The following is a 115,343-nucleotide window of genomic DNA, read 5'->3' as shown; positions in this document are numbered from 1 at the left end:
ACGGGCGAGCAACTCCGGCTTGGAGAAGGGCTTGTTGAGGCTGTCGCAGCGCGCTTCGTGCAGGAACTGGCGGGCGATGGGCGACAGCGTGTCGCCGGTGACGAACAGCATGCGCCGCGCCAGCGACGGGTGCTGGGCCTTGACCTCGCGCCAGAGCTGGGCGCCGTCAATGTCGGGCATGTGCAGGTCGCTGACGATGGCGTCGAAGCGCGCCTCGGCGAGCATGGCCAGTGCCACCGCGCCGGACTCGGCCGTCATGACCTCATAACCCGCGCCCGACAGCATCTCGCCGATCAGCTCGGCAATCTCGGTCTCGTCATCGACGACGAGGACGCGGGCGCTGCATTCGTCGGTCGCCGGCAGCGGTACGGGTTCGGTCTCGCTGGCCTCGGGCTCGCCGCTGACGGGCATCTGCAGGCAGAAGCAGGCGCCGCTGCCATCGTCCTGCAGCGTCAGCTCGCCGCCGTGGTCGCGTGCGATGGAGCGCGACACGGCCAGGCCCAGGCCGGTGCCGACGCCCTCGCTCTTGGTCGTGAAGAAGGGCTCGAAGATGCGCTCGCGCAGCTCGGGGTCGATGCCGGGGCCGTTGTCGCGCACCCGCATCCAGACGCGCGGCGTGCGGCGGCGGTCGCCGTCGGTCATGGGCGCCACGCCGGTGGAGACGGTCAGACGGCGGCCGTTGTCGCGCGCGCCCAGGGCCTGCTGGGCGTTGACGATGAGGTTGAGCACGATCTGGCCGATCTGATCGGCATCGGCCTTGACGGGTGGCAGGCCCGGTAGCAGGTCCAGCGTGACGGCGATGCCGTGGCTGCGCAGCACATAACCCAGCATGTCGACGGCGGCGGTGGCGAGATCGTTCAGTGCCACCTCGCTGCGGTTGGCGGGCCGGCTGCGCGCCATGTTGAGGAAGGTTCGCACGATGCGGCCGCAGCGTTCGGCGGCCTCGTGGATGCGCTGGGCATCGGCGGCGCGCGGGTCGCCGCTCATCTTCTCGGCCAGCAAGGCTGCGCGGCCCATGACGATGGACAGCGGGTTGTTGAGCTCGTGGGCCACGCCGGCCAGCAGGCTGCCCATGGCCGTCAGCTTCTCGCTCTGGCGCAGCGCCTCGCGCTGGCGTTCGATCTCGCTCAGCGCCGTCTGGCGCTCGGACAGGTCGAACAGCGACGCCGTGTAGAAGGCCTGGCCCGCCACGTCGGTGCGCCACAGCACCATCTCGACGGGAAACTCGTTGCCGTCGGCGCGCTGGGCCTGCATCTCTATGCGCTTGCCGATGATGCGCTGTTCGCCGCCGGCCGAGACGCGCGCCATGCCAGCCTCGTGGGCCGCGCGCAGCCGGGCCGGAATCATCACGTCGGACACCGGGCGGCCGATAGCCTCGGCGCGCGCCAGCCCGAACATGGCCGCCGCGGCGGGGTTGAACTCGACGATGTGGCCGGTCCTGTCGGTGGAGACCAGGGCCGCCATCGCGTGGTCGAAGATGGAGGACTTCAGCGCCTCGCTGGCCTGCAGCTCGGTGACCTTGGCCGACAGCTCGGCGTCGCGCCGCTTCAGCTCGGTCAGGTCCAGGCTCATGACGACGGTGGCCTGCGGCACGCCGGCCTGCACGTCGACGGGAATGAGGTGCTCGCGCATATAGCGCCGACCGGCACCAGCCAGTTCGGTCCAACCCTCCCACGCGACGGTCTGGCCGCTGGCCAGGCGCGAGCGCACGGCGCCGTAGTCGGCATAGGCGGCGTCGCCAATGATGCGGCCGATGGGCTGGCCGAGCACCTGTTTGGGATGCAGGCCGGTGAACTTGAAGAATTCGTGGTTGGCCCAGACGAAGCGCTCGGCCACGTCGATGACGACGACGCGCGCCGGCACGGCTTCCAGCAGCTGCGACAGCAGCGGCAGCGTGGCCTTGAGCACGCTGCCGAGTTCGCCCACGCCGGCGTCGGGCGTGGGGTGGAAATGCAAGGTCTCTGTCATGCGGCGCGCTCTCCCTGGGCGCGCCGATGATAAGCAGGCTCAGGCGGCCAGCGCCTCGGTAGCGGCACCCTCTTGCATGGTCCGGGCGACATGGCCGTACATCACCGTCCAGGCTTCGCGCACCTCGGCCGTGAAGCCATCGCCAAGGCCGGCGGCCAGGGTGTCCAGCAGCGCGGCACCGACGCTGGCGTAGTGGGCCTCGACGACACCATAGCCGGCATGGCGCTGGCCGAGCTTGAGCAGCACGGGGTTCAGCGAGGCGGGGCGGTCAAGCAGGTCGATGGCGGCGCCGATCATCTGCATCAGCCGCGCCCCCTGCTCGACCATGGCGCTGCCGCGGAACAGCGCGCGCAGGGCGGGGTCACGGGCAAACAGCTGGGCGTAGAAGGCCTCGGCGACGGTGGGCGCCAGGGGCATGAGCGGCGCGAAGCTGCTGCGGATCAGGTGGATTTGGTGCGGGGTCATGGCAGCCTCGGTGTCAATGGATGAGGTAGGCGTCGGCGACGGGTGCGAACACGCACAGCAGTGGCAAGGCCATGATGAGGCGCTCGAGCAGGTTCCAGCGGGGCGAGGGCGCAGGGGCATGTTCGAGGTCCTCGGCGAAGGCTTCGCTGCGGCAGCCGACGAGCATCGTTTCGGGCCAGTCGGTGGAGGGGTTGTCGCTGCGGTAGTGCATGAGGGTCTTCCGGTTGGTGTGTCGCCACTGTCGGCCGCGCCGGTTTCAAGCGCGCTTCACGTCGGCTCGACTGTGTTGCGTTTGTTTCAACACCACGCTGCCTTGCCCCGAGCAAGGCCGGCCTGCCTATCATTCGCCGCCATGCCAGACACCACCCCCACCGTGTTGCTCGTCGACGACGAGCCCGAATTGCGTGCCCTGCTGGCCGAGTATTTCGGCCGCAACGGCTTCGAGGTCATGCAGGCCCAGGACGCCGCCGCGGCGCGCGCCAGGGTCGCCGAGCGCGTGCCCGACGTGGCCGTGCTCGACATCAACATGCCGGGCGAGAACGGTCTGTCGCTGGCCCGCGCGCTGCGCGAAGCTCACCCGCGCCTGGCTGTGCTGATGCTGACGACGGCCGGCGAGGCCATCGACCGCATCGTCGGCCTGGAGGTAGGGGCGGACGACTACATCGCCAAGCCCTTTGAGCTGCGCGAACTGCTGGCCCGCGTGCGCGCCGTGCTGCGCCGCCTGCAGGTCACGGCCGCGCCGGCACCTGTGCTCGCACCGAGCGATCCGGAGCGCGTCGCCTTTGGCCTGTGCGAGCTCGACATGGCCCAGCGCAAGCTCTTTGGCGCGGTGGGCGAGGAGATCGACATCACGGCCGCCGAGTTCGACCTGCTGGCCCTGTTCGCCCGCCACCCCAACCGCCCGCTGAACCGCGACCAGATCATGGAGCAGGCCCACAACCGCGGCTGGGACGTGTTCGACCGCAGCATCGACCTGCGCGTCATGCGCCTGCGCCGCAAGGTGGAGCGCAACCCCGACAAGCCGGAGGTCATCAAGACCGTGCGCAACGTCGGCTACGTCTACGTGCCGGTGGCGGGCTGAGCGGGCGATTTCCCGGCGCCAGCCGCAGTTGCAACAAGTCCGCGGCAGCTGGTGTCGCAGTGGTTTTGTACCGTATCCTGACCGTCAGAGGACGCGCGAAATGCGCCGCTGCGCGCAAGCTGCAGCCGTGCATGCGCCTTGCGACGGCATGGGTCACTTTTTCTCGCTGATCAACACAGGGCTGCGCTTCGCCGCCCTGCTTGGGCTTGCATTGGGCGGTGGCGCATGGGCGGCGAACGAGCCCGCCCCCACGCCCTGGGCCGCCCGTTCGGATGCGGTGTTCCACCAGGTGCTGGTCGCGCCGATGTCCTTCACCGCGCTGGCCCAGGACGGCGAAGGCTTCCTCTGGATCGCCACGCAATCCGGGCTGTCCCGTTGGGATGGTTATCAGCTTCGCAACTACGTCAGCGACATGGCTTCGTCCGGTGCCTTGCCCGACAGCTACGTGCAGGCGCTGCATGTCGATGACCAACGGCGTCTTTGGGTAGGCACCAGCGCCGGTGGCCTGGTGCGGTACGAGGCGCGCACCGACCGTTTCGTCGCCCCATTGGCTGCCGGCGCGGCGCTGAGCCGCAAGAGCGTGCACGCCATGCTCGACGAGGGCAACGGCCTGCTGTGGGTCGGCACCGGTGCCGGTCTGGACCTGCTGGATACCAGCCGCGGTACGGTCCAGCGCCACGCGGTACTGGCCGGGACCAAAGGCCTACCCGATGGCGCCGTGCTGGCGCTGCTGCGCGACTCGACGGGCGGCCTGTGGGTTGGCACCGACAAGGGCCTCTTCCGTCGCGGTGCCGGCAGCGATCGTTTCGTGCAGGTCGGGCTGCCGGCCGAAGAGCACGCGCCATTCGTCGCCAGGCTGCTGCTGGACAGCCAGCGGCGGGTCTGGGTCGGCACGCGCTCGTATGGCGTTTTCGTGATCGAGCCCGAGCCCGAGGCCGAGGCGGTGCCGTTGCATCGCTTGTTGCAGGCGGCTGGCGCCGACGTGACGGGGCTGGGCAACGCGCCGATCCGCGTGATGGCCGAGGCCGCGCCGGGTGACGTGTGGCTGGCCCCCGATGGGGGCGGCATCCTGCGCATCGACACCCGCCGCTGGGAGATGCGTCGCGTGCGGCACCGCTCGGACAGCGCGGCCAGCCTGCCCGACGACGACGTCGCCGCGATGTACCGCGATCGCAGCGGGCTGCTCTGGGTCGCCACCGACACGGGGCTCAGCCACCACGACGCGCGCCAGGTCACGGTCAGCACCTGGTTCGGCGGCCCCGGCGCAACGGCCGGCATCAGCCACCTCAACGTGCCTTGCGTGCTGCCCATGCCCGATGGCAGCGTCTGGCTCAGCACGGGCGACGGTGGCATCGACATCGTCAGGGCCGATCAGGGCCGCACAGCGGCATTGCGGCCCGACGCTGCCATACCGGCCACCGCGCTGCCGCCAGGCCGCGTGCTGAGCATGGTGCGCGCGCCCGACGGCGTGGTCTATCTCGGTACCCAGCGCGGGCTGTATCGCGCCACGGCCGATGGCCGAGCGGTGCAACGGCTGGCTATCCCCGGCCGCTCACCCACTGCCTCGGTGTGGGCCATGGCGATGCAGGACGGCCGGCTCTGGCTGGGCGGTCTCGACGGCCTGTGGGCGGTGGCTCCGGCCGATGGCCTGCAACTGAGCGTGCTGGCGCATGAGGACGGCAGCCGCCTGGACGAGCAGCGCGTCACCGCGCTGCTGGCGGGCCGGGACGGCGTGCTGTGGGTGGGCACGCGCACGGGCGTGTTGCGGCTGGACACGGCCACGATGGCGCTGAGCCGGCTGGCGCCCGACGCGCCCGGCCGGGTCGGCTTTCCCGTTGGCTATGTCTCCTCCATGCTGCTGGACCGCCTTGGCCGCCTGTGGGTGGCCAGCTTCGGCGCCGGCGTGCGCGTGATGGAGGCCGCGCAGGCGCCGCAAGCCCAACCGCAGGTCAGGCGCATCACCCTGGCCGAAGGACTGCCGCACAACGGCGTTGACGCGCTGGTGCTGGCACCGAACGGCGACGTCTGGGCCAGCACCGACGGCGGCATCGCCCACATCGCACAGGACAGCCTGCGCGTGCGCAGCCTGCGCGCGGCCGAGGGGGTGGGCATTCCCACCTACTGGACCAACGCGGGCGCGTCCAGTGCCGACGGCATGCTGCTGTTCGGCGGCATCGGCGGCTTGACCATCGTGGACCCGCGCCAGCCCGTGGCCCGCGCCGAACCGGCGCCGCTGGTGATCACTGAAGTGCGGCTGGGCGGTGTGCGGGCCGTGGTGCCACCGGCCTCGCCCGGCGACGAAGCCCTGACTCTCGAACCACAGCGACGCAGCCTGCTGGTCGAGTTCTCGGTGCTCGACTACGGCGCGCCTGAACGCAACCGCTACGAATACCGGTTGCCGGGTGTCGACGCCGATTGGGTCGCCACCGAGCCGAACCGGCGCATCGCCACCTACACCAATCTGCCGCCCGGCGACCATGTGCTGGAGCTGCGCGGCGCCGGCGCGCAGGGCGGGTGGTCCGAGGTGTTGCGGCTGCCGCTGCATGTGCGGCCGCGCTGGCACGAGATGCTGTGGTTTCGCGTCGGCCTGGGCGTGGCGGTGGCCGCGCTGCTCGTCGCGATGATGCAGGCGCGCACGCTGATCCTGCGGCGGCGCCAGCGCACGCTGGAGTTGCTGGTGGCCGAGCGCACGGTGGCGCTGGAGCAGCGCACGAGCGAGCTCCAGAGAAGCCAGCAGCAGCTGGAGCAACTCGCCTACTACGACGGCCTGACCGGGCTGGCCAACCGGCGCCTGTTCAACGACGACCTTCGCCACCTGATGGCCCAGGCGCAGCGCAACGGGCTGGGGCTGTACCTGCTGCTGATCGACCTTGACCATTTCAAGCAGATCAACGACACCCAGGGACACGACGCCGGCGACGCGGTGCTGAGGACGGTCAGCGCCTGCCTGGGGCTCGCCGTGCGGGAAGCGGATCGCACGGCCAGGCTGGGCGGCGACGAGTTCGCCGTGCTGCTGCCCGACACCATCGAGCCGGCTGCAGCGGAAGCGGTATGCCGCCGCATTGCCCAGGCGCTGGCCCAGGTGCTGCCTCAGGGGCAGTCATCGCTGACGCTGCCCAGCGCGAGCATCGGTGCCGCCTGCTATCCGCGCGACGCGCAGGATGTGGACGGGCTGTACAAGGCGGCCGACCTGGCGCTCTACGACGCCAAGCGTGCGGGGCGATCCCGCTGGCATTTGTATGCGGGGCCGCGGGTCTAGGCGCTGGGTCTGTCAGTTCGGCTCGGGCAACTGGAGCCAGCGCTGCAGCCGCGTGCGCAGTGCGACGAAGTCCAGCGGCTTGGTCAGGTGCTCGTCCATGCCGGCCTCGAGGCTGGCGGCCACGTCGGCGTCCAGCGCATGGGCCGTCAGTGCCAGGATGGGGAATGCGGGCAGCTTGCCTTCACGCTGCTGGGTGCGGATGCGGCGGGCGCATTCCAGGCCGTCCATGCCGGGCATCTGGATATCCATCAGCACGAGATCCGGGGCGGACTCGGCACAGGCCGACAGGGCTTCGAGGCCGTTCCTGGCCAGGCGGGCCTGAACGCCCATCAGCGCGAGGAATTCCAGCGCGACGACCTGGTTGATGTGGTTGTCCTCGACGAGCAGGACCTGGGCTTGTCGTTGGCTCGGGGCGGTACCGCCCTCGTCGGGCTCCGGCGCGTCAACACCCGCACCGTCGGTGGCGGCATTGAGCCAGAAGGGAACCAGCACCTGCGCCGGCTCGGGCAACCTCGACTTGTCCATCCCCATGTCCTTGTGTCAGCTTGTTCTTTTCTTATGCGGCCCTCGAGGAGCCGTGAGCCATTGTTGCCTCAGCTGGCGCCGCAGCGCAACCGGATGCCCCATGAATGCAGTGCGACTTGGGCCGCTCATGTCGCCTGAAACGACCGCTCGTCGGTCGCGGGTGCTGACAGTTTTCGTCCATGCGTCTCCCTACACTGCTCGCCTTTGTCGTTTTGGCCCCCATCAATGTCTGACGGTCTGATCCGCATCCGAGGCGCTCGGCAGCACAACCTCAAGAATCTTGACCTCGATCTGCGCACAGCGGAGCTGACCGTCGTCACCGGGCCCAGCGGCTCGGGCAAGTCCAGCCTGGTGTTCGACACCCTCTATGCCGAGGGCCAGCGTCGCTACGTGGAGACCTTTTCCGCTTACGCCCGTCAGTTCCTGGACCGCATGGACCGCCCGGCGGTGGACAAGGTGGATGGCGTGCCGCCCGCCATCGCCATCGACCAGACCAACCCGGTGCGCACCAGCCGCTCCACGGTGGGCACCATGACGGAGCTGAATGACCACCTGAAGCTGCTTTTTGCGCGCGCGGCGGAGCTGTTTGACCGCAAGACGGCGCTGCCGGTCAGGCATGACACGGCCCAGAGCATTTATGTGGAACTGCTGGCTCGTGGCGAAGCAGCCGGGGACCCCAGGATGGTGCTCAGTTTCCCGGTGGAACTGCCCGGCAACACGAGCGCGGAGCAGGTGCAGCAGTGGCTGTCCGCCAGCGGGTTCACGCGGGTGCAGGGCGAACGCGAGGTTGAGGGCAAGAAGGTGTTGGATGTGGTGGCCGATCGCTTCCGCATCCAGGGGGCCGACAAGCAGCGCGCGATGGAAGCCATCGAGCTGTGCTTGAAGCGCGGCGCGGGTCGGGTGAATGTTCACGTCGGTGACGACGGCGCCACACTCTGGCGGTTCTCGACCGGCCTTCACTGTCCCGAAAGCGACATCCGCTACGCCGACCCGCAGCCGGCGCTGTTCTCCTTCAACTCCGCTTTCGGCGCTTGCGACAGCTGCCGCGGCTTCGGCCGCGTCATCGGCGTCGATCTTGGCCTCGTCATTCCCGACGACCGCAAGACCCTGCGCAACGGCGCCATCAAGCCCATGCAGACGCCGGCGTGGAAGGACTGCCAGGAGGACCTGCTGAAATACGCCGGCGAAGCCGGCATCCCGCGCGACACGCCGTGGAAGGATCTTTCCGCCGCTCACCGCGAATGGGTCATCAACGGCACGCCGAACTGGAACGGCAACTGGAACAAGCAGTGGTACGGGGTCAAGCGCTTCTTCGAATACCTCGAAAGCAAGGCCTACAAGATGCACATCCGCGTGCTCTTGTCCAAGTACCGCAGCTATACCGAGTGCCCTTCCTGCCGCGGCGCGCGGCTGAAGACCGAGGCGCTGCTGTGGCGCGTCGGCGCCAAGGAACTGGCCGACGTGGCACTGCCCGCGGAGCAACGCTTCCTGCCGGTCGGCGTGGATTGGAGCCGCCAGCAACTGGAGACGCTGCCGGGCCTGTCCCTGCACGACCTGATGCAGTTGCCCATCCAGCGCCTGCGCAACTTTGTCGACGGTCTGCAGCTGCCCAGCACCATGCTGGACGAAGCGCTGAAGCTGCTGCTCGACGAGATCCGCCACCGCAGCCGCTACCTGTGCGACGTGGGCCTGGGCTATCTGACGCTGGACCGCCAGAGCCGCACCCTCTCCGGCGGCGAAGTGCAGCGCATCAACCTGACGACGGCGCTGGGCACCTCGCTGGTCAACACGCTGTTCGTGCTGGACGAGCCCAGCATCGGCCTGCACCCGCGCGACATGGGCCGCATCGTGCAGGCCATGCAGCGCCTGCGCGATGCGGGTAACACGCTGGTCGTCGTCGAGCATGATCCGGCGGTCATGCTGGCGGCGGACCGCTTGATCGACATGGGCCCCGGCCCCGGCGAGCGCGGCGGGCAGATCGTCTACGACGGCACGCCCGACGACATCCGCTCGGCCGACACGCTGACCGGCGCCTACCTCGGCGGGCGCAAGCACGTCGGCATGGGGCTCAAGCGGCTGGTGGACGAATCGACGCCCAAGCTCATCCTCGAAGGCGTGCGCGAGCACAACCTGCGCGACGTGACAGTCGAGTTCCCGCTGCAGCGCCTCGTCGTCGTGACCGGCGTGAGCGGTTCGGGCAAGAGCACGCTGATGCAGGACGTGCTGTATCCCGCGCTGGCCCGCCAGTTCGGCAAGGCGACCGAGACGCCCGGCGCGCACGAGCGGCTGCTGGGTGGCGACTTCCTCGCCGACGCCGTGTTCGTCGACCAGTCGCCCATCGGCAAGACGGCGCGTTCCAACCCGGCCAGCTATGTCGGCGCCTTCGACGAGATCCGCAAGCTGTTCGCTGTCGCGCCGCTGGCCATCGAGCGCAGCTACACGGCCGGCATGTTCAGCTTCAACGCCGGCGACGGCCGCTGCCCGACCTGTGGGGGCTCGGGCTTCGAGCATGTCGAAATGCAGTTCCTCAGCGACGTCTACCTGCGCTGCCCGGACTGCGACGGCAAGCGCTTCCGCGCCGAGATGCTGGACGTGAAGCTGGCGCTGAAGGATAGAGACCTGAGCGTGTCCGACGTGCTGGAGTTGACCGTCGCCGAGGCGGTGAACCTGTTCAGCGAGCACCGCGCCGTGCTGGCCAAGCTGCAGCCCATCGTCGACGTGGGCCTGGAGTACGTGCGTCTGGGCCAACCGGTGCCGACGTTGTCGGGCGGCGAGGCGCAGCGCCTCAAGCTTGCGGGTTTCCTGGCCGAGGCGGCGGCGTCACCGCGTTTCGGCGTCGCCAAGAAGGGCACGCTGTTCCTGTTCGACGAGCCGACGACGGGCCTGCATTTCGACGACATCGCCAAGCTCATGCGCGCATTGCGCAAGCTGCTCTCCGCCGGCCACTCGCTGATCGTCATCGAGCACAACCTCGACGTCATCCGTGCGGCCGACTGGCTCATCGACCTCGGCCCCGAAGGAGGCGAGACCGGCGGCGAGGTCGTCTGCGTCGGCACACCCGAGGAGATCACCAAGCATGCGAGCTCGCACACCGCCGCCGCGCTGCGCGACTACGCGCTGCACATGGACCGCCCGGCCATGGCCGTGGAAGAAGGCCGCGCGCTGCAGTCCATCATCCGCGGCCGCCGCCAGGCCGATGAGGCCATCAAGATCGTCAATGCCCGCGAGCACAACCTCAAGGGCCTGAGCGTCGACATCCCGCGCGGCAAGTTCAATGTCGTGACGGGTGTGTCCGGCTCCGGCAAGTCCACGCTGGCCTTCGACATCCTGTTCAACGAAGGCCAGCGCCGTTACCTCGAATCGCTGAACGCCTACGCCCGCAGCATCGTGCAGCCGGCCGGCCGGCCCGAGGTGGACGCGGTGTGGGGCATCCCGCCCACTGTCGCTATCGAACAGCGCCTGTCCCGCGGCGGCCGCAAGAGCACGGTGGCGACGACGACCGAGGTCTGGCACTTCCTGCGCCTGCTCTATGTGAAGCTGGGCGTGCAGCATTGCATCAACGACGGCGCGCCGGTGCGGCCGCAGAGCGTCGAGTCGATTGCTGCCCAGTTGATGCGTGACTACCGCGGCCAGCATGTGGGCTTGCTCGCACCGCTGGTGGTGAACCGCAAGGGCGTCTACACCGACCTCGCCAAATGGGCCAAGGGCCGCGGCCATACGCATCTGCGCGTTGACGGCGAGTTCCTGCCCACGTCGCCGTGGCCGCGCATTGACCGCTTCAAGGAGCACACGCTGGAACTGCCGGTCGGCGACCTCGTCATCGAGCCCGCACGCGAGGCCGAGCTGCGCGAGTTGCTGGCCAAGGCGCTGGACGTCGGCAAAGGCGTGCTGCACCTGCTGGCGCCGCTGGACGGCCTCAGCGTGGAAGAAGGCTCGACCGGCGCTGGCGTCGGCACGGTCAAGGTCTTCTCCACCAAGCGCGCCTGCCCGGTCTGCGGCACCAGCTATCCCGAGCTGGACCCGCGCCTGTTTTCGTACAACTCCAAGCACGGCTGGTGCAAGGGCTGCGTCGGCACGGGCCTGGCGCTGACGCGCGAGCAGCGCAAGGAGCTCGACGACAGCGTGCAGTCCGACGACAACCGCGGCCGCGAGCAGAGCTTCCCATCTGAAGAGGCCGAGGTCGAAGGTCTGACCGACGCGGTCTGCCCCGATTGCCACGGCACGCGCCTGAATCCGACCGCACGCTCGGTGGAGTTCGAGCACAAGGGCATCGGCGACGTCGCCGCCTGGAGCGTCGGCGAGGCGCACAGCTGGGTGAAGGGCCTGCACCTGCATGGCCGCGACGCCGACATCGCACGCGACGTGGTCAGCGAAATCCTCGGCCGGCTGGAGTTCCTGCAAGAGGTTGGCCTGGGCTATCTGACGCTCGACCGTGCGGCGCCCACATTGTCGGGCGGCGAGGCCCAGCGCATCCGTCTGGCCGCGCAGCTCGGCAGCAACCTGCAAGGCGTCTGCTACGTGCTGGACGAGCCCACCATCGGCCTGCACCCGCGCGACAACCAGATCCTGCTGAAGGCGTTGGCGACACTTGGCGACAAGGGCAACACGCTGGTCGTCGTCGAGCACGACGAGGACACCATCCGCCGCGCCGATCACATCATCGACATCGGCCCCGGCGCCGGCAAACGCGGTGGCCGCGTGGTGGCTCAGGGCACGGCGGCGCAGCTGGCATTGGAGCCTGAGTCGACCACGGGCCGCATGCTGGCCCACCCGCTGATCCACCCGCTGCAGGCGCGCCGACCCATCGAGGCCGATGCGCCCAAGCTGACCGTGCTGAACGCGGCCCTGCACAACCTCAAGGGCGTGACGGTGGACGTGCCGCTGCATCGGCTGGTGGCCGTGACGGGCGTGTCCGGTTCGGGCAAGTCGACACTCGCTCGCGACGTGCTGCTGGCAGGCATGGCCGTTGCGGTGCCGTTGAGAAAGGCCCCCGCCAAATGGACCGGCTGTGACGGCATCGAAGGCCACGCCCAGGTCGACCGCGTGCTGGAGGTCGACCAGACCCCCATCGGCAAGACGCCGCGCTCCTGCCCGGCCACCTACATCGGCTTCTGGGACGCGATCCGCAAGCTGTTCGCCGAGACGCTGGAGAGCAAGGCGCGCGGCTATGCGCCGGCGCGCTTTTCCTTCAACACCGGTGCAGGCCGCTGCCCGGGCTGCGAAGGGCAGGGCATGAAGACCATCGAGATGAGCTTCCTGCCCGACGTCAAGGTGCCTTGCGACCAATGCCATGGCCAGCGCTTCAACCCGGAGACGCTGGGCGTGTCCTGGCGCGGCAAGAGCATTGGCGACGTGCTGGCGATGGAGGTCGACGAGGCCGTCGAGTTCTTCGCAGCGATGCCGTCGATCGCGCACCCGCTGCAGTTGCTGAAGGACGTGGGGCTGGGCTATCTGACGCTGGGACAGCCTTCACCGACGCTGTCGGGCGGCGAGGCGCAGCGGATCAAGCTGGTGTCGGAGCTGGTCAAGGTGCGGGACGACGTGGCGCGGCGGGGGCAGAAGGCGCCGCACACGCTGTATGTGCTGGACGAGCCGACGGTGGGCCTGCACATGGCCGACGTGGAGAAGCTGATCCGCGTGCTGCATCGCCTGGTGGCAGGCGGGCATTCGGTCGTCGTCATCGAGCATGACCTGGATGTGATTGCGGAAGCCGACTGGGTGCTGGATCTCGGGCCGGAGGGCGGCGATGCGGGTGGGCGGGTCGTCATCGAAGGCACGCCGGAACAGGTGGTGGCGAGCGGCAGTCACACGGGCGTGGCCTTGAAGCCAGTGCTGGCACGGGTGGGCTGACTCGGCCGCGCTTCGGTTTTCCAGAAGTCCGGTTGCGGCTCCGCCTGCTTTGTCCGAGACATCGGACCGGACACACTGCACCGTTCAATTGACCGGAGAGGTTTGCGATGGCGTTCGTTGTGGGCTGGGTGCTGGTCTTGCTGCTGTTGGCCCTGTGGTCCAGCCTCGTGTGGGCGGTGCAGTCGTTTCTCACCGGCCTGCTGGCCCACGCCGGCAGCGTCGGCTCGGGTGGCTGGAGCTTGCCGGAGTCGCTGAGAGACTGGCTGCCCTCGGCAGTGGCGGATTGGTTGGTGTCGACGGTCGAGACGCTGTCGCCGCAGTTGCAATCCCTGGCCAGCGCGCTGCCGTCGCTGACGGGCGGCGTCACGGTGCTGGCCTGGGTGGTGTGGACGCTGGGCGCCGTGATGCTGTTCGTCTTCGGCCTGGCCATCCACGTCGGCGTAGCGCTGTGGCGCAAGTCCAAGGCTTCCACGTCGCCGCCTGCCACGACGATCCCGTGACGAATGGGGGTCGCCGCGCCTGCTTCTTAGAATTCGTTGCCCCTAACCTTAGGGAAGCACTGAGCAGGCCGCGCGCGCGGCGCATCCCTGCTTTGGGCGATCTGCTGCGTTGCAAATCCGCGCCATAGCCGGGCTATGGCTGTGGTTTGCGCCTTGCAGCTCATTCCAAACCAGGGCGCGCCGCATCGCGCGGCCTGCTCAGCGCTTCCCTGGGGCCAACTCAGGAGACCCCCTTGAAGCCCGTGACCTTCGCTGCCATCAGCAGCCTGGCCCTTGCCGTGGCCCTGTCGGCCGCCGCCCCCCTGCAGGCACAGACCGCGCCGCCCAAGCCCGTTCCCAGTCTCGAGCAGATCTTCCGTGCTGAGCCTTATCGCGGCGAGCCTGCCAAGGAGGCCGACTTCAGCCGCAGCGGCCGTTACCTGGCCTGGCTGTGGAGCCCGTTCGGCGAGCCCGGCACCGATCTCTGGGTGCACGACACCAAGACCGGCAAGACGCAGCGCATCACGTCGCCCCAGGTCATGGCGGCCTTCGAGGCGCCGGAGGACATGGAGCGCTTCGACAAGAAGCTCCGGCAGCGCAACACCGAATACGCCGAGCGCCAGGCCCGTGAGGTGGCGCAGCAGGCCTATCTGCGCGGCGAGAAGGTCAATCTGTCGCAGTGGGAAACCGCTGCCATCGAGACGCTGAAGAAGGAGCTTGCCGAGAAGAAAGCCAAGGACGACGCGCAAAAGGCCGCCGACAAGGCCGAGGCCGAGCTTGAGAAGCAGGCCATGGCCGCGCTGGCTGCCAGGCGCGCCGGCAAGCCGGTGCCTGCGGCAGCGCCGGCATCGGCCGCCTCGTCGCCCGACAAGGACAAGGAAAAAGAGCTTTGGGAGCTCCGCGATGAGCTGAAGAAGAAGCTGGCCCGCGACAAGCTCAAGCCCGCCGATCTCTACCCTGGCCCGAGCCAGTTCGCCTGGGCGCACAAGGCGGACGAACTGGTCTTCCAGTACCGTGGCGGCCTCTATCGCTGGAAGGCGGACGACAAGATCCCGGCCGTTCAGCCGCTGGTGGCCACGCAGCGCGACCTGAAGCTCGTCGCCTACACGGCCGACGACAGCGGCGTCATCTACACCGACGAGACCCGCGTGCTGCGCAGCGGCTTCAAGCAGGCCGGCGTGCAAGTCATCAACCGCGAGCTCATCCACCCGGACGACGAGCAGAAGAAATACAAGATCGACCAGACGGCCATCAGCGAGGACGGCCGCTGGATGTCGCTGCTGGCCAAGGCGCCGCTGAAGACGGCCGACGACAAGCCGGCGCCGCCGCCCAAGCAGGTCGAGATCATGAACTACAGCGAGCGCTGGGCCACGGCCAAGAAGGTCAACCGCGAGGTGTCTGACGACAAGCGCAACCAGCAGCCGCTGGCCCTCTATATCCGCCAGTTGCCCACCGGCAACGAGCCGCCGCGCAAGCAGCCGGCGCCGGTGTTCACGCAGAACGGCGGCGATGTCTGGTTCGAGATGAGCGACGTGGCCTGGGCGCGCGACGGCAGCCGCTATGCCTTCACGACCTGGGAGCGCGACAAGGAGCTGCTGCGCGTCTACATCGGTAAGACTTCTTGCCCCCAGCCGTCGGGTACGACGGCTGCCCCCCAAGGGGGCGCTGCAGGCCTTGGGAGCGGCCCGGCGGCCTGCGACGAATCCGCCAAGCCCGAGATGGTGCTGGAGCGCCGCGGCGAGGTCGGCCACGAGGTGGTCAACGTGCTCAAGCCCCGCTTCACACCCGACGGCAAGACGCTGGTGCTGGCCCTGGACGAAGCCGGCTGGCGCCAGCCCTATGCCATCGACGTGGCCACCAAGGCGCTGCGCCCCCTCGTCAAGGGCGAGTTCGAGGCCCATCAGGTGATCGGTTTCACGGCCGACAGCAAGGCCATGTTCGTGCTGGCCAACCAGGGCGACATGGCAGCCATGAATGTGCTGCGCGTCGACCTGGCCAGCGGCGCCACGCAGGCCCTGGGTGCGGCGGGCGAGTACCACCGTGCTGCGGCGGCCTCGGAGGACGGCCGATGGGTCGGCGCCGTGGCCGGCAACTGGGCCCAGCGCCCGGAGCTCAAGCTGCTGGCCACGGATGGCAAGACGCCGGCGCGCACGCTGACCGACAGCAATGACAAGGCCTGGGGCGAGTTGAAACTGTTGCGGCCCGAACGCTTCAACTTCACCAACCGCCATGGCGACCGCATCGAGGCCTATGCCTTCAAGCCCGCCAGTTGGACCGCGGCCGACAAGCGCCCGGCCATCGTCTACGTCTACGGCGGCCCGCTGAACGACCGCCACATCGTCGAGGTCGACAGCTTCCAGAACACCGCCTATCTGTTCGGCCAATACATGGCCGCCAGGCATGGCTATGTGACCATCGCCGTCGACCCGCGCGGCCACAGCAACTATGGCCGCAAGTTCTCCGACGCCAACTGGGAGCGCCCCGGCGAGCCCCAGGCCGAGGACCTGGAAGACCTCGTCAAGTTGCTGCCCGCGCAGTTCGGCGTGGACGCCCGGCGCATCGGCCTGAATGGCTGGAGCTTTGGCGGCTTCCAGACCCAGTACACGATGTACACCCGGCCCGATCTGTTCGCCGCCGGCATTGCCGGAGCCGGCCCGACCGAATGGGAGAACTACAACAGCTGGTACAGCGGCCGCACCATCGGCAAGGCCACGGACCGCACCAAGCCGGTGTTGCGCAAATACTCGCTGCTGCCGCTGGCCAAGGGCCTGAAGAAGCCGCTGATGCTGGTGCACGGCATGCAGGACCCGAACGTGCTGTACCAGGACACCGTCAACGTCTACCGCGAGCTGCTGGATTCGGGCAAGGAGTCGCTGGTCGAGCTCTTCCTCGACCCCGACGGCGTGCATGCCATGGGTGGCGTCGTCAAGCCCGCTGGCTGGCACCGCAAGTACGAGGCCTTCTGGCTGCGCAACCTGGGCCGCGCGACTCCCTGAGAAAAATCAGGGCAAGGGCCGCAGTTGCGTCGCCAGCACCGCCTCGGCCACCTTCTGGCCGAGGCGGTAGCCCACGTCCACCGAGTTGCGGAAATGCACGCCGCTCCAGACGCGTGAATTGGCCAGCTCCTGGCCCATGGCCTCGGGCGAGCTCCAGCTGCGCGTCATCGACAGCGCCGAGTTGACCCAGACCAGTGGCGCCTGGCTGTCGCCGCGGAAGTCCTTCAGCAGAACCTGCAGCGTGCCGCCGCCGACCGCGCCGCCCGAGGGGTAGTCACTGTTGGGCGGCGTGTGGATCAGCGGTTCCCAGCTCGCGTCGCGCAGCTTGGCATCGGCAAAGGCACCGCGCAGCGCGTTGTAGGGCCGCCAATGGCGGTACTTGGTCTTGATGCCGGTGTAGACGATGCGCGAGTCCAGGTCGGCCATGTCCATCAGGGCCAGCATGCGCGCGAACTCAAGCGGCGTGGCCTTGGTGCTCTCGGCCAGCTTCTTGAGCATCGCCACGGCGTCCTCCCCCTCGCCGGAGTTCCAGAACAGCGCGATGACCGACTGCTCGCCCGTGCGCTGCGTGCTGACACGCCCGCCGACGGCCTTGACCTCGGCCAGGTCGCGCAGCGCCACGGCGCTGCCCACGGCCGGCGGCGGGCCGGGGTCGTAGGCCGCCACGTCCTTGATCGCGAAGGGCTTCATGCGCGCCAGGCCGATGCCCGACTCCTGCTTGTACTCGGGCGTCAGCACATGGATGCCCGGCGCCGGCTCGACCTTGGGCGGCTCGACGCGCGCGAAGCTGTCATCCGCCCGCGCGGCCAGCAGCGCCAGCGCGACGCGCCGGCCCAGCGCCACGCCCTTGGCACGCGCGGCCGCGTCGGTCACGGCTTTCAGCGAGGCCTCGTAGGTCTTGTCGAGCAGGGCCTGGTCGGCGCCCGGCACGCTGCCGAGCACGACGCGGGCGGCGGAGGCGACGGCCGCCTCCGGCGAGGCATCCGGCACGGCCGCCGGCGCTGTGCCATAGGCCTGGTAGCGCGGCGTGATCGCGTTCAGCGCGTTGAACATCGCCAGGTCGGTCAGCAGCGTCGCGGGCAGGACCTGGCCGCGCGGCGACTTCTGCAGCACCTTGGGCGTGGCTTCGGCCCAGTCGCTGACGACATCGGCGCGCACCGGCGCGACCAGCAGCGCCAGCAGCACGGCGCAGAGCTTGAGCATGAGGTTCTCCCTGGAAGAAAGACGGCGACGCTACGCCGCGCGAACGGCCCGCGCAATGAGGGGCGACGCCCAGACCTGCCCTAAGCTGTCGGCCATGGTGACCCCGCCCCTGCCGCCCGACGAAGACCGCCGCCTCGCCCGCCTGGCGGCGCTGGCCGTCATGGACACCGAGCCCGAGCCGCTGTTCGATCACCTCACCGCCCTGGCGGCGCAGATCTGCGGCACGCCCGTCGCCCTGCTCGGCCTGTTGGACGAGCGCCGTCAGTGGTTCAAGGCCGCCGTCGGTTTTGGCCGCAGCGAGACGCCGCGGGCCCAGACCTTCTGTGCCCACACGCTGCTGGCCGATGGCCTCTTCGAAGTGCGCGATGCCCGGCTGGACGCCCGCTTCGTCGACCACCCCGATGTGCTGGCCCGCCCCGCGCTGCGCTTCTATGCCGGCGTGCCCATTCGCCTGGACGACGGCAGCCACCCCGGCACCCTGTGTGTCGTCGACTTCCAGCCGCGCGAGCTGACCGAGGCGCAGCGCGAGGCCCTGACCCGCCTGGCCGACGCCGCAGCCGAAGCGCTGATGATGCGCGAGCGCGCCTTGCGTGGCGCCGACCTCGAGGCGGCGGAACAGCCCTTCCAGGTGCTGGCCGAGACGGCACCGCTGGGCATCTTCCGTACCGACGCGGCAGGGGACTTCATCTTCACGAACGCAAACTGGCAGCGCATCTGCGGTCTGCCGGCGCGTGCTGCCCTGGGTGAGGGCTGGGCAGCCACGCTGACGACCGAGGACAGCACGTCGGTGCTGGCCCACTGGCGGCGCTGCGTTGCCCAGCGTCAGGCATTCGAGATGCGCTACCGGTTGCGCCGCGGCGGCAACGGCCACGGCGTGCGCCAGGTCTGGACCCGTGCCCGGCCGTTGCTGGCGCCCGATGGCGGGTTGCGCGGCTACGTCGGCATCACCGAGGACGTCACCGACCGCATCACCGCCGAACGCGAGCTGCGCGACAGCAAGGCCCTGCTGGACCGCACCGGCCGCGTCGCCGGCATTGGCGGCTGGAGCCTGGACCTGCAGACCGAGGAGCTCGTCTGGAGCGACCAGACCTGCCGCATCCACGACCTCGAGGCCGGCCACCGGCCAACGCTGCAGGAGGCCATTGGCTACTACAAGCCCGAGGCGCGCGCCGCCATCGAGGCGGCCGTGCTGCGCGGCATGCAGCACGGCGAACCCTGGAGCCTGGAGCTGCCGCTGGTGACGGCCAAGGGACGTGAGATCTGGGTGCTGTCCCAGGGGCAGGTCGACTGGCAGGACGGCGTGCCGGTGCGGCTCGTGGGCGCCTTCCAGGACGTCACCGAGCACCACCGCGCGGCTGTCGAGCTGGAGCACAACCGCCAGCGCCTGCGCGCGCTGTACGAGTCGACGCCGGCGCTGATGCATTCGGTGGATGCGGCCGGCCGGGTGCTCAGCGTGTCCGACCGCTGGCTCGAGCGCCTGGGCTACAAGCGCCAGCAGGTCATCGGTCGCGCCATGGACGACTTCATGACGCCGGAGTCGTCGCAGCAGGTGCGCGAGGTCTACCGCCCGGCGATGTGGCGCGACGGCCATGTCGGCGACTGCCCCGTGCAGCTGATCTGCGCCGACGGCCGGCTGCGCGACGTGCTGGTCTCGGCGGTCGCGGAATACACGGCCGACGGCCGGCCGCTGCGTGCCCTCGCCCTGGTGGATGACATCACCGAGGACCTGCAGCGCCGCGCCGAGCTGGCGCACGAGCAGCGCATGCGCCGCCAGACCGAGCGCCACGTGCAGGAGCTGGACCAGCTGCTGCATGAGCGTTCCGAGATGCTGGACGTGCTGGCCCACGAGGTGCGCCAGCCGCTGAACAACGCCAGCGCGGCCCTGCAGGGCGCGGCGGCCAGCCTGGCCGGCCGCGGTGAGCGCCAGGCCCAGGAGAGGCTGAACCGCGCCCAGGCCGTGCTCGGCCAGGTGCTGGCCGGCGTCGACAACACGCTGGCTGCGGCCAGCCTGCTGGCGGGTGGCGGACGCATCGCGCGCGAGGACACCGACATCGACACGCTGATCGCCGTCACCATTGCCGACCTGCCACGTGAACAGCGCGACCGCATCGTCGTGCATCGCCACACGGCCACCCGCACGGCGCTGATGGACATGAGCCTGCTGCGCCTGGCCTTGCGCAATCTGCTGTCCAACGCGCTGAAGTACGCGCGCGGCGTCAGCCCCGTGACCCTGCATGTCATCGATTTTGATGAACCCGCCGTGCTGCAGTTCGAGGTGGCGGACGCCGGCCCCGGCATTCCGCGCGAGCTGCTGCCCCGCCTCTTCACCCGCGGCGCGCGCGGCAGCGGCGGCACTGAGTCGGCCCACGGCCTGGGCCTGTACATCGTGCGCCGCGTCATGGACATGCATGGCGGCACGGCGGAACTGTTGCGCACCGGCCCATTGGGGACGGTCATGAGGCTGACGCTGCCCCAGGCCGACTAGAGCGGACTAGACTCGCGCGGCCCCAGCTTCAAAAGGGCCTGTTCGCACCACGGGAATCGGTGCGAGAGGGGCTGCGCGGGTGAAGGGCTAGGCGTGCGCTGAAGCCCGGGCTGGGTGCCCGGGCAAGGCGCGCAACGACGCCATGCGCCCGCGCAGCCCCTCTCCCGAAGGGTTGCCACTCAAGAGCCTGCGCGCGGCGTTGCGAAGCCTCGCTGGGGATGACCCCAGCTTCGACTTCGCGCCTTGCTCGCAAGCCCTTGAGTGGCAACGCATCCGATCCCCGTGGTGTGAACAGGCCCTGTCCCGCGATGCCCTTGCGCCCCGATGTCGCCGTGTTGGAGGATTTGGCCGACCTGGCCTGGTCGGGCCAGCACCAGCGTCTCATCGACCTGAGCGCGGGCTGGCGCGGCGACGCCCGGGTGCTGGAGCTGCGCGTCGAGAGCTTCATCGCGCTCGGCGCCCTGGCTGCTGCGGCCGATGCCGCCGCGGCCTTGGCCAAGCTGGCCGAGGGCCGCCCCGCCTGGCGGCTCCGCGCCCGCCTCGCGGTCGGGCTGGTGCAGATGCGCCGCGGTGAACTGCTGGCGGCGATAGCCACCGCCGAAGCCGCGCTGGCCGATGCCGGCACTGACGCACTCGACCGTGCCTATGCGCTGGCCCTGCTGGCCGAAGCCCAGTGCCGTTGCCAGCTGGAGCCCGAAGTGGCGCTGGGCCGGGTGCACGAGGCCGCCAAGCTGTTTGCCGCCGCCGGCAAAACGGTGCCCCGGGGCCGCTGCGGTTATATCGAATCCCTGCTGCTGGGCATGCTGGGTTTCGTTGCCGAGGCGCGCGCGGCGGCCGAGGCCGCGCTGGCGCTGGCGCTGGCCACTGGCGACCTGCTGGGCCAGGGCAATGCCTACAACGCCCAGACCTTCAACAACCCCGACCTGGCCGACTGCCTGCATCTGTGCAAGCTGGCGCTTGCGGCCTATGCCGCGGCCGGCTATGCCGAGCGCCAGGGCACGGCCATCCACAACATCGGCAACCATTACGTCACGCTGGGCCTGACGCGCCGCGCGCGCCGCCACTACCTGGCCGCGCTCGCGATCTGGCGCCGCAGCGGCGCGACGGCGCTGCTGCCCTACACGCTGACGGCGCTGGCCCGGCTGGACCTGGAGGGCGGCGCGCTGGCCGAGGCGCGCGCCTATGCCGGCGAAGCCGAGTCCCTGAGCCTGGCGCGCCAGAACCCGGGCTTTCGCTCCGAGATCGCGCGCCTGCAAGGTGAGCTGGCGATGGCGGAAGGCGATGCGGCGACTGCAGCGGTGCAGTTCCGCCTGGCGCTCGACCATTCGCCATCGGCCGCCCAGCGCATGGCCGACCTCGGCCTCATCGCCTGGGCCGAACTGGGCGCCGGCGACCTGCAGGCGGCGTTGAATGCCAGCGCCGAGGCCGCCCGCCTGCACTGGGCCCAAGGCCTGGCGCCGCTGGAGAACCTGGACCTGCCAGCCCTGTGGTGGCGGCGCTGCGAGGCGCTGCGTGCGGCCGGCCGCCGCCGCGAGGCCGGCGTGGCGCTGGCGCGGGCCTATCGCTTCGTCTGTCTGCGCCTGGCCGGCTTGTCCGACGAGGGCCTGCGGCGCAACTCGCTGAACAAGCGGCCGGTGGCGCGTGCCGTCGTGCAGGCCTGGCTGGCCGACGGCGGCAGGCCGCGTCATCTCAATGGCGCCGCGCATCTGGACGAGCGCTTCGCCCGCCAGGTCGACGTCGGCCTGCGCCTGGCCGAGCTGGCCACGGGCACTGAGCTGCATGAGTTCCTGGTCGACGAATCGGCCGAGATCAGTGGCGCCGAACGCGTGCTTCTGGTGCTGGAGTACGGCGGCAGCCTGCGCCACATCGCCAGCCATCTGATGCCGCAGGGGGAGGCCGGTGGCGAGGAGGCCCTGCTGGCCGCCATCACACCCTGGCTGGATGAAGCGCGCGGCAGCCGCGCGGCGGCCCTGCGCATCGGGCCCGAAGGCGTGCCGGCCGTGCAGCAACGCTCCTGCCTCGTTGCGCCGCTGATCGCCGAGCGCGAGCTGGTCGGCTATCTCTACGCCGACCTGGACGGCGCTTTCGGGCGCTTCCGCGAGGGCGACCGCGATCTGCTCGTCATGCTGGCCGCCCAGGCCGCCGTCGCGCTGGCCAACCTGCGGCTGCGCGAGGGCCTGGAGCAGCGCGTCGCTGAGCGCACGGCCGAGCTGCTGGCCAGCAAGGCCCAGGTGGAGCGCCGCGTCAACGAGCTGGCGATGCTGAACAACCTGCAGCAGAGCCTGTCGCCGGAGCTGAGCTTCGAGGCCATCATCCAGCGTGTCGGCGACCGCCTGTGCGAGCTGCTCGAGACCCGGGACATCGGCATCCGCTGGTATGACCCGGCCAGCGGCCTCAACCACTACCTCTACGAGCTCGAGCACGGCGTGCCCATCCAGCTGCCGCCGGAGCGGCCGGCGCCGGACGGGCCCTTCGAGCAGATGCGCCGCACGCGCCAGCCGCTGGTCTGCCGCAACGTGGCCGAGATCGCCGCTGCCGGCCTGTTGGCGGTGCCAGGCACCGACCAGGCGCTGTCCTTCGCCAACGTGCCCATCATCGGCAACGACCAGGTGCTGGGCGCCATCCTGGTCGAGAGCTATGAACGCGAGAACGCCTTCAGCGAGGCCGACGTGCGCTTCCTCAGCACGGTGGGAGCCAGCGTCGGCGTGGCGCTGGAGAACGCGCGCCTGTTCGACGAGATCCAGCGCCGCACGCGCGAGAGCGCGGCCCTGGCCGAGGTGGGGCGCGAGATCTCCTCCACGCTGGACCTGGCCACGGTCATGAACCGCATCGCCGTGCATGCCAAGGAGCTGCTGGACGCCGACAACAGCGCGGTTTTCGTGCCGGAAGAAGAGGGCGGGGGCGCGGCGCGGCGCTACCGCGCCATCGTCGCCGTCGGCAGATACGAGAGCGAGGTGCGCGACGCCGTCATCACGGCCGGCGAGGGCATCATCGGCTCGCTGATCGCCAAGGGCGAGCCCGGCGTCATCAACGCCGCGCGCGACGACCCGCGCGGCGTCCGGATGGAGGGCACCGAAGAGGACCCCGACGAGCGCATGATGGTGGCGCCGTTGCGCGCCGGCCAGCGCGTGCTGGGCGCCCTGACCGTCTGGCGCCAGGGCGGCCAGCCGTTCCGCGACAGCGAACTGAGCTTTCTGGTGGGCCTGAGCCTGGCGGCGTCGGTGGCGATGGAGAACTCGCGCCTGTTCGGAGAAGCCCAGGCCGCCAAGGCCGTGGCCGAGCAGGCCAATGCGGCCAAGAGTGCCTTCCTGGCGACGATGAGCCACGAGATCCGCACGCCGATGAATGCCGTCATCGGCATGAGCGGCCTGCTGCTGGACTCCACGCTCGACGGCGAGCAGCGCGACCACGCGGCCATCATCCGAGAGGCCGGCGAGGCGCTGCTGACCATCATCAACGACATCCTCGACTTCTCGAAGATCGAGGCGGGCCGCATGGACATCGAGAGTGCGCCCTTCGTGCTGCGCGATTGCGTGGACGCGGCCGTCGACCTGATCGCGCCGCGCGCCCGCGAGAAGGGCCTGGCGCTGGCCGTCGACATCGCGCCCACTGTGCCCGCTGGCATCAATGGCGACGTGACCAAGCTGCGCCAGATCCTGCTGAACCTGCTGTCCAACGCGGTCAAGTTCACCGAGGCAGGCAGCATCACCGTCGAAGTGGAAGCGGCATCGCTTGACGTCGGCGTGGAGCTGCGCTTCCTCGTGCGCGACACCGGCATCGGCCTGGGCGCTGAAGCCCTGGCCCGCCTGTTCCAGAGCTTCAGCCAGGCCGATGCGAGCACCTCGCGCAAATACGGCGGCACGGGCCTGGGCCTGGCCATCAGCCGGCGCATGGCCGAGCTGATGGGCGGACGCATGTGGGCCGAGAGCGACGGCCCGGGCCGCGGCGCGCGCTTCGGGTTCACGCTGCGCGCCACGGTGGCGGCCGACCTCGTGCCCAGCCCGCGCCGCCAGCGCGCCCAGCCGGTGGCGACGCAGCACCTCGCCGAGCGCCACCCGCTGCGCATCCTGCTGGCCGAAGACAACGTCGTGAACCAGAAGCTGGCCATGCGGCTGCTGCAGCAGATGGGTTACCGCGCCGACCTGGCAGCCAACGGCATCGAAGCGCTGGAGGCAGTGGCGCGCCAGGCCTATGACCTCGTCCTGATGGACGTGCAGATGCCGGAGATGGACGGGCTGGAGGCGTCGCGGCGCCTGAACGCCCAAAGCGAGCGGCCGCGCATCGTCGCCATGACCGCCAATGCGATGCAGGGTGACCGGGAAACCTGCCTGGCCGCCGGCATGGATGACTACCTGACCAAGCCGATCCGAGTCGACGAGCTGGTGCTGGCGCTGCAGCGCACACCGCTACGAAAGGAGCCTGAGCATGTCCCAGCCGGTGATTGACGGGGTGGTTTTCGCCGACCTTCAGGAAACGGCGGGGGCCGATTTCGTTGTCGAACTGATCGACTCCTTCCTTGAAGACGCTCCCCAGGGCCTTGCGGCGCTGCGCCGCGCCGCCGCGACGGGCGACGTCACAGGCTGGACGCGCCAGGCGCATTCGCTGAAGTCCAACGGCCTGACCTTCGGCGCCACGGCCCTGGCTGCCGCGGCGCGCGAGCTCGAACACACGCCACTGGCCGAACTGGGCGCCGCCGCCCCGGGCCGTGTCGATGCCTTGGCCGCCCTGTTCGCCGCGGTCGCGGCCGACCTGAAGGAGCGCCGCAATGCGTGAACGCCGCGCCCCATCCGCCCGCATCCTCCTCGTCGAGGACAACCGCGTGAACCGCCTGCTGCTGGCCCGGCACGTGGAGCTGCTTGGCCACCAGGTCGTCAGCGTCGAAGACGGCCACGCGGCCCTGGCGCGGCTGCAGGACAGCGCCTTCGACCTGCTGCTGGTGGACATCCACATGCCGGTCATGGGTGGCATCGAACTGATGGAAAGATTGCGCGCCAGCCCCGAGCTGCGCGAGCTGCCAGTCATCGTGACGTCGGCCGTGGAGGCCATGGACAGCGTGGTGCGCTGTATCGAGCTGGGCGCCGAGGACTATCTGCACAAGCCCGTCAACCTGGTGCTGCTGAAGGCGCGCATCAACGCCAGCCTGGAGCGCAAGCGCCTGCGCGATCAGCAGCGCGAGCTGGTGCGCCGCTTCGCCACCCGCGAGGTGGCCCAGGACCTGGAGGCGGAGGGCTTCGCACTGGGCGGGCGCCGGGTGCAGGCGACGGTGCTGTTCTGCGACATCCGCGGCTTCACGACGCTTGCCGAATCGCAGCCGCCCGAGGACATCATCGAGCTGCTGAACACCTACTACACGCTGATGTTCGCGGCCATCAACGGTCATGGCGGCGTCGTCAACCAGATGATCGGCGACGGTCTGATGGCCATCTTCGGCGCGCCGCAGCCGCTGCCCGCGGCCGGCCAATGCGCCGTGCTGGCGGCGGCCGAGATGATCGAGATGGTGGCCCAGTTCAGCGAGGAGCAGCGCGCCGCCGGCCGGCCCGAGATCCGCATCGGCGTGGGCATCGCCAGCGGCGATGTCGTGGCCGGCTACACCGGTACGCGCCAGCGCGCCACCTACACCTGCATCGGCGACGCGGTCAACGTCGCGGCGCGCATGGAAGCTCACACCAAGGTGGCCGGCCACGCCGTGCTGTTCGACGCCGCGACCCAGGCCCAGCTCGCCGGCGCGCTGCCGAGCGAGCCCATCGGGCCGGTGCAGTTCAAGGGCAAGACGAGCTCGGTCGACGTGTTCGCCCTGACCTTGCAATGACCGAGGGCTATCACGACCGCCTGCTTGGCGAGCTGCTGGCCCAGGCCTTCGGCGAGCTCGACGCCGCCACGCTGGCCCTGCTGCGCGAGCAGCTGACCTGGGTCGAGGTGGCTGGCGGCCAGACGTTGATGCAGCAGGGCGAGCCGGGCGACTCGATGTATCTGTCGGTCAGCGGGCGCTTGCGGGCCTATGTGTCGAGTGATGGCGAGGCGCCGCGTGTCGTTCGGGAGCTGGGCCGCGGGCAGGTCATCGGCGAGATGAGCCTGTACACGGCGGCGCCGCGCTCGGCCACCGTCGTCGCCATCCGCGACTCCGTGCTCGTGCGGCTGGACAAGGATCCCTTCCTGCGCCTGATCGAGCAGCAGCCGCGCGTCGGCATCGCGCTGACGCGCCAGATCGTGCATCGGCTGCAGACCGAACATGCGCCCGCGCCCTTCGCTGCGCCGGTCGTGCAGGCGCTGCTGCCCATCACCGCCGGCGTGGACGCGGCCGGGCTGGCACTCGGCCTGGCGGCGGGGCTTGGCCGTTTCGGCCGTGTCTGCGTCGTCGACGCGGCCGCGGTGGATGCCGCCGTCGGCGCGGCGGCCGACGAAGGCGAGCGCTATCGCCAGGTGTCGCTGTGGCTGGACGAGGTCGAGGCCGCCCACGACTTCGTGCTGCTGCTGGCCGACGACGCGCCCACGCCCTGGACGCAGCGCTGCTGCCGCCATGCCGACGAGGTGCTGCTGCTGGCCGATGCCGGCGCCGCGCCGGCCGTGCACCTCAGCGAGACGCAATGCCTGGTGCAGCGCCCGCCACGAACGGAGGCCGACGAGATCCTCGTGCTGCTGCACGCGGCCGACACGCCGGCACCGCGCGGCACGGCGGCCTGGCTGGCGCGCCGGCCGGTGGCCGATCATTTCCACGTGCGCCCCGCGCTGGCAGGCGACCTGGCCCGCCTGGCACGGCTGCAGGCGCGCCGCGCGGTCGGCCTGGTGCTGGCCGGCGGTGGCGCGCGCGGCTTCTCGCACCTCGGCCTGATGCACGCGCTGCAGGAGCAGGGCGTGGTGGTGGACTGCGTGGGCGGCACCAGCATGGGCGCGGTCATGGCGGCGCTGGCCGCGACCGACCAGCCGCTGGCGCACACCACGGCCGTTGCGCGCGAGGCCTTCAAGGTCAACCCGACCGGTGACTTCAACCTGCTGCCGCTGATCTCGCTGATCCGCGGCCGGCGCCTGCGCGGCATCCTGGACCGAGCGCTCGGCCGGCTGGCCGGCCCGGGCGCCGGCATCGAGGACCTGTGGAAGCCTTTCTTCTGCGTGGCCACCAACTATTCCCAGGCCAGCGAGGCCCTGTTGACCCACGGCCCGCTGGAGCGTGCGCTACGCGCCAGCACGGCCATCCCCGGCGCGCTGCCACCCGTCGTCGTCGATGGTGACCTGCTCTGCGACGGCGGTAGCTTCAACAACTTCCCCGTCGACGTGATGCGCGCGCGCCGCGGCGTGGGCCTGGTCATCGGCGCCGACCTCAGCCTGCACAAGGCCCGCAAGCTCGACTTCGACGAGGTGCCCGGCCCCTGGGCGCTGCTGCGCGACCGCTGGCGCGCGCGCTCGCGGCGGCGCTACCGGCTGCCCGCGCTGTCGGCCTATCTGCTCAACGTGACCATCCTCTACAGCAGCTCGCGCCGCCGTGCCGCGCAGGCCGCCTGCGACGTCTATTTCAACCCGCCGCTGGAGCGTGTCGGCCTCCTGGCCTGGCAGCGTTTCGACGCCATCGTCGAGCAGGGCCACGCGCATGCGCTGACCGTGCTGGCCCAACCCCAAGTTCAGGCGCTGCTCCAACCATGACCGACACCCTCGCCACCATCCTCGGCTTCATCGGCGCCACGCTGATGCTGGCCAGCTATCTGATGAAAAGCATGCTGCCGTTGCGCATCGCGGCGCTGACGGCCTGCTGCTTCCTCGTCGCCTATGGCGCGCTGAAGTCGGCGCTGCCAACGCTGCTGCTTTATGGCGCACTGATCCCGATCAACATCAAGAAGACGTTGCAGATCAGGAAGCTCGTCAAGGCCATCGAGAACGCGCGCGACGGCACGCCAGTGTCCGAGTGGCTGCTGCCGCACATGCACCGCCGGACCGTGAAAGCCGGCACCACCTTGTGGCGCCAGGGCGATGCCGCCACCGAGATGCTCTACCTCGACACCGGTACGCTGCGGCTGGCCGAATACGACGAACTGCTGCCGCCGGGCAGCCTGGTCGGCGAGATCGGCCTGTTCGCGCCCGACAACCGCCGCACGCTGACGCTGGAGGCTCCGGGCGATTGCGTCGTCTACAGCCTCACAGCCGAGGAGATGGCCTTGCTCTACTACCAGAACCCCAAGCTCGGTTTCCACGTCATGCGCCTCGTCGTCGCGCGCCTGATGCGTGATGTGCAGCGCCATCGACCCGAAAACGGGTTGCCGTCGGCATGAGCGACGCGCTGGACCGCTGAAGGCGGCCGAGGCCGTGGCCTGGATCACGCCGCAGCGGGGTCTTGAGGCGGCCCGACAGACCCGGTCAAGAATTCCCCGCAGCGGCGTCTGTAGGCAGCTCCTAGGCTTGGAGCCATGTTGGCCGTCGTCCTTTCCACCCCTCAGGCGGGCCAGCGCGTCAGCTGCCGGGGCAGCCTGCCGATGGAGATCGGCCTCTACACGGCCGTCGAGCAGTTCGATGCCGCCGGTGCCCAGAGCCTGCAGCTGACGTGGGCCAGCGACGTGCCTGCCGACGCCTGCCGCGCTCTCGGCCTGGCCGATCTCATCGCCACGACGGCCCGAGAGGACGCCTGAACGATGGGCTTGCCGGAATTGCGCGAAGACACGTATGTGCGGCTTGGTGGGCTGATGCAGGAGAACCTGGGATTGGGCTTTGCGACGGCCAAGAGGACCGTGGTGGCGTCGCGGCTGGCGACCCGGCTCCAGCGCCTGGGGCTCGACAGCTATGAGGCCTATGTCGCGCTGATCGCCACGGCGGACGATGGCGGCGAATTCCAGATGGCTGTCGACCTGCTGACCACCCCCGAAAACCATTTCTTCCGTGAGTTGATGCATTTCGACCTGCTGGAGTCCGAACTGAGCCGTGTGCGTCCGCAGCGCCCGCGGCTGTGGAGCGCGAGCACTTCCTTTGGCGACGAGGCCTACAGCCTGGCCATGCTGCTGGCCGACCTGCAGCAGGCCGGGCGCGTCGGCGCGGATTGGCTGGTGCTGGGCACCGACATCAACGAGCGGCGGTTGCGCAGCGCTGCCGAGGGCCTCTACCCGCAGGCGCAACTGCGCCAGGTCACGCCGGAGCGGCTGCGCCGTTACGGCCTGGGCGGCGACCCGGCAAGCACCGGCCTGGTGCAGATGCAGGCCGGCCTGCGCGAGCGCGTGCGCTTCGAGCGCCACGACCTGCGCGCACCGCTGCACGGCGCTCAGGGCTTTGATGCGATCTGGCTGCGCCAGGTGCTGGTCTATTTCGATGCGGCGACGCGCCAGACCGTCTTGGCGCAAGTGCTGGCGCGGCTGCATCCCGGGGGCTTGTTCTTCGTTGGAACGGCCGAGCAGGGCCTGGTCACGACGCCGGGCCTGGATGCGCTGGCCCCAGGCGTTTTCAGAAAACAGGTCTAGATCAGCTGCAGCGGCGCGCGGAAGACATAGCCGACCCGCGACTTGCTCTGCAGCGGCACCAGGGTGGGCGTGGCGCGCTCGATTCGGCGGCGCAGGCGGTAGATGGTGGCCGACAGGCCGTCGTCGGTCTCGCCCTCGGGCACCTCGCGGCCGAGCTTGTTCAGCAGCGTCTCGCGCGTGACCGGTTCGCCGCCGGCCTGGGCAAAGCATTCCAGCAACTGGCGGTCGGCCTCGCTCAACTGGATGCGCGTGCCGTCGGGCACGACGAGCTCGCCGCTGGCGCGGTCCAGCTTCCAGACCGCGTCGGCCGCCGAGGGCTTGGCAACGCGGCGCTGCACGGCGGCAATCGCCAGCGACACCTGCTCGAACTGCACCGGCTTGACGAGATACATGTCGGCGCCAGCCGTGATGACCTCGCGGAAGACTTCCGGCCCGAGGCGCCCCGACACGACGACGACGCCGGCATCGGTGCGCCGGCGCAGGATCTTGATCAGCTCCACGCCGTTGACGCCGGGCAGCATCAGGTCGACGAGATAGAAATCAAAGCCAAAGGCATCGGGCGAGGCCAGCAGCGCATTGCTGTCGTCGAAACGGCTGACCGCGATGCCCTGCTGCTCCTGCAGATGCTGGGTCAGGAACTCGGAGTACTCAGCGTCGTCATCGATGAGGGCGAGGGTCTTGGGTTGCATGGTGGCGGGGGACACGAGAGCAGCCGCGGAGTTTGCCGCATGACTGGGGCGTCAGCATGCCTCGGAAAGCCTCTTGAACGTGGTTTGCTGCACGTTTTGGGTCATAAATGACTGACACTAGGCGGACGCTGTGATAAATCAAGCCGCCAACGAGCGGCACGAGGAGACCGCGATGGCCGATGACGTGCAAGCCGAAGGCCCAGACGAGTTGACTTGGCTGCATCCGGGCCAGCGCGCGGCGCCGCCCGAAGCGCTGCGACGCATCCAGGTGCTGTGCGGCAGCCGACCCGACCTGTTCGCCGCCATGTTCCTCGTGCTGGCAACCCACCAGGAACTGCCGCGCGACATGCTGGCGGCGGCGATCAAGCAGTTCCGTGCCGACCTGGATGCCTACAGCCGCGACGATGTTGTCAGCTTGCTGACAGCCATCTGGAATGGCGGCAAGAGCGGCTTCGATGCCGTGTTGCGCACACGCGCCAATTCGCCCAAGAAGGGCGGCGGCGCGTTCTCCTGGGTGAAGGAATGAGCTTCAGCCCTTGAGGCCGAGCTTGCGCCAGCCCTCCACGCCCAGCTTGTCCAGCGTTTCTAGGTTGTTCTCGTAGATGGACGCCGTGTCGGGCATGGACTCGACGGCGCGCTCGATGCTGTCTTCGCGCAGGATGTGCAGCGTCGGGTAGGGCGAGCGGTTGCTGTAGTTGGCGATGTCGTCGGGCTCGTTGCCTTCGAACTGGTATGCGGGGTGGAAGTCGGCGATCTGCAGGATGCCGTCGAGCTTCAGTTCTTCCACCAGCGCGTCGGCCGCGTCCAGGAAGTCGTTGAAGTCGAGGAAACCGGTCAGCACATTGGGATGGATGACCAGCGTCGTGTCGACCTCTTCCGGATCGGCACGGTTGAGCGCCAGCAGTTCGCGGGCCAGGTCCTTCAGCAGCGCCTCGGGCTCGGTGGCGTCGCTGACGATATAGCGGATGCGCTCGTTGACGTGCACGGCCTTGGCGAACGGGCAGAGGTTCAGGCCGATGACGGCCTTGACGACCCAGTCGCGGGTGTCCTGGATGATTTGCTCGTGATTCATCGCGGTGTATTCAACCAGGCTTCAGCCATCCTGACCCACATCGAGCCGCCCAGCGGAATCAGCTCATCGTTGAAGTCATAGCTCGGGTTGTGCAGCATGCAGGGCCCCATGCCATGGCCACCGACGCGGTGGCTGCCGTCGCCGTTGCCGATCAGGAAGTAGCAGCCGGGCTTGTCGAGCAGGTAGTAGCTGAAGTCCTCGGCGCCCATGGTGGGCTCGAACTCCTGCACGTTGTCGGCACCGACCATGTCGGTCAGCACGCGGCGAGCGAATTCGGTTTCTTCGGGGTGGTTGATCGTCGGCGGGTAGTTGCGTCGGAATTCGAACTCGGCAGTCAGCTCGAAGGCGCCGGCGAGCTGCTCGGTCATCTCCTTCATGCGGCGCTCGAACAGGTCCAGCAGCTCCAGTGTGAAAGTGCGCACCGTGCCCTCCATGACCACTGAGTCGGGCACCACGTTGGTCGCCTCACCGGCGTGGATCATGGTCACGGAGATGACGCCGGGGTCGATGGGGCGCTTGTTGCGGCTGACGATGGTCTGGAAGGCCGTGACGAGCTGGCAGGCCGCCGGCACCGGGTCCAGGCCGAGGTGGGGCATGGCGGCGTGCGAGCCCTTGCCGCGCAAGGTGATCTTGAACTCGTTGCTGCTGGCGAACACCGGGCCACTCTTCAGCGCGAACTGGCCGGCCTGCATGCCGGGCCAGTTGTGGGCGCCGAACATGGCCTCCATCGGAAACTTATCGAACAGGCCGTCCTTGATCATCTCGCGCGCGCCGCCGCCACCTTCCTCGGCAGGCTGGAAGACGAGGTAGACGGTGCCGTCGAAGTTGCGGTTCGTCGCCAGGTGCTTGGCGGCGGCCAGCAACATGGCAGTGTGGCCGTCATGGCCGCAGGCGTGCATGCGGCCCAGGTAGGAGCTGGCGTGCGGGAACTCGTTGCGCTCGGTCATCGGCAGCGCGTCGATGTCGGCGCGCAGGCCGATGGCGCGGTCCGACGTGCCGTTCTTGACGATGCCGACCACGCCGGTCTTGCCCAGGCCCCGGTGCACGGGGATGCCCCAGTCGGTCAGCGCCTGGGCGATGACGTCCGCGGTGCGCTGCTCGTGGAAGCAGAGTTCGGGGTGCTTGTGCAGGTCACGGCGGATGGCCGTGATGGCCGGCGCGTCGGCCAGGATGGTGTCGATGAGCTTCATGAGAGGGTGACTTCAGGCTCTGTAGAGGCCTGAGTTTAGGATTGGGGCCTGTTACCAGGGCAAAGGTCGGGTGCGTTGCCACTCAAAAGCCTGCGAGCAAGGCGCGAAACGAAGCTGGGGTCGTCCCCAGCGAGGCTTCGCAACGCCGCGCGCAGGCTTTTGAGTGACAACCCTTCGGGAGAGGGTCTGCGCGGGCGCATGGCGTTGTTGCGCGCCTGGCCTGGGCATGAGCCCTGGCGGCGCCGCGCGTCTAGCCCTGCACCCGCGCAGACCCTCTCGCACCGATCTTTGCCCTGGTAACAGGCCCCTCCGTGAACGTTCGTCGTTGGTCAAGAAACTGGCTGTTGTGGCTGGCCCTGCTGCTCCCCCTCGCGCAAGCGATGGCGGGGGTACACGCCTTGTCGCACATCAGCAGCGACCGCCAGGACGACGGCATCGCCCACCTGGTTCACTGCGACCTCTGCCTGACCGCCGCCGACCTCGGCGCCGGCGCGCCAGTGGCCGAACCGGTGGTTCTGGCTGTCGGCTCGGCCACGCATGCCGCGCCGCTAGTGGCCCGCGGCGGTGTACCGCGCGCGGTCAGCCTCGGCCTGCCCCCGGCCCGCGCGCCGCCCGCTTCCGCCTGAAGTCCAAGCCTTCCCGCGCCCAAAGTTGGCGCGGGTGTTTGCGTTTTCTTGCGGAAGTACCTCCATGCGTTCCTTTGCCCTGGCGCCCCTTGCGGCCGCCTGTCTTGTTTCCCTTTCTGCTCAAGCTGAGCCCGCCGAATCCCTTGACAAGGTCGTCGTCACCGGCAACCCGCTGAAGAGCCAGGTGCTGGCCCAGCCCAGCGATTCCCTCAGCGGTGACCAGCTCGTGCTGACCCGCGCCGCCAACCTCGGCGACACCCTTCAAGGCCTGCCCGGCGTGGCGGCCACCAACTTCGGCCCCAACGCTAGCCGGCCCAGCATCCGCGGCCTGGATGGCGACCGCGTGCGCATCCTGAGCAACTCCGGCGCGTCGGTGGACGCGTCCAACCTCAGCTTCGACCATGGCGTGACCATCGACCCGCTGGTCATCGACAAGGTCGAGGTGCTGCGCGGCGCGGCGGCCCTGCTGTACGGCGGCAACGCGGTGGGCGGTGTCGTCAACACGTTGGACAACCGCATCCCGCGCACGCTGATCGACGGCCTGAGCGGCGCGGCGGAAGTTCGCCTCGGCGGTGCCTCACGCGACAAGAGCGGCGCCGTGGTGCTGGACGGCGGCAGCGGCCAGCCGCACTCGGGCTTTGGCTGGCATGTCGACCTGGCCGGGCGCGATGCCGGCGACCAGGTCGCCCCGCGCTTTGACAGCGATGGAGAAAGCCGCACCAGCGTGCGCAACTCCGCCGCGCGCAGCCACGGCGGTGCGGTGGGCGGCTCGGTGTTCTTCCAGGGCGGCTATGCCGGCGTGTCCGTGGACGACTTCCACACCAACTACGGCACCACGGCCGAGGAGGACGTGACCATCCGCATGCAGCGCCAGCGCCTGGCGACGGCGGGCGAGTGGGCGACGGCGGACGGCCCCATCCACCGCATCAGCTGGCAGGTCAGCCGCAACCGCTACGAGCACCAGGAGGTGGAGGGCACGGGCGAGGTCGGCACGACCTTCAAGAGTACCGGCACCGATGGCCGGCTGGAGGTGGAGCATGCCGCGATCCAGACCCCATGGGGCCCGGTCAAGGGCCTGGTCGGCCTGCAGACCGAGTCGCTGGACTTCTCGGCCCTGGGCGAGGAAGCCTTCGTACCCAGCACGCGCACCCGCAATACCGGCGTCTTCGTGCTGGAGCAGGCCAGGCTGGGCGGCGTGGACTGGTCGGCGGGCGCGCGCAGCGAGCGCGTGACGGTGGACTCGGACGGTGGCGAGCGCTTCGGCACCCCGGCGGACAGGCGCTTCAAACCCGTCAGCGTCGCGCTCAGCGGCGTCTATCCCTTGAGCGACGCCTGGAGCCTGAGCGCCAACCTGAACCGCACCGAGCGCGCACCGGCCTACTACGAGCTGTTCGCCAACGGCCTGCATCTGGCCAGCGCGGCGTATGAGCGGGGCGATGCCAACCTGGGCCTGGAGCGGTCCAAGGGCCTGGACGTCGGCTTGAAGTGGGAATCGGCGCAGAGCCATGTCCACGTCAATGTCTACGAGACGCGCTTTACCAACTACATCGCGCTGCAAGCCACCGGTGCGACGGTGGACAACGACGGCGAGGCGGTGCCGGTCTACAACTTCCAGGCCGTGCCGGCGCGCCTGCGTGGCGTCGAGCTGGAAGGTCGCTGGCAGCTGCATCCCACCATCGCGTTGCTGAGCCAACTGGACGCCGTGCGCGGCGACAACCGTGCCACCGGCGAGCCCCTGCCGCGCCTGGCACCGCTGCGCGCCATGCTGGGCCTGGAGGCCCGGCAGGGCGACTGGTCCGGCAAGCTGGAATGGCGCGGCGCCGCCCGCCAGACCCGCGTCGCCGAGTTCGACACGCCCACGCCCGGCTACGGCACGCTGCGCCTGTCCGTCGCCCGCCAGCTGCGCTGGGGGCAGACCGACGCCCTCTGGTATCTGAAGCTCGACAACCTGGGCAACAAGCTGGCCTACAACGCCACCGCCGTGCCGACCATCCGCGACCTGGCGCCCCAGGCGGGCCGGTCGGCGAGTACAGGGTTGCAACTGCGTTTCTGAGGCCTCGACCCGGTGTACAACCGTGCATGCCGCCCATGTACCGGGCGGTATGCACGCAAGTCGTGCGTGCACGCACCAGAAGCTTCTTTCTAGCGCGGGCGCGGAACTTGCGTCGCGAGGCAGGGAACAGGAGCAACGATGCAGACCGCCTTTGACGAGATGAATGCCGCTGCGCTGCAGTGGCAAGGCGCCACCGGCCAGGCCCAGCAGGCCGGTGGCGTGCGTGCTCATTACGAGAGCTACGCCCGCTGGCTGGCCGAGCAGCCCGAGTCGCTGATGCGCGAGCGGCGCGAGCAGGCCGAGCTGATCTTCCGACGCGTGGGTATCACTTTCGCCGTCTACGGCGACAAGGACTCGGGCGAAGGCACCGAGCGCCTGATCCCCTTCGACCTGATCCCGCGGGTCATCCCGGCCAGCGAGTGGACGTCCATGCAGGCCGGCCTGGCCCAGCGCGTGACGGCGCTGAATCGCTTCATCCACGACGTCTATCACGACCAGGAAATCCTCAAGGCCGGCATCGTGCCCGCCGACGAGATCCTGAACAACGCCCAGTTCCGCAAGGAAATGATGGGCGTGGACGTGCCCGGTGGCGTCTACAGCCACATTGCCGGCGTCGACATCGTGCGCGCCGGCCACGCCGACGGCAGCGGCCACTACTACGTGCTGGAGGACAACCTGCGCGTGCCCAGCGGCGTGAGCTACATGCTCGAGAACCGCAAGATGATGATGCGGCTCTTCCCTGAGCTGTTCGTCAATCACCGCATCGCGCCGGTGGCCCACTACCCCGACCTGCTGCTGGACACGCTGCGCAGCGTGGCGCCCTCGGGCGTGTCGGACCCGACCGTCGTCGTGCTGACGCCGGGCATGTACAACTCGGCCTACTTCGAGCACGCCTTCCTGGCCCAGCAGATGGGCGTGGAGCTGGTCGAGGGTCAGGACTTGTTCGTCGACGGCGGCTTTGTGTACATGCGCACCACGCGCGGCCCCAAGCGCGTCGACGTGATCTACCGCCGACTGGATGACGACTTCCTCGATCCCAAGGTGTTCCGCGCCGATTCGCAGCTGGGCTGCGCCGGCCTCGTAGACGCCTACAAGGCGGGCAAGGTGACGCTGTCCAATGCCATCGGCACCGGCATCGCGGACGACAAGTCCATCTACCCCTACGTGCCGAAGATGATCGAGTTCTACCTCGGCGAGAAACCCATCCTGCAGAACGTGCCGACCTATGTCTGCCGCGACAAGGAAGACCTGGCCTACACGCTGGCGCACCTGTCCGAGCTGGTGGTCAAGGAGGTGCACGGCGCGGGCGGCTACGGCATGCTGGTCGGCCCCGCCGCCACCAAGGCCGAGGTGGAGGCCTTCCGGGCGCAGCTCATTGCCAACCCGGGCAACTACATCGCCCAGCCGACGCTGTCGCTGTCGACCTGCCCGACCTTCGTCGAATCGGGCATCGCGCCGCGTCACATTGATCTGCGACCCTTCGTGCTGTCGGGGTCGAGCGTGCGCATGGTGCCCGGCGGGTTGACTCGGGTGGCGTTGAAAGAGGGGTCCTTGGTGGTGAACAGCAGCCAGGGTGGTGGAACCAAGGACACCTGGGTTCTTGAGGACTGAGGGAGGACTGATCGATGCTTTCAAGAACCGCTGACCACCTGTTTTGGCTGAGCCGCTACATCGAACGGGCGGGTCGAGCGCGCAGCGCTCGGGGCGAAGCCACAACACGGCAGCGCGCATCAGCGCGCGCGGTGTTTTCGGCCAACGAAAGGGAGTCGAAGCATGCTGTCTAGGACTGCTGACCACCTGTTTTGGCTGAGCCGCTACATCGAGCGGGCGGGTCGAGCGCGCAGCGCTCGGGGCGAAGCCACAACACGGCAGCGCGCATCAGCGCGCGCGGTGTTTTCGGCCAACGAAAGGGAGTCGAAGCATGCTGTCTAGGACCGCTGACCACCTGTTTTGGCTGAGCCGCTACATCGAGCGGGCCGAAAACACCGCCCGGATGCTGGACATCGCCTACCAGACCTCCCTCCAGCCGCAATCGGCGACGGAATCCGAGCAGTCGTGGAGCAGCCTGGTGTCGATCTCCGAGCTGAACAGCCTCTACAACACCAAGTACCCGCGCATCAACAGCCGCAGCGTCATGGAGTTCATGGTGGCCGACGAGAACAACCTCTCGTCCATCTTCAACTGCCTGCGCGCGGCGCGCGAGAACGCGCGGGCCGTGCGCGGTGCGCTGACGACCGAGGTCTGGGAGACGATGAACCAGACCTGGCTGGAGTTCCGTCGCCTGCTGCGCGAAGGCCTGCTGACGCGAGATCCGTCGCAGCTGTTCGAGTGGGTCAAGTACCGCTCGCACTTGTCGCGTGGCGTCACGGTCGGCACCATGCTGCAGGACGAGGCCTTTCACTTCATCCGCATCGGCTCCTTCCTGGAGCGGGCCGACAACACGGCGCGGCTGCTGGACGTCAAGTTCTATCGCCACGACGGGGAGATCGTCTCCGAGCGCGACACGGCGCGCGATTTCTACTACTGGTCGGCCGTGCTGCGCTCGGTGTCGGGCTTCGAGATCTACCGCAAGGTCTACAGCAACGTCATCCAGCCCGACAAGGTGGCCGAGCTGCTGATCCTGCGCCCCGACATGCCGCGCTCGCTGTCGCATTGCGTGACGCGCATGCTGGCCAACCTCAAGCGCGTGGCCAATCCACAGTCGGGCGAGACGCTGCGCCGCGTCGGGCGGCTGGAGGCGGAACTGGCCTTCGGGCGCATTGACGAGATCCTGGCCAAGGGCTTGCATCCCTTCCTGGATGGCTTCCTCGCCGAGGTGGCCGATCTCGGTGCCGGCATCAGCCGCGACTTCCTCGTTCCTTCGACAGGATGACAGTGCCCCTCGCCCTGTCCTGCCGCGCTGAACGCGGGCGGGTCCGGTCGGTCCCCCTAGGGGACGGCGATGCTCGCGGCATTGAGCCGCGAGCACATCGCCATCGCGGGCCGGCTTGGGAGCGGCCCGGCGCTCGGCCCGATAACTCTATGCGTCGCGATAGCCGCGAATGCAGAACGGACAACTGACATGAGCATCCACGTCGCCCTCAAGCACGTCACCCGCTACAAATACGACCGCCCCGTCAGCCTCGGCCCGCAGGTCGTGCGGCTGCGGCCGGCGCCGCATTGCCGCACGCCGGTGCTGAGCTACTCGCTGCGCATCGAACCTGCCGACCATTTCATCAACTGGCAGCAGGACCCGTTCGCCAACTACCTGGCGCGGTTGGTCTTCCCCGAGAAGACGACCGAGTTCACCGTCACGGTGGACCTGGTGGCCGAGATGTCGGTCTACAACCCCTTCGACTTCTTCCTCGAAGAGCACGCCCAGACCTTCCCCTTCAAGTACGACGAGGTCCAGCAGATCGAGCTCGCGCCCTATCTGCAGGTCGAGCCGTTGACGCCCTTGCTGGCCGCCTACCTGAAGGAGATCCCGCTCGACCGGCGTTCGACGAATGACTTCCTCGTCGAACTCAACCAGAAGGTGCAGGGCAGCGTCTCCTACCTGATCCGCATGGAGCCCGGCGTGCAGACGCCCGAGGAGACATTGGAGAAAGCCTCCGGCTCCTGCCGCGATTCCGGCTGGCTGCTGGTGCAGTTGATGCGCCATCTCGGCCTGGCGGCGCGCTTCGTGTCGGGCTACCTGATCCAGCTGACGCCCGACGAGAAGGCGCTGGACGGCCCCAGCGGCACCGAGGTCGACTTCACCGACCTGCATGCCTGGTGCGAGGTCTATCTGCCCGGCGCGGGCTGGATCGGCCTGGACCCGACCTCCGGCCTGCTGGCCGGTGAAGGCCACATCCCGCTGGCTGCCACGCCCACGCCTGGCAGCGCAGCGCCCATCAGCGGCGCCGTCGACAAGGCCGAGGTCGAGTTCGAGCACGAGATGAGCGTCACGCGCATCTACGAATCGCCGCGCGTGACCAAGCCCTACACCGAAGAGCAATGGGCCGAAGTGCTGCTGCTCGGCGAGCAGGTGGACCGCGAACTCGCCGCCGGCGACGTGCGCCTGACGATGGGCGGCGAGCCCACCTTCGTGTCCATCGACGACCGCGACGCGCCCGAATGGAACACCGAGGCGCTGGGCCCCACCAAGCGCATCTACGCCCAGCAGCTCACGCACAAGCTGCGCGACGAGTACGGCCAGGGCGGCTTCCTGCATTTCGGCCAGGGCAAGTGGTATCCCGGCGAACAGCTGCCGCGCTGGGCGCTGTCCATCTACTGGCGTGCCGACGGCCAACCCTGCTGGCGCAACCCGGAGTGGTTCGCTGACGAACGCGAGGGCCACGCTTACACGAGCACGCATGCCCAGGCCTTCATGAGCGCACTGACGCGCCGCCTGGCCCTGCCAGACAGCCATGTCGAGCCCGCTTACGAGGACACCTTCTACTACCTGTGGCGCGAGCGCCGCCTGCCGGTCAACGTCGACCCCTTCGACTCGCGGCTGGACGACGAGATGGAGCGGGCGCGCCTGCGCCGCATCTTCGAGCAAGGCCTGGCCGAGGTCGTCGGCTATGTGCTGCCGATCGCCCACAGCGGCGACTCGCCGGCCCTGGCCGGCACGCGCTGGCAGACCGGCCCCTGGTTCTTCCGCGACGATCGCCTCTACCTGCATCCCGGCGACTCGCCGATGGGCTGGCGGCTGCCGCTGGACTCGCTCCCCTGGGTCAGCAAGGGCGACTATCCCTATCTGATCGAGCAGGATCCTTTCGCACCGCGCGGCATGCTGCCGGCCGCGGCGGCACTGCGGGTGCAGACGCTGGGCGTGACGTCGGCCGGGCCGGTGCCGGGCCTGCGGCTGGGGGGCAAGGCCGGTGCTGCTGCGGGTGGCGCCGGCATTGGTGGGGCAGGGGCAGGCGACGGCTCGACCCAGGCCGCACCAGGCCGCTTCGAGAGCGCCCGTGACGTCACGCGCACGGCGCTGTGCGTCGAAGCCCGCGACCCGCGGCGCGCCAACGGCCCCGCGGCCGAACGCAAGGGCAAGGCCAGCGGCGTGCTCTACGTCTTCATGCCGCCGCTCGAAAAGCTCGAGCATTACCTGGAGCTGTTGACGGCGGTGGAGGCGGCTTGCGAGGACACGGGCTACAAGATCGTGCTGGAGGGTTACCCGCCGCCGCGCGACCCGCGCCTGAAGCTGCTGCAGGTCACGCCAGACCCCGGCGTCATCGAGGTCAACATCCACCCGGCCCACAACTGGCGCGAACTGGTCGACCACACCGAGTTCCTGTACGAAGCCGCGCGCCTCACGCGCCTGTCGAGCGAGAAGTTCATGATCGACGGCCGCCACACCGGCACCGGCGGCGGCAACCACTTCGTGCTCGGCGGCGCCACGCCGGCGGACTCGCCCTTCCTGCGCCGCCCCGCGCTGCTCGCGTCGCTGCTGGCCTACTGGCACAACCACCCCAGCCTGAGCTATCTCTTCAGCGGCCTTTTCATCGGCCCCACCAGCCAATCGCCGCGCGTGGACGAGGCGCGCAACGACCAGTTGCGCGAGCTGGAGATTGCGCTGGGCGAGATCCACAAGCTCGGGGACAACGTCGCTCCTTGGCTTATCGACCGCACGCTGCGCAATGTACTGGTCGACGTGACTGGCAACACGCATCGCAGCGAGTTCTGCATCGACAAGCTCTACTCGCCTGACTCCGCCACCGGCCGCCTGGGCCTGCTGGAGCTGCGCGCTTTCGAGATGCCGCCGCATGCGCGCATGAGCATCGTGCAGCAACTGCTGCTGCGCGCCCTCGTCACCCGCTTCTGGAACAAACCCTACCGCGCACCGCTGGTGCGCTGGGGCACGGAGCTGCACGACCGCTGGCTGTTGCCGCATTTCGTGCGCGAGGACTTTGCCGACGTCATGCAGGACATGCGCGAGGCCGGCTATGCCTTCGACGCCAACTGGTTCGCGCCGCACTTGGAGTTCCGCTTCCCGAAGTACGGCGAGTTCGTGGCCCGCGGCGTGCATGTGACGCTGCGCGGCGCGCTGGAACCCTGGCATGTGATGGGCGAGGAAGGCTCGGCCGGCGGCAATGTGCGCTATGTGGACGCGTCGCTGGAACGGATGGAGCTGCTCGTCACCGGCCTCGTCGACCCGCGCCACCGTGTGACGGTCAACGGCGTGCCCGTGCCGCTGCAGCCCACGGGCCGCGTCGGCGAGTTCGTCTGCGGCGTGCGCTACCGCGCCTGGCTGCCGGAGTCGGCCCTGCACCCCACCATCCCCATCCACGCGCCGCTGACGCTGGACCTTGTCGACACCTGGCAGAACCGGTCCTTGGGCGGCTGCCGCTACTCGGTCGCGCACCCGGGCGGGCGCAGCTACGAGACGCTGCCGGTCAACGCCTACGAGGCCGAGAGCCGCCGCCTGTCGCGCTTCGTGGCCATGGGCCACACGCCGGGCCAGGTCGAGGTGGGTGAGCCGAAGCGCAGCCTGGAGTTCCCGTTCACATTGGATCTGCGCAAGGTGGGCTGATGTAGCACAATTGCGCTACAACATTGGAGCCCCCATGTCGACGACGACCATTCGCCTGGAAGACGACTTGAAGGAACGCGTGAGCGAAGCCGCCGCGCGGGCCGGCAAGACGGCGCATGCCTTCATCCGCGATGCCATTGCCGAGTCGGTCGAGCAGGCGGAATTCGATGCGGAGATGGACAGGATCTGCGAGGAGCGTTGGACTGAGTTCCTGAAGACTGGCGAAGCCGTCAGCCTTGACGAAGCCAAGGCGTACTTCGATGCCAAGGTTGCCGGTAAGCCGGCGGTACTGCCGAAGCCTCGCAAGATTCTCGAATGACGCGTGTCGAGCTTGGGCGCGGTGCAATTGACGATCTGGATCGCATCACGGACTTTCTGATGGCGCACGATGCTGACAACGCCGTCGAGCGCAAAGACGAGTTGCTCGATGCGCTGCGTGTGTTGACTTACGCGCCAGAAATCGGACGCCGTGCCGGCACCGGCACGCGTGAACTGGTCGTCGGCCGGGCTGCACGAGGTTACGTCGTCCGCTACCGATACGTGCCGCGCGCTGATGTGGCCGTTGTAATCTCGATTCGCCACCAGCGCGAATCGCGCTAAGACCCGAAACATGCGCATCGAAATCGAACCCGGCGTCCGCCTCTTCGTCGACATTGAGGGCCTGGGCCATGAGCCCGTCGGCCCCGAACTGCGCGAGAAGCCGACGCTGATCCTCATCCATGGCGGCCCGGGTTTCGACCATACCGCCTTCCGGCCCTTCTTCAGCCGCTTCACCGATCTCTGCCAGGTCGTCTACTTCGACCAGCGCGGCCATGGCCGCAGCGACCCGCGGCCGGCGGATGAGTGGGTGCTGGACGTCTTCGCCGACGACATCGTGCGGCTGTGCGACGCACTGGGCGTCGTCAAGCCCATCGTGCTGGGCCAGAGCTTCGGCGGCTTTGTCGCACAGCGCTATCTGGCCCGCCACCCGGAGCACCCGGGCAAGGTCGTGCTGTCCAGCACCTCGCATCACTTCGGGCTGGAGCGCAAGATCGAGCGCTTCGGTGCGCTCGGCGGGCCGGACGCCGCGGCCGCCACGCGCGAGTTCTGGGAGAACCCCGGCCCGGCCAGCTGGGCCGTGTATGAAAAGGTCTGCCGCCGCCTCTACAACACGCAGCTCAAGAACCCGAACGCCGGCGGCTGGATGATGTTCAAGCCGGAGATCCTGTTCGCCCACACCCGCACCGAGCTGCGCGACATGGACCTTCGCCCGGGCCTCGCGAATGTGCAGTGCCCGGTGCTGGTCATGGCCGGCGAGCAGGACCCGGTCACGCCGCCGCAGGACGCCGAAGAGATCGTTGCCGCGCTACCGGCGCAATGGGTGCAGTTCGAGCGCTTTGCCAACGTGGGCCATGGCGCCTGGCGCGATGACCCGGAAGCGGCCGAACGCGTGTTGCGCGCCTTTCTGTCGCCGCGTGGCCAGGTTGCCAGCGAGCCGGGCTTACCGGTGCCCTGAGCAGTGACCGGCGCCAGCCGGCGCACCCCCCGCAGCCCCGGGCCGGCGCCGCGCGGACATTGCTCGACAATGCCCTTTCCGCCTTCTTCGCGCCGCATGACCGCATCGATCCTCCTCGCCCATGTCTGAGCTCACCCCCAGCCAGTGGAGCCTGCTTCCCGACGAGCCCGAGGAGGTGCTGGCGCCCGACCCGCTGGCGCTTGCCGCTTCGGCCGCGTTGCGCAGCCGTGACGGCCACTTCTATGAGCTGACCGGCCAGGTCAACCAGCCCGGCGAGCCCCAGGGCGGCCTCACCGAGCGCTGGCGTCGTTTCTTCGCGGCCGGCGGTGCGGCGGGTTGGCAGGAGCTCAGCGCCAAGGCCCTGCGCGTGCAGCGCCGCGTGCTGGAGGACGGCGCCAGCTACAACGTGCACAGCGATGCCCCACCGCTGCCCGGCCAGGACGAGAGAGAGGGTGCGCCGCTGGCCCGCCACTGGCCGCTGGAACTGCTGCCCATGCTCATCGAGCCGGACGAATGGCGCCATATCGAGGCCGGCATCGCCCAGCGCTCGCGCCTGCTCAACGCCGTCATGGCCGACACCTACGGGGAGCGCAAGCTGTTGAGCGAAGGCCTGCTGCCCGCGTCACTGGTGCTGGCCCACCCGCAATACCTGCGCGGTATGCATGGAGCCAAGCCGGCCGCTGGCGTTCACCTGCATGTGCTGGCCTTCGACCTGACGCGTTGCGCCGACGGCCATTGGTGGGTGGTCGGCCAGCGCACGCAGGCGGCGTCGGGCCTGGGCTATGTGCTCGAGAACCGCCTCATCGTTGCCCAGCAGTTCCCCGAAGCCTTCCGGCAGATGGCCGTGCAGCGCCTGGCGGCGAGCTACCGCGACTTCATCCAGACCTTGACCCAGCTGTCACCCGCCGGCGAGCGCAGCCGCGTCGCGCTGCTGACACCGGGGCCGCGCAACGAGACCTATTTCGAGCAGGCCTTCCTGGCGCGTTATCTCGGCATCACCCTCGTCGAAGGCGCCGACCTGACGGTGCGCGCGGACAAGGTCTATCTCAAGACCCTGGCCGGCCTGGAGCGCGTGCATGTGCTGCTGCGCCGCGTTGATGACACCTGGCTGGACCCGCTGGAGCTGCGCCCCGACTCCATCCTTGGCGTGCCGGGGTTGCTGCAGGCAGCGCGTGCCGGCGAGGTCGTCATCGCCAATGCGCCGGGCGCCGGCTGGCTGGAGAGCCCGGGCCTGTCCGCCTTCTGGCCCGGCGTGGCCGAGAGCCTGCTGGGCGAGGACCTGACGCTGCCAGCCATCCAGAGCTGGTGGTGCGGCGAGGACAGCGCCTGGCGCAGGTTGCGCCCGCGGCTGGCGGAGTTTGTCGTCGTGCCGACCTTCTCGGCCAGCAGCACGACGCGCAGCTTCTCGCCCATCGTCGCCGCGGAACTGACCGACGAGCAGCTCTGGGAGCTGGCCGAGCGTATCGACGCCGACCCCACCGCCTACACCTTGCAGGCCCGCGTCAAGCCCACCAAGCAGCCGGTCTGGACGCGCGGCGCGCTGGAGCCGCGCGTGGCGGTGCTGCGCGTCTTCGCCATGACCGACGGCCAGGGCGGCTGGAAGGTGCTGCCCGGCGGCCTGGCGCGCGTGGCGCCCAAGCGCGACCCGCTGGCCGATGCCTGGCTGTCCATCCAGCGCGGCAGCTTGAGCGCCGACACCTGGGTCATGACCGACGGCGAGGTCGACCCGACGACGCTGCTGGCCCAGCCGCTGCAGGCCGCCGACCTGCGCGACGTGCACTGGACGGTGACCAGCCGCGCCGCCGAGAACCTGTTCTGGCTGGGCCGGTACACCGAGCGTGCCGAGAACAGCGCCCGGCTGGCGCGTCATGTCATCGAGGCCAGCGTCATGGTGCAGCGCGGCGCGATGCCGCCGCCCATGCTGCCGCTGCTGGACGCGCTGGCGCGCCGCCATGGCCTTGTCGGCGCCAAGGCGCCCGCGGCCGAGGACGACCCGCGTGGTTTCGAGCGTGCGATCCTGACGGCCCTGCTGCCGGCGTCCGGCGAGACCAGCGTCGGCTGGAACCTGCGTGCGCTGCAGTCCTGCGCCCAGGCGCTGCGCGAGCGCCTGTCGCCCGAGGCCTGGCGCCTCATCCACGAAACAGCCGCCCAGTTCGAGCAGCATCTGCGCGCTGTGCTGGACCGCCCCGGTCCGGGCACGCCGGTGACCGATGTGCTCAATGTGCTGGCGCGCGCCGACACCCACCTGGCCGCCATCACCGGCGCCCAGACCGACCGCATGACGCGCGATGACGGCTGGCGGCTGCTGTCCATCGGCCGCCAGATCGAGCGCCTGTCCTTCCATGCCGAGGTGCTGGCCGAGACCTTCGAGCATGGCTTGGCGCTGACCGAGGACGGCTTCGGCCTGCTGCTGGGCGTGTTCGACTCGACCATCACCTACCGTGCCCAGTTCCAGGCGCGCCGCGAGGCACCGCCATTGCTGCACCTGCTGGTGCACGACACCGACAACCCGCGGTCGCTGGCCTGGGTGGCGCGCACGCTGCGCGACCGCTTCGCCAAGCTGGCCCGCCACGATCCCGGCTGGGCCGCCGACATCGCTGCCGAGCTGCCCGTGCCCGAGGCCTGGCCGCTGGCCGAACTGGCGGCGTCAGGGCCGGCCCTTGTCGAGCATCTGACGCGCGCGGCGGCCCAGGCGGGCGAGTTGTCCAGCCTGATCAGCCAGCGTTATTTCGCGCATGTGCTCGGCGCAGAACAGCGAGTCTGGCAATGACAGGCATCCGGCTCGCCGTCCATCACGTCACCGAGTACACCTACGACGACTCGGTGGAATGGGCCTATCACGCCGCCTGCCTGGCGCCGCGCCACACGCCCTGGCAAAAGGTCAGCGACTGGCGGCTCAACATCGACCCGTTGCCGGACGGCTGGGGCGTCGAGGGGCTGGAGCTGGACACGGGCGAGCTGGCCCGGCATCTGCGCCGCGACCCCTGGGGCAACCAGCACCTGAGCTTTGGCCATGCGCGCGTGCATGAACGCCTCGTCGTCGACAGCCGCTTCGAGGTGGAGCTCAGCGACCGCCCGGTGCCCGAGCCCGGCCGCGGCCAGGCCTGGGAGGCCGTTGCGGCCGGCCTGCGCTACCGCGCTGGCCGTGCGCTGCAGGAGGCCGACGAGTTCGCGCTCGCCTCCAACTACGCCGCACCCGACGAGACGCTGCGCGCCTATGCGCGCCGCGCCTTTTCGCCCGGCCGCACGCTGGCCGCCGGTGGCCTGTCGCTGATGCACCAGATCCACACCGACCTGCGCTATCTGCCGCAGAGCACGACGGTGGCGACCCGCGCCGCCGACGCGCTGGCCCTGCGCAGCGGCGTCTGCCAGGACTTCGCCCACGTCTTCATCGCCGCCTGCCGCTCACTGGGCCTGGCGGCGCGCTATGTGAGCGGCTATCTGCTGACACGCCCGCCCGAGGGCGTGACCAAACTTGTCGGCGCGGATGCCTCGCATGCCTGGGTTGAACTGTGGTGCCCCGAGCAGGGCTGGCTGGCCCTGGATCCGACCAATGCCGTGCCTGCGGGCCTGGACCACGTCACGCTGGCCTGGGGCCGCGACTATGCCGACGTGGCGCCGCTGCGCGGCGTGCTGCGCGGCGGCGGCGTGGCGACACTGGGCGTGAGCGTCAGCGTAGAGCCGATGGCCGACTGAGCGGCGTCAGCTCCGCAGCAGCGGCAGCACCGACACCACCATCAGCGCCGCGGCACCCCAGTTGAAGGCCTGTAGCGCGCGCGGCCGGTGCAACCAGCGGCGCATCTGCTCGCCCAGCAGGGCCCATGAGCCGCAGCAGGGCAGGTTGACGAGGACGAAGACGGCGGTCAGCGCCGCAATGCCGAGTTCGCCATAGGCCGTCACGGCCGTCAGCGCCATGGCCCAGGCCTTGGGGTTGACGACCTGGAACAGCGCCGCAGCGCCAAAGCCCATGGGTCGGCCCTGACCGCCGCCCTGAGCGGTCGGTGGCGCGGCGCTGGCGATCTTGACCGCGAGGTAGAGCAGATAGGCCAGGCTTGCCCACTTCAGCACCTCGTGCAGGCCGGGGTAGCGCGTGAACACCTCGCCCAGCCCCAGGCCGACGAGCACCAGCATGACGCCGAAGCCGAAGCTGATGCCCAGCAGATGCGGCAGGCTGCGGCGCCAGCCGAAGTTGGTGCCCGAGGCCAGCAGCATCAGGTTGTTGGGTCCGGGCGTGATGGACATGACGAAGGCGAAGCCGGTGAGGGCGGCCAGGGTGCTGAGGGTGGTTTCCATGGCGCGCAACTCTAGGCAGGTCGGCGTCGAATGGGCTTGCGTTTTGCAGTGCCGCCGGCCGGTCTTGTGCAATCATCTGCGGCCATGGATGCCATCGACGAGAAGATCTTGCGCGAACTGGTCAAGGACGGGCGCCTGACCAATGCCGAGCTGGCCCAGCGCATCGCGCTCAGCCCCTCGGCCTGCCTGCGCCGCGTGCAAGAGCTGGAGCGGCTGGGCGTCATCAAGGGCTACCGGGCGGTGCTGGACCCGACGCTTTTGGGACTGGGCTTCGTCGCCTATGTCGCCATCGGCCGGTCGCGCCACACGCTGGACGAGCAGCTGAGCTTCGAGCAGGCGATGAAGGACTGCCCGGTCGTGCGCGAGTGCCACAACGTGACCGGTGCCTTCGAGTACCTGCTGCGTGTGGAGGTGGCCGACCTGCCGGCCTACAAGCGCTTCCATGCCGACGTGCTGGGCGGCCTGCCCCAGGTCAGCATGATCACCAGCTACATCGTCATGGACTCCCCCAAGGACGATCGCGGTTGATGACATTTGCGGGCCGAGCGCCGGGCCGCTCCCAAGCCGGCCCGCGTAAGGCGATGTGCTTGCGGCTCGATGCCGCAAGCATCGCCGTCCCCTCGGGGGACCGACCAGACGCGCCCGCGTTCAGCGGGGCGAGACTGGGCGAGGGGTCAACGTTTCACTTTTCCGTCGCCCGTGAGCATCGACAGCTCCACGAAGCTGGAGCCGGTGTGCTTGGTGGGCGAGAAGTTCAGGTGATAGCCGCGTGACTCGTAGCCGGACAAGGTTTCCAGCGCGGCGATCAGTGCTTCGCGGGTGGGCCGGCCGCCCAAACGGCGCAGGGCATCGACGATGACGCGCGCCGCGACATAGCCTTCCATGCTCGTGTAGTTGGGCTCGGCCTTGGCGTCGAGCTTGCGCAGGGCCTGCTGGTAGTCGTTGACGAGGCCGACCGCGGTGCCGAAGGGCGACGGCATGACCTGCGAGACGACGATGCCGGCGGCGTCCTTGCCGAGCTCGTCGGCCAGGGCCTGCGTGCCGACGAAGGACACGTTGTAGAACTGGCCGAAATAGCCTGCTTTGCGGGCCTCGCGGATGAAGGCGGCGCAGCTCTTGTACGCGCTGATCTGCACGATCGCCTCGGCCTGTGCAGGCACGAGGGTCTTGATGGCCGCCGCCACGTCGACACTGTTGCGTTCCACCGTCGCAACGGCCACCGGCTGCAGGCCACGCTTTTCCAGCGCGCGAACCACGCCCTTCAGACCGGCCTGGCCGTAGGCGTCGTTCTGGTGGAAGACGGCGATCTTCTTCAGGTCGAGCTGGGTCAGCTGTTTGACGATCAGCTCGGTCTCGTCGTAGTAGGACGCGCGGATGTGGAAAACCAGCTTGTTGAACGGGTCGCGCAGCGCCTCGGCGCCGGTGAAGGGGGCGATGAAGGGAATCTTGGCGGCCGTCGCCAGCGGCAGCGCCGCCACCGACGTGGGCGTGCCCACATAGCCGAACAAGGCGAAGACATCCTCCTGGATGAACTTCTCGGTGTTGGCCTTGCAGCGCGCGGGTTCGTAGCCGTCGTCCAGCGTCTTCAGCACGATGGGCAGGCCGCCCACGCCGCCGCTGGTGTTGACGGCATCGAAATAGGCCTTGGCGCCGAGTTGCATCTGCAGGCCGAGCTGGGCGGCGGGGCCGGTCAGCGGCACGGACTGGCCGAGCACGATGGCGCGGCGTTCCTGGGCGCGAGCAGATGTGGCCGGCAGCGCAAGGCTGGCCAGGGCGAGATGGGCTTGGCGGCGGGTCAGCATGGGCGCGAATCATGCCCCAAGCCGGGGGCAGCTGTTACAACCGATCGGCGCACAGTGCCCGCCGGGCGTGAATACGCCCCGGCGGAAACGTTTGCTAACTTGTGCGTGCGCGAGCGCGGCCGGCGCGCTTGTTGGCGAACATGGCCTCGTCGGCGAAGCGCATCAGCGCATCCGCCGTCTGGCCATCCACCGGGAAGTGGGCCAGGCCCAGGCTGCTGCCCACGGCCACCTGCTCGCCCGAGCCCAGCGTGATCGGCTGGGACAGAGCGTCCAGCAGCCGGTTCAGCACCGGTTCGGCGTCGGCCGGCACCAGGGTCGGCGTCAGCAGCACGACGAATTCGTCGCCACCCAGGCGGGCCACCGTGTCGCTGGCGCGCAGGCCGGTGTGCAGGCGGGCGGCCACGGCCTTGAGCACTTCGTCGCCGGCGTCGTGGCCATGGCTGTCATTGATCTGCTTGAAGCCGTTCAGGTCGAGATAAGCCAGCGCAAAGACATGGCCGCTGCGCTCGGCGGCGGCAATGGCCTGCTTGAGCCGGTCGCCCAGCAGCAGGCGGTTGGGCAGGCCGGTCAATGCGTCGTGCAGGGCCGCGCGCTCCATGCGCGCCTCGTGGGCCTTGCTCTGCGTGATGTCGACCATCATCCACAGCGACTCGCCACCCCGTTCGCTGGATACGGCGGGCAGCTCGACGCCGGCCAGGTCCACCCAGATCAACGAGCCGTCCTTGCGCCGCATCTGCAGCTGGGTGCGAAAGCGACCGCCGGCCTTGAGCTGTGGATAGGCCAGCGCACCCAGGGTCTCATAGGCGGTGTCGTCGACATAAAGCTGGCGCACCGGCGCACCGAGGAGTTCGCCCTCGGCGTAGCCGAACATGCGCTCCAGCGCCTGGTTGCGCCAGACGGTCACGCGGTCCCGCAGCTTGACGATGCCGACCAGATCGCTCTCCAGCATGGCTTCCTGGTCCAGCGTCAACTGGTGCAACTGCTGGCGGATGCGGTGGGTCTCGCTGATGTCGAACATCACGGAGCGGCTGCGCAGGTAGTTGCCGTTGGCGTCGTAGACGGCCGTGGCCGACAGGCTGACGCGGCGGGCTTCGCCCTGGCGGCCCTTGACGCTGAACTCCAGCTCCGAGATGCGCCCTTCGCGCATAAAGCGGGGGAAGGCCTGGCTGAACAGCAGGCGGCCCTCGGCATCGAAGAAGTCCGCCGGGCTGGCCTGGCCGATCAGCTCTTCGGCCGTGCAGCCCAGCCAGCTCAGGCCCAGGGCGTTGATCTGCAGGAAGCGCCCGTTCTCGTCCAGCGCGTAATAGGCACAGGGCGCGTTGTCATAGAGATCCTGCAGGCTCTGGCGCGCCTCGTCGGCCTGGGCCTGGAGCTGCTTGCGGGCCGTGATGTCGGACTCGATGACCATGAAGCCCGTCAGCGCGCCCTCGGCGTCGTGCAGGGGCTGGACCTCGACGTCCACCCAGTAGTCGCGGCCGTCCTTGGCGCGGCGTATCAGCTCCACCTTGCAGCCCAGGCCAACGCTCATGGCCTCGCGCATGCCGTGCACCGTGTCCTCGTTCGTCAGCTCTGAGTGCAGCAAGTCGCTCGGCCGCTTGCCCACGGCTTCCGCACTGGTGAAGCCGCTGAGCCGCGTGAAACCATCGTTGACCCAGTTGATGCGGCGTTCGGTGTCGGTGATCAGGACGGCGTTGGTCGTGTGGCTGGCCACCATGGCCAGCCGCGCCAGGTCGGCGGTCATGCCGCGCGCCATCTCCTCGGCGCGTGTGCGGCCGGCGGCCAGCAGATAGACCGTCACGGCCAGCAGCAGGCTCAGCAGCGCACCGCCCAGTTCCAGGCCCAGGCCCGACAGGCCCAGCAGCCGCATGGACGCCTCGCGGGTCAGCGCCGTATCGAGCATGAACTCGCGGCCGGCGACCGTGAAGCGCAACGAATCGGCCGTCGGCGCGTCACTCAGCTCGTAATCGGCCGCCTCGGCCGGTGCCAGCGCCTGGCCCGCGCGCGTCGCCAGCAGGGGCTGAAACTCGGCGTCGGTGGTCCGGACGGACAACTTCAGGTCCAGCAGCGACGACGCCGGCTCTGCCACGCCGCGCAGCAGGTCGCCCGCCACCAGCGGGGCATACAGCAGGCCGAGCAGCGCGGCGCGGCGTTCGGCCGGCGTGCCGGGGTCATGCCCCTGCAGATAGACCGGCACGAGCAGCAGGAAACCGGTGCCCTTCAGCGGGTCCTGCACCAGGCGCACGGGGCCGGAAAGAGTCGCCTCGCCGCTGTCGATGGCCTGTTCGATGGCCTGGCGGCGCACCGGGTTAGCGCCGGAGTCGATGCCCCAGGCCGAGAAGTTGTGCGAGAACGGCGAAATCTGCGTGACGACGTAGAGCGTCGGGTCCTGGCCCGAGCCATGCACGCGGAATTCGGTGCCCCCCTCGCGCTGGCGGGCCGCGACGAAGGCGGGCAGGTCGCGGCGCGCCACCCTCTCGATGAAGCCGAAACCACGCACGCCGGGGAACTCGCGGGGCAAGTCGCGCGACTCGACATAGGCGTCAAAGGCCGCGCGGCTGAACTTGCCCTCCAGCGCCGCCAGCGCGCCGCGGGCGCCCTTGAGGCCATAGACCGGCATGGTCAGCCGCTTCACGACATCGGCCTGCAGCCGCTCAACCTGGCGTTCCTGCAGGCCGCGCGCCTCGGCGCCGGCGCGCTGCTGCTGCCAGATGACGGCGCCCGCTGTCAAAGCCAGGCCGATGGACAGCACGGCCGCGGCCGCCACCCATGCAGCCGTGCTGACCTTCTCTGACCCGGTATAGCCGTCTCCGATGCGCAAGCCTTGACTCTTTTGTGGCGCGGCATGCTGCCTGCGTGGCGATTGAAGCATGTCCGGTCCGCGCCGTCAGCCCCATGGCGGGGCCGCCCGAGCACAATGCCAGCCATGAATATCTTCCTCATTCAGGCCCGCGCCAACCGCCTCGCCAACCGCCGCCTGCTGAGTGCGCTGGCAGCGCTGTCCGATGCCGATTTCCACGCCCCGCGCACCAGCTTCTTCCCCAGCCTGGCGCTGACGGCCAATCACATCCTCAATGTGGACCATTACTACCTTGCCGCCCTGCAGGGTGACGCAGCCATGCGCCACATCTGGGCCAGTTATGTGCCGGCGCAGACGGCGGCCGAGCTGGCGGCGCGGCAGGACGAAAGCGACGAGAAGCTGGTGGCGTTCTGCTCAGGCTTACAGCCGGGCGACGAGGAGCGCATCGTCGCCTTCGACCGCGGCGCCGGTATCGAGAACGGGCCGCGCGAGCCGGTGGGGCGGGTGCTGGCGCACCTCTTCATGCACCAGACCCACCATCGGGGGCAGGTGCATGCGATGCTGGCCGGCACGGCGGTGAAGCCGCCGCAGCTGGATGACTTCATCATGCTGGGCGATGACAAGCATCGTGTGGCGGACATGGCGGAGCTGGGTTGGGCCGAGCCGGTGTGACGGCAGACGCAAATGGCGGGTATGGCGGTAAGGCACAAATCGATCGCGTCCAACATCGAGCTGATCCGGCTCCTGAACTTCGGTGAGCATGCCCTGGCCGTCGACTGCGCCCAGGCCGCGCTGCGCAACCGGCCCTCCGACAGCAAGCTCTGGCAGTTGCTCGGCCTGGGCCATATGCAGCTTGGCCGGCATCGCGACGCGCTGGCGGCGCTGCGCCGTGCGGCCGAGTTGGCGCCGGGCGATGCCGAAATCCGAGACAACCTGCGCATTCTCGGAACGGCGGCCGGGACGATGGCCTGGCAGGCTTTTGCCGCGGCGATGGAAGCAGGCGACCTGCCGCAGGCGTTGAGCCTGGCGCGCCGTGCGGTGCGTGACGAACCGCAGGAGGCGGCGCGTCACAACAACCTGGCCGTCGCGCTGGCGGCTTCGCAGCGCATGTCCGAAGCCATCGATGCCAGCCGGCGCGCGGTGACGTTGGCGCCGCAGTCGGTGGAGTTCCAGCTGAACCTGGCCCGCTTCCTGACGGTCACCGGGCAGGAAGCCGACGGACCGGCCAGCTATCGCCGCGTCCTCGAACTCGATCCCGAGAACGTGGAAGCGCGCCGCCTGCTGGCCTGGCACGCTGCGCACCGGGGTGACCCGGCCGAGGCTGCGGCCTACTGCAGCGCGAGCCGCGATGAGTTTCCTCGCGACCTGTCCCTGTTCAGCAACCGGCTGTACTACGGCACGCTCGATGGCAGCCTGGCGCCCGAGGAGAGCTTCGCCGCGCATGTCGAATACGGCCGGCGCGCCGAGGCCGCGGCGCCGGCTGCGAGCTTCGCCTTCGCGCAGCCGTGCGACCCGGCGCGGCGGCTGCGCGTGGGCTTCGTGTCGGGCGATCTCTACGATCATCCCGTGGCCGGTTTCATCGAACCGGTCTGGGCGGCGCTGGACCGGAGGCAGATCGAAGTCTGGGTCTACGCGGGCGGTGCGAAGCGCGATGCAGTCACCGAGCGGCTGCGCCCGCTGGCCCAGGTCTGGCGCGACGTGCGGGACCTCGGCGACGAGGCGCTGGCGGCCCGCATCCATGCTGACGCGATCGACGTGCTGTTTGACCTGTCGGGCCACACGGCCGGCCACCGGTTGCCGAGCTTTGCGATGAAGCCCGCGCCGCTGCAGGTGACGTGGATCGGCTATCCCAACACGACCGGCCTGCGTGCCATGGACTACGCGCTGTGCGACCGTTTCAATGCGCCGCCGGGCCTGTACGAGCACTTCTACGTCGAGAAGTTCGCGCGCATCCCCTGCTCGGGCACGTTCACGCCGCTGGTTCGGCTGCCGGAGGTCGGTCCGCTGCCGGCGCTGGCGGCGGGGCGGGTCTGCTTCGGCAGCTTCAACGCGGTGCGCAAGATCGGCCCGGAGGTCGTCGCTGGCTGGGCCCGCGTGTTGCACGCCGTGCCGGATGCGCGCCTGCTGATCGGCTACGTCGCCGCGCAGGCGCAGGCGCAGCGCCTGGAGGCTGAGTTCGCGCGGCAGGGCATTGCCGCGGCGCGGCTGCAGTTCCGGTCGCCCGTGGCGCTGGCCGACTACCTGGCCCTGCACGGCGAGGTGGACCTTGTGCTCGACAGCTGGCCCTACGGTGGCGGCACGACGACCAACTATGCGCTCGCGATGGGCGTGCCGGTCGTGACGTTGCGCGGCCCCGGGCGGGCGCATTGCCAGTCGGCCGGCGTGCTGGGCCGCATCGGGCTGGGGGACTGGGTGGCGCGCGACGTCGACGAGTTCGTCGCCATCGCCGCCGCCCGGGCCGGCGACCTGCCGGCGCTGGCGGCCTTGCGTGCGGGCCTGCGGGATCGCTGGCAGGCCACGCCGCTGCGCCAGCCGGCCACGGTCGCGCGGGGCCTGGAGCGAGCCGTTCGTCGCATGTGGCAGCGCTGGTGTGCAGGCCTGCCGGCCGAGCACTTCGAGATCGGGCACGACGAGGTGCCCGGCCTTGTCCCGGCGCCGGCGCCATGAGCATGCGGCTGCTGATTCCCGACCTGCCCTGCGCGGACGCGCTGATGCCCTGGCTGCGCCGCATCGACGCCGCACGCCAGTACAGCAACTTCGGCCCGCTGGTGCGGGAGCTGGAAGCGACGCTCGCGGCGCACTGGCCGGTCGCGTCGATCGTGCCGGTGCGGTCGGACCTGCATGTCCGCACGGCGAGCAGTGGCACCGCCGCCCTCGAACTGGCGATGGCGGCGCTGGACCTGCCGCGGGGCGGCGAGGTGCTGATGCCCGCCTTCACCTTTCCCGCCACCGCAGCCGCTGCACTGCGCCAGGGGCTGCGGGTGCTGTTCGCCGACGTCGCCGAGGGCAGTTGGCAGCTCAGCCCGGTGCTCGCGCGCGAGGTCGCACGCCACCGCCGCCTGGCGCTGGTGATGCCCGTGGCCACCTTCGGCCGGCCGCTGGATGCGGCCGCGTGGGATGCCTTTTCCAAGGACACGGGCGTCCCGGTGTTGATGGATGCCGCGGCGGCCTTCGGCAACCAGGCCATCGGGCATCGAGCCTGCGCTGCCTTCAGCCTGCATGCGACCAAACCCTTCGGCATCGGCGAGGGTGGGCTCATCGCCACGCGCGACGCCGCCCTGGCCGAGCGTGTGGCTCGGCTGTCCAACTTCGGGTTCGAGGGCAGGCGGGCCGCCGCCGTGGCGGGCAACGCCAAGATGTCGGAGTACGCGGCGGCCGTGGCCCTGTGCCAGTGGGCGCGCCGTGGCGCGCTGCGCGAGCGGCGCCGGGCACGGTGGCCGGCCTACAGCGCGTTGCTGGACGGCTTGCCCGGCGTGGCGCGGCAGACGGGCTTCGATGCCGGCGACGCGCTGCCGGCCAACCTGGTGTTGATGCTGCCCGTTCCCGCGGCGCCGGTGGCCGCAGCCCTGGCCCGCGAGGGCATCGAGACGCGCCGCTGGTATTGCCCGCCGCTGCCGGCGCAGCCGGCCTTCGCGGCCTGCCCGGTCGTTGGCGAACTGCCGGTCACGGCCGCCCTGGCCGGGCGCAGCCTCGGCCTGCCCTGGCATGGCTTCCTGACCGAAGCAGACCTCGATCAGCTGCGGTGCGCCCTCGCCACGCATGTCGTGCCTGCCCTGATGCAAGAACCAGCCGGCCATGCATGAGAGGCCGCGCCTGCTGGTCGCCAGCGTCGGCAGCCTGGTGGGGCAGAACCTGCTCGAAGCGCTGGCCGGGCGGCGCGAGGGCGTCGAGGTGGTCGGCTTCAACTCACAGGCCGACGCGGTCAGCAACTTCCTGTGCGACCGCGTTCACCTCACTCCCGAGCTCAACAACGCCGGCTTCCTGGCCCGCTTCGAAGCCATCGTGGCGCAGGAGGCACCCGACCTCATCCTGCCCGGTCGCGACGACGACGTTGTCTTCCTCGCCGGATGGGCCGAGCGCAACCCCGGGGTGCGCTGCATGGTGGGCAGCACAGCGAGTGCGCAGGTGCTGCGCGACAAGCGGGCCACTGCCGCCGTCGCGACGGCACGCGGCCTGCCCTTCGCACCGACGCTGTGCGATCAGGACGGTTGGGCCGCCGTGTCGGGGCTGGCGTCTGGATGGGGCTGGCCGCTGGTTGCCAAGCCGCGCCGCGGCAACGCGTCGCGCGGCGTCGTGCTGGCCACCGGGCAGAGCGAACTGCGCGCCGCGCTGGCCTGGCCGGACTACTGTTTTCAACCCTGGCTGGGCGCCCGGCCGGAACTGGCGGCCTGGCAGCGACTGCGCGAGGGTGGTGTGCCGCTGGACTGGTCCTTACCCGGAGTGGAAAAACTCAGCCTGGACGGCTGCGTGGCGCCCTCGGGCCGGTTGTTGGCGCCCTTCGCGACGCGGCACACGCAAGTCAGGCTCGGCCGCACGGAGCGGGTCGAAGCGCTGGCCCTGGACGGCGAACTGCGCCCTATGCTCCAGGCCTTCGGGGCGGCCTTGGCCGACCTGGGCTGGCGCGGCCCCTTCAATGTGCAGTTGGGCCGCACGCCGGACGGGCGGCTGCTGGCCTTCGAGATCAACGGTCGCTTCACCGGCAGCGCGGCCACGCTGGGCCACCTCGGGCTCGACTACATCGGCGAGTGCCTCGGCGCCTTCCTGGAGGGTGCGCCGCTGCCTGGCGTGCGCCCGGCCACCGCGCAACGCGTCGACAAGCGCCTGGGCAACTGGGCGCTGGACCTCGACGCCGTGGACACGCTGAGGCGCGCGGGAGTCTGGGAGCGCTGAGGGCTACAGCTCCGCCACGCCTTTGACCCGCACCGGCATCGCCACCGGCTGCGCCGCAACCTCGACCGTGCGGCCATGGAAGCGATCCAGCAGTGCCTGCCATTGCTTCTTCACCGCAATGACGTTGGCATGCTTGACATGCCCATAGCCGCGGATCTTCTCGGGCAGGCGGGCCAGTTCGACGGCGGTGTTCAGGTTGTTGGCCGTCAGTGAAGCGAGGATCTCGTCGACCAGCTTCTCGTAGTCGGTGATGAGCTGGCGCTCCATGCGGCGCTCCTCGGTCTTGCCGAAGATGTCCAGCACGCCGCCGCGCAGGCCTTTCAGCTTCGCCAGCCACTTGAAGGCGGTGAAGGTCCACGAACCCATCTCGATCTTCTTCGCACGGCCGTCGGCGCCGGGCCTGGAGATCAGCGGCGGGGCGAGGTGGAAGGACAGGCGCTCCCAGTTCTCGAACTGGTCCTTCATCGCCTTCTCGAAGCGGCCGTCGGTGTACAGGCGCGCCACCTCGTACTCGTCCTTGATGGCCAGCAACTTGGCGTAGTAGCGCGCCACGGCCTGTGTCAGGCGTTGGCCCTTGCCGAGGGCGGACTCGGCGGCGCGCACGCGCTCGACCAAGGCGCGGTAACGCTGGGCGTAGGCCGCATCCTGGTAGTCGGTCAGGAACTGGGCGCGCCGCTCGATCAGGCCGTCAGGGCCGTCGAGCTGGTCGAAGTTGAAGAGCTTCACCACGTTGACGTCGCCGGCCAGCCGCGCAATGGCATCCGGCGCGGCGATGGTCAGGCGGCCCAGCGCAAAGGCGGTCTTGTTGGCCTCGGCGGCGACACCGTTCAGCTCGATGGCGCGCATCAGCGCCGCCTCGCTGACGGGGATCAGGCCGCGCTGCCAGCAGGCGCCCAGCATGATGATGTTGCTGGGCAGCGTGTCGCCCATCAGGCGCTGCGAGATGTCCTGCGCATCGATGGTGCTGAGCTCGCCGTGCTCACCGACGGCGAACTTCATCTTGGCGATCAGCGAGTCGCCCTGCAGCGATGCATCCGGGTTGCGCACAAAGCCGGCCGTGGGCAGTTCATGCGTGTTGGCCAGGATGACGGTGCGACCGGCCTTCACCGTGCCCAGCGCATCGGGCGAGGCGCCCACCACCATGTCGCAGGCCAGCAGCACGTCGGCCTGCTGGGTGTCGATACGCACCTGGTTCAGCAGGTCCAGCGTTGGTGCCACGCGCACGAAGCTCAGCACCGCGCCACCCTTCTGCGCAAAGCCCATGAAGTCCAGCACCGAGGCCTGTTTTCCCTCGAGGTGGGCGGCCATGGAGACCAGCGCGCCGACGGTGACGACGCCCGTGCCGCCGACGCCCGTGACCAGCAGATCAAACGGGCCCGTCCACTGCCAGGGTGCGGGCGGAGTGATGGCGGCAAGCTCGCGCGCCAGGTCTTGCGCCGTGTAGCTGCCGCCGGCCTTCTTCTTCAGCACCGGTTCGTGCACCGACACGAAGCTCGGGCAGAAGCCGTTCACGCAGGAGAAGTCCTTGTTGCAGCTGCTCTGCTCGATGGCGCGCTTGCGGCCCCAGTCGGTCTCCACCGGCACCACGGACAGGCAGTTCGATGCGACCCCGCAGTCGCCGCAGCCCTCGCAGACGGCCTCGTTGATGAAGATGCGGCGCGGCGGGTCCGGGAATTCCTTCTTCTTGCGGCGACGGCGCTTCTCGGCGGCGCAGGTCTGGTCGTAGATCAGTACCGTCACGCCTTCGATCTCGCGCAGCTCGCGCTGCACGGCATCCAGCTCGCTGCGGTCATGGAAGCTCGTGCCGGCCGGGAACAGGCCGTGGTGGCCGTCGTATTTGCCGATCTCGTCGGACACGACCACGAGGCGCTTGACCCCCTCGGCCTCCACCTGGCGCGCGATCTGCGGCACGCTGGTCTGGCCGTCCACCGGCTGGCCACCGGTCATCGCGACGGCGTCGTTGTAGAGGATCTTGTAGGTGATGTTGGTCTTGGCCGCGATGGCCTGGCGGATGGCCAGATAGCCCGAGTGGTAGTAGGTGCCATCGCCCAGGTTCTGGAAGACGTGCTTCTCCTTGGTGAAGCGCGATTGCGCCGCCCAGTCCACGCCCTCGGCGCCCATCTGGATCAGGCCGGAGGTGCCGCGCTCCATCCAGCTGGCCATGAAGTGGCAGCCGATGCCAGCCAGCGCCCGCGAACCCTCGGGCAGTTTGGTGGATGTGTTGTGCGGGCAGCCCGAGCAGAAATAGGGCTGGCGGCGCACCGCGTCGGCGGCGTTGCTCAGCAGTTGCGGTGTCAGGAAGTCGACGACCAGGTGGCGGCGGTCCAGCGCCGGGTTCAGCCGCGCCAGCCAGTCGGCCACCGTGCCCATGATGCGGCTGGGGCGCAGTTCGCCCAGGGCGCTCAGCACCGCGCAGCCATGCTCGTCCGTCTTGCCGACGACGCGCGGGCGCTGGAAGTCGGGCAGGTGGTAGAGCAGCTCCTTGATCTGGCGTTCGACGACCGGGCCCTTCTCCTCGATGACCAGCACGTCGGTCAGGTTGGAACAGAACTCGGTGATGCGGGTCGGCTCCAGCGGGAAGACCAGGCCCACCTTGTAGACGCGCACGCCGGCCGCGGCCAGGGCGTTGGGGTCGAGGTCCAGGCGCCGCAGTACCTCCATGAAGTCGTAGTGCGCCTTGCCCACCGTCACGATGCCCAAAGTAGCCGCCGGGCTGGTGACGATGTGCTTGTCGATGCTGTTGACCTTGGCGAAGGCCTTCACCGCTTCGATCTTGTGCGCCAGGCGCGACTCCAGCTCCAGCGAGGGCAGGTCCACCGAGCGGATATGCAGATTGGTCGGCGCCGTGTAGTCGACGGCATGCTCGAAGTCCAGCGGCACGGCGTCCAGGTCTACCGTCATGCCGCTCTCGACAACCTCGGAGATCGCCTTGAAGCCCACCCAGGCGCCCGAGAAGCGCGACAGCGCCCAGCCATACAGGCCGAACTCCAGGTACTCGGCCACATTGGCCGGGTGCACCAGCGGCATGCTCCAGGCCTGCAGCGCCTGGTCGCTCTGGTGCGGCGTGCTGCTGGAGACGCAGCCATGGTCGTCACCGCAGACGACCAGCACGCCGCCCTGCGTGCTCGTGCCGTAGACGTTGCCGTGCTTGAGCGCATCGCCCGAGCGGTCCACGCCCGGGCCCTTGCCGTACCACATCGCAAACACGCCATCGACGGTGCGCTGCGCATCCAGCGCCACCCGCTGCACGCCCAGGCAGGCCGTCGCGGCCAAGTCTTCGTTGATGGCGGGCAGGAACTCGATGTGGGCCTTCTCGAGGAACTTCTTGGCCTTCCACAGCTGCTGGTCCACCATGCCCAGCGGCGAGCCGCGGTAGCCGGAGACGAAGCCGGCCGTCTTCAGCCCGGCGCGCTCGTCCTGGGCTTTCTGCGCGAGCAGCAGCCGCACCAGGGCCTGCGTGCCGGTCAGGAAGACGGCGCCGCTGTTGGCGGCGAGGTTGTCGCTGAGCTGGTAGGGGCGCAGGCTGGGCGTGACAGAGGTGTCGGACATCGGATCTCCTAAGGCGGGAAATTCTTCCCTCCATACGCCGGAAGAACTTGCCTCAATGCCGGGTTGCGGCGGGCCGAATGAGATGATTCTTCTCCAAAGAGGCTATTTAACGAAACGCCCCCACGCCCGCGTTGCTGGCTGCCCCCCGAGGGGGCGCGTCAGTGGCTTCGGGCGGCCGGGCACCACTGACATGGAAACAAACGAGTTCGACCGGGCCAGCCTGCAGATCCTTGAGGCGTTGCAGCTTGACGCGCGCCTGTCGACTCAGGCCCTGGCCGAGAAGGTGGGCCTGTCGGCCACGCCGGTGTGGCGGCGCGTCAAGGAGATGGAGGAGCGCGGCGTCATCCGCGGCCAGGTCGTGCTGGTGGACCGCGAGAAGATCGGCCTGTCCATCCTCGTGCTGGCCAATGTCAGCCTGGTGCGGCACAGCGAAGGCGCGGTGGAGCAGTTCGAACGCCTGGTGGGCACGCGACGCGAGATCATCGAATGCCATGCCATCACCGGCGAGGCCGACTACGTCATCAAGGTTGTTGCGGCCGACATGAAGGCCTATGACCTCTTCCTGCAGCAGCACATCTTCAAGCTGCCGGGCGTGAGCAGCGTACGCAGCAACGTCGTGCTGCGCGAGGTCAAGTACGAGACGGCCCTGCCGGTGGGCTGACCGCCCCGCAACAGGCTGGGCGTGATCGATTGCAGCCATAGACGCTCTTCGCCCTGCTTTGCGAATCCGTCTCGACGGCACGCACTCTGGCGGCGCTGGCCCAGTCCGATGCGGCGATGCAGCGCGTCAAGCTGGTGCGTCGGCAATGGAGCTGAGAACAGCCAGAGCCGCCTCGAAATCCAGCCGGTCCAGCGCGTGGCGCAGCCGCTCGAAGCCGGCCTCGCCGCAGGCCGCGCGCAGTGCCGGGGCGAGGGGCTGGAACTGGTCCAGGGCGGCCAGGTCATGCGCCTGCAGGGCCTGCTTCAAGCGCACCAGCGCCTGCGCATCCAGCGGGCGGGCCGCGGCGGTCGCCGGGCCGGGCTGGCGACCTTGCAGCCAGGGTCGGGCCTGCGCCGCCAGTGCCGACAGGCGCTGCGCCACTTCGGCCAGCGCGGCCTGGAAGTCCTGTCCGGCGCGGGCCTGGACTTCGCCACGCTGGGCTGCCTGGCGCAGGGCCGCAGCCGCCAGCAAGCCGGCGCTGCCGCCCAGCTTGTGCAGGCGGGCGGCGGCTTGCGTGGCATCCAGGGGTGCCAATGCCGTCAGGTCCACGAACTCGTCGAGCAGGCGCTGTAGCAGACGGGCGAAGAAGTCCAGGTCGCCCTGCATGCGCTGGCTGGCCTCGTCGCTGTCGATGCCGTCCAGCGCCGGCCAGGCCTCGCCCGCCGGGCTCTCTGCGGCGCGGGCGGCCACCGGCAGGCGCCGGCCCTGCATGCGTTCGACCTGCTCGCGCAGCTGCTGCACGAGGCCGGCCGGATCAAAGGGCTTGCTGATGAAGCTGTTCATGCCGGCGTCCAGCGCGCGTTGGCGCTCGCTGAGCAGGGCGCCGGCAGTCAGCGCCAGGATGGGCAGCTCGCGCAGGCCGAGTTCGGTGCGGATGCTGCGCGCGGCGGCCAAGCCGTCGAGCACCGGCATCTGCACGTCCATCAGCACCGCGTCGAAGCCACCCGGCTCGGCGCGCAGCCGCGCGACGGCGGCGGCCCCGTCCTGGGCCAGCGTGACGATCGCGCCCTCCTGCTCCAGGATGCGCCGGGCCACCTCGAGGTTGATGTCACTGTCGTCGGCCACCAGCACGCGCACGCCGGGCAGGCGCTGCACGGCTGTGGCGCTGGGGCCGCTGGCCAGCAGCGGCTGCGTGGTGCCGCGCGCGGCCAGCGCCGCCTGTACGGCGTCGAAAAGGGCCGACACATCGGCTGGCAGGCGCAGCTGCCCCACGCCGGCACCGCGACTCATCAACACGCAGGGCAGGGCGGCCAGGCGTTCCTGCAAGACGCGCTGCCCGGCCGAGGGAAGGGTCTGCAACAGGCGGTGGTCGAGCAGCACCAGGTCGGGTGCGGCGCGGCCCAGGCGCTCCATCAGCGCCGCGGCGGCGTCCAGCGGTTCGGCCTGCCAGCCAAGGTCGGCACACAGGCGCTGCAGCGCGTCGCGCTGGGTGGCATCGTCGCTGGCCAGCAGCAGCGTCAGCGGGCGGATGGCCGGGCCCGGGCCGGCCGCGGGCTCGAAGGGCAGGCGCACGATGAAGCGCGTGCCGGCGCCGGGGCTGCTGCTGACGCCGACCTGGCCGCCCATCAGCTCGCACAGCTGCTTGACGATGGACAGACCCAGGCCCGTGCCGCCGTAGCGGCGCGACGTGGAGCTGTCGGCCTGGGTGAAGGGCGTGAAGATGCGCGACAGCGCCTCGGCCGGAATGCCAATGCCGCTGTCCTGCACGGCAATCTCGAGCTGCAGCGGCTGGGCACCGGCGTCGGCGCAGCGCGCGCTCAAGGCGACCTCGCCCTCGGACGTGAACTTGATGGCGTTGGAGACGAGGTTGCTGACGACCTGGCGCAGCCGCGCCGCGTCGCCGAGCAGAAGCGGTGGCAGGCCTGCGTCCAATTCGAGATTGAGCGCGATGCGCTTGGACTCGGCTTGCGACTGGAACAGGCTGGCGACATCGCGCAGCAGGGCACGCGGGTCGAAGGGCGTGGCTTCCATGACCATCTCGCCGGCCTCGATCTTGGACAGGTCCAGCACCGCGTTGATGACGTCCAGCAGCGAGCGGCTGGCGCTGCCGACCTTGGCCAGCAGGTCGCGCTGGGCGGCGTCCAGCGGCGTGCGTTCGAGCAGGAAGGTCAGGCCCATGACGGCGTTCATGGGCGTGCGGATCTCGTGGCTCATATTGGCCAGGAAGTCGCTCTTGGCCGCGCTGGCCGCGTCGGCCGCCTGCATCGCGCGGCGCAGGGCGTCGGCATCGGCGCGGCGCTCGGTGATGTCCTGCACGGCGCCGACCAGCCTGACGACGCGGCCGGCCTCGCGGCCTTCTTCTCGTTCGGTGGCGCCGACGGAATGCAGCCAACGCAGCCGACCGTCCGGGGCCAGCAGCTCCAGCTCCAGGTCCCAGCCCTCGCCGGTGCGAGCGGCCGTGGCCATGGCCTGGCGCAGCTTCTGCTCGGAGTCGGGCATGAAGCCGCGCAAGACCGCCTCGCTGTCCGGCTCGGTGCCGTCCGGCAACTGGTGGATGGCGTGGGTCTGGCCCGTCCAGCTCAGCCGGCCGCTGTCCACATCCAGCTCCCAGCCGCCGACGCCCGCCATCTGGCCGGCGCGCTCCAGAAAGGCCTCGTTGCGTGCGAGTTGGCGGTTGCTGTCGCGCAGGGCCGTGTCGCGCTGCTGCAGGGCGGCCGTCATGGCGTCCAGGGCCTGCGACAGCTGGCCGAGCTCGTCCTTGTCTGCCAAGCCGCTGCGGGCAGCCAGGTCACCGCCTTCGACGGCCTTGGCCACGCTGCGCAGCTTGTCGATGGGCGCGAGCACGCGCTTGAGCAGCAGGCCGGCCAGCAGCAGCGTCAGTGTCAGCAGCGTGGCCTGCGTGGCGACCGCCAGCCAGCGCTGGCGCACGGCGTCGCGGCGGCGCGACTCGACGAGGTCGCGCGACAGTTCGAAGGCGCCGTCGCTGACGCGGCGCGTTTCGTTGACCAGCTGGTCGGTCAGCATCTCGCGGCGGGCGACACCATCGGCATCGACGGCTGCCGACTGCGAGGCCTGGCGCAGCGCGGCGAAGACCTGCGGCAGGCCGCGGGCCGTGTCCTGCAGGTCGCCGACCTGCTCGGCGCTGGCCGCGTCCGCGCCGGCGTAGTTGGCCAGCGCCTGGCTCAGGCGCTGGTGCACGAGGTTCCACTGCCGGGCGGCGCGTTCGCTGTGGTACAGGCCGTAGTCCTGGGTCAGCACCAGCAGGCCGGCGGCGTCGCGCGCAATGACCTCGACCGTCGTGCGCTGCGCGTCATTGCGCTCGGAGGCTTCGCGCTCGATGGCGATGCTCGTCAGCCGCGTGCCGACGACCAGCAGCGCCGCGATCACGCAGGTCATCAGGGCGGGGCGCAGGCGCATCAATGACTCCGCGGATATTTGGGTTCGGCGGGCCGAGCGCCGGGCCGTTCCCTAGCCGGCCCGCTCTGGCGATGTGCATGCGGCTCGACGCCGCATGCATCGCCGTCCCCCAGGGGGACCGACTGGACACGCCCGCGTTCAGCGAGGCGGGGGCGGTCGAGGGGCACCATCATTACTTGACTATCGTCATCGAGCGCGGATCCAGCGCGCGCAGCGGCTCGACGCGCATCAGCTCGAGATAGTCCGGCACGGCCTTGTTCTCCACCAGGCCTTCGCGCACCGCCCAGCGCGACTCGGCCTCCAGTGTCGACAGCAGGTTCTGGTCGAGGCCGAGGTGGAACTCATAACCGTCAAGCTGGGCGGCGGCATTGCGGGCGCCGACCTTCCAGCGTGCCCCGAGCAGCTCGTGGGCGCGGCCCGGTTGGTTGTTGAGCAGGGCCACGCCGCGTTGTGCCGCCTTGAGCATGCGCAGCAGCGTGGCCTGGCTGAGCCCGGGCTGGGCAACGAGGTTGACCATGACGGTGTAGGGCCGCAGTGTCGACAACTGCACGCCCTTGGGGCCGAGCTGCTGCAGCGCCTGGGGGCCCGCGGGGCGGTAGAGGCCGGCCGCGTCCACCTCGCCGCGCAGCAGCGGCTCGGCGCCGCGATCGGGGTCGATGAAAACGAGGTTGACCGAGTCGCGCGGCACGCCATTGACGAGCAGGAAGACGTTGGTGAAGTAGTGGGCGCTCGTGCCGCGCACGACGCCGATGCGCTTGCCGGCGAGATCGGCGGGCGTGCGGATGCCGCGATCAGTGCGCGCCACCAGTGCCGTGTCGCGGGGCGTTGTGCCGAAGGTGGCGACGATCTCGAAGCGGTGGCCGGCATGCAGGGCGAACACCATGGGCGTGTCGGCCACCGTCGCGATCTGGGCCTCGCCGTCGGTGAGGTGTTTGAGGCAGCGCCGGCCGTTGATGCAGCCGATGACCTGCACGTCCAGGCCCTCGGCCGCGAAGAAGCCCTCCTGCGCGGCCAGCTGCAGCGGCGCGAACAGGGTCGAGTCGCCAATGGCGATGACCAGGGGAGCTGCCGGAACCGCGAACGTGGTCGCGGCGAGCAACAGGCCGGCGAGCCAGCGGCGCAGTGTGGATGGGGCACAGGAAGTCAGGGACATGTCGGGTCCTGGTCTGGCGCAGTGTGTGGGCCGCCGAGCCGCGGCTGGCGCTCAAGCGTGGGCATGGGCCTCGCTGGCTTCGCCGATGCGACCGCGGCCGGCCGCCTTTGCGGCATAGAGGCCGCGGTCGGCCGCTTCGACGAGGGACTCGCCACGTGTCAGCACGACGCTGGCGTCCAGATCCGGCCGGGCTGCGGCCCAGCCGACCGAGACACTGACGAGGCAGCTCGGTGTCGCATCGGCATGCGCCAGCGCCAGGTCGGCCACGGCGTTGACGATGCGCTGGGCCATGGCACGCGCGCCGGCCGCGTCGGTCTGCGGCAGCAGCACGGCGAACTCCTCGCCGCCGTAGCGCGCGGCCAGGTCGGCGGGGCGGCGGATGCAGCCGCGGATGGCGGCGGCGATCTCGCGCAGGCAGGCGTCGCCGGCCACATGGCCGTAGCGGTCGTTGTAGCGCTTGAAGTGGTCGACGTCGATCAACAGCAGGGCCAGGCTCTCGTGGCCGCGGCGGGCGCGCTCGCATTCCAGGCGCAGGTCCTGGTCGAAACGGCGGCGGTTGGCCAGGCCGGTCAGGCCGTCGGTCAGGGCCGAGGCGCGCAGCGCGTCGCCCAGGGCCTTCAAGCGCAGCTGGGTGCGGGCGCGCGCGACGACGACCTCGGCCACCGGCGGCTTGCGGATGAAGTCGGAGGCGCCAGCCGCGAAACCAGCCACCTCGACGGCGACCTCGGTGTGGCCGGTGATGATGATGACGGGCACATCGGCCAGCCGCGGGTCGGCACGCAGCGCGGCACAGACCTCGAAGCCCGAGAGGCCGGGCATCTCGGCGTCGACGAGGACGAGGTCGGGCGGGCTCTCACGCGCCAGGCGCAGCCCGTCCTCGCCGGACAGCGCGAAGCGCAGTTCGCCCAGGCCGTTGAGCATGCGCGCCAGCACCTGCACGCTGGCGGCGTCGTCGTCGACCAGCAGCAGGCTGTGGCGCGTGTCCAGCTGGGTGGGCCAGCTGTCGGGAGCGGGCAGCATCATGTGGCGAGCGGCGGCTCGTGGCCGTCGGCAGTCGCAGCGCACACGCAGACCCGGCCCGGACCGGCCTCGAGCGCCGCGGCCAGCGCGGCGGCGGCGGCCACGCTCGGGTCGCCTTCGCTGACCAGCAGCCCGATGCCGATGGCCAGGGTCAGTTCGGCATCACCGGCCAGCGCTTGCTGCAGGCGTGCGGCCAGCGCCGCGGCGCCGGCGGCCGTGGTGTCGGGCAGCAGCAGCGCAAAGACTTCGTCGCCGTGGCGCGCGACCAGGTCGCCGGGCCGCTGCAGCGCCTGCTGGGCCAGGCCGGCGACATGACGCAGCGCGTTGTCGGCGGCGCCTTGGCCATGGCGCTTGCGGTAGGCCGCCAGGCCTTCGAGGCCGGCCAGCAGCAGGGCCAGCGGCTGTCCGCTGCGGCGGGCGCGGCGGCATTCCAGGTCCAGCTCGTCGTCGAACTGGGCGCGTTCGGCCAGGCCGGTCAGCGCATCGCGGCGGGCCAGGCGCAGCAGGCGCTGGGCGGTGCGATGCAGGCGCAATTGCATGGCGACGCGGGCGCGCAGGGCCGGGCCGGCGACGGGCTTGGCGACGAAGTCGGCCGCGCCGAGCTCGAACACGGCAGCCTCGACGCTGGCGCCGGTGTGCTGGGTGACGAAGATGACGGGCACCTCGGCCAGCAGCCGGTCGGCCTTGAGCTGGCGGCAGACCTCGAAGCCGTCGATGCCGGGCATCTCGGCGTCCAGCAGCACCAGCTCGGGCTGCCAGCTCCGCGCGATGGCCAGGGCCTGGGCGCCGTCGGTGGCGAAGCGCAGCTGGCTGTAGCCCGACAGCAGCCGGCCGAGCATCTGGATCATGCCGGGGTCGTCATCGACGAGCAGCACGCGGGCATCCGCCAGGGCCGGCAACAGGCTGTCGAGCCGGCTGGCCAGCGGGCTGGGCGCGGCGGGGTGGAGAGGGCTGGGGAGGGTCAAAGGCATGGCGCGGCCCATTTTGGGGCCGCGCAGCGAGGCTGAGTCAATCCGGGTTGTCTGTGGGCTGGCTGGCCGCCAGCAATATCTCGAAACGGCAGCCGCGGCCGGGCTGGCTGCGCACCTCCAGCCGCCCGCCCATGGCCTGCACCAGGTCGCGCGTCAGCGTCAGGCCCAGGCCCGTGCCAGGGATGGCGCCGCCGTCACGGCCGAGGCGGTTGTAGGGTTCGTAGAGGTGGGCGAGCTGGTCTTCGCTGAGGCCGCAGCCGCGGTCCTGCACGGCCAGCACGACCTCGGGGCCGCGGGCTTCGATCTCGACCGCGATGCAGATGCCGTCGCCGGCGTACTTGATGGCGTTGGACAGCAGGTTGTCCAGGCATTGGCGCAGGCGGCGGGCGTCGGCGCGCACGCGCACGGGCGGTGCCGGTGGCGGCGCGCTCAGCAGCATGCCGACGGCGGCGGCCTGGGCGGCGGCCGGTTCGCAGGCCTGCCCGGCCAGGGTGTGCAGCTCGACATCCTGCAATTCGACATGGAACTGCCCCGACTCCATGCGCGCGACGTCGCTGACGTCGCCGAGCAGCCCCGACAGCTGGCCGACGGCGTCGAGGATGTGGGCGAGCTTGTCGGCCTGGCTGGCGCTCAGGCGTTCGGCCTGCATCAGCTGGGCGAAACCCTTGATGACGTTGACCGGGTTGCCGATCTCATGGGCGATGTAGGAGAGCATGGACGCGGTGGCGCGGCGCGTGGCGGCGGCCTCGGTCTGGCGGCGCGCCAGGGCCTGCTCGCGGTCGCGCTCGCGGGTGTCGCGCAGCACGTGCACGGTCAGCGCGTCGGCGCCTTCGCCTTCGGTCGAGGTGCTGACCTCGACTGGTACGCGCTGGCCGCTGGCGCGCTGCACGCAGTGGCGGCCCAGAGCGTCGATGATGAGCAGCTCATCCAGGCGCAGGCTGAGCGGCTGTGCTCTCACGTTGAGCAGGGCGCAGGCGGCGGCATTGGCCATGACGACGCCGCCGGCCGCGTCGACGACGAGGATGGCGTCCTTGCAGGCCTGGACGATGGCGGCGACCCGACCGTCGCTGATCTGGCGGTGGTCGTGGTCGACCTGGCGGCGCTCCAGCGAGCGCTTGCGCTCAACCAGGCGGCGCACGCGGGCGCAAAGCACCGGTGCGCTGAAGGGCTTGCGCACGAAGTCGTCGCCGCCCAGAGCCAGCGCGCGGGCCTCGTGGCCGAGGGTGTGGGACTGGGTCAGGAACATGATGGGCACCTGGCCCAGCGCGGCGTCGGCGCGCAGCCGCTTGCACAGGTGAAAGCCGTCGCTGTCGGGCAGGTCGATGTCCAGCAGGATGAGGTCGGGCTTGAGCTCGCCGACGAGGCTGAGGGCCTGGGCGCTGTTCAGTGCGAAATGGCATTCGCCGACGTCGGCCAGCAGGCTGCGCACGAGCTGGATGCTGGTGGCGTCGTCGTCGACGATGAGGATGCGCGTGCGGCTCTGGGCGGTGGCCTCGGGCTTGTCTGTGCGCTCGGCGGCGGCGCGCAGCTGGGTGCGCAGCCGGGCCAGCACCTGCACGTCGTCGAAGGGCTTGCGCAGGAAGTCGTTGGCGCCAAGGCTGAGGGCACGGGCCTCGATGCCGGGATCGACATGCGAGGTCGCGAAGATGATGGGCAGCTCGGCCAGGCCGCGTGTGGCGCGCAGGCGGCGGCAGACCTCGAAGCCGTCCATGCCAGGCAGCTCGACATCGAGCAGGACCAGGTCGGGGCGATGCAGCTCGGCCAGGCGCAGCGCATCCTCGCCATTGGTGGCGAAGCTGATCTGCGCGAAGCCCTTGAGCAGCTGGCCCAGGTACTCGATGGCGGCCACGTCGTCGTCGACGACGAGCAGATGGATGAGGCAGGCGCGCTCGGACGGTGTGCGGGCCACGGCCGCGGCCGAGGGCCGGGTCACGCGGGGCTGGGCGGGCGGGGGGGCGGGCCTGGGGCTCGTCGCGAGGGCGTTCATCATGTTCTCTCCCTGAGAAGCAATCGAATCAGCGGCCGCCGTGCTCGGCAAGCGCATCGGCCAGGCGGCCGGCGAGCTCGAGGATGTCCAGCGGCTTGGTCCAGTAGTCGTCGAAGCCGGCCTGCATGGCCCGCTCGATCTGGCCCGGCGTCGCGTCGGCGGACAGCGCGATGCACAGCGTGCCGGCCAGGGCGGCGTCTGCGCGCAGCTCCCGGACGACGTCCAGGCCCGACAGGCCAGGCAGGTTGATGTCGGTCAACACGACCTCGGGCTTCTGGGTCTTGGCCAGGGCCAGGCCGGCGCGGCCGTCGCCAGCGTGCAGCACGCGCCAGTCGGGGCGGTCGCGCAGCGCTTCCTGCACGAGCAGGGTGTTGAGCGGCTCGTCTTCGATGTAGAGCAGGGTGAAGGCATCCTCGGCCCCGGAGCCCGCATCGAAGCGGCTGGGGCGGCCGGGCTCGGCGCGGTCGACGTCGAGCAGTCCATCGACCAGCTGGTGCAGGCGCTTGGCGGAGTCCAGCACCCATTCGATGCGCTCCTGCTGGCGCGGCGTCAGGGGCTCTTCATGGTTGAGCAGCAGCAACTGGCTGAAGCCGATGACGGCATTCAGCGGCGTGCGCAGCTCATGGCTGGCGCGCGACAGGAAAGCGCTCTTGGCGGCGCTGGCCTGTTCGGCGGCGAGCTTGTCGCGGCGCAGGTTTTCGATCTCGATGTGCTCGTCGACGTCGGCGATGAAGCCATGCCAGAGCACGCTGCCGTCGGCCTGCAGCGAGGGGCTGGCGCGGCCGGAGCGCCAGGCCGGCCGCTCGGCGCCGGGCAGGCAGACGCGGAACAGCCGCTGCCAGGCCTGCTGGCCGGCCTTGGCCTCGCGCATGCCTAGCAGCAGCCCGGGCAGGTCCTCAGGGTGCACGCGCTCGGCGAAGACGCGCAGGCCCTCAGGCTGCAGCGGCGCCACGGGGCCGAAGATGTGCTCGGCCTGGCCGCTGATGAAGCCGAGTTCGCCACCTCCGCCGGGCGCGCTGCGGTACTGGAACAGCATGCCGGGCGTCTCGCTGCTGAGGCGGCCGAGCAGCTCGGCCTGGGCCTGCAGATGGGTGCGGCTGGCGAGCAGGTCGACATGCTCGCGGCGGTGGGCGAACCAGGCGCCGACCGCGTTGGCAATGTCGGCCAGCAGCGTGGCCTGCACGGCGTCCAGGCGGCGCGGCACGGTGTCGCCCACGCACAGGGCCCCCAGCGTCAGGTTGCCCAGGCGGATGGGCAGGCCGGCGTAGGCGCGCAGGCGGGTTGCACCGATCACCCAGGGGCTGGTGGCGAAGCGGGGATCGGTCGTGGCGTCGGGCACCTCGAACAGCGTCTCGCCGAGGATGGTGTGGGCGCAGAAGGAGGCCTCGCGCTCGCAGTCGACCACCTCGGTGCCGTAGCGGGCCTTGAACCACATGCGGCGCTCGCCGACGAGGCTGATCAGCGCGATGGGATAACCGAGCAGATGAGCGGCGCAGCGCACCAGGCCGTCGAGCACGGCGTCGGGCTCGGGCTGGGTGGGCGGCTGGCTCAGGCCCAGCTCGGCCAGGCACTGCAGGCGCTCGGCCTCGTCGGCGGGGAGTTCATGCGCCCGCATGGAGGGCCTCTGAGCTTTGGGGGACGGGCATCTGGGACTTTCGCCGACCGAGGGCCGGTGACTGTCAATCTAGGCGCCCCCACCCGGCGGCGCTGCCGGGAGTTCTTGATGCCGGTTGCCGGGGCGCTCAGGTCCGCGCCGCTCAGGCGTCGTTGCTGATCAGACCGTGACGTATTGCCAGCTTGACCAGGGCCGTCACATCGGACGCGCCGAGCTTGGCCATCAGCCGGCTGCGGTAGCTGTCCACCGTCTTGGGCGACAAATGCAGGGCGGTGCCGATCTCGCTGCTGGAATGGCCATCGACGACCATGGTGACGACCTGGCGTTCACGCACCGACAGCGCGGCGAAGGGGTCGTCGCCCGTACCTTCAGCCAGCGCCCGCGCGGCGAGTTCGCCCACGCCCTGGCCGAGATGGCGGCGGCCGCTGCGCAGCGCCTCGATGGCCTGCAGCAGTTCCTCCGATGGCGAGCCCTTCAGCACATAGCCGCAGGCGCCCAGCTTGAGGGCCATGCCGACGTGGCGGGGCTGCGCCGACATGGTCAGCACCAGGGGCCGCACGGACAGGTGGCGGCGCTGCAGCTCGGCCAGCAGCTCCATGCCGGAGCGCGGACCCAGCGACAGGTCAACCAGGACGATGTCCGGCGTCAGCTGCTGCAACTCGGCCAGGGCGGCGGTGATGTCGCCGCTGTCGCCGACGACATCGTGGCCAGCCTCGGTCAGCAGCGCGCGCAAGCCCTGGCGCACCATGGCGTGGTCATCGACGAGGTAGATGCGGGCGGCTTGCGTCATTCCGGGGTTTGCCATCGCAGGGTCAATTGCGTGCCGCCGCCGTCGCGCGGGCCCAGCTCCAGCGTTGCGCCGATGGCGCGGGCGCGCTCGCGCATGCCGATGAGGCCGAGGTGGCCGGGGCGACGCTCGAAGTCGGCGTCCAGGCCGCTGCCGTCATCGGCCACGCCGAGTTCGATCTCTTGCGCGCACCCGTAGAAGCTGAGCCTGACCTCGGTGGGCCGGGCGTGGCGCAGCGCGTTCTCCAGGCCTTCGCGGGCGATCATGAACAGAGCGTACTCGACCTCCACCGGCCAGCGCTGCGTCAGCAGCTCGTCCTCCGCGTCCAGCACCAGGCGCACGCCCGGATGCAGGGCGCGGCGCTGAGCGACCTCGTTGTCCAGCGCCGCGGCCAGGCCTTCATCCTCCAGCAGCGGCGGGCGCAGGTCGACGAGCACCTGGCGCACCTCACGCAAGGCCTGGTCGATGAGGCCGCGGGCCTGCTGGCGGGCGTCCGCAGCGCCCAGGTCCAGCATCAGGCGCAGGGCGGTCAGCGTCTGGCCGAGCTGGTCGTGCAGGGCCTGGGCCAGGCGCTGGGTGGTGCGGCGCTCCTGGTCCATCAACTGCTCGGCCAGGGCCGACAGCGCGGCCTCGGCGTCGACCTGCACCGAGATGTCGACGACGGCGCACAGCAGCAGCGCCCGGCCCGCCAGGTCGACGGGTTCGGCGACGAGCTTGGCGTGCAGGCGGCAGCCTGAGACCGGGTGCAGTTCGCGGTCGTCGATCTCGGTGCGGCCCTCAGTGCCAGGCAGTGGCGCCAGGCCCAGGGCCTCGGCGGTCTGGCCGACGACGGACAGCGTCGGCCAGCCGAGCAGGCGGCCGAGCTCGTCGTTGGACTCGATGACGGTCTCGCTGGCGACGTCGAACAGCGCGATACCAACCGGCACCGTGTGGAAGAGGGCGCGGAACTTGGCCTGGCTGTCGGTCAGGGCCTGTTCGGTGAATTTGGCGATGGTGATGTCGGACAGCGTGGCCAGCACGCGGGCTGGCTGGCCGCGTGCGTCGCGCTCTGTCCAGCCGCGGCAACGCAGCCATCTTGGCGAGGGGCCAGCCAGGCGCAGGTCGATGTCCAGCGGCGCGCCGTGCTGCAGATGGGACTGCAGAGCGGCCCGCCACTGGCCCTGGTCGTCGGCGTGCAACTGCTCGGCGAGGCGGCCGGGGCGATCCAGCAGGGTCAGGGCACGGGGCGACAGGTATTCGCTGTCGGCAGCGATGTCCCATTCCCACAGGCCATCGGCGGCGCCCTTCATGGCCCGGGCATAACGCGCCTGTTCGGCGTCGGTGCTGCCGAGGTCGCGGGCCATGCACAGCCAGCCCGTGCCGTCCAGCAAGGGGGCGATGCTGGCCTCGAAGCGGGCCAGGCGGCCACTTTGGGTGCGCAGCGCATAGCGCAGGCGCTGGGAGCTGGGCGCGCAGGCTGCCGCGAACTGCTGCGCCAGGGCGGGCGGGCCGATGCTTTGCAGCGATCGACCCTGCAGCGTTGCCCAGGGTGCGTGCAGATCGGGGTGATCCGGGTGGTTGCAGGCCGCGAAACGCAGGTCGGGCCCGATCAGGAAGCACAGGTCCGGCAGGGCGGCTGCGATGGCCGGCGCAGCCTGCGTCCAAGGCTCGCGGTCCGGCGTTTCAGGCATCGCTACAGCGTACCGTAGCTGTGCAGGCCTGAGAGGAACATGTTGACGCCCAGGAAGGCGAAGGTCGTGACCAGCAGGCCCACCAGCGCCCACCAGGCCGAGGCCATGCCGCGCAGGCCCTTCATCAGGCGCATGTGCAGCCAGGCGGCGTAGTTGAGCCAGACGATCAGGGCCCAGGTTTCCTTGGGGTCCCAGCTCCAGTAGCCACCCCAGGCCTCCGCGGCCCAGAAGGCGCCGAGGATGGTGGCGATCGTGAAGAAGGCAAAGCCCAGCGCGATGGACTTGTACATGAGGTCGTCGAGCTGGGGCAGGTCGGGCAGGCGCGCCGTCAGGTGGCCGCGCAGCGCGACGGCAATGCCCAGGAAGGCGGCGACACCGGCGATCTTGTAGGCCCAGCCCTGCAGGCCGGCGACGGTGGCGGCCTCCAGCGTGGCACCGAAGCGCACCGCCAGGATCAGGCCGACGATGCCCAGCGGCATGGCAACGAGGCCGATGACGAGGGCGCGTGTCGTCGCCGTCTTCAGCAGAAAAGCCAGGGCCACCATGGCCGCCAGCGCGAAGCTGCCATAACCGACGAAGTTGGCGGGCACGTGGATCTTCATCCACCAGCTCTGCAGCGCCGGCACCAGGGGCTGGATCTCCTGGGCCTCGCGGGCCAGCGTGTACCAGAGCAGGAAGCTGACCGCGCCGCTGACGACCAGCATCACGTAGGCGCCCAACGAACGCGTCGCGAAGCGGGCCTCGTAGTAGAGGTAGAAGGTTGTCGTCAGCCAGCAGAACAGCACGAAGACTTCGTAGAGGTTGCTGACGGGGATGTGGCCGATGTCGGCGCCGATCTGGTGGCTCTCGTACCAGCGCACCAGCGTGCCGACCAGAGCCATGAAGACGCCGCCCCAGGCCAGCTTGGAGCCGACCACCTCGGCCACGCTGTTGCGGCCGGCGCCGGTGAAGAAGCCGCCCCAGTAGAAGAGCATGCTCATGTAGAACAGCAGGCTCATCCACAGGATGGCGCTCTGGCTGGACAGCATGTACTTCAGCCAGAACACCTTCTCGCCGGCGGCCAGGTCGGCGCCGAAGCCGTCGGTGTGCTGGGCATACAAGCCGATGGCGATGAGGGTGGCCGCACCGACGGCGACGCTCAGCCAACGCAGTGGTTTCCAGAACCAGCCCAGCGCAATCAGGGCCGGCATGGCGCACAGCAGGATGCCCTGCTCGTAGACGTCCATGCTGGCGTGATAGCGGCTGAAGGCATAGCCGCCGCCGAGCAGCACAAGGGCGGCGAACAGCCAGTCGAGGGCGTCACGGCGCTGCAGCGCGTGGCGGCGCGGCAGGTCGAAGGTGGTGGTGTTCATGAGGGCTCCTTCAGCACGGCGGCTTTGAGCTGGGCGAACATAACGGCGTTGTCGGGCGACTCACGGGTGCTGGACATGGCCATGCGCACCTGCGAGCCGCCCGGGTCGGCGCTGGGAGTGAGCCAGACCCACAGCCTACGCTCCTTGATGTAGAGCATGGAGAAAACGCCGACGATGAGCAGGAGGGCGCCCAAATAGACCAGCTTCTGCCCAGGCGCGCGGGCGACCTGGAAGACGCTGGCCTGGACCTGCTCGAAGTTCTCCAGCTGCAGCAGCGTGGGCGACGGGTAGTAGAGGCTGTCGGACAGGGACAGCACGGCCTGGGTCATGAAGCCCTGGGCGGCGGCATCGGTGCCGGCGGGCTTGAGGCCAGCGCGCTCGCGGGCGATCTGGTGCAGCTCGAACAGGCTGCCGTTCAGGATGCGCAGCAGCACCTCGGAGACGCGCTGGCGGTCGGCCTCGGGCACGTCACGCTCGATGAACTGCGACAGCGCCGGCAGGCCGCCCTTGACGTCGTCGCCGGGCTTGGCGGCGGCGCCGGAGAACAGCGTCAGCGCACGCTGGGCCGTCAGCTGCAGCTGCGGCGTCAGCTGGGGCTGGTTGGGCGGCGTGGCGGCGGCGGCATAGCGGCGCGCAGCGACGTCACGCTGGGCGGTATCGGCCAGGGCCTGGCGAAGGCGCAGCCAGCCGCTCAACTCGCCGTTCTCGTCGGCCGGCATGCGCAGATAGCGGAAGGTCTCGGCCGGGGTGTCGCGCACGCCGGCGAGGAAGAGCTTCTGCCCGTCCAGCTCGACCGGCAGCATGTAGTTGTTGTACTCGCGGGCCTGGCCGGCGGCGTCGCGCAGCTTGTAGCTGAAGCTCGGGCCGACGTTGTGCAGAACTTTGCTGCCGTCCGACTTGGCGCCGCTGCCGAGATGCTTGCCAAGCGCCGCGCCGAGGTCGACCTTGCGCACGTCGGCGCCGCTGGCATTGGCGCCGCTGCTACCGTCATTGGCGAGGTTCTCGACATTGATCACGCGCAGGCCGTCGAGCTCCAGCGTCTGCTCGCCAAAGGCCATCTTCGTGCCGACGCGGCCGGCAAGCTTCAAGGGCGTGCCGGTGCTGGCCAGCGGCATGGCCTTGAGCTCGAGCTTGCTGCCGCCGTCCTCGAAGCTGCTCTGGTAGATGGCCAGGCCCTTATGGATGACGGGTTCGTTGACCTTGACCGTGGCCTCGCGCCGTGTCGCGCCGTCATGGATGACGATGTCGCTGGCAAAGCTCTTGGGCATGCCCGTCGGGTAGTAGTCGACCTTGAATGCCTTCAGCTCGATATCGAAGGGCAGGTCCTGCAGCACGACGCCGCTGGGCAGGCTCAGCACGGCGATGCCCTGGCGCTGCTTCTCGGTGACCGACACATTGCCGCGAAAGCTCGGATTGCCGGTGGAGAGCCGGTGTTCGGGCCGGATGTCCGACACGAAGCCTGAGCCGGTGTAGAGCTGCTTGCCCTGGGCCCACATGGCCAGCTTGACCATGGCGTTGCCGTCCAGCACGCCGCCAATGAGGATCAGCACGATGGCGGAGTGGGCGCAGAGGTAGCCGATCTTGTTGGCCGCGCCGCGGCGGGCCGCGATCATGATGCCGTTGTCGCGCCGCTGCACGCGGGCCTTCCAGCCGTGGGCCGCCAGCGTATTGCCGATCTCGGCGAGGGCCATCGAGGGGTTGCTGGGCAGCTCTCCGATGGCCTTGTGGTGGTGGGCCTGCAGGGACTGCTCGCGCACGCCCTCCTTGTAGCTCTTCAGGTCGACCAGGATCTTGGGCGCGTTGCGGGCGATGCACAGGCTGGTCGAGAGCACCAGGAAGGTCAGGATGACCAGAAACCAGGGCGCGCTGTAGACCGTGTAAAGCCCCAATTTGCCGAATACCTCAGCCCAGAAGGGGCCGAACTGGTTGACGTAGTTGCCCATGGGCTCGCTCTGGCGCAGCACGGTGCCGATGACCGAGGCGATGCAGATCACGCTGAGCAGCGTGATGGCGAAGCGCATGGACGCGAGCACGTCCAGCAGTTCGCGGGCGGGTGAGGAGCGAGGGACAGGGACGGCGGACATCAGCGATCAACAAAAAAGGCCGGTGGGGTTCACCGGCCTTTGTTCCTCAAGGCAAGCGCCGCGTTCAGCGCAGGCCAGCGATGTAGTCGGACACGGCCTTGATTTCCTTGTCATTCATCTTGGCGGCGACGGTGACCATGACGGGATTGTTGGCGCGTGCACCGCTGCGGAAGGCCACCATCTGCGCTTCGACATAGTCGCCATGCTGGCCGCCCAGGCGCGGGTACTGGACCGGCAGGCCGGAGCCGTTGGCACCGTGGCAGCCGGCACAGGCCGGCACATTGCGCTCGGCAATGCCGCCGCGGTAGATCTTCTCGCCCAGGGCGACCGTGTCCTTGTTCTTGGCGAAACCTGGCTTGGCGGTCTTGGCGGCGTAGAAGGCGGCCACGTTGCGGATGTCGTCCTCCGACAGCGGGGCGGCCATGCCTTGCATGACGGGGTTCTTGCGCTTGCCGCTCTTGAACTCGGCCAGCTGCTTGGCCAGGTATTCGGCGTGCTGACCCTGCAGGATGGGATTGGCCGGGCTGCCACGCGAGCCGTCCGCCGTGTGGCAGGCTGCGCAGACCTGGGAAGAAATGGCACCGCCCTTGGCCGAATCGGGCTTGGCAGCAACAGCAGCGGGCTCGTTCGCGTGAGCCGTGGCGGCCAGCAGCAGACTCGACAGGAGGAGGGCGACAGTCTTCATGGATTTATACGGTCTCAAAGGGCGTAACCCGAGAATTTTACAATGCTGAACCACAGCGTCCGAGCTAGACATGACCGACAAGATTCCTGAGGCCCTGCCGGCCGAGCCCCTCACCGAGAAGCTCGCCCTGGCCTGGACGCATACCACGCGCTTCCTGACCACCGCCAGCCAGCTGGTGCATCTGCCCGCCACCGAACTGCCCGAGATCGCCTTCGTCGGCCGCTCCAACGCCGGCAAGTCCACCGCCATCAACACGCTGGCCCAGCAAAAACGCCTGGCCTTTGCTTCCAAGACGCCGGGCCGCACCCAGCACATCAACCTCTTCGAACTCGGCCCCAAGGACGCGGCCGACGCCCTGTTCGCCGACTTGCCGGGCTATGGCTACGCGGCCGTGAACAAATCGGCCAAACTGCGCTGGCAAAAGGTCATGGCCGACTACCTGGAAGTGCGCCGCAGCCTGTCGGGCGTCGTGCTGATGGTCGATTCCCGCCTGGGCCTGACCGATTTGGACAAGCAGTTGCTGGAGTTCGTCGCCGCGCGTGTGGCCACCGGTGAGATCAAGTTGCTGGTGCTGCTCACCAAGTCCGACAAGCTCAATCGCAAGGAAGCAGACGCGGCCTTGCGCGCGACGACGGAGTTCCTCGCTGCGATGACCACCGAGAACTCCGACGTGGCGGTGACGCTGTTCTCGGCGCTGAAGAAGAGCGGCGTCGGCGACGTGGCGCTGGCGCTGCGCGAATGGGTGCTGGCGCATCGGCTGCCCGACGACATGCCGGCGGTCGAGCCGATTCACTCGGCGGGCTGAAGCTCAGCCGCCGTCCAGGTCGCTCATCAGCGTGTCCACGGCGCGTTGGACGACGTTATCGTCTTCCAGTGCCGTGATGAGGCCGTTGGACAGCAGCGCCTCCAGCGCGCGGCGGGTCAGCGGCAGGCGTTCGTCGGAGTCGCGGCCGACGAACAGCAGGAACTGCCGGCCCTCGCTGATCCAGGCGATCTGGGTGGTATGCCAGTCGCCCTGGATGAAGAGATGGAACCAGCGGCCGATCTGCAGGCCATCGATCCAGCGTTGCAGCGCCGCGCGCGCATCCGGCGAATCGTGCTGGTTGTAGAGCTGCACCGGCACAGTCGGCAGTTCGCCGCGGTCGACGTCGACGCTCAGCCAGTGCGAAGGCACCTGGGAATCGCGCTCCTCCATCAGGCGCTGGACGATCTCGTCGGCCGAGGCGGGCGCGGCACTGCTCGCCGTGGGCGAGGCGGGCGGCGGGGCGGCGGGGCGGCGCTCGGCGGGGTCCAGCGCCGGCAGGCCGCGCAGCAGGCGGGCATGCTGGGCCATCAGTTCGGACAGGGCCGGCTCGCGCTTGGCTTCGGAGAGCTGGATGCTTTCGCAGCCGGTCAGCAGGCGCTCGATGAGGACGGGCAGGCGCATGCGCAGGGCCTCGCGGTCGGCGAGGTCGCGCGGCGTGATGAGGCTGTCGAGCACGGCGTCGACCATCTCCATCGCCGCGTGGGCTTCGTGCGAGTCGCGGCCGTGGCGCACCATGGCCGCGACGATGACGTCCACCCAGGCCGTCTGCAGGAAGCGGTGCATGCGCGGGCCCAAAGGGGCGCCGGTGATCTGGTGGTCGATCTGATCGCGGATCAGCTCGCGCCAGTCGCTGCGCAGCTGTTCCCGCTCCAGGGCCGCCAGCGCGACGGCATTGCGTTCGCTGCTCTGGCGGGCCTGCTGGTCGATGTGGGCGTCGACGCGAGCCAGCACCTGCTGGAAGAGCAGGGCGTTGGGCGTGGGCGCGTCGACGAGAAGCTGGGCCTCGGCTTCCATGAAGCGCAGGAAATCCACAAGGCGGGCGTCATCGGCGCGCTCGAAGGCCATGCCGTGGGCGGCGACGCGGTTCAGCAATGCCCAGGTGGGATGGTCCTGGCGGCGCAGCAGCATGCTGTCGCTGCGTGCCAGGCGCACGACGGCGATCTGCAGTCGCGCCAGCAGCGCCTTCAGCGGCGGCAGCAGGCGCGGGTCGGCCAGGATCTGGTCATAGAGCCGGCTCAGCATGTCCGGCCCCGTCGAGCGCACGAAGGGCGCCGGGGCCAGCGGACCGCGCTGGGTGACGGGGCTGTGGGGCGCCAGGCCCTGCGGCCGGGAGTTGACCGCGTCGACGCGGCGCGACAGGCCGTCCAGCGTGCCATGAGCGGCTGGCCGCGTACTGACGCCGCGGGCCGCGGCCAGGCGCTGGTGGGCCAGCGGGTCGGTCTGGGCATGGCCGTGGGAGGCCACCATGTCGCTGATGTCGGCGGCGCGCAGCGTGGCGCAGGCCTGGGTGTAGAGGCGGTTCAGGGCGCGGGCCAGCGGTGTCGCGGCCACACGCATCAGCTCGTACTGGGTCTGGGCGCCGAGCGGGCTGGACGCCAGCGCATGGTGAAGTGCGTGAGCGTAGAGGGCCGGGCGCAGCGGGTTGTCGCGCTCGCGGGCCCGTGCGATGCCGCGCAGCGCCGCGAAGAAGTTGCCGATCTGGTGCAGCTCGGCCCGGCTCATGTCCTCGGCCGCATGGGCGACATGGGCGATGGCCACGTCCTGCAGCGCCTGGTGTTCGTCGACGAGGCTGAGGCTTTCCAGGCCGCCGAGCTGGGCGGGCGAGCGGTGCAGGGGATCGTCGCCGCGACGGCCGGCCTGCAGCAGGTCGATGAGCTTGCCCTCGAAGTCGGCCGCGAAATGCGCGCGCACCTTGCGCCAGGCCTCGCGCAGTGGATAGTGCTGGGGCTGCGCTTCGAGCTCATCCTGCACGCTGTTGAGCAGGTCGCGGGCCATCGGGCCGGCTTCGGTCAGCGCGTGGTCAAGCAGGTCGTGAGGGTTCGGGCTGAAGGGCATGGACGCTATCGAGGGGCGTGATGAGATTATCCGGCGCCAGGCTGGTGCACCCCGATGTGTTGCCCCCTCTTACCGACCCCTCAACCACATGGCAAACGCCGCACTTCAGAACCTTTTCACGCTTTTCCAGGCTGGGCGCCATGCCGAGATGGCCGCGCAGGCCAGCGCATTGCTCGCCGAGCATCCCCAGGACGGCACGTTGTGGAAGGCCCTGTCCGTGGCCCTGCAGATGCTGGGCGAGGACGCGCTACCGGCCTTGGAGCGCGCCCTGGCCCTGTTGCCGGATGATGCCGAACTGACGGCCAATCTCGGCGCCCTGCTGGCCTCGCGGCAGCGTTGGCCCGAGGCGCGGGCCGCCTATGAGCGAGCGCTGGCGCTGCAGCCGCGCCTGCCGGGCGCCCACAACAACCTCGGCAACGCGCTGCTGGCGCTGGGCGAGCCGGCCCAGGCCCTCGCCGCCATTGAGGCCGCCCTCGCGCTGCAACCCGGCTTGGTCGCTGCCCTGGGCAACCGCGGGCGGGCGCTGCTGGCACTGGGGCGCCACGCGGATGCGGCGCAGGCCTTCGAGCAGGCGATCGCAGCACGCCCGGCGGATGCGGGTCTGCGCGGGCATGCCGCAACGGCCTGGGCCGCAGCCGGGCGCCCTCGTGAAGCGGTGGCCAGGCTGCGCGAGGCCGTGGCCCTAGCGCCGGCGGATGTCGCCCACCGCTTCGCGCTGGGCAACCTGCTGCAGGAGGTCGGCGACGCGGCGGGCGCTGTTGACGCCTGGGAGGCGGTTCTGTCGCTGGATGCCGGCCATGCCGAAGCCGCCTGCAATCTGAGCCTGCTGCGGCCGCAGCGCGGCGAGGCGGTGTTGACGGCGGCTCTGGCCACGGGCCTGGCCGGCGAGCGCCGGGCGGCGGCGCTGGCCAACCTGGGCGGGCTGCGGCTGCGCGAGGGACGGCATGCACAGGCTGTGGCCGCCTACCGTCAAGCGCTGGACGACGCGCCGACGTCGCCCCAGGCTTTGAGCAACCTCGCCCAGGCTTTGAAGCAGCAGGGCCGCCTGGACGAGGCCGATGTGGTGCTGAGCCGCCTCATTGCCCTCGATCCGACGCTGCTGACCGCACGCAGCGACCGTTTGCTGCTGCGTGCATATCGCCAGCAGGGTGCCGAGCTGCGGAGCGAGGCGCAGGCCTTCGGTCAGGCTGTGGCGGCGCCTGCCGTTTCGCGGCCCGCGCGCGCGGCTGGGCCTTTGCGCGTCGGCTTGGTGTCGGCCGACCTGCGCGGCCATCCGGTCGGGCGGCTGGCCGAGGCCTGGCTGCCGGCGCTGGCGCGGCGTTGCGAGCTTTTCGTCTACGCCAACCATGGTGGCGACGATGAACTGACCCTGCGGTTGCGGGCCGCCGCGCCGCGTTGGCTGCACGTGGCCGGCTGGGATGACGCGACGCTGGCGCAACGCATCGCGGCCGATGGCATCGATGTGCTGATCGACCTGAACGGCCACACGGGCGGTCATCGCCTGGGCGTGTTCGCGCGCCGGCCGGCGCCGCGACAGTTGAGCTGGCTGGGCTATGCAGGCAGCACCGGGCTGGCCGAGATGGATGGCTTCATCGGCGACCGTTGGTTGTTGCCTGAGGGCGCCGAAGCCGGTTTTGTGGAGCCTTTGCTGCGGCTGCCCGACAGCTTCACGGTCTATGCGCCGCCCGCCGAGGCGCCTGCCGTGGCCATGCGGGAAGGACCGATGTGCTTCGGCTGTTTCAATGCCCTGCACAAGCTCGGCGACGAAGTGCTGGCGCTGTGGGCGCGCGTGCTGGAGGCGGTGCCCGACAGCCGGCTGCTGCTGAAGGCGCCCGGTCTGCAGCACGAGGCGGAGCGCACGGCCCTGTTCGGCCGCTGGCCGGGTGATACGGCCCGGCTGGACCTGCAGGGGCCGGGGCCGCTGGCCGACTATCTCTGCGACTTCGGGCGCATCGATATTGCCCTCGACCCCTTCCCGCACAGCGGCGGCATGACGACGCTGGACGGGCTCTGGATGGGCGTGCCGGTGCTGACGCTGCCGGGGCCGGCGCCGATCTCGCGTCAGGGCCTGAGCTTCATGCAGACGCTGGGGCTGGCGCAAGACTGGGTGGCGTCGGACGCGGAGGACTATGTGCGCCTGGCGGTACGCTGGGCCGCAGATCGCGCGGGCCTGGCGGCGCTGCGCGCCGGGCTGCGTGAACGCATGGCAGTCAGCCCCCTGGGTGACGCCGAGCGCTTCGCAGCGGGCTGGGTGGCGCAGGTGCAGGCATGATGCGCGCCGTCGCCATCCACCTCTCGCCCATGAAATGCCTCCTCGGTTTCAGCCTGGCCTGTGCGGCCACTCTCGTGCATGCCGATGACGCCGCGACCAAGCCCTCTGAGCTGCCGCTGTGGGAGCTGGGTGTGGCCGCCGGCGCGCTGTCGCAGCAGGCCTATCCGGGAGCAGACCAGCAGGTCACGCGCACGCCGGTGCTGCCCTACGTCATCTACCGCGGCAAGGTGCTGCGGGCCGATGACGCGGGCGCGGGGTTGCGGGCGGTGCGCACCGAGAGCTTCGAGCTGGATGTGTCCTTCGCGGGCTCGCTGAGTGCTGGCGGTAAGGAGCTGCGGGCGCGCGAGGGCATGCCGCGGCTGCGTTCGCTGGTGGAGTTCGGGCCCGTCGGTCGCTGGTATCTGAACGGCCGCAAAGCCGCTGACAGCCTGACTTTCGAGCTGCCGCTGCGCGGCGTGTTCGAGGCGAGCGACCTGCGCCGGCATCGCGGCATGAGCCTGGAGCCGGAGCTGGCTCTGGAGCACCGCGCCAGGGCGGGCTGGAGTTATGGCGTCAGTGCGGGAGTGCTGTTCGGCGACCGTCGCCTCGGGGCGACCTATTACACCGTCGCGCCGAACGAGGCGCTGGCGGATCGGCCGGCCTATGCGGCTCGCGCCGGCTTGATTGCCTGGCGGCTCAAGGGCGGGGTGTCGCACCAGCTGACGCCGGATGTGCGTCTGTTTGCCATCGGACGTGTCGACAGCGTGGCTGGGGCCGCCAATCGCGACAGTCCGCTTGTACGCCAGACCACGGGCGCCAGCGTCGGCATCGGGCTGACCTACACATTCGCCCGCTCGACCGCCCGAGCGAGCGACTGAGAACCTCAGGCACAAAAGAAAAGGGGCTGCTCGCGCAGCCCCTTCCTGAATGCTTGATCAGTTGGGGACAGAGCTGTCGGGCGAGTACGCCCGCCAGGTCTGTCCCGCAATGTCTTACATATCCATACCGCCCATGCCACCCATGCCGCCCATGCCACCAGGCATGCCGCCACCGGCTGCTTCGTCCTTGGGGGACTCGGCGACCATGGCTTCGGTCGTCAGCATCAGCGACGCGACGGATGCGGCGTTCTGCAGGGCAGTGCGCGTCACCTTGGTCGGGTCCAGGATGCCCATTTCGATCATGTCGCCATAGGTGTCGTTGGCGGCGTTGAAGCCGTAGTTGCCCGAACCGGCCAGCACGGCGTTGACGACGACGGAGGCTTCGCCACCGGCGTTGTAGACGATCTCGCGCAGCGGTGCTTCGATGGCGCGCAGGACCAGCTTGATGCCGGCGTCTTGATCAGCGTTGTCGCCCTTGATGGCGCCAGCGGCTTGCTTGGCGCGCAGCAGCGCGACGCCGCCACCAGCCACGATGCCTTCTTCAACGGCTGCGCGCGTGGCGTGCAGCGCGTCTTCGACACGGGCCTTCTTTTCCTTCATCTCGACTTCGGTGGCAGCACCGACCTTGATGACGGCAACACCGCCGGCCAGCTTGGCCACGCGCTCTTGCAGCTTCTCGCGGTCGTAGTCGCTGGTGGCTTCCTCGATCTGGATGCGCACTTGCTTGACGCGGGCTTCGATGTCAGCGGCAGCGCCGGCGCCGTCGATGATGGTGGTGTTTTCCTTGCCCACTTCAACGCGCTTGGCCTGGCCCAGGTCGGCCAGCGTGACCTTCTCGAGCGTCAGGCCGACTTCTTCGGCGATGACCTTGCCGCCGGTCAGGATGGCGATGTCTTCCAGCATGGCCTTGCGGCGGTCACCGAAGCCAGGCGCCTTGACGGCGACGACCTTCAGGATGCCGCGGATGGTGTTGACCACCAGCGTGGCCAGGGCTTCGCCGTCCACGTCTTCCGAGATGATCAGCAGCGGGCGGCCCGACTTGGCGACTTGCTCCAGCGTCGGCAGCAGATCGCGGATGTTGCTGATCTTCTTGTCGTACAGCAGCACGAACGGGTTGTCCAACAGCGCGGCTTGCTTTTCCGGGTTGTTGATGAAGTAGGGCGACAGGTAGCCGCGGTCGAACTGCATGCCTTCGACGACGTCGAGTTCGCTGTCCAGGCTCTTGCCGTCTTCAACGGTGATGACGCCTTCCTTGCCAACCTTGTCCATCGCTTCGGCAATGATGCGGCCCACTTCATGGTCGCTGTTGGCGGAGATCGTGCCGACTTGCGCGATTTCCTTGGAGGTGGTGGTGGCCTTGGAGGCCTTCTTCAGCTCGGCGACCAGGGCGGTGACCGCCTTGTCGATGCCGCGCTTCAGGTCCATCGGGTTCATGCCGGCGGCCACGTACTTCATGCCTTCGCGAACGATGGCTTGAGCCAGGACAGTCGCGGTGGTGGTGCCGTCACCGGCGTTGTCAGACGTCTTGGAAGCGACTTCCTTGACCATCTGCGCGCCCATGTTCTGCAGCTTGTCCTTCAGCTCGATTTCCTTGGCCACGGACACGCCGTCCTTGGTCACGGTCGGGGCGCCGAACGAGCGCTCGAGCACGACATTGCGGCCCTTGGGGCCTAGGGTCACCTTGACCGCGTTGGCCAGGATGTTCACGCCTTCAACCATGCGGGCACGAGCCTCGCCGCCAAAGATCACGTCTTTTGCTGCCATTTGATTCTCCGAATACTTAAATTGGGGTCAGAGTCGATTTATTTCGACTCACGATCAGCGAGGACACGCGTCACGGGGTGACGGGCTGTCCCCGTGTCATCACTTTTGAACCACGGCGAAGAGGTCTTCCTCGCGCATGACCAGCAGCTCGTCACCGTCGACCTTGACGGTCTGGCCGGAATACTTGCCAAACAGCACGCGGTCGCCGACGACGACGTTCAGGGCCACGAACTCACCCTTGTCATTGCGCTTGCCCGGGCCGACGGCCAGGACTTCACCTTGATCAGGCTTCTCAGCGGCGTTGTCGGGGATGACGATGCCCGAGGCGGTCTTGGTTTCTTGCTCCAGACGGCGAACGATCACGCGATCGTGCAGGGGGCGCAGCTTCATGGAATCTCCTTGAGAGTTGGAACCGGAGCGGCCGCGGCAATCGCGGCTCGCCGAAAAAAACGGGGCCGCCAGCGGAAAACCGGTCGGCCCGACTCGTTAGCACTCGAATGAGTTGAGTGCTAGCAGAAAGCCATTATAGGGACGGCGGATGACGATTCAAGCCTTGCGGAACTGGGGCTTGCCATATACCGGCGAAGCGCGCCTTTGCGCCACCCGGGCAGCCGTTTGCCGCAGTCATCGACCGCGCATGGGTGGGCCCCAATGAAAAACGACCGCCGTAGCGGTCGTTCTTGAGGCGTGAGGCGCTTGCTTTAGCGAGCGACGCGACGGCGTGTCCAACCCAGGCCCGCAAGGGCGCCCAGGGTCAGAGCGATGCTGGCGGGCTCGGGCAGGCGGCCAGGAGGCTGCGTGTCGACGGTCTTGAAGCTGAGGTCATCGAGCAGAACAGCCTGGTCGTTCGCCGAGAACACCACTGTGCGGCCCACGCCCTGGAACGTCAGTGTGATTTGGTTGGACCAGTTGCAGAACACGTAGCTGTTGCATTCAGCGCCGGTGAGACCGTTCAGGCCGCCGCCGAGTTCCTTGCCACTGGCGTCGTAGACGTGAACCGAGAGATTGATGCCCAGGGTGCTGCCCGAGTAGACGAAAGACAGGGCGTCGACGAAGCCGTCCGCGAGGTCCAGCGTCAGGCTCTGGATACCTGCCACCGCAGGCTTGGTCCAGTCCTGAGCGAGAAAGAGCGCGCCGCAGCTGCCGGTGCGGGAAAAGCTGATGGCGCCGGCATCACCATTCGGGCCATAACTGCAGGCTTCAGACGTGGACGCCCAGGCGGCGCCACTTCCCACGACACCCTTGGATGCGTAGCGGGAGGTCAGTTGCTCCATGGTCTGCACGTCCTCGAAGTCCAAGAAGACCGCACCGGCCATTGCCGATTGCATGGTGGCCGTCAAGGCGAGTGCCAGAAGTTTGCTCGTCGCGCGCATGGCGTTCTCCGTCCGGGTTTGTTCGAGTTGGGTTGTTGGGCGGACTGTAAACAAGCACCTGCGCGCCGGGCCGCGTTGTGCCCCTTCAGTTGAGGGGGAGTCCAGCACCTAGGGGCCGCGCTTAGGGGGGTGAAGAGGTACTGCGCGCGCATATATGAGTTGCCGAGATGACTCGCTAGATCGCGCGGCTGGCAGAAGGCCTTGGCTACACTGCCTCGGGTGGAAACCAAATGGCTTGAAGACTTCGTCAGCCTGGCCGAGACGCGCAGCTTTTCCCGCTCCGCCCAGCTGCGCCACGTGACCCAGCCGGCATTCTCGCGCCGCATTCAGGCCTTGGAGGCCTGGGCCGGCGTCGACCTGGTGGATCGATCCTCCTATCCGACCCGGCTGACGGCCGCTGGCGCAACCTTGCTGGCCCAGGCCGTCGAGCTGCTGGGCAATCTGCAGGCGACGCGCAATATGCTGCGCAGCCATCAGGCGGCCGACCAGGACATGATCGAGTTCGCCGTGCCGCACTCGCTGGCCTTCTCCTTCTTCCCGCATTGGCTGATGGGGTTGAGACGCGGCTTCGGCGCCATCAAGTGCCGGCTCAACGCGGCCAATGTGCATGACGCGATGCTGCAGCTCAGCGAAGGCAATTGCGATCTGCTGCTGGTCTATCACCACGCCAGCCAGCCGCTGCAGCTGGACCCGGAGCGCTACCAGATGGTGTCGCTGGGCCACGAGACCTTGTCGCCGTATGCCAGGGCCGACAGTCAGGGCGAGCCGATGTTCCGGCTGCCCGGACGGCCGGGCCAGAAGATTCCCTTCCTGAGCTACGCGGCCGGCGCCTATCTCGGCCGCCTGGTCGAGCTTATCGTCAAGGAGGCGGACTGCGCGCTGAACCTGGACGCCATCTACGAGACCGACATGGCCGAAGGCCTGAAAGCGATGGCGCTGGAAGGTCACGGATTCGCCTTCCTGCCCGCCAGCTCGGTGCAAAAGGAGATCGCCAGTGGCCGCCTCGTGCCCGCCGCTGCGCCGGGCACCTTCAGCGTCAGCATGGAGCTGCGCATCTATCGCGAAAAGCCCGAGCTTTCGCGCCGGCTCAAACCAGCCTCCTTGGCTTTGTGGGACTATTTATCGTCCGCGGCATGACCTCATCCAGCTTGCGCATGCATCGTGTAAACCCGTATTCGGGCTGAGCGTGCGGCGTGGTCTGCTCGCGGCTGTTATCGATATCCACTTCCTGTTGTTGGAGTCTCCATGAAGAAAGTTCTGCTCGTCGCAGCCCTGTTCGCCGGCGTTTCGGCCGTGCATGCCGAAGACACGCTGAAGAAGATCAAGGACAGCGGCGCGATCACGATGGGTGTGCGCGAGTCGTCGGGCCTGTCCTACACCATCGGTGATGGCAAATACGTCGGCTACCACATCGATGTCTGCGAGCACGTCGTTGCCGACCTGCGCAAGCAGCTGGGCAGCAAGATCGAAGTCAAGTACCAACCGGTCACATCGGCCAACCGCATCCCGCTGACCGTCAACGGCACCGTCGACCTGGAGTGCGGCTCCACGACAAACAACGCCACCCGTCAGAAGGACGTCGCCTTCGCCGTGACAACCTATGTCGAGGAAGTGCGCATCGCCGTGAAGGCCAACTCCGGCATCACCGGCATCGGCCAGCTCAACGGCAAGACCGTCGCAACGACGACCGGCACCACGTCCGTGCAGACGCTGCGCAAGCACGAGCGCGCCAACGGCGTGGACTTCAAGGAAGTATTCGGCAAGGACCACGCCGACAGCTTCCTGCTGCTGGACTCCGGCCGCGCCGACGCTTTCGTCATGGACGGCTCCATCCTGGCCAAGAACATCGCCACGTCCAAGAACCCGGCCGACTTCAAGATCGTCGGCGAGGTGCTGTCCGTCGAACCCATCGCCATCATGATGCGCAAGGACGACCCGGGCTTCAAGACCGCGGTCGACAACAGCATCAAGGCCATGATGAAGTCCGGCGAGATGGCCAAGATCTACGACAAGTGGTTCCTGCAGCCCATCCCGCCGACCAACACGAAGATTGGCCTGCCGGTGTCCACTGCGACCAAGGACGCCTGGGCCAACCCCAACGACAAGCCGATGGAAGACTACGCGAAGAAGTGATTCGCGCATCGACCTGAACCACCGCAAAGCGGGTGCCTGGCACCCGCTTTGCTTTAGCTAAGAGGCTTGAGGAGAGGGCCATGAGTTGGGACTGGCAGTTCTACTGCAATGACACCGCCACCGGGGAGGCCGTTGCTGGCTGCTTCGGCCCGGGCGGCAAGGAGCAGACTTATCTGCAATGGATGCTGAACGCCTGGGGCTGGACGCTGAGCGTCTCGCTGCTGGCCCTCGTGCTGGCGCTGGTGGTCGGTTCGCTGATCGGCATTGCTCGCACCGCGCCGAACAAGTGGCTGGCGCGCTTCGGCGAGGCGTGGACCGAGCTCTTCCGCAACATCCCGCTGCTGGTGCAGGTCTTTCTCTGGTACCACGTGCTGCCGTCGCTGTTCCCGGTGCTGCGTGAGGCCGTGCCGTCCTCCGTGCTGGTCGTCTTCGCCTTGGGTTTCTTCACCAGCGCGCGCATCGGCGAGCAGGTCAAGGCCGGCATCAAGACCCTGCCCACCGGCCAGCGCTACGCGGGCCTGGCCATGGGCCTGACGCTTCCCCAGACCTACCGCCACGTGCTGCTGCCGATGGCGTTCCGCATCGTCATTCCGCCGCTGACGAGCGAGAGCATGAACATCGTCAAGAACTCGGCGGTCGCCTTCGCGGTCAGCATCCCCGAGCTGGCGCAGTTCGCGCAGCAGGCCTCCGAAGAGACGTCTCATTTCGAGGAGATCTACATCCCTGTCACCGCGCTGTATTTCGTCTCGGCCTTCGCCATCAACCGCATCGCCAAGTTCATTGAGGCGCGCGTGCGCATCCCCGGCCAGTCGGGAGGCAAGTGATGCTGAATCTCGACTATTCCTTCGTGAACTGGGCGGTCGTCCAGAGCTTCGTCGCCAAGGGCTTCTGGTTCTCCATCCAGCTGACGCTGGTGGCCATGATCGGCGGCATCATCCTGGGCACGCTGCTGGCGATGATGCGGCTGTCCAGCAAGCCGTGGCTGTCGGTGCCGGCGGCGTTTTACGTCGACACGCTGCGCTCCATCCCGCTGGTGATGGTGATCCTGTGGTTCTTCCTGCTGATCCCCAAGCTCGTCGGGCCGCTGGGCGGGCAGATGTCGGCCTTCATCACCTTCACGCTGTTCGAGGCCACTTACTACTCGGAGATCATGCGTGCCGGCATCCAGTCGGTGTCGCGCGGCCAGGTCAACGCCGGGTATGCCGTGGGCATGACCTACGGCCAAAGCATGCGTTACGTGGTGCTGCCCCAGGCCTTCCGCAACATGCTGCCGGTGCTGCTGACCCAGACCATCATCCTGTTCCAGGACACCTCGCTGGTCTATGCCGTTGGCGAGTACGACCTGCTCAAGGGCTTCGAAGTGGCCGGCAAGAACTTCAACCGCCCCGTCGAGACCTATCTGGCGGCTGCGGTCGTCTACTTCGTCATCTGCTTCGGCCTGTCCCGCCTCGTGCGGGAGCTGCAGAAGAAGATCGCCATCATCCGTTGAGTCGAATCGAGTCCGCCATGATCGATATCAAGAACATCTCCAAGTGGTACGGCAGCTTCCAGGTGCTGACCGAATGCACCACGACCATCCAGAAGGGCGAGGTTGTCGTCGTCTGCGGGCCGTCCGGCTCGGGCAAGTCGACGCTGATCAAGACCGTCAACGCGCTGGAGCCCTTCCAGAAGGGCGACATCGTCGTCGACGGCATCTCCATCGCCGACCCCAAGACCAACCTGCCCAAGCTGCGCTCGCGCGTCGGCATGGTGTTCCAGCATTTCGAGCTGTTTCCCCATTTGTCGGTGACCGAGAACCTGACCATCGCGCAGATCAAGGTGCTGGGCCGCTCGGCGGCCGACGCCAAGACCCGCGGCCTGAAGATGCTGGACCGCGTCGGCCTGAGCGCCCACAAGGACAAGTTTCCCGGCCAGCTTTCCGGCGGCCAGCAGCAGCGCGTGGCCATCGCGCGGGCGCTGTCGATGGACCCCATCGTCATGCTGTTCGACGAGCCCACCTCGGCGCTGGACCCTGAGATGGTCGGCGAAGTGCTGGACGTGATGGTGCAACTGGCCCACGAGGGCATGACCATGATGTGTGTGACCCACGAGATGGGCTTTGCCAAGCGGGTCAGCAATCGCGTCATCTTCATGGACGCGGGCAAGATCGTCGAGGACTGCAGCAGCAGCGACTTCTTCACCAAGCCCGAGGAGCGCTCGCCGCGCGCCAAAGACTTCCTCGCGAAGATTCTCCAGCACTAGGAACGGAGCCCGTGATGAGCAACGTCGGCACGGGATGGAGAGAAGTCATCGCGGCCGACGAAGCTGCTCGCCACGCTGCCGCCGCCAAGGCCATGGCCGAGATGCAGAAGCGCAAGGACGAGCGCTTCGGCGCCGGCCGTGCACTGCACCGCAAGGGCGTTGCCGCGGTGCGCGGGCGGCTGCGTGTGCCGCAGGGCCTGCCAGGGCATGCCCGCCACGGCCTCTTTGCCGAGCCGGGTGAGCATGAGGTCTGGGTGCGGCTGTCCAACGGCGCCATGGACAAGCAGAGCAACCGCCGGCCCGACATCCGCGGCTTTGCGATGCGGGTCTTCGGCGTCGATGGTGAGGCGGCCCTCGGCGGCCGCACCGATCACCAGGACCTGTCGCTGATCAACCAGACGGCCTTTGCGTTTCCCGACAGCCGCCATTTCTTCGGTCTCGTCGAGGCAGCCGGCCGCAGCCCGGGCGCCGTGATCGGCTGGATGTTCAAGACCTTCGGCTTCATAGGCGGCTTCAAGCAGCTCAAGAAGCTGGCCGCGACGGCCGGCAAGCCTTTCACGGGGTTCGCGACCGAGGCCTTTGCCAGCACGCTGCCCATCAGCTGCGGCCCCGCCGCCGTCAAGCTGCGCCTGCTGCCGCCCGCCGGGCTGAAGCCGCGTACCGAGGTCAACGGCGACTGGGCGGGCGATCTCGCTGCCCAGGCGGCGGCCGGCCCGTTGAAGTACCGGCTGCAGCTGCAGTTCTTCGTCGACGAGGCGCGCACGCCGCTGGAAGACGCGTCCGTCGAATGGCCCGAGTCCGTCGCGCCCTTCGTCGACGTGGCCGAGCTGACGCTGGAAGCGCCGTCGACCGACGTCGACTTCATCGCTCGCGTCGAAGCCGGTGTCTTCGACCCCTGGCAGGCGTTGATGGCGCACCGGCCTCTGGGCGAGGTCATGCGCGCGCGCAAGGTGGCCTACTTCACCAGCCAGCAGGGCCGCGGCGCCGCCTAGCCGCGCCGCGCCATCTCGACGCGCTGATTCAAAGGAACATGCCGCCCGAGGCTTCGATGCGCTGGCCGGTGATCCATCCCGCACCGGGGCGCATCAGCGCGGCCGCAGCGCCACCGATGTCCTCGGCCTCGCCGACCCGGCCCAGCGCCGTGACCGAAGCGACAAAGCGGTTCAGCTCCGCGTTGTCGCGCACCGCGCCGCCGCCGAAGTCGGTCGCGATCGCACCCGGCGCCAGCGTGTTGACGCGGATGCCGCGGGCCGCCAGCTCCTTGGCCTGGTAACGGGTCAGCACTTCCACCGCCCCCTTCATGGCCGCGTAGGCGGCATAGCCCGGGATGGTGAAGCGGGCCAGGCCGCTGGAGACGTTGAGGACGCTCGCGCCGTCGGCCAGCAAGGGCAGCAGGGCCTGGGTCAGGAAGAAGGGGCCTTTCAGGTGGATGGCGAGCATCGCGTCGAACTGGGCCGGCGTTGTCTCGGCAAAGCTGGCATGCGCGCCGGCGCCGGCGTTGTTGATGAGGCCGCCGAGCTGGCTGGCGCCCCAGGCTTTCAGGCCCGCGTCCAAGCGCTCGGCGAAGGCCGGGAAGCTTGTCGGGTCGGCCACATCCAGCGGCAGTGCCAGCGCGCGGCGGCCCAGGGCCTGGATTTGTGCAACGACGGCATCCGCCGCTGCGGCGGCTTCACGGTAGGTCAGCACGATGTCGTGGCCGTCGCGGGCCAGGGCCAGCGCCATCTGGGCGCCAAGGCCGCGGCTGCCGCCGGTGATCAGGGTGATGGGGGAAGAACTCATATCAGCTCCGTCAGAGGATGGGGTTTGTGGACGGAGTGAAATTTATTGTTCGTTCTGATGTGGATAAAGTCGCCGCAGCTGAAATGACTGTGCTTTGAATGACATCCAATCTCGACCTCGCTTCGCTGCGCGTCTTTTTGCAGGTGGCCGAACTGGCCCATTTCAGCCGGGCTGCCGATGAGCTGGGCCTGCCCAAGGGCCGCGTCAGCCAGGTGGTGCGCGACCTGGAGGCGCAACTCGGCACGCGGCTCTTCCAGCGCACCACCCGGCGGGTCAGCCTGACGTCGGATGGCGAATTGCTCGCGGAGCGGGCCCGCGCGCTGATGGCGGACGCCGGCGAGATCGAGGCGCTGTTCCAGCAGGACCAGCAGCTCAGCGGCCGGCTGCGCGTGGATATGCCGGTGCGGCTGGCGCTGGACGCCGTGCTGCCGGCCCTGCCGGAATTCCTGGCCGCCCACCCCGGCGTGACCGTGGAGCTGAGCTGCACCGACCGCCGCGTCGACCTGGTGGAAGAGGGCTTCGACTGCGTGCTGCGCGTGGGTGCCGTGCACGACCCGCTGCTGGTGGCGCGGCCGCTGGGGCAGATGCGCATGGTCAACGTGGCCAGCCCCGGCTACCTCGCCGCGCATGGCACGCCGGCCACGCCGGACGACCTGGTCGCGCAGGGCCACCACCTGGTGCACTACAGCCAGAGCTGGGCCGACCGCCGCCCGCGCTTCGACTGGGTGGACGCCAGCGGGCAGGAACGCACGCTGACCCTGCCGTCACGCGTCACCGTCAACAACACCGACGCCTACCAGGCCGCGGCGGTGGCAGGCGCCGGCGTCGCGCAGTTCCCCCTCCAGGGCGTGCGGCATCTGCTGGCCGGCGGCCTTCTGGTTCAGGTGCTCGAAGGTTTCGATGCCGCGCCGCTGCCCGTGCGGTTCGTGCTCAGCCAGCGCCGCCACACGCCGCGCCGGGTGCGCGTGTTCATGGACTGGCTGGCGGGCCGGCTGGCCGACCGGCTTGATGCCCAGGGGAGCGCTGAATAGGTCCCGCGATGCGGCGCGCCCTGGTTTGGGATGGGCTGCAAGGCGCAAACCACAGCCATAGCTTGGCTATGGCGAGGATTTGCAACGCAGCAGACCGCCCAAAGCAGGGATGCGCCGCGCGTGAGGACTTGTTCAGCGCTTCCCTATAGCTTGACCGGGCCTTCGATGGCCGCCGCGCCCGACACGGCCGCCTTGGCCTGCTGCTGGCGCACGCGGTCCAGATAGCCCTCCGAGCGCTGCAACTGCTCCTGGATGAGCTTGTTGTTGGTGCCCATGGTCTCGATGGCCTTGCTGCGGAAGTTGTCCATCGCATCCATGGCCTGGAAGGTCTGGTCGAACATGGACTGGATCTGCTGGATGCCCAGCATGGGGTTGGCCGAGAACTCGGCGGTCGCGTCCACATGCTGGTTCAGCGCCGTGCCGGTCTGGTTGATGAGGTCGCCGATGGTCTTGTTGACGCCCTGCAGCATCTGCATGACCTCGATCTGGTTGCCGGTGGCGCGCGCCACGGTCTGGGCCACGGCCAGGGCACTCATGCCCGTCGTCGCGACGCGATCGCAGCCAATCATCATCTCGCGGCCGGTCTTCTTCAGCACGTCCAGCGCCAGGTAGCCGTTCACGCAGACGGCCTGCTGGGTCTGGATGTCGGCCAGGTTCTGGCGGGCGTAGAACAGCACTTCCTGTTCGAGTGCCTTGGCCTTCATCGGGTCGGTGGGTTGCAGCTGCTGCACGCGCGTGGCCAAGCGTTCGTCCAACACACGAGCAAAGCGCGCGGCGGCGGCGAGCTTCTGCATCGCCTCCCAAAGCTTGCTGCGCGTGGCCTCGACGTCGATGACGTCCTTCTGGATGTCGTCCTTGGCCGCGTAGAGCTGGGTCATGGCCGTCTGCAGCTGCGAACTGGCGGACTGGAAGCGGCGGAAATAGGCCTCCAGCTTGTTGCCGAAGGGGATGATCCCGAGCAGCTTGCGCGGCTGCAGCAGGTCGCCGTCCTTGCCGGGGTTGAGCTCGTCGAGTTGGCCGCGGATGGCCGCGATGGCCTTGTAGGCCGGCGTGTCGGTCGCGCCGACGAAATTGCGCTGCATCAGGCTGCCCTGCATCAGCCCGGCGGCCAGGCTGATCTCCTGGCGGCCGAGCTGGAAGGCGCTGTCCAGCTTGGCCTTGAAGGGCTCGCTGTGCAGGTCTTCCTTCTCCAGCGCCTCGATGAAGCGCTGCACCTGCGCATCCACCTGGCTGCTGACCTCGGCCTTCAGCGGCACGGCCTCGACGGCGGCGGCCGGTTGCACCGGCGTGATGACCTCGGGCGGGGTCAGCGTGAACGTGGGAGCGGCGGTTGTCGTGGTCGTGGTGTTCATGCGATGTCCTTGCTGCCGAACTTCTGGTTCAGGAATTCACTGTGGCGCAGGAAGGCTTGGGCGTCCTGCGAGGCGAGATCGTCGCCGAGCTGCTCGACCTTGGTCTCCAGCTCGGCCAGCACGCCCTCGAAGGTGGTCTGCGCCGTCTTGCCATTGGCCAGCAGCTTGGTGGTGGCGAACTGCGCCGGGATGCTGAGATAGGTGTTCAGCGCCTGCGGCAGATAGCTGATGGCGATGTGGCGAGCGTGGAAGGTTTCCTGCAGGCTGAGCTGGCCCTTGCTGCGCTCCCACTGGTCGAGCAGGCCTTCGAGGCGCTGGCAGAGCTGCTTGATGCGCTGGGCCAGCGGCGCCGGAATGCGCCCGCCCGGGTTGTGTTCCGTCAGGCCGCGCACACCGGCCAGCGCCCGGCCCATGGCCTCGCGGGCGTCGCCCTCGTCCTCGAAGTTCAGCGCTTCCCAGGCGTCCTCGCGCGTGCTGGGCCAGCCCCACCAGAGCGCGCCGCCGACCAGGCCGACGGCATAGCCGAGCGCCGCGACACCCAAACCCCAGCCGCCGAGAAAGCCCAGGCCCTTCAGCACCAGCACGGCGGTCGCCGCCAGCAGGCCGCACCAGTTGGCTGGCGCGTTCAGCCATCTGAGAAGCCCGCTCATTGATACGCCCGGATGTCCTTGAACACCGCATACAGCGGCATCTTGCGCGCGTCGAAGACGCGGCCGCCGGTGATCTCCACCAGCGCCTTGAGGTCGCCCGCGTCGGCCTCGCCGAACAGCACCATGAAGACGGGGATGCCGCGCACGTCCTCGGGCAGCTGCTCGTAGGCGCGTTTGAAGTCTTCCAGGCGGCGGCCCATATTGCTCTTGCCGTCGGTGAAGGCGACGACCGAGTACTGGTAGTCGGGGTTGCGCTTGCGTTCCTCCAGCATCTGCTGCAGGCCGGCCAGTACCGCGTCGTACAGGGCCGTGCCGCCGGCCATCTTCAGTTCGTCGGCGGCGTCGCGCACACGCTTGAGCTCATTGCGCTTGGCCTCGGTGTCGGCCTGCGGCAGCACGCCCTTGGCCACCTTGCTGCCGGCCGGGATCTCGAAGGCCACCGGCTCGCGCGGCCGGTCGCTGAAGGGCAGGAACCACAGCCGCTCGCGGTTGGTCAGCTTGGCGACGCGGCCGGTCAGCGATGCGTCGGCGCCCGCCAGGTAGTGGATGGCCTCGACGAGCTGCTCGCGGCGCTTGCCCTGCATGCTGCCGCTGGTGTCCAGCACGAAGGTGCTGGCAATAGGCTTGCGGAACTCGTTCAGGTAGGCGTCGATGAGGCCGTCGGCCAGCTGGCGATCGGGCGAGAAGGGCAGCTCGACCTGGAATCCGCGCGCCGGCAGGATGTCGGCGACCTGGGCGGCCACTTCGGCGCGCATCGGGCGGCGCAGCGTCTGGCGTGCCAGCCACAGTTGGGCGGTGTCGCCCTTCAGGTATTCGACGACCTTCAGGTAGTCGGCTCGACGCGCCTCGTTGAGCAGCATGAACGGGTAGTCGGCCGTGGCCACACCTTCGTACGGATAGATCAGGTGCAGGGGCTCGCGCAGCTTGCCGCTGGCGTTCAGGCTCAGCAGCCAGCTCTCGTAGTTGATGAAGGCGTTGGCCCGAGTGCCCTGCTGCTTGATGAACTGCTCGGCGAGATACGTGGAGTTGTCACCGACGATCTTGTAGCCCTTCAGGAAGTCGGCAATCGCGCCACGGTCCACATCGGCGGCGGAGAGCGCCTCGCCCTTGCCGCCGGCCGCGGCCACCACGCCCAGCAGGGCCATGAAGCCCTGGTTGCTGGTGGCCGGGTTGGACAGCGCGTACTGCAGCTTGCCTTGCTTGGCGGCACGGGTGATGTCGACCCAGGTCAGCTTGGCGTCGGGCTTGTCCCAGCCGTTCTTGGCCGCATCGCTCTTGCTGACGCCTACCGCCATGGGCGACAGCATGATTTTTTCCTGCAGCTTGACCTTGCCCTGGCCGGCCGCGTCGCTGAGCAGGTATTTGGCGTTGGCGAACCAGGCCACGTCGGGCTTGGGCTTGCCGGCGCTGTCACCGCTGAGCACCTCCTGGGTGCTCTCCATCGTGCCGCCGAAGCGGAACTGCACGTCGATGCCGGTGGCGGCCTTGATCTGTGCGGCCAGCGGCTCGATGTCTTTCAGGTCGCTGGTGGCCAGCACCTGCAGCGTGGCGCCGGCGCTCTGGGGCGCTTCGGGCGCCGTCGGCGCGGCGGGCTCAGGCTTCTTGCCGCAGGCGGCCAGCAGCGCGAAGCTCAACAACAGTAGGGCACGGCGCATCACTGGTTCATCTCCCGGCTGACGATGTCGATCATTTCAAACATCAGGTCGAACCCCGGCGGGTCGATGACCTGGTTCAGCTTCACGTCCACGGCCAGGCCGGCGGTCTTGGCAGCCTCGGCAAAGGCAGCCGTGTCGCCGGTGCGGAAGCCCTGCTCCAGCGCCACGGCCTGCAGCGTCTTGTTCGTGGCCAGCAGTTCGGCCAGCCGCTTGCCGCGCTCGTTCAGCGCCACCAGCACCCATTTGTTGACGATGGTGGGCTGCGGGTACATCAGCACCATCTCGGGCCGTACGCCGCCTTTCTGGGCCTGGGCCACCATCTGCGCCTCGTAGATGAAGGTCATCGGCGTCTTGCCCATGCCGATGGACAGGTAGTCGTCGAAGGCGCCGTTGACGTAGTTCTCCTGGAAGCCCTGGCGCTTGAACAGCTCGGCGAGCTGGGCCGCGTACTTCTGCGCTGCCGTGCGGTCGGCCACCACGTCACCGTTCAGCGCCGCCGAAGTCAGCGCCAGATACATGGCGGCCGAGTTGCTGCGGCGGATGTCGGTCGTGCTCACCAGCACGCTGCGCGATACGGCGTAGTCGCCGCTGCCTTTGAGATCGCGCCAGCGCTGCTTGGCCAGCATGGCCTGCGTCAACTTCTCCATGTCCAGGCTGTAGACCTTGGGCGCCATCGCCTTGGCCATGCCGTTGGCGGCCAGGATCTTGGCGACCGGCTCCCAGGACGCCACGACCAGCGGCGTGTGGAAGGGCGAGGTCTGCGTGGCCGTCTTGCCGGCCTTGCGGGCGGCGTCGGCAATCATGTTGGCGGCGACGACGCCGCTGGCGATGAAGAAGTCGGGCTGGTCGGCCGCGCCGATCTTCGCCGCCATGTCGCGGCTGCCCACGCGGGCCACCTGCACCGGCAGCTTGGCGCCAGCCAGCAGCTTGCTCACCCTCTCGTCCTTGAAGAACGCCTCCACGTCGACGGCGATCAGGCCCTTGAGCGGCTCGGCGCTCGTGACGGCCGCCTGCTCCTGCGCGATCTGCTTGGTTTCGTCATTGGCGCGCAATGCAAAAAACAGGGCGCCGCCAAACAGCGCCAACAGGACCAGGGTACCGGCCAGTCGTTTTGGGGTGTTCATGAGGGGGTGCAAGCTCCTTTCAATGAGATGCGCAGTGTGCCTGCACCGGGCGGGGTGCGGCGGCGACAATCCGGTTTTATGACCCAAGCTCCCATACAGCTCACCCTCACCCGGCCTGACGACTGGCACTTGCATCTGCGCGACGAGGCGGCGCTCGCCAGCGTGCTGCCCTACACGGCGCGCCAGTTCGCCCGCGCCATCGTCATGCCGAATCTGCGCCCGCCGGTCACGACGGCCGCCCAGGCGGTGGCCTACCGCGAGCGCATCCTGGCCGCGTTGCCTGAGGGCCTGGACTTCCAGCCGCTGATGACGATGTACCTGACGGACAACACGCCGCCGGACGAGATCAAGCGTGCCAAGGGTGCGGGCGTCGTCGCCCTCAAGCTCTATCCGGCCGGTGCCACGACAAACAGCGACGCCGGCGTGACAGACCTGCGCAAGACCTACAGGACGTTGGAAGCCATGCAGCGCGAGGGCCTGCTCTTCCTGGTGCACGGCGAGGTGACGGACGGCGACATCGACGTCTTCGACCGCGAGGCCGTCTTCGTCGAGCGCGTCATGAAGCCGTTGCGCGCGGCCATGCCCGAGCTCAAGGTCGTTTTCGAGCACATCACGACCAAGGAAGCGGCCCAGTACGTGCTAGAGAGCGATCGCTTCACGGCGGCCACCATCACGCCCCAGCATCTGCTCTACAACCGCAACGCCATCTTCACCGGCGGCCTGCGCCCGCACTACTACTGCCTGCCCGTGCTGAAGCGCGAGGAGCACCGCCAGGCCCTGCTGAAGGCTGTAGCCTCGGGCCTGCCGAAGTTCTTCCTCGGCACCGACAGCGCGCCGCACGCCGCCCAGCTGAAGGAAAACTCGGTCTGCGGCGCCGGCTGCTTCACGGCCATCTCGGCGCTGGAGCTGTATGCCGAGGCCTTCGAAGGCATTGGTGCGCTCGACAAGCTCGACGCCTTTGCCGGCCACCATGGCCCCGACTTCTATGGACTGCCTCGCAACACCGGCACCGTCACTCTCAAACGCGAGCCCTGGACCCTGCCCAGCGCCGTGCCCTTCGGTGAAGCGCAGTTGAAGCCCCTGCGCGGCGGCGAAACCCTGAACTGGAAACTCATCGCATGAAGAAAGTTGCTTTTCTCGTCGACTTCGACAACGTCGCCACCGACGTCATCGAGCAGGCCCTGCAGATGGCCTTCAAGGACTATGAAGCCGTCCACATCCGCCGCGCGTACTGCAACGCCGAGCAGGCGCAGACCCACCAGTCCTTCCTGAAGCGCCTGGGCCTGCGCGCCATCGTCAATCTCGCCATCGGCAAGAACTCGACCGACATTGCCATGGCCGTCGACGCGATGGAACTGGCCATCACCGAGAAGCCCGACGTCATCGTGCTGGTGTCGTCGGACAGCGACTTTGCACCGCTGGTGCTGCGCCTGCGCGAGAAGGGCGCCTGGCTGCGCGGCTTTGGCCAACATGGCAAGACGGGCGACGGTGTGATCGCCATCTACGACCAGTTCAACGAGCTGGCCCATGACAGCGGCAAGCCTTCGGCCAAGCGCCAGCCGGCGAGGAAGACCGCGTCTCCCCGGCCAGCCGCGAAGAGAGCCGCGCCGGCCAAGGCCGCGGCCCCGGCCCCTGCGCCGGCTGCGAAGCCAACGCCGGCACCTGCACCTGCGCCGAAGGCTGCGCCGGCGCCTGCACCCAAGCCGGCCGCGACACCCGCCCCGGTTGACGCCAACGTTGCCGCCGCTCGGGAGATCAATGCCATCCTGGCCCTGCTGCCCAGGCTGGCCGATGGCCAATGGCATGACCTCGGCGTGGCGGCCAAGGCGCTGAAAGAGGCCGGCCTGCTGCCCAAGACGGCAGCGTCGACCAAGCTGTTCCGCAAGCACCCGCAGGCCTTCCAGCTGCAGCCGGCCAAGCAGCCCAACCAGGTCCGCTTCGGCCACGGATGATTCGGAATGCTTCACGGGCCTTGCGCGGTGACGAGCGGCTGTCGTGCGCAAAGCGGCTAGCATCGGCGGCCTCCACCGGAGGTCCTGCTTGCTGAAGTCCTGTCTGAAGTCCCTGCTGGGTGCGGCGTTCGCCGGCCTGGCCCTTGCCGCTGCTGCGCAATCGCCGCCGCCCGCGCCCGCCACCGCGCCCAATCCGCAGCAGCCACAGGCGCAGCCCCCCACCGTGTCCGCCAGCGCCCGGCGCCTGTATGAGCGCAGCAAGGGCCAGCTGCTGCAGATCCGCACGCTGCTCAAGACCCAGGACAGCCAGGCCTCGGTCGGCTCGGGCTTCCTCGTCAGCGACGACGGCCATGTCGTCACGAACTACCACGTCATCAGCCAGTTCGCGCTGGAGCCCGACAGCTACCGGCTGCGTTACGCGACGACTGACGGCCAGGGCGGGGCGCTGGAGCTGCTGGACTTCGACGCCCGCCGAGACCTCGCGCTGCTGCGTGCCGTCGACGACGGCAAGGGCGGTGGGCTCAAGGGCCGCGGCGCGCTGACCTTCCGCCCGCAGAACCAGCCGCTGGCCAAGGGCGAGCGCATCTATTCCATGGGCAACCCGCACGACGTGGCCTTCGCCGTCGTCGAGGGCAATTACAACGGCCTGGTGGAGCGCAGCTTCGACCCGCTGATCTATTACGCCGGCGGCATCAACCCCGGCATGAGCGGCGGCCCGGTGCTGGACGAGGACGGCCTGGTCGTCGGCGTCAATGTGTCGACGCTGCTGTTCGCCCAACAGGTCAGCTTCCTCGTGCCCGGCGAGTTCGCCGAGAGCCTGGTCAAGCGCAGCCTCGCCGCCAAACCCATCCGCACGGCGGCCTGGGGCCGGCTGCGCGACCAGTTGACGCGCTACCAGGACGAGCTCGTCACGCGCTTCCTGGCCGCACCGTGGGAGAGCGCCAATCACGACCGCTACCGCCTGCCCGTGCCCAAGCAGGACTTCATGCGCTGCTGGGGGCGGGGCACCTCGGCCGATACCAAGGGCCTGGACTTCGAACGCTCGCAGTGCCGCATGGACCACGCCCTCTTCGTCAGCGGCAATCTGCAGACGGGCTGGCTGGACATGTCCCATGAGGCCTATGACGGCAGCAAGCTCGGGGCGCTGCGCTTTGCGCGCCAGTACACGGGGAGCTTTCGCAACGAGCGCCTGGGGAGCGCCGACAAGTCGCGCACCGCGCCGTACTGCAAGGAGCAGTTCGTCGATCGTGATGGACTACCGCTGCGAGCCGTCGTTTGCCTGCGCGCCTACCGCAAGCTGGACGGCCTGCACGACCTCAGCGTGCTCGTGACGACGGTGGACTCACCCACCGAAGGCGCGCTGGGCCGCTTCGACGCCCGCGGCATCAGCTTCGACAACGCGCTCAAGCTGGCGGCGCATTACCTGGAGGGCTTCGCGTGGACGAACAGCAAAGCCAAGTGATGCCTGCCATCCCTGACGCCGCAGTCGTCGAACTGCTGGGCCGCGACGGCCGCGCGACCCTGGTGCAGCGCGTGACGCACTGGCCGGTGCGCATCGGCCGCTCGCCGGCCTGCGACATCGTGCTGGACGACGGCCACCTCGCCGCGGAACATGCCGAGCTGCAACTCGCCCCCGGCGGTGGTGTCAATCTCAGGCTGCTGGACAGCCGCAATGGCGGCAGCGTCGCCGGCAAGCGCCTGGCCGCGGGCGAGGAGGCCACGCTGCCCGAAGGCGGCGCCTTCCAACTCGCGAGCTGCTTGCTGCGCCTGCGCACCAGCGCCGACGCGCTGGCGCCCGAGCATTTGATGGTGATCCATCCGGTGCGCCACTGGGCTCTGCTGCCGCTGCTGCTGCTTTCTCTGGTGTTCTTCCAGTGGCTGGACCGCTGGAGCGCCGTCGACCCGGACGCGCGCTGGATCGACTACGCCTCGCCGTTGCTCGGGCCGCTGGCCTTCGTACTCGGCTGGGCCGGGCTGTGGTCGCTGGCCAGCCAGCTCTTTCATCATCGCTTCCCGTTCACGACGCATCTGCGCCGTGCCCTGGTTGTCATCGTCACGCTGCAGGTTCTGGAGTGGCTGCTGCCGGCGGTGGCCTATGCCTTCTCGTGGCCGCGCCTGATGGTGGTGGAGTCGCTGGCCACGCCGGTGGCCGCTGCGGCGTTGGTTGCCTGGCATGCCGGCCTGGTCTGGCCGGGCGCGCGGCGCATCCTGAACGGCGGCATTGCGGCCCTGCTGCTGCTCTTCCTGGGCCTGCAGGTGGGCAGCCGCCAGGAACAGCAATACGTCTTCGGCCCGCCCTACCTGGCCAGCCTGCCGCCGCCGGCGCTGCGCCTCGTGTCGCCGCAGCCGCCTGAGACGCTGATCGATTCGCTGAAGCCGCTGAAGGCCGAACTGGCCAGGCAGGCGCGCAAGGACAACGAGGGCGCCGTCGACGACGACGTCGGCGCCGGCGAGTGAGGCGCTGCGCTCAGGTCTGTGGCAGGAAGCCGTCGACCGAGAGGTAGCGCTCGCCGGTGTCGTAGTTGAAGCCGAGCACACGTGCATTCGCCGGCAACTCGGGCAGCTTCTGCGCGATGGCGGCCAGCGTGGCGCCGCTGGAGATGCCGACGAGCAGGCCTTCCTCGCGGGCGCAGCGGCGGGCGTATTCGCGTGCGGCCTCGGCCTCGACCTGGATGACGCCGTCCAGCAGCGCCGTGTCCAGCACCGCCGGGATGAAGCCCGCGCCGATTCCCTGGATGGGATGCGGGCTGGGCTGGCCGCCGCTGATGACCGGTGAGGCGCTGGGTTCCACCGCGTAGACCTTGAGTTGGGGCCAGGCGGCCTTGAGCACCTGAGCGCAACCGGTGATGTGGCCGCCGGTGCCGACGCCGGTGATCAGCGCGTCCAGGCCTTCAGGGAAGTCGCGCAGGATTTCCTGTGCCGTTGCCTTGACGTGGATGGCCGGGTTGGCGGCGTTCTCGAACTGCTGCGGCATCCAGGAGCCGGGGTGCTGCTCTAGCAGCTCACGGGCGCGGGCGATGGCGCCCTTCATGCCCTTCTCGCGCGGCGTCAGGTCAAAGCTCGCGCCATACGCCAGCATCAGGCGGCGGCGCTCGATGCTCATGCTGTCCGGCATGACGAGGATGAGCTTGTAGCCCTTCACCGCTGCCACCATGGCCAGCCCGACGCCGGTGTTGCCCGAGGTCGGCTCGATGATGGTGCCGCCGGGCTTGAGCAGGCCCTGCGCTTCGGCGTCCTCGATCATCGACAGCGCGATGCGGTCCTTGATGGAGCCGCCCGGGTTGCTGCGCTCGGACTTGACCCACACCTCGGCGCCGCTGAACAGGCGCTGCAGGCGGATGTGCGGCGTGTTGCCGATGGTGTCGAGGATGCTGGCGGCTTTCATCGAGGGCTCCATTTCTGCGAATCGGAGCAGTGTGCCAGCTCACTTGGTGCGTGGCTTGGGCAGGCCTTCGTCGCCATGCTTTATGTGCCCGTCGCGCATCAGGCCAACGCTGAGCGCCACCGCGCGCGCGGCACGCTTGACCTCTTCCTGCACGTCGGTGTCCTTGTCCAGAGCGTCATGGCTGGTTGCATAGGGCTCGTAGTAGCCGATGTAGCGGTCCAACCGCGCGCCGAATCCGGCGTCGACCAGGCCCATCCAGTCCAGCCAGTCCGACAGTGCACGACGCGTGCCGTCGATGCCGGCGACGTCGCCGTGCACGACGAGGCCGTAGACGCGACCAGCGAGGTGCTTGGGGTAGTCCCAGCCCTTGAGCTCCATCTCGCGCGCCAGTTCGGGCTTCTTGCCCTGGGTGGAGGTCGGGTCGGGGTTGCCGCCGTCGGCGCAAACGAGGCGGTCCATCATCAGTTTCAGCGGGCTGGTGGCCTGGTACCAGTGCACCGGCGTCAACAGCAGCACGCCGTGGGCGCGCACCCAATGCTCGTAGATCTCGGCCATCCAGTCATTGGTCTGCCCGGTGGCGTGGTTGGGGTAGCAGCTGCAGGGCCAGTGGCACAGCGGCATCGCGGTGGACACGCAGCCCTTGCAGGGGTGGATGTGGCGGTCGTAATCCGACGTCAACCGGCTCAGGTCCAGCACTTCCACGGCAATGCCTTCGGCCTCGCAGGCGGTGCGGGCGATCTGTGTCATGCGCCAGGTCTTGGACATCTCACCGGGGCAGCTGCCGTCGTTGCGCGGCGAGGCGTTGATGACGAGGACGCGCGATGATGAGCTGGCCCAGGCGTCCTGAGCCTCCTTCAGCCGCAGGTGCAGGTCGCGCCATTCGCGCGACAGGTCGTAGTCGGGATCGGCAAAGCCCGCACCGGCCTTGACGGTGATCGGGGCCTTGCGGCCTTCCTCGAAGGCCTCCCAGGCAATCTGCTCCAGCCGACCCAATGCGTCGCGCTCGGCGCCGTAGGCCGGGTCGACGAAGCGCTGCCGGAAGCGCTCGCCGAACTCCTGGCGGCCCATGATCTGCGCCTGGCCGGTTCTCACGGGTGAAGTCATGACGGAATCTCGGTAGTGGACGTGGCCTCAGGCAAACCACATGCCCGCGGCTGCGATACTCGCTCCCGTGAAGCAAGCCAGACCGCCGCTGGGGCAAGCATGGAAACATGGCCCTGGAGGAAGGTCCGGACTGCATAGAGCGGCGTAGCAGCTAACGGCTGCCCGGCGAAAGCCGAGGATCAGAGCAACAGAGACGAGTTCTGCTGGGACACCCCGATGGGTGGTCTATGCGGCGCCAGCGCAAGCTGGCGTTGGGGCGAGGCGAAAGCCTCGCACCCTCGCGCGCAAGCGCGAGCCGCATAGCACCTCTGCCGGGCTCTGCCCGGCAGAGGTGAAACGGGCAATCTCTACGCGCAGCAACACCAAGTAGGCCAGCGTTGATGCGGCTCGCAGAGCTGGCGGGTAGGTGGCACCGAGCCGGGCAGTGATGCTCGGCCCAGAGGAATGGCGGTCACGCCGTCCGAACCGCAAGGGGAGGGCGGCGCACAGAATCCGGCCTATCGGCTTGCTTCACTCTTTTCTTGCCTCTTTCTTTCGGCTGAACGGCCCCGGCTCGATAGACTGCCGCGCATGAATCCCGAAGCCAGCCGCCTGTGGCGCGCGCCTCGCTGGGCCCTGTCCGTGCTGTTGGCCTGTTTGGCCATGGTGGGCCCCTTCTCCATCGACACCTATCTGCCGGCCTTTGCCGGCATTGCCGCGGCGCTGGATGCGACCCCGGTGCAGATGCAGCAGACGCTGTCCGCCTATCTGCTGGGCTTCGCCTTCATGAACCTCTTCCACGGCGCGCTGTCGGACTGCTTCGGCCGCCGCCCCGTCGTGCTGATCGGCCTGGGCGTCTTCACGGCGGCCAGCGTTGGCTGCGCGGTGGCGGGCTCGATCGGCCAGCTGGTGTTCTGGCGGACGGTGCAGGGCATGTCGGCCGGCGCCGGCATCGTCGTGTCGCGGGCCATCATCCGCGACATGTTCCCACCGGCGGATGCGCAGCGGGTGATGTCGCAGGTGACACTTTTCTTCGGTGTGGCACCGGCCATCGCGCCCATGGTGGGCGGCTTCCTGTTCGTGCACGCCGACTGGCACTCCATCTTCTGGTTCCTGACCGCCGTGGGCGCTGCCCTGCTGGTATCCAACTGGCGGCTGCTGCCCGAGACGCTGCACGCGAACCTGGTGCAGCCCTTCCACGTCGGCGCACTGATGCGCGAGTACTGGCGGCTGTGCAGCAGCCCGAAGTTCATGATGCTGGTGCTGGCCAGCGGCATCCCGTTCAACGGCATGTTTCTCTACGTGCTGGCCACGCCGGTGTTCCTGGGTGAACACCTGCACTTCGCGCCGCAGCAGTTTTTCTGGTTCTTCCTGTGCTCCATCGGCGGCATCATGGCTGGCGCCGCGGTCAGCGGCCGGCTGGCGGGCAAGATGGGCCCGAAGCGCCAGATCATGCGGGGCTTTCGCATCATGGTGGCCGTGTCGATCACCAACGTGCTGCTCAACCTGTTCGCGCCGCTGAGCCCCTTCTGGGCCTTGCCCATGGTCGGCCTGTTCGCCTTCGGCTGGGCGCTGATGGTGCCCGTCGTCACGCTGCTGGTGCTGGACCAGGTGCCCGAGCGCCGCGGCATGGCTTCGTCGCTGCAGGCCTGCATCGGCTCGGCGGCCAATGGCCTGGTGGCTGGTGTGCTGGTGCCGCTGGTCATGCACTCGACCGTGGCGCTGGCCCTCACGTCGGCGGGGCTGATGATGGTCGGCCTGGTGGCCTGGTACGGCGTCAGGCGCTCCGTTGCGGCCTGATCGTGACTCAAGCCTGGCGGCCGCTTGCCGAAATCACCGACATGATGAAAAAGCGCTGGCTGATCACCGCGCTGCTGGCCGCCTGTGCGGCTGCGCAGGCAGAGGAACCCAAGGAACCCGTGGAGGTGCTGCGCCAGCGCCTGGCGGACCGCCTGTCCACCAAGCCCGAGGGCACGGCCACCGCCAAGCCGGCGGCCAAACCCGTCAAGCCGGGCAAGGCCGAGGCCGCCAAGCCGACGCATTGGGGCTACACCGGCGACATCGGCCCCGAGCGCTGGGCCGAGCTGGCGCCGGAGAACAAGCTGTGCGCCGTCGGCACGCGCCAGAGCCCCATCGACATCCGCGAGGGCATCGCCGTCGAGTTGGAGAAGATCAGCTTCGACTACCGCACCAGCAGCTTTTCGGTGCAGGACAACGGCCACACCATCCAGGTCAATGTCGGCGCCGGCAACGGCCTGACCGTCATGGGCCGGCGCTATGAACTCGTGCAGTTCCACTTCCACCGCCCGAGCGAAGAGCGCGTCAACGGCAAGCAATCCGACATGGTGGCCCACTTGGTACACAAGGATGCGCAAGGCAAGCTCGCCGTCGTCGCCGTGCTGCTGGAGCGCGGGCCCGACAACAAGCCCCAGCCGGTGATCCAGACGGTCTGGGCCAACCTGCCACTGGAAAAGGGCGAGGCCTTGCAAGCCCAGGTGCAGATCGACCTGAACCAGTTGCTGCCCGCCGAGCGCGGCTACTACACCTACATGGGTTCGCTGACGACGCCGCCCTGCAGCGAAGGCGTGCTGTGGATGGTGCTGCGCCAGCCCGTCACCATGACGGCCCAGCAGCTCGGCATCTTCGCCAAGCTCTACCCGATGAATGCGCGGCCGCTGCAGGCCGGCTCGGGGCGGCTCATCAAAGAATCCCAGTAACGGTCTTCGGGCCGAGCGCTGGGCCTGCCATGAGCCAGAGGCTCATGGCCTTCCGTAGGCACAAGCAGTCCGCAGGGACTGCTTGTGTCCGACTCCAGTTCACCGAGCCGGCCCGCTTGGGCGATGTGCTTGCGGCTCAATGCCGCAAGCATCGCCGTCCCCTCGGGGGACCGACCAGGTGCAGCCGCGTTCAGCGGGGTGCGACTGGGCGAGGGGTCACACGTCTCACCCCAGACAGCCAGTCGTGCAGCGTCGCGAACAGCTGCTCGGCGACGACCGGCTTGGCGACGTGGTCGTCCATGCCGGCGTCCAGGCAGCGCTGGCGCTCGTCATCGAAGGCATTGGCCGTCATGGCGAGGATGGGGAGCTCGGCGCCTTGGGGCAGGCGGCGGATGGCGCGCGTTGCGTCCAGGCCATCCATGACGGGCATCTGCACGTCCATCAGCACCAGGGCGTAGTCACCGGCCTTGACCATGTCGACGGCCTGCTGCCCATCGGCAGCCACATCCACCGCCAGGCCGGCACTGCCGATGAGGGCGACGGCCACCTCCTGGTTGACGGGGTTGTCCTCGGCCAGCAGCAGACGGCGCGGCTGGGCTCGTGCCAGCTCGGCAAGCCGTTCTCGCGCTGAATGCGGCCGTGGGGCCGCTACCGGCGGCGCCGGCGCCTGGCTGCCGGCCTCGACGGGCAGGGTGAACCAGAACGTGCTGCCGCGGTTCAAGGTGCTGTCGACGCCGACATGGCCGCCCATCAAGTGGGCCAGGCGCCGGCAGATTGCCAGGCCCAGGCCGGTGCCGCCATAGCGCCGCGTCGTGGAACTGTCGGCCTGCTCGAAGTCGCGGAACAGCCGCGCCTGCGCATCGTTCGCAATGCCGATCCCGCTGTCCTGCACCTCGAAGCGCAGTGCCAGCGCCGGGCCTGGCTGGGTCTCGTCGAGCCGCGCGGCCAGGCGCACGAACCCGCTGTCGGTGAACTTGACCGCATTGCCGGCGAAGTTCAGCAGCACTTCGGAGATGCGCTGCGGGTCGCCGATCAGCACGCGGCCGCCCAGCTCCGGCGCAACGTCGGTCTCGACACGCAGCCGCTTGGCCGCGGCGGCCTGGGTCGTCATGTTGGCGATGTTGTCCAGCACCTCGCCGACCGTGAATTCGCGCTGCTCCAGCCTCACCTTGCCAGCCTCGATCTTGGAGAAATCCAGTACGTTGTTGATGACGCTGAGCAGGTGCTCGGCCGCATTGGCGACCTTCTGCAGACGCTGCTGCTGCTCGGGCTCGATGGTGTCGCTCTGGGCCAGATAAGTCAGGCCGATGATGGCATTCATCGGCGTGCGGATCTCGTGGCTCATGTTGGCCAGGAAGGCGCTCTTGGCCAGGCTCGCGGCCTGGGCGGCCTGCGTAGCTTCCGCCAGCTCGGCAGTGCGCGCCTCGACGAGTTCCTCGAGATGATGGCGGTAGCGCTCCAGCTCCAGCGCGTCGCGGCGCTGGCGTGAGATGTCGGTCAGGAAGCCGTGCCACAACACGCTGCCGTCGGCCTCGCGCTGGGCGATGGCATTGCCGTAGATCCAGCGCTCGCTGCCGTCCGCCTGCGGCGTGCGGAACTCCTGCTGCCAGGGGCTGAGGTTGCGCGCCGAGGCCAGCAGGCTCTCGCGCACGGCGGCGCGGTCGTCGGGGTGGATGCGCTCGAACCAGGGCGTCGCGCTGCGGCTCAGCTCGGCGCTGCCGAGCAGGAAGTATTCGCGCACCGCCTCGCTGACATAGGCGAACGAGAACTCGCCGTTGACGGCCAGACGCAGCTGATAGACGACGCCGGGCACCGTCTCGGCCATGCCGCGCAGGCGCTCGATGAGATTGCGCTGGGCGTCGAACTGCTGCTGCAGTGCGTCGCGCATGTGCTCGAGGTGGCCGCCGAGCAGGCCGATCTCGTCCTGGCGGGTGTGCTCCAGCTTGGCATTGAAGCGGCCCTCGGCGAGGTCGTTGGCGAAGTCGCCCAGCTCGCGCAGCGGGCGGAACAGGCGCGAGTTCAACAGCCACAGCACCAGGGCCAGCGAGGCCAGCAGCTGGCCGCCGACGGTCGCGCCATAGAGCCAGCGCTGGCGCAGCACGGCCGTCGTGCTGAGGTGGTCGTCGATCTCGATCTGGATGTGGCCGATGCGCGTGGCGCCGCGCAGGATGTCGCGCTCGCCGGTCAGCGTCTGGCCCAGGCGCCGCTCGGGCAGGTGGTTCTCGATAAAGGGCAGGCCCTGGGACGCGTCGCTGACGCTGACGCGCACGACCTCGGGCGACTTGACGATGGCCGACACCACCTCCCGTGCGGCCACAGCGTCCAGGTTCCACAGCAGCTCGGGCAAGCTGCTGGCCAGCACGTCGAGCTTGGCGTCGAGGTCGCGCTGCAGCGCCTGCTCGGCGACCTTGGATTCGCGCAGGCCGATGAAGAGGCCGCCGACGATGAGGGCCGGCAGCAGCAAGCCGATGCTGGCGCCAAGAGCCAGGGCGGCAAAGAGCGATGACGAGGGCTTGCGGCTCAAGATGAACTCATTGGTGCACCCTTGGCGCGGTGCGCTGTCCCGCCAAGCGGGAGCTGAGCGCCTTCGGGCGGCCGGGCGGCGCTCATGCTGCCATGAGATTGGCGAGTCCAAAGCGAAACGCGCCACGACGCGTGGCGACGTGGCGCGTTTCGTGGTGCACGAGCGTCAGCCCTTGCCCAGCAGGGCGGGCTTGAGCGAAGAGTCGACGGGCTTGTCGCCCAGCCAGATCTTCAGGATGGCATTGTAGAAATTGACGTCCTTCATCGGCTCGCCGATCGGCTTGCCGTTCAGGGCCATGACGGTGCCGGTGTCCGGAATCCAGTCCACGGTGATGACGTCACCCTTCTTGCCCTGCGGGATGTTGACGAAGGCCTCGCCGAATTGGGCCAGCTGGTTGACGAACTTGGAGCGCTCGGCCTTGTCGGTGTTGGCCGTGATGCCAGCCATGAAGGCCTGGCCCAGGTCGTCACCGGTCACCTCGCGCAGCAGGCCGAGGCTGAAGCGGCGCGGGCCCTGGGTGTCCAGCACGCCGGCCGTCGTGTCCTTCTTCTCGGGCAGGTAAAGCACCAGGGCATAGACCTTGACCACGATGCGCACGCGCACCCCAGCGCCGTTGACCTTCAATTCCTTGCCGGCGACCTTGACGGTGTCGTCGAACTTGAGGCCGGCCACTTCGATGGCTTGCGCCGCGCCGCCCAGGCCGAGGGCGAGGCCCAAGCCGGCAATCCATCGGCTGGCGTTGTTCGTCTTCATGCAGTCTCCTGATCTTTTGAGGATGGGGATGATCGCGCCTTCAGCGCGCCGCCTCGAGCTTGAAGAGGCTGACGACCTCCTCGAGACCATGGGCCTGATCGCGCAGCGAGTCGGCGGCAGCGGCGGCTTCTTCCACCAGTGCGGCGTTCTGCTGCGTGCTCTTGTCCATGTCATGGATGGTATGCGTGACGCGCTCGATGCCGGAACTCTGCTCGGCGCTGGCATGGGTGATCTCGCCCATGATGTCCGTCATGCGTTGCACGCTTGCCACCACGCCCTGCATGGTGTTGCCCGCCTGTGCGACGAGCTGGCTGCCCTGGGCCACCTTCTCGACCGAATCGCTGATGAGGCGCTTGATCTCCTTGGCCGCGTCGGCGCTGCGGCCGGCGAGAGACCGCACCTCGCCAGCCACGACGGCAAAACCGCGGCCCTGCTCGCCGGCCCGCGCGGCCTCCACAGCGGCGTTCAGGGCCAGGATGTTGGTCTGAAAGGCGATGCCGTCGATGACGCTGATGATGTCGACGATCTTCTTGCTTGATGCGTCGATGCTGCCCATGGTCGTCACGACCTTGGCCACCACGGCACCGCCTTCGCCGGCGACCTGCGAGGCGGCCTTGGCCAGCTGATTGGCCTGTTGGGCGTTCTGCGCGTTCTGCTGCACCGCGTCGGTCAGCGTCTTCATGGCCGACAGTGTCTGCTCCAGCGATGCGGCCTGGGCCTCGGTGCGCACCGACAGGTCCATATTGCCGCTGGCGATCTCGCTGGACGCCGAGGCGATGGACTCGGTGCCCTCGCGCACGCGGCCGACGATGCCCTTGAGGCTCTCGTTCATGTCATGCAGGGCCTGCAGCAGCTCGCCGGTCTCGTCGCGGCTGCGCACCTCGATCTCGCTGGTCAGGTTGCCCGACGCCACCTTGCGTGCCACAGCGACCGCGCCGCGCAGCGGGTTGACGATGCCACGCGTGATCAACACACCGGTCAGCACGCTGGCGGCGATGGCGGCCACGGCCAGGCCGAGCAGCAGCAGGGCTGTCTTGTTGGCCACGCGGTTGGACTTCTCACCGGCCGCATCCATGCCGGCGTTGCGAGCCTCGACCAGTTTCTCCAGCGCGGTCATGTACTTGACCTGGGCCGCGCGCACCGAGAACTGGAACTTCAGCGGCGCGCCTTCGGTATCGCCGGACGCCACTGTCTTCACGAACGACGCCTGGGCCGGCAGGAACTTGGCGCGGGCTTCCTTGACCGCCTTGAGCTGCTCCTGGCTGGCCTCGTCGGTCAGCAGTGGCTCCAGCTCGGCCATGGTCTTTTCATGCGCGGCCATCTGGGCGGCAACCGTGTCCAGCTCCTTCTTGATCTGTTCTTCGCCGCTCATGATGAGCGTCGTCATCATGCCGCGCACGGCGTCGCCCAGTTCGCCCTTGGCCTTGTTGGCCAGGGCCACGGCCTTGTAGTCGGTGCTCAGTAACTGGCTGATCTCGCCGTTGAGGGTCTGAATGCCGAAATAGCCCAGGCCGGCCATCGTCATCAGGCAGGCGATCACGACGGCAAAGCCCGCCGCGAGGCGCTGTCCGATGCGCATATGGGACAAGAAATTCATTGGGGGCTGCCTCGGTTTTGATATTTGGTGGAAGCCCCCGGTTTGAGTTCTTGGCTGAAGGGGCTGAAACAGCATGAAATTTCAGCAGAAATCACACGGGGCGAGTGCATTCTGAGCGGCCAGCCGGCGAGGCTTGCCGTGATTTGTGCGGCAAAACCCTGTCAGACATGGCTTGCGACGGTGGCCCTGGGGCGGGCGATTCAACCTTGGGGCAAACGCCACATCGCAAACGCCCATCACTTCAAGCAGCACTTCTCAATATCCAGGCAAGTCCTTATTTATTAACAAGATTTTTTACTGGCGCTGTATAAATTAACAGCGCTTGCTAAGTGCTTGATTTCATTGAAAAAACTTGTGCCGACCCTTGACCGGGTGGGGTCTGGCCCTTAAAGTGGGAGGAAGTGTCGTTTCGTGGTGAAAAGTGTCGGAAATCGTCTTTCAGGGTGCCTCCAACTTGGCCTTAGATGCCAAGGGCCGCCTGAGTGTGCCCAGCCGACACCGGGAGGTGCTGCAGCTGATCTGCCAGGGGCGCCTGACCGTCACCAAGCACCCCGATGGCTGCCTGATGCTGTTTCCGCGCCCGACCTGGGAGCTGTTCCGCGACAAGGTCGCCGCCCTGCCGATGTCGGCTTCGGGCTGGAAGCGTGTTTTCCTCGGTAACGCGATGGACGTCGACATCGATTCGGCGTCGCGCGTGCTGGTCTCGCCCGAGCTGCGCAAGAGCGCCGGGCTGAAGAACGACGTGATGCTGCTGGGCATGGGCAGCCACTTCGAGCTCTGGGATGCCGAAGCCCATGCCGCCCACGAGGCCGAAGTGATGGCCGGCCCGCTGCCCGACGCGCTCAAGGACTTCAGCTTCTGATGGGCGCCGAGATGAACGAGAGCGCCCAGTTCAGCCACACCACCGTGCTGCTGAATGAGGCGGTCGACGGCGTGCTCGCGCGGCCCGACGGCGTCTACGTGGACGGCACCTTTGGCCGCGGCGGCCATTCGCGCGCGCTGCTGGCCCGGCTGGCGCCCGAAGGTCGCCTCATCGCCATCGACCGCGACCCCGAGGCGATTGCCGCCGCGGCGGCCATCACCGACCCGCGCTTCTCCATCGTCCACAGCGCCTTTGCCGACATGGCCGAGCAACTGGCAGCGCTGGGTGTTCATCAGGTGGATGGTGTGCTGCTGGACCTGGGTGTGTCCAGCCCTCAGATCGACAACCCGGAGCGCGGCTTCAGCTTTCGCTTCAACGGCCCGCTGGACATGCGCATGGACACGACGCGCGGCCAGAGCGCGGCGGACTTCCTGGCCCGTGGCGACGAGCGCGACATTGCACGAGTGATTCGAGACTATGGCGAAGAACGGTTTGCTTCACAGATTGCAAAGGCGGTTGTTGCTTGCCGGGAAGCCGGCACGCCGCTCACGCGCACCGACGAGCTGCGCGAACTCGTGGCTCGCACGGTCAAGACCCGCGAGCCCGGCCAAGACCCGGCGACCCGCACCTTTCAAGCCCTTCGGATTCATGTCAATGGCGAGCTTGAGGAGCTTGAGCAGGGCCTGAACGCCGCTTTGCGCCTGCTTCGCGCCGGCGGCCGACTCTCCGTCATCAGTTTCCATTCGCTGGAAGACCGGCGCGTCAAGACCTTCATCGCCGAGCGCAGCAAGGCCGTGTTCGACCGCCGCGCGCCTTTCGCCGAAGCCGCGCCGCTGATCCTGAATGCGCTGGGCCGCGTCAAGCCCAGTGACGCCGAGGTGGCTGCCAATCCGCGCTCACGCTCGGCCGTGTTGCGGGTGGCGGAGCGCACCGAGGCGCCGCTGCCGCCCGTCACCTCCAGGCGCTGATATGAAGCCCCCACGCTCTCTTCGTTCACTGCCCCCCGAGGGGGTGCGTCCGCGCCTTCGGGCTGCCGGGCGGCGCTGACGTGGCCAAGCTCAACTTCATCCTCATCCTCGCCGTGCTGGCCAGTGGCGTTGTGCTGGTGCACAGCGCCTACGAGTCGCGCCGCCTGTTCGCCGAGCGCGACAAGGCCAAGGCCGAGGGTCAGCGCCTGGCTGCCGATGCCGAACGCCTGGCCGCCGAGCGCCATGCGCAGGCGACCAACTTGCGCGTCGAACAGGTGGCTCGGGAGCGCCTGGGCATGCGCGTCATCAGCCCGGCCGTGGTGGCGTCGGGAGTTGCCC

88 protein-coding genes and 1 other RNA gene (2 of these 89 running past the window's edge) are annotated in these 115,343 nt (G+C 68.9%); 52 read left to right on the top strand and 37 right to left on the bottom strand.

The annotated features are described in order from the left end of the window. The 3 genes in view from ACXJKM_RS03775 to ACXJKM_RS03765 are tightly spaced (at most 39 nt apart) and all read right to left on the bottom strand, a layout consistent with a single transcriptional unit that may run on beyond the window. Window positions 1-1,968: the 5' portion of a PAS domain S-box protein gene (locus tag ACXJKM_RS03775; RefSeq protein WP_457350338.1), read on the bottom strand. It extends 24 nt beyond the left edge of the window; the window shows 1,968 of its 1,992 coding nt (coding positions 1-1,968); it begins with the start codon at window positions 1,966-1,968; its stop codon lies beyond the left edge, outside the window. Window positions 1,969-2,007: 39 nt separating this feature from the next. After that, a complete protein-coding gene (locus ACXJKM_RS03770; protein ID WP_056202664.1) occupies window positions 2,008-2,433 on the bottom strand; it encodes a globin family protein in 426 nt (141 codons plus the stop codon). Between the two features lie 13 nt (window positions 2,434-2,446). After that, window positions 2,447-2,644, bottom strand: a complete 198-nt coding sequence (locus tag ACXJKM_RS03765; RefSeq protein WP_056202667.1) for a hypothetical protein — start codon at window positions 2,642-2,644, stop codon at window positions 2,447-2,449. A 141-nt stretch (window positions 2,645-2,785) separates the two neighbouring features. Here ACXJKM_RS03765 and ACXJKM_RS03760 point away from each other — a divergent pair, with 141 nt between their 5' ends. Together ACXJKM_RS03760 and ACXJKM_RS03755 are read left to right on the top strand one after the other, a co-directional pair. Continuing rightward, complete coding sequence (locus tag ACXJKM_RS03760) at window positions 2,786-3,514, top strand: response regulator (protein WP_056202670.1); 729 nt, start codon at window positions 2,786-2,788, stop codon at window positions 3,512-3,514. Window positions 3,515-3,614: 100 nt separating this feature from the next. Continuing rightward, the gene (locus ACXJKM_RS03755; RefSeq protein WP_457350336.1) at window positions 3,615-6,773 is read left to right on the top strand and encodes a two-component regulator propeller domain-containing protein; all 3,159 of its coding nucleotides are present in this window, start codon (window positions 3,615-3,617) and stop codon (window positions 6,771-6,773) included. Between the two features lie 12 nt (window positions 6,774-6,785). On the opposite strand, the gene ACXJKM_RS03750 is transcribed toward ACXJKM_RS03755, so the two are convergent. Next, a complete protein-coding gene (locus ACXJKM_RS03750) occupies window positions 6,786-7,298 on the bottom strand; it encodes a response regulator (protein ID WP_056202681.1) in 513 nt (170 codons plus the stop codon). Between the two features lie 225 nt (window positions 7,299-7,523). Here ACXJKM_RS03750 and uvrA point away from each other — a divergent pair, with 225 nt between their 5' ends. From uvrA to ACXJKM_RS03735, 3 genes are all read left to right on the top strand, one after another. Next, the gene (gene uvrA / locus ACXJKM_RS03745) at window positions 7,524-13,148 is read left to right on the top strand and encodes an excinuclease ABC subunit UvrA (RefSeq protein WP_457350334.1); all 5,625 of its coding nucleotides are present in this window, start codon (window positions 7,524-7,526) and stop codon (window positions 13,146-13,148) included. Between the two features lie 107 nt (window positions 13,149-13,255). After that, window positions 13,256-13,648 (top strand): hypothetical protein, encoded by a 393-nt coding sequence (locus ACXJKM_RS03740; protein ID WP_457322948.1) that lies wholly within the window; start codon window positions 13,256-13,258, stop codon window positions 13,646-13,648. A 242-nt stretch (window positions 13,649-13,890) separates the two neighbouring features. Further along, window positions 13,891-16,623, top strand: a complete 2,733-nt coding sequence (locus tag ACXJKM_RS03735; RefSeq protein WP_457350414.1) for a S9 family peptidase — start codon at window positions 13,891-13,893, stop codon at window positions 16,621-16,623. A 6-nt stretch (window positions 16,624-16,629) separates the two neighbouring features. Here the strand turns inward: ACXJKM_RS03735 and ACXJKM_RS03730 are convergent, their stop codons facing one another. After that, entirely contained in the window at window positions 16,630-17,826 is a 1,197-nt protein-coding gene (locus tag ACXJKM_RS03730) for a vanadium-dependent haloperoxidase (RefSeq protein WP_457350332.1), read from the bottom strand. 94 nt (window positions 17,827-17,920) lie between these two features. Here ACXJKM_RS03730 and ACXJKM_RS03725 point away from each other — a divergent pair, with 94 nt between their 5' ends. From ACXJKM_RS03725 to ACXJKM_RS03690, 8 genes are all read left to right on the top strand, one after another. Beyond that, entirely contained in the window at window positions 17,921-20,311 is a 2,391-nt protein-coding gene (locus tag ACXJKM_RS03725; protein WP_457350330.1) for a PAS domain S-box protein, read from the top strand. A 308-nt stretch (window positions 20,312-20,619) separates the two neighbouring features. Next, window positions 20,620-24,756 (top strand): GAF domain-containing protein, encoded by a 4,137-nt coding sequence (locus tag ACXJKM_RS03720; protein ID WP_457350328.1) that lies wholly within the window; start codon window positions 20,620-20,622, stop codon window positions 24,754-24,756. Beyond that, window positions 24,737-25,084, top strand: coding sequence for an Hpt domain-containing protein (locus ACXJKM_RS03715; protein ID WP_457350326.1), 348 nt, complete (start codon window positions 24,737-24,739; stop codon window positions 25,082-25,084). The genes ACXJKM_RS03720 and ACXJKM_RS03715 overlap by 20 nt, the downstream gene beginning before the upstream one ends. Further along, window positions 25,077-26,120 (top strand): adenylate/guanylate cyclase domain-containing protein, encoded by a 1,044-nt coding sequence (locus ACXJKM_RS03710; RefSeq protein WP_457350324.1) that lies wholly within the window; start codon window positions 25,077-25,079, stop codon window positions 26,118-26,120. Before ACXJKM_RS03715 ends, ACXJKM_RS03710 begins: the two co-directional genes overlap by 8 nt. Next, the gene (locus tag ACXJKM_RS03705; RefSeq protein WP_457350322.1) at window positions 26,117-27,946 is read left to right on the top strand and encodes a patatin-like phospholipase family protein; all 1,830 of its coding nucleotides are present in this window, start codon (window positions 26,117-26,119) and stop codon (window positions 27,944-27,946) included. The genes ACXJKM_RS03710 and ACXJKM_RS03705 overlap by 4 nt, the downstream gene beginning before the upstream one ends. Continuing rightward, window positions 27,943-28,569 (top strand): Crp/Fnr family transcriptional regulator, encoded by a 627-nt coding sequence (locus ACXJKM_RS03700; RefSeq protein WP_056202713.1) that lies wholly within the window; start codon window positions 27,943-27,945, stop codon window positions 28,567-28,569. The genes ACXJKM_RS03705 and ACXJKM_RS03700 overlap by 4 nt, the downstream gene beginning before the upstream one ends. Window positions 28,570-28,704: 135 nt before the next feature. Next, window positions 28,705-28,923, top strand: coding sequence for a hypothetical protein (locus tag ACXJKM_RS03695; protein ID WP_457350320.1), 219 nt, complete (start codon window positions 28,705-28,707; stop codon window positions 28,921-28,923). Between the two features lie 3 nt (window positions 28,924-28,926). After that, entirely contained in the window at window positions 28,927-29,742 is an 816-nt protein-coding gene (locus ACXJKM_RS03690; protein WP_457350318.1) for a CheR family methyltransferase, read from the top strand. Here the strand turns inward: ACXJKM_RS03690 and ACXJKM_RS03685 are convergent. Continuing rightward, entirely contained in the window at window positions 29,739-30,431 is a 693-nt protein-coding gene (locus tag ACXJKM_RS03685) for a response regulator transcription factor (RefSeq protein ID WP_056202722.1), read from the bottom strand. The two genes, ACXJKM_RS03690 and ACXJKM_RS03685, sit on opposite strands and share 4 nt — an antisense overlap. A gap of 172 nt (window positions 30,432-30,603) precedes the next feature. On the opposite strand from ACXJKM_RS03685, the gene ACXJKM_RS03680 reads away from it, so the two are divergent. Then, entirely contained in the window at window positions 30,604-30,957 is a 354-nt protein-coding gene (locus ACXJKM_RS03680) for a hypothetical protein (RefSeq protein WP_056202726.1), read from the top strand. A gap of 3 nt (window positions 30,958-30,960) precedes the next feature. On the opposite strand, the gene ACXJKM_RS03675 is transcribed toward ACXJKM_RS03680, so the two are convergent. Both ACXJKM_RS03675 and ACXJKM_RS03670 read right to left on the bottom strand, forming a co-directional pair. After that, the gene (locus ACXJKM_RS03675) at window positions 30,961-31,503 is read right to left on the bottom strand and encodes a DUF1415 domain-containing protein (RefSeq protein WP_457350316.1); all 543 of its coding nucleotides are present in this window, start codon (window positions 31,501-31,503) and stop codon (window positions 30,961-30,963) included. Next, window positions 31,500-32,693: a M20 aminoacylase family protein gene (locus ACXJKM_RS03670; protein WP_457350314.1), complete on the bottom strand. Its 1,194-nt coding sequence runs from the start codon at window positions 32,691-32,693 to the stop codon at window positions 31,500-31,502. Before ACXJKM_RS03670 ends, ACXJKM_RS03675 begins: the two co-directional genes overlap by 4 nt. Window positions 32,694-33,004: 311 nt before the next feature. Here ACXJKM_RS03670 and ACXJKM_RS03665 point away from each other — a divergent pair, with 311 nt between their 5' ends. From ACXJKM_RS03665 to ACXJKM_RS03610, 12 genes are all read left to right on the top strand, one after another. Beyond that, window positions 33,005-33,319 (top strand): hypothetical protein, encoded by a 315-nt coding sequence (locus ACXJKM_RS03665; RefSeq protein WP_457350312.1) that lies wholly within the window; start codon window positions 33,005-33,007, stop codon window positions 33,317-33,319. Window positions 33,320-33,383: 64 nt separating this feature from the next. Further along, window positions 33,384-35,372 (top strand): TonB-dependent receptor, encoded by a 1,989-nt coding sequence (locus ACXJKM_RS03660; protein ID WP_457350310.1) that lies wholly within the window; start codon window positions 33,384-33,386, stop codon window positions 35,370-35,372. Between the two features lie 138 nt (window positions 35,373-35,510). Further along, the gene (locus ACXJKM_RS03655; RefSeq protein ID WP_056202739.1) at window positions 35,511-36,983 is read left to right on the top strand and encodes a circularly permuted type 2 ATP-grasp protein; all 1,473 of its coding nucleotides are present in this window, start codon (window positions 35,511-35,513) and stop codon (window positions 36,981-36,983) included. 14 nt (window positions 36,984-36,997) lie between these two features. Next, a complete protein-coding gene (locus tag ACXJKM_RS03650; RefSeq protein ID WP_457350308.1) occupies window positions 36,998-37,156 on the top strand; it encodes an alpha-E domain-containing protein in 159 nt (52 codons plus the stop codon). Beyond that, window positions 37,146-37,304 carry an alpha-E domain-containing protein gene (locus tag ACXJKM_RS03645; protein ID WP_457350308.1) on the top strand — a complete coding sequence of 53 codons (159 nt, stop codon included), beginning with the start codon at window positions 37,146-37,148 and terminating at the stop codon, window positions 37,302-37,304. The genes ACXJKM_RS03650 and ACXJKM_RS03645 overlap by 11 nt, the downstream gene beginning before the upstream one ends. After that, window positions 37,294-38,244, top strand: coding sequence for an alpha-E domain-containing protein (locus tag ACXJKM_RS03640; RefSeq protein WP_457350306.1), 951 nt, complete (start codon window positions 37,294-37,296; stop codon window positions 38,242-38,244). Before ACXJKM_RS03645 ends, ACXJKM_RS03640 begins: the two co-directional genes overlap by 11 nt. Window positions 38,245-38,433: 189 nt before the next feature. Beyond that, the gene (locus ACXJKM_RS03635) at window positions 38,434-41,865 is read left to right on the top strand and encodes a transglutaminase family protein (protein ID WP_457350304.1); all 3,432 of its coding nucleotides are present in this window, start codon (window positions 38,434-38,436) and stop codon (window positions 41,863-41,865) included. 34 nt (window positions 41,866-41,899) lie between these two features. Beyond that, window positions 41,900-42,184 (top strand): DUF6290 family protein, encoded by a 285-nt coding sequence (locus ACXJKM_RS03630; RefSeq protein ID WP_056202746.1) that lies wholly within the window; start codon window positions 41,900-41,902, stop codon window positions 42,182-42,184. After that, the gene (locus ACXJKM_RS03625) at window positions 42,181-42,465 is read left to right on the top strand and encodes a type II toxin-antitoxin system RelE/ParE family toxin (RefSeq protein ID WP_457320096.1); all 285 of its coding nucleotides are present in this window, start codon (window positions 42,181-42,183) and stop codon (window positions 42,463-42,465) included. The genes ACXJKM_RS03630 and ACXJKM_RS03625 overlap by 4 nt, the downstream gene beginning before the upstream one ends. 10 nt (window positions 42,466-42,475) lie before the next feature. Next, window positions 42,476-43,360, top strand: coding sequence for an alpha/beta fold hydrolase (locus ACXJKM_RS03620; protein WP_457350302.1), 885 nt, complete (start codon window positions 42,476-42,478; stop codon window positions 43,358-43,360). Between the two features lie 121 nt (window positions 43,361-43,481). Beyond that, complete coding sequence (locus tag ACXJKM_RS03615) at window positions 43,482-46,130, top strand: circularly permuted type 2 ATP-grasp protein (protein ID WP_056202760.1); 2,649 nt, start codon at window positions 43,482-43,484, stop codon at window positions 46,128-46,130. Next, window positions 46,127-47,056, top strand: a complete 930-nt coding sequence (locus ACXJKM_RS03610; protein WP_056202763.1) for a transglutaminase family protein — start codon at window positions 46,127-46,129, stop codon at window positions 47,054-47,056. Before ACXJKM_RS03615 ends, ACXJKM_RS03610 begins: the two co-directional genes overlap by 4 nt. 6 nt (window positions 47,057-47,062) lie before the next feature. On the opposite strand, the gene ACXJKM_RS03605 is transcribed toward ACXJKM_RS03610, so the two are convergent. Beyond that, a complete protein-coding gene (locus ACXJKM_RS03605; protein ID WP_457320092.1) occupies window positions 47,063-47,653 on the bottom strand; it encodes a LysE family translocator in 591 nt (196 codons plus the stop codon). Window positions 47,654-47,737: 84 nt separating this feature from the next. Between ACXJKM_RS03605 and ACXJKM_RS03600 the strand changes: the two genes are divergently transcribed. After that, a complete protein-coding gene (locus ACXJKM_RS03600) occupies window positions 47,738-48,181 on the top strand; it encodes an Lrp/AsnC family transcriptional regulator (protein ID WP_457350300.1) in 444 nt (147 codons plus the stop codon). A gap of 146 nt (window positions 48,182-48,327) precedes the next feature. Here the strand turns inward: ACXJKM_RS03600 and ACXJKM_RS03595 are convergent, their stop codons facing one another. Then, on the bottom strand, window positions 48,328-49,455 hold the full coding sequence (locus ACXJKM_RS03595) for an ABC transporter substrate-binding protein (RefSeq protein WP_457350298.1): 1,128 nt from the start codon (window positions 49,453-49,455) through the stop codon (window positions 48,328-48,330). Between the two features lie 94 nt (window positions 49,456-49,549). Beyond that, window positions 49,550-52,273 (bottom strand): CHASE domain-containing protein, encoded by a 2,724-nt coding sequence (locus ACXJKM_RS03590; protein WP_457350296.1) that lies wholly within the window; start codon window positions 52,271-52,273, stop codon window positions 49,550-49,552. Between the two features lie 105 nt (window positions 52,274-52,378). Here ACXJKM_RS03590 and ACXJKM_RS03585 point away from each other — a divergent pair, with 105 nt between their 5' ends. Genes ACXJKM_RS03585 through ACXJKM_RS03570 form a run of 4 tightly spaced genes read left to right on the top strand, consistent with a single transcriptional unit; the run spans window position 52,379 to window position 57,142 of the window. After that, window positions 52,379-52,924, top strand: a complete 546-nt coding sequence (locus ACXJKM_RS03585) for a DinB family protein (RefSeq protein WP_457350294.1) — start codon at window positions 52,379-52,381, stop codon at window positions 52,922-52,924. 21 nt (window positions 52,925-52,945) lie between these two features. Further along, entirely contained in the window at window positions 52,946-54,919 is a 1,974-nt protein-coding gene (locus tag ACXJKM_RS03580) for an O-linked N-acetylglucosamine transferase, SPINDLY family protein (protein ID WP_457350292.1), read from the top strand. Then, window positions 54,916-56,055: a DegT/DnrJ/EryC1/StrS family aminotransferase gene (locus tag ACXJKM_RS03575; protein WP_457350290.1), complete on the top strand. Its 1,140-nt coding sequence runs from the start codon at window positions 54,916-54,918 to the stop codon at window positions 56,053-56,055. The genes ACXJKM_RS03580 and ACXJKM_RS03575 overlap by 4 nt, the downstream gene beginning before the upstream one ends. Next, complete coding sequence (locus ACXJKM_RS03570; protein ID WP_457350288.1) at window positions 56,048-57,142, top strand: hypothetical protein; 1,095 nt, start codon at window positions 56,048-56,050, stop codon at window positions 57,140-57,142. The genes ACXJKM_RS03575 and ACXJKM_RS03570 overlap by 8 nt, the downstream gene beginning before the upstream one ends. 3 nt (window positions 57,143-57,145) lie before the next feature. On the opposite strand, the gene ACXJKM_RS03565 is transcribed toward ACXJKM_RS03570, so the two are convergent. Continuing rightward, window positions 57,146-60,691, bottom strand: a complete 3,546-nt coding sequence (locus ACXJKM_RS03565) for an indolepyruvate ferredoxin oxidoreductase family protein (RefSeq protein ID WP_457350286.1) — start codon at window positions 60,689-60,691, stop codon at window positions 57,146-57,148. A gap of 190 nt (window positions 60,692-60,881) precedes the next feature. Between ACXJKM_RS03565 and ACXJKM_RS03560 the strand changes: the two genes are divergently transcribed. Further along, window positions 60,882-61,352, top strand: coding sequence for an Lrp/AsnC family transcriptional regulator (locus ACXJKM_RS03560; protein WP_056202791.1), 471 nt, complete (start codon window positions 60,882-60,884; stop codon window positions 61,350-61,352). 126 nt (window positions 61,353-61,478) lie between these two features. Here ACXJKM_RS03560 and ACXJKM_RS03555 read toward each other — a convergent pair whose 3' ends face one another. From ACXJKM_RS03555 to ACXJKM_RS03505, 11 genes are all read right to left on the bottom strand, one after another. Further along, window positions 61,479-64,748 carry an ATP-binding protein gene (locus tag ACXJKM_RS03555; protein WP_457350284.1) on the bottom strand — a complete coding sequence of 1,090 codons (3,270 nt, stop codon included), beginning with the start codon at window positions 64,746-64,748 and terminating at the stop codon, window positions 61,479-61,481. A gap of 172 nt (window positions 64,749-64,920) precedes the next feature. Beyond that, on the bottom strand, window positions 64,921-65,901 hold the full coding sequence (locus ACXJKM_RS03550) for an ABC transporter substrate-binding protein (RefSeq protein ID WP_056202795.1): 981 nt from the start codon (window positions 65,899-65,901) through the stop codon (window positions 64,921-64,923). A gap of 51 nt (window positions 65,902-65,952) precedes the next feature. After that, window positions 65,953-66,924, bottom strand: coding sequence for a diguanylate cyclase domain-containing protein (locus tag ACXJKM_RS03545; RefSeq protein WP_457350282.1), 972 nt, complete (start codon window positions 66,922-66,924; stop codon window positions 65,953-65,955). Beyond that, window positions 66,921-67,892 (bottom strand): response regulator, encoded by a 972-nt coding sequence (locus ACXJKM_RS03540; protein WP_457350280.1) that lies wholly within the window; start codon window positions 67,890-67,892, stop codon window positions 66,921-66,923. Before ACXJKM_RS03540 ends, ACXJKM_RS03545 begins: the two co-directional genes overlap by 4 nt. A 37-nt stretch (window positions 67,893-67,929) precedes the next feature. Then, window positions 67,930-69,882: a response regulator gene (locus ACXJKM_RS03535; RefSeq protein WP_457350278.1), complete on the bottom strand. Its 1,953-nt coding sequence runs from the start codon at window positions 69,880-69,882 to the stop codon at window positions 67,930-67,932. A 25-nt stretch (window positions 69,883-69,907) separates the two neighbouring features. Beyond that, on the bottom strand, window positions 69,908-71,494 hold the full coding sequence (locus tag ACXJKM_RS03530; protein WP_457350276.1) for a response regulator: 1,587 nt from the start codon (window positions 71,492-71,494) through the stop codon (window positions 69,908-69,910). A 142-nt stretch (window positions 71,495-71,636) separates the two neighbouring features. Further along, window positions 71,637-72,284 (bottom strand): response regulator, encoded by a 648-nt coding sequence (locus tag ACXJKM_RS03525; RefSeq protein WP_457350275.1) that lies wholly within the window; start codon window positions 72,282-72,284, stop codon window positions 71,637-71,639. Then, on the bottom strand, window positions 72,281-73,951 hold the full coding sequence (locus ACXJKM_RS03520) for a histidine kinase (RefSeq protein ID WP_457350273.1): 1,671 nt from the start codon (window positions 73,949-73,951) through the stop codon (window positions 72,281-72,283). The genes ACXJKM_RS03525 and ACXJKM_RS03520 overlap by 4 nt, the downstream gene beginning before the upstream one ends. 2 nt (window positions 73,952-73,953) lie before the next feature. Next, window positions 73,954-75,303: a c-type cytochrome biogenesis protein CcsB gene (gene ccsB / locus ACXJKM_RS03515; RefSeq protein ID WP_457350271.1), complete on the bottom strand. Its 1,350-nt coding sequence runs from the start codon at window positions 75,301-75,303 to the stop codon at window positions 73,954-73,956. Further along, window positions 75,300-77,387, bottom strand: coding sequence for a cytochrome c biogenesis protein ResB (locus ACXJKM_RS03510; RefSeq protein ID WP_457350269.1), 2,088 nt, complete (start codon window positions 77,385-77,387; stop codon window positions 75,300-75,302). Before ACXJKM_RS03510 ends, ccsB begins: the two co-directional genes overlap by 4 nt. Window positions 77,388-77,451: 64 nt before the next feature. Continuing rightward, a complete protein-coding gene (locus tag ACXJKM_RS03505; RefSeq protein WP_457350267.1) occupies window positions 77,452-78,072 on the bottom strand; it encodes a c-type cytochrome in 621 nt (206 codons plus the stop codon). 70 nt (window positions 78,073-78,142) lie between these two features. On the opposite strand from ACXJKM_RS03505, the gene yihA reads away from it, so the two are divergent. Then, on the top strand, window positions 78,143-78,877 hold the full coding sequence (gene yihA, locus ACXJKM_RS03500; protein ID WP_056202819.1) for a ribosome biogenesis GTP-binding protein YihA/YsxC: 735 nt from the start codon (window positions 78,143-78,145) through the stop codon (window positions 78,875-78,877). A gap of 3 nt (window positions 78,878-78,880) precedes the next feature. Here yihA and ACXJKM_RS03495 read toward each other — a convergent pair whose 3' ends face one another. After that, complete coding sequence (locus ACXJKM_RS03495) at window positions 78,881-80,932, bottom strand: DUF1631 family protein (RefSeq protein WP_457350265.1); 2,052 nt, start codon at window positions 80,930-80,932, stop codon at window positions 78,881-78,883. An 88-nt stretch (window positions 80,933-81,020) separates the two neighbouring features. On the opposite strand from ACXJKM_RS03495, the gene ACXJKM_RS03490 reads away from it, so the two are divergent. Further along, a complete protein-coding gene (locus tag ACXJKM_RS03490; protein WP_056202824.1) occupies window positions 81,021-83,204 on the top strand; it encodes a tetratricopeptide repeat protein in 2,184 nt (727 codons plus the stop codon). Window positions 83,205-83,233: 29 nt separating this feature from the next. Beyond that, window positions 83,234-84,061, top strand: a complete 828-nt coding sequence (locus tag ACXJKM_RS03485; RefSeq protein ID WP_457350263.1) for a MipA/OmpV family protein — start codon at window positions 83,234-83,236, stop codon at window positions 84,059-84,061. A gap of 114 nt (window positions 84,062-84,175) precedes the next feature. Here ACXJKM_RS03485 and groL read toward each other — a convergent pair whose 3' ends face one another. The 3 genes from groL to ACXJKM_RS03470 form a co-directional block, all read right to left on the bottom strand. Next, a complete protein-coding gene (gene groL, locus ACXJKM_RS03480) occupies window positions 84,176-85,825 on the bottom strand; it encodes a chaperonin GroEL (protein WP_056202828.1) in 1,650 nt (549 codons plus the stop codon). A gap of 99 nt (window positions 85,826-85,924) precedes the next feature. Next, complete coding sequence (locus ACXJKM_RS03475) at window positions 85,925-86,215, bottom strand: co-chaperone GroES (protein WP_056202831.1); 291 nt, start codon at window positions 86,213-86,215, stop codon at window positions 85,925-85,927. 311 nt (window positions 86,216-86,526) lie between these two features. Further along, window positions 86,527-87,198: a PEP-CTERM sorting domain-containing protein gene (locus tag ACXJKM_RS03470; protein WP_056202834.1), complete on the bottom strand. Its 672-nt coding sequence runs from the start codon at window positions 87,196-87,198 to the stop codon at window positions 86,527-86,529. A 219-nt stretch (window positions 87,199-87,417) separates the two neighbouring features. Between ACXJKM_RS03470 and ACXJKM_RS03465 the strand changes: the two genes are divergently transcribed. From ACXJKM_RS03465 to ACXJKM_RS03440, 6 genes are all read left to right on the top strand, one after another. Beyond that, window positions 87,418-88,335, top strand: a complete 918-nt coding sequence (locus tag ACXJKM_RS03465) for a LysR substrate-binding domain-containing protein (protein ID WP_056202837.1) — start codon at window positions 87,418-87,420, stop codon at window positions 88,333-88,335. 108 nt (window positions 88,336-88,443) lie between these two features. Beyond that, window positions 88,444-89,331 (top strand): amino acid ABC transporter substrate-binding protein, encoded by an 888-nt coding sequence (locus ACXJKM_RS03460; RefSeq protein WP_457350260.1) that lies wholly within the window; start codon window positions 88,444-88,446, stop codon window positions 89,329-89,331. An 80-nt stretch (window positions 89,332-89,411) separates the two neighbouring features. Continuing rightward, a complete protein-coding gene (locus ACXJKM_RS03455) occupies window positions 89,412-90,155 on the top strand; it encodes an amino acid ABC transporter permease (RefSeq protein WP_056202842.1) in 744 nt (247 codons plus the stop codon). Then, window positions 90,155-90,820, top strand: coding sequence for an amino acid ABC transporter permease (locus ACXJKM_RS03450; protein WP_056202845.1), 666 nt, complete (start codon window positions 90,155-90,157; stop codon window positions 90,818-90,820). Before ACXJKM_RS03455 ends, ACXJKM_RS03450 begins: the two co-directional genes overlap by 1 nt. A gap of 17 nt (window positions 90,821-90,837) precedes the next feature. Continuing rightward, window positions 90,838-91,572, top strand: a complete 735-nt coding sequence (locus tag ACXJKM_RS03445; protein WP_056202848.1) for an amino acid ABC transporter ATP-binding protein — start codon at window positions 90,838-90,840, stop codon at window positions 91,570-91,572. 14 nt (window positions 91,573-91,586) lie between these two features. Continuing rightward, the gene (locus tag ACXJKM_RS03440) at window positions 91,587-92,564 is read left to right on the top strand and encodes a catalase (RefSeq protein WP_457350258.1); all 978 of its coding nucleotides are present in this window, start codon (window positions 91,587-91,589) and stop codon (window positions 92,562-92,564) included. Window positions 92,565-92,592: 28 nt separating this feature from the next. Here the strand turns inward: ACXJKM_RS03440 and ACXJKM_RS03435 are convergent, their stop codons facing one another. Then, window positions 92,593-93,351 carry an SDR family NAD(P)-dependent oxidoreductase gene (locus ACXJKM_RS03435; RefSeq protein ID WP_457350256.1) on the bottom strand — a complete coding sequence of 253 codons (759 nt, stop codon included), beginning with the start codon at window positions 93,349-93,351 and terminating at the stop codon, window positions 92,593-92,595. Window positions 93,352-93,449: 98 nt separating this feature from the next. Here ACXJKM_RS03435 and ACXJKM_RS03430 point away from each other — a divergent pair, with 98 nt between their 5' ends. Next, window positions 93,450-94,382 (top strand): LysR substrate-binding domain-containing protein, encoded by a 933-nt coding sequence (locus ACXJKM_RS03430; protein WP_457350254.1) that lies wholly within the window; start codon window positions 93,450-93,452, stop codon window positions 94,380-94,382. Between the two features lie 143 nt (window positions 94,383-94,525). On the opposite strand, the gene ACXJKM_RS03425 is transcribed toward ACXJKM_RS03430, so the two are convergent. The 4 genes from ACXJKM_RS03425 to ACXJKM_RS03410 are packed head-to-tail and all read right to left on the bottom strand — an operon-like array spanning window position 94,526 to window position 99,163. Continuing rightward, window positions 94,526-95,734: a toxic anion resistance protein gene (locus ACXJKM_RS03425; RefSeq protein WP_457350252.1), complete on the bottom strand. Its 1,209-nt coding sequence runs from the start codon at window positions 95,732-95,734 to the stop codon at window positions 94,526-94,528. Beyond that, on the bottom strand, window positions 95,731-96,384 hold the full coding sequence (locus tag ACXJKM_RS03420; RefSeq protein ID WP_056202858.1) for a hypothetical protein: 654 nt from the start codon (window positions 96,382-96,384) through the stop codon (window positions 95,731-95,733). Before ACXJKM_RS03420 ends, ACXJKM_RS03425 begins: the two co-directional genes overlap by 4 nt. Beyond that, window positions 96,381-98,039: a substrate-binding domain-containing protein gene (locus ACXJKM_RS03415; RefSeq protein ID WP_457350250.1), complete on the bottom strand. Its 1,659-nt coding sequence runs from the start codon at window positions 98,037-98,039 to the stop codon at window positions 96,381-96,383. Before ACXJKM_RS03415 ends, ACXJKM_RS03420 begins: the two co-directional genes overlap by 4 nt. Further along, on the bottom strand, window positions 98,039-99,163 hold the full coding sequence (locus ACXJKM_RS03410) for a hypothetical protein (protein WP_457350248.1): 1,125 nt from the start codon (window positions 99,161-99,163) through the stop codon (window positions 98,039-98,041). The genes ACXJKM_RS03415 and ACXJKM_RS03410 overlap by 1 nt, the downstream gene beginning before the upstream one ends. A gap of 78 nt (window positions 99,164-99,241) precedes the next feature. On the opposite strand from ACXJKM_RS03410, the gene pyrC reads away from it, so the two are divergent. The 4 genes from pyrC (at window position 99,242) to ACXJKM_RS03390 (ending at window position 103,572) form a co-directional block, all read left to right on the top strand. After that, window positions 99,242-100,285, top strand: coding sequence for a dihydroorotase (pyrC, locus tag ACXJKM_RS03405; RefSeq protein WP_457350246.1), 1,044 nt, complete (start codon window positions 99,242-99,244; stop codon window positions 100,283-100,285). Continuing rightward, a complete protein-coding gene (locus tag ACXJKM_RS03400; RefSeq protein ID WP_457350244.1) occupies window positions 100,282-101,115 on the top strand; it encodes an NYN domain-containing protein in 834 nt (277 codons plus the stop codon). Before pyrC ends, ACXJKM_RS03400 begins: the two co-directional genes overlap by 4 nt. A gap of 88 nt (window positions 101,116-101,203) precedes the next feature. Continuing rightward, entirely contained in the window at window positions 101,204-102,577 is a 1,374-nt protein-coding gene (locus ACXJKM_RS03395) for a S1 family peptidase (RefSeq protein WP_457324571.1), read from the top strand. Beyond that, entirely contained in the window at window positions 102,577-103,572 is a 996-nt protein-coding gene (locus ACXJKM_RS03390) for an FHA domain-containing protein (RefSeq protein ID WP_457350242.1), read from the top strand. The genes ACXJKM_RS03395 and ACXJKM_RS03390 overlap by 1 nt, the downstream gene beginning before the upstream one ends. Before the next feature lie 10 nt (window positions 103,573-103,582). Here ACXJKM_RS03390 and cysK read toward each other — a convergent pair whose 3' ends face one another. Together cysK and ACXJKM_RS03380 are read right to left on the bottom strand one after the other, a co-directional pair. Beyond that, the gene (gene cysK, locus ACXJKM_RS03385; RefSeq protein WP_457350240.1) at window positions 103,583-104,500 is read right to left on the bottom strand and encodes a cysteine synthase A; all 918 of its coding nucleotides are present in this window, start codon (window positions 104,498-104,500) and stop codon (window positions 103,583-103,585) included. Between the two features lie 39 nt (window positions 104,501-104,539). Beyond that, entirely contained in the window at window positions 104,540-105,604 is a 1,065-nt protein-coding gene (locus tag ACXJKM_RS03380) for a flavodoxin family protein (protein ID WP_457350238.1), read from the bottom strand. Between the two features lie 69 nt (window positions 105,605-105,673). On the opposite strand from ACXJKM_RS03380, the gene rnpB reads away from it, so the two are divergent. From rnpB to ACXJKM_RS03365, 3 genes are all read left to right on the top strand, one after another. Further along, an RNA gene (gene rnpB / locus ACXJKM_RS03375) (RNase P RNA component class A) lies at window positions 105,674-106,120 on the top strand. 54 nt (window positions 106,121-106,174) lie between these two features. Continuing rightward, window positions 106,175-107,383, top strand: coding sequence for a multidrug effflux MFS transporter (locus tag ACXJKM_RS03370; RefSeq protein ID WP_457350236.1), 1,209 nt, complete (start codon window positions 106,175-106,177; stop codon window positions 107,381-107,383). A 2-nt stretch (window positions 107,384-107,385) separates the two neighbouring features. After that, window positions 107,386-108,300, top strand: coding sequence for a carbonic anhydrase (locus ACXJKM_RS03365; RefSeq protein ID WP_235532075.1), 915 nt, complete (start codon window positions 107,386-107,388; stop codon window positions 108,298-108,300). A 190-nt stretch (window positions 108,301-108,490) separates the two neighbouring features. On the opposite strand, the gene ACXJKM_RS03360 is transcribed toward ACXJKM_RS03365, so the two are convergent. The 3 genes from ACXJKM_RS03360 to ACXJKM_RS03350 all read right to left on the bottom strand — a co-directional run bounded on the left by ACXJKM_RS03360 (window position 108,491) and on the right by ACXJKM_RS03350 (window position 113,174). Then, window positions 108,491-110,824 carry an ATP-binding protein gene (locus tag ACXJKM_RS03360; protein ID WP_457323999.1) on the bottom strand — a complete coding sequence of 778 codons (2,334 nt, stop codon included), beginning with the start codon at window positions 110,822-110,824 and terminating at the stop codon, window positions 108,491-108,493. A gap of 165 nt (window positions 110,825-110,989) precedes the next feature. Further along, entirely contained in the window at window positions 110,990-111,577 is a 588-nt protein-coding gene (locus ACXJKM_RS03355) for a chalcone isomerase family protein (RefSeq protein ID WP_457350234.1), read from the bottom strand. Window positions 111,578-111,617: 40 nt separating this feature from the next. Continuing rightward, complete coding sequence (locus tag ACXJKM_RS03350; RefSeq protein ID WP_457350233.1) at window positions 111,618-113,174, bottom strand: methyl-accepting chemotaxis protein; 1,557 nt, start codon at window positions 113,172-113,174, stop codon at window positions 111,618-111,620. A 430-nt stretch (window positions 113,175-113,604) separates the two neighbouring features. Here ACXJKM_RS03350 and ACXJKM_RS03345 point away from each other — a divergent pair, with 430 nt between their 5' ends. From ACXJKM_RS03345 to ftsL, 3 genes are all read left to right on the top strand, one after another. Then, the gene (locus ACXJKM_RS03345; RefSeq protein WP_056203596.1) at window positions 113,605-114,036 is read left to right on the top strand and encodes a division/cell wall cluster transcriptional repressor MraZ; all 432 of its coding nucleotides are present in this window, start codon (window positions 113,605-113,607) and stop codon (window positions 114,034-114,036) included. Between the two features lie 11 nt (window positions 114,037-114,047). After that, window positions 114,048-115,004: a 16S rRNA (cytosine(1402)-N(4))-methyltransferase RsmH gene (rsmH, locus tag ACXJKM_RS03340; RefSeq protein ID WP_457350412.1), complete on the top strand. Its 957-nt coding sequence runs from the start codon at window positions 114,048-114,050 to the stop codon at window positions 115,002-115,004. An 80-nt stretch (window positions 115,005-115,084) separates the two neighbouring features. Beyond that, on the top strand, window positions 115,085-115,343 hold the 5' portion of the coding sequence (ftsL, locus tag ACXJKM_RS03335; RefSeq protein WP_457350231.1) for a cell division protein FtsL. 5 nt of this gene lie beyond the right edge of the window; 259 of the gene's 264 nt are visible here — the first part of the coding sequence; the start codon lies at window positions 115,085-115,087; the stop codon falls past the right edge of the window.

The sequence above is a fragment of the Roseateles sp. P5_D6 genome (assembly GCF_054049415.1).
Note: the sequence above shows the minus strand (reverse complement) of the source record. Positions and strands in the feature narration are given on the sequence as shown.

Bases quoted from the DNA above. Each gene is read 5' to 3' on its own strand.
- ccsB (WP_457350271.1), bottom strand. From the start codon at position 75,303: ATGAACACCACCACCTTCGACCTGCCGCGCCGCCACGCGCTGCAGCGC.
- ACXJKM_RS03600 (WP_457350300.1), top strand. From the start codon at position 47,738: ATGGATGCCATCGACGAGAAGATCTTGCGCGAACTGGTCAAGGACGGG.
- cysK (WP_457350240.1), bottom strand. From the start codon at position 104,500: ATGAAAGCCGCCAGCATCCTCGACACCATCGGCAACACGCCGCACATC.
- ACXJKM_RS03650 (WP_457350308.1), top strand. From the start codon at position 36,998: ATGCTTTCAAGAACCGCTGACCACCTGTTTTGGCTGAGCCGCTACATC.
- ACXJKM_RS03770 (WP_056202664.1), bottom strand. From the start codon at position 2,433: ATGACCCCGCACCAAATCCACCTGATCCGCAGCAGCTTCGCGCCGCTC.
- yihA (WP_056202819.1), top strand. From the start codon at position 78,143: ATGACCGACAAGATTCCTGAGGCCCTGCCGGCCGAGCCCCTCACCGAG.
- ACXJKM_RS03350 (WP_457350233.1), bottom strand. From the start codon at position 113,174: ATGAATTTCTTGTCCCATATGCGCATCGGACAGCGCCTCGCGGCGGGC.
- ACXJKM_RS03690 (WP_457350318.1), top strand. From the start codon at position 28,927: ATGGGCTTGCCGGAATTGCGCGAAGACACGTATGTGCGGCTTGGTGGG.
- ACXJKM_RS03570 (WP_457350288.1), top strand. From the start codon at position 56,048: ATGCATGAGAGGCCGCGCCTGCTGGTCGCCAGCGTCGGCAGCCTGGTG.
- ACXJKM_RS03555 (WP_457350284.1), bottom strand. From the start codon at position 64,748: ATGCGCCTGCGCCCCGCCCTGATGACCTGCGTGATCGCGGCGCTGCTG.
- ACXJKM_RS03535 (WP_457350278.1), bottom strand. From the start codon at position 69,882: ATGATGAACGCCCTCGCGACGAGCCCCAGGCCCGCCCCCCCGCCCGCC.
- ACXJKM_RS03675 (WP_457350316.1), bottom strand. From the start codon at position 31,503: ATGAATCACGAGCAAATCATCCAGGACACCCGCGACTGGGTCGTCAAG.
- ACXJKM_RS03670 (WP_457350314.1), bottom strand. From the start codon at position 32,693: ATGAAGCTCATCGACACCATCCTGGCCGACGCGCCGGCCATCACGGCC.
- ACXJKM_RS03750 (WP_056202681.1), bottom strand. From the start codon at position 7,298: ATGGACAAGTCGAGGTTGCCCGAGCCGGCGCAGGTGCTGGTTCCCTTC.
- rsmH (WP_457350412.1), top strand. From the start codon at position 114,048: ATGAACGAGAGCGCCCAGTTCAGCCACACCACCGTGCTGCTGAATGAG.
- pyrC (WP_457350246.1), top strand. From the start codon at position 99,242: ATGACCCAAGCTCCCATACAGCTCACCCTCACCCGGCCTGACGACTGG.
- ACXJKM_RS03415 (WP_457350250.1), bottom strand. From the start codon at position 98,039: ATGCGCCGTGCCCTACTGTTGTTGAGCTTCGCGCTGCTGGCCGCCTGC.
- ACXJKM_RS03460 (WP_457350260.1), top strand. From the start codon at position 88,444: ATGAAGAAAGTTCTGCTCGTCGCAGCCCTGTTCGCCGGCGTTTCGGCC.
- ACXJKM_RS03455 (WP_056202842.1), top strand. From the start codon at position 89,412: ATGAGTTGGGACTGGCAGTTCTACTGCAATGACACCGCCACCGGGGAG.
- ACXJKM_RS03520 (WP_457350273.1), bottom strand. From the start codon at position 73,951: ATGCCTGAAACGCCGGACCGCGAGCCTTGGACGCAGGCTGCGCCGGCC.
- ACXJKM_RS03595 (WP_457350298.1), bottom strand. From the start codon at position 49,455: ATGCTGACCCGCCGCCAAGCCCATCTCGCCCTGGCCAGCCTTGCGCTG.
- ACXJKM_RS03760 (WP_056202670.1), top strand. From the start codon at position 2,786: ATGCCAGACACCACCCCCACCGTGTTGCTCGTCGACGACGAGCCCGAA.
- ACXJKM_RS03685 (WP_056202722.1), bottom strand. From the start codon at position 30,431: ATGCAACCCAAGACCCTCGCCCTCATCGATGACGACGCTGAGTACTCC.
- ACXJKM_RS03695 (WP_457350320.1), top strand. From the start codon at position 28,705: ATGTTGGCCGTCGTCCTTTCCACCCCTCAGGCGGGCCAGCGCGTCAGC.
- ACXJKM_RS03545 (WP_457350282.1), bottom strand. From the start codon at position 66,924: ATGATGCTGCCCGCTCCCGACAGCTGGCCCACCCAGCTGGACACGCGC.
- ACXJKM_RS03710 (WP_457350324.1), top strand. From the start codon at position 25,077: ATGCGTGAACGCCGCGCCCCATCCGCCCGCATCCTCCTCGTCGAGGAC.
- ACXJKM_RS03425 (WP_457350252.1), bottom strand. From the start codon at position 95,734: ATGAACACCACGACCACGACAACCGCCGCTCCCACGTTCACGCTGACC.
- ACXJKM_RS03580 (WP_457350292.1), top strand. From the start codon at position 52,946: ATGGCGGTAAGGCACAAATCGATCGCGTCCAACATCGAGCTGATCCGG.
- ACXJKM_RS03400 (WP_457350244.1), top strand. From the start codon at position 100,282: ATGAAGAAAGTTGCTTTTCTCGTCGACTTCGACAACGTCGCCACCGAC.
- ACXJKM_RS03620 (WP_457350302.1), top strand. From the start codon at position 42,476: ATGCGCATCGAAATCGAACCCGGCGTCCGCCTCTTCGTCGACATTGAG.
- ACXJKM_RS03540 (WP_457350280.1), bottom strand. From the start codon at position 67,892: ATGCCTTTGACCCTCCCCAGCCCTCTCCACCCCGCCGCGCCCAGCCCG.
- ACXJKM_RS03510 (WP_457350269.1), bottom strand. From the start codon at position 77,387: ATGTCCGCCGTCCCTGTCCCTCGCTCCTCACCCGCCCGCGAACTGCTG.
- ACXJKM_RS03430 (WP_457350254.1), top strand. From the start codon at position 93,450: ATGACATCCAATCTCGACCTCGCTTCGCTGCGCGTCTTTTTGCAGGTG.
- ACXJKM_RS03725 (WP_457350330.1), top strand. From the start codon at position 17,921: ATGGTGACCCCGCCCCTGCCGCCCGACGAAGACCGCCGCCTCGCCCGC.
- ACXJKM_RS03505 (WP_457350267.1), bottom strand. From the start codon at position 78,072: ATGAAGACTGTCGCCCTCCTCCTGTCGAGTCTGCTGCTGGCCGCCACG.
- ACXJKM_RS03655 (WP_056202739.1), top strand. From the start codon at position 35,511: ATGCAGACCGCCTTTGACGAGATGAATGCCGCTGCGCTGCAGTGGCAA.
- ACXJKM_RS03680 (WP_056202726.1), top strand. From the start codon at position 30,604: ATGGCCGATGACGTGCAAGCCGAAGGCCCAGACGAGTTGACTTGGCTG.
- ACXJKM_RS03530 (WP_457350276.1), bottom strand. From the start codon at position 71,494: ATGCGGGCGCATGAACTCCCCGCCGACGAGGCCGAGCGCCTGCAGTGC.
- ACXJKM_RS03355 (WP_457350234.1), bottom strand. From the start codon at position 111,577: ATGAAGACGAACAACGCCAGCCGATGGATTGCCGGCTTGGGCCTCGCC.
- ACXJKM_RS03755 (WP_457350336.1), top strand. From the start codon at position 3,615: ATGCGCCGCTGCGCGCAAGCTGCAGCCGTGCATGCGCCTTGCGACGGC.
- ACXJKM_RS03625 (WP_457320096.1), top strand. From the start codon at position 42,181: ATGACGCGTGTCGAGCTTGGGCGCGGTGCAATTGACGATCTGGATCGC.
- ACXJKM_RS03475 (WP_056202831.1), bottom strand. From the start codon at position 86,215: ATGAAGCTGCGCCCCCTGCACGATCGCGTGATCGTTCGCCGTCTGGAG.
- ACXJKM_RS03370 (WP_457350236.1), top strand. From the start codon at position 106,175: ATGAATCCCGAAGCCAGCCGCCTGTGGCGCGCGCCTCGCTGGGCCCTG.
- ACXJKM_RS03380 (WP_457350238.1), bottom strand. From the start codon at position 105,604: ATGACTTCACCCGTGAGAACCGGCCAGGCGCAGATCATGGGCCGCCAG.
- ACXJKM_RS03645 (WP_457350308.1), top strand. From the start codon at position 37,146: ATGCTGTCTAGGACTGCTGACCACCTGTTTTGGCTGAGCCGCTACATC.
- ACXJKM_RS03440 (WP_457350258.1), top strand. From the start codon at position 91,587: ATGAGCAACGTCGGCACGGGATGGAGAGAAGTCATCGCGGCCGACGAA.
- ACXJKM_RS03495 (WP_457350265.1), bottom strand. From the start codon at position 80,932: ATGCCCTTCAGCCCGAACCCTCACGACCTGCTTGACCACGCGCTGACC.
- ACXJKM_RS03445 (WP_056202848.1), top strand. From the start codon at position 90,838: ATGATCGATATCAAGAACATCTCCAAGTGGTACGGCAGCTTCCAGGTG.
- ACXJKM_RS03450 (WP_056202845.1), top strand. From the start codon at position 90,155: ATGCTGAATCTCGACTATTCCTTCGTGAACTGGGCGGTCGTCCAGAGC.
- ACXJKM_RS03435 (WP_457350256.1), bottom strand. From the start codon at position 93,351: ATGAGTTCTTCCCCCATCACCCTGATCACCGGCGGCAGCCGCGGCCTT.
- ACXJKM_RS03640 (WP_457350306.1), top strand. From the start codon at position 37,294: ATGCTGTCTAGGACCGCTGACCACCTGTTTTGGCTGAGCCGCTACATC.
- ACXJKM_RS03705 (WP_457350322.1), top strand. From the start codon at position 26,117: ATGACCGAGGGCTATCACGACCGCCTGCTTGGCGAGCTGCTGGCCCAG.
- ACXJKM_RS03605 (WP_457320092.1), bottom strand. From the start codon at position 47,653: ATGGAAACCACCCTCAGCACCCTGGCCGCCCTCACCGGCTTCGCCTTC.
- groL (WP_056202828.1), bottom strand. From the start codon at position 85,825: ATGGCAGCAAAAGACGTGATCTTTGGCGGCGAGGCTCGTGCCCGCATG.
- ACXJKM_RS03575 (WP_457350290.1), top strand. From the start codon at position 54,916: ATGAGCATGCGGCTGCTGATTCCCGACCTGCCCTGCGCGGACGCGCTG.
- ACXJKM_RS03410 (WP_457350248.1), bottom strand. From the start codon at position 99,163: ATGAACACCCCAAAACGACTGGCCGGTACCCTGGTCCTGTTGGCGCTG.
- ACXJKM_RS03720 (WP_457350328.1), top strand. From the start codon at position 20,620: ATGCCCTTGCGCCCCGATGTCGCCGTGTTGGAGGATTTGGCCGACCTG.
- ACXJKM_RS03490 (WP_056202824.1), top strand. From the start codon at position 81,021: ATGGCAAACGCCGCACTTCAGAACCTTTTCACGCTTTTCCAGGCTGGG.
- ACXJKM_RS03560 (WP_056202791.1), top strand. From the start codon at position 60,882: ATGGAAACAAACGAGTTCGACCGGGCCAGCCTGCAGATCCTTGAGGCG.
- ACXJKM_RS03485 (WP_457350263.1), top strand. From the start codon at position 83,234: ATGAAATGCCTCCTCGGTTTCAGCCTGGCCTGTGCGGCCACTCTCGTG.
- ACXJKM_RS03630 (WP_056202746.1), top strand. From the start codon at position 41,900: ATGTCGACGACGACCATTCGCCTGGAAGACGACTTGAAGGAACGCGTG.
- ACXJKM_RS03730 (WP_457350332.1), bottom strand. From the start codon at position 17,826: ATGCTCAAGCTCTGCGCCGTGCTGCTGGCGCTGCTGGTCGCGCCGGTG.
- ACXJKM_RS03740 (WP_457322948.1), top strand. From the start codon at position 13,256: ATGGCGTTCGTTGTGGGCTGGGTGCTGGTCTTGCTGCTGTTGGCCCTG.
- ACXJKM_RS03420 (WP_056202858.1), bottom strand. From the start codon at position 96,384: ATGAGCGGGCTTCTCAGATGGCTGAACGCGCCAGCCAACTGGTGCGGC.
- ACXJKM_RS03550 (WP_056202795.1), bottom strand. From the start codon at position 65,901: ATGTCCCTGACTTCCTGTGCCCCATCCACACTGCGCCGCTGGCTCGCC.
- ACXJKM_RS03390 (WP_457350242.1), top strand. From the start codon at position 102,577: ATGCCTGCCATCCCTGACGCCGCAGTCGTCGAACTGCTGGGCCGCGAC.
- ACXJKM_RS03660 (WP_457350310.1), top strand. From the start codon at position 33,384: ATGCGTTCCTTTGCCCTGGCGCCCCTTGCGGCCGCCTGTCTTGTTTCC.
- ACXJKM_RS03700 (WP_056202713.1), top strand. From the start codon at position 27,943: ATGACCGACACCCTCGCCACCATCCTCGGCTTCATCGGCGCCACGCTG.
- ACXJKM_RS03585 (WP_457350294.1), top strand. From the start codon at position 52,379: ATGAATATCTTCCTCATTCAGGCCCGCGCCAACCGCCTCGCCAACCGC.
- ACXJKM_RS03635 (WP_457350304.1), top strand. From the start codon at position 38,434: ATGAGCATCCACGTCGCCCTCAAGCACGTCACCCGCTACAAATACGAC.
- ACXJKM_RS03615 (WP_056202760.1), top strand. From the start codon at position 43,482: ATGTCTGAGCTCACCCCCAGCCAGTGGAGCCTGCTTCCCGACGAGCCC.
- ACXJKM_RS03765 (WP_056202667.1), bottom strand. From the start codon at position 2,644: ATGCACTACCGCAGCGACAACCCCTCCACCGACTGGCCCGAAACGATG.
- ACXJKM_RS03525 (WP_457350275.1), bottom strand. From the start codon at position 72,284: ATGACGCAAGCCGCCCGCATCTACCTCGTCGATGACCACGCCATGGTG.
- ACXJKM_RS03610 (WP_056202763.1), top strand. From the start codon at position 46,127: ATGACAGGCATCCGGCTCGCCGTCCATCACGTCACCGAGTACACCTAC.
- ACXJKM_RS03715 (WP_457350326.1), top strand. From the start codon at position 24,737: ATGTCCCAGCCGGTGATTGACGGGGTGGTTTTCGCCGACCTTCAGGAA.
- ACXJKM_RS03565 (WP_457350286.1), bottom strand. From the start codon at position 60,691: ATGTCCGACACCTCTGTCACGCCCAGCCTGCGCCCCTACCAGCTCAGC.
- uvrA (WP_457350334.1), top strand. From the start codon at position 7,524: ATGTCTGACGGTCTGATCCGCATCCGAGGCGCTCGGCAGCACAACCTC.
- ACXJKM_RS03470 (WP_056202834.1), bottom strand. From the start codon at position 87,198: ATGCGCGCGACGAGCAAACTTCTGGCACTCGCCTTGACGGCCACCATG.